At 46.5% G+C, this 115,343-nt stretch carries 121 protein-coding genes and 5 pseudogenes (2 of these 126 cut by a window edge); 70 read left to right on the top strand and 56 right to left on the bottom strand.

Annotated features, from left to right (window positions below):
* Positions 1-1,524, top strand: partial view of a TMAO reductase system sensor histidine kinase/response regulator TorS gene (gene torS, locus N5E87_RS22105; RefSeq protein WP_279775981.1) — the 3' portion only. The gene continues 1,386 nt to the left of window position 1, outside the view; only the last 1,524 of its 2,910 coding nucleotides appear in the window; the start codon falls outside the window, past its left edge; its stop codon occupies positions 1,522-1,524.
* A 445-nt stretch (positions 1,525-1,969) separates the two neighbouring features.
* Here torS and N5E87_RS22100 read toward each other — a convergent pair whose 3' ends face one another.
* The 10 genes from N5E87_RS22100 to N5E87_RS22055 all read right to left on the bottom strand — a co-directional run bounded on the left by N5E87_RS22100 (position 1,970) and on the right by N5E87_RS22055 (position 8,780).
* Positions 1,970-2,950, bottom strand: coding sequence for a hypothetical protein (locus N5E87_RS22100; protein WP_279775980.1), 981 nt, complete (start codon positions 2,948-2,950; stop codon positions 1,970-1,972).
* Between the two features lie 89 nt (positions 2,951-3,039).
* On the bottom strand, positions 3,040-3,492 hold the full coding sequence (locus tag N5E87_RS22095) for a hypothetical protein (protein WP_279775979.1): 453 nt from the start codon (positions 3,490-3,492) through the stop codon (positions 3,040-3,042).
* Positions 3,493-3,775: 283 nt separating this feature from the next.
* Entirely contained in the window at positions 3,776-4,336 is a 561-nt protein-coding gene (locus N5E87_RS22090) for a hypothetical protein (RefSeq protein WP_279775978.1), read from the bottom strand.
* An 85-nt stretch (positions 4,337-4,421) separates the two neighbouring features.
* Positions 4,422-4,892, bottom strand: a complete 471-nt coding sequence (locus N5E87_RS22085) for a hypothetical protein (protein WP_279775977.1) — start codon at positions 4,890-4,892, stop codon at positions 4,422-4,424.
* A gap of 425 nt (positions 4,893-5,317) precedes the next feature.
* Complete coding sequence (locus tag N5E87_RS22080) at positions 5,318-5,635, bottom strand: hypothetical protein (RefSeq protein ID WP_279775976.1); 318 nt, start codon at positions 5,633-5,635, stop codon at positions 5,318-5,320.
* A 23-nt stretch (positions 5,636-5,658) separates the two neighbouring features.
* Positions 5,659-6,306, bottom strand: a complete 648-nt coding sequence (locus N5E87_RS22075; protein WP_279775975.1) for a hypothetical protein — start codon at positions 6,304-6,306, stop codon at positions 5,659-5,661.
* 114 nt (positions 6,307-6,420) lie between these two features.
* Positions 6,421-6,966: a hypothetical protein gene (locus N5E87_RS22070; protein WP_279775974.1), complete on the bottom strand. Its 546-nt coding sequence runs from the start codon at positions 6,964-6,966 to the stop codon at positions 6,421-6,423.
* Positions 6,967-7,051: 85 nt separating this feature from the next.
* Positions 7,052-7,327: a hypothetical protein gene (locus tag N5E87_RS22065; protein ID WP_279775973.1), complete on the bottom strand. Its 276-nt coding sequence runs from the start codon at positions 7,325-7,327 to the stop codon at positions 7,052-7,054.
* Positions 7,328-7,902: 575 nt separating this feature from the next.
* Positions 7,903-8,376, bottom strand: coding sequence for a hypothetical protein (locus tag N5E87_RS22060; protein ID WP_279775972.1), 474 nt, complete (start codon positions 8,374-8,376; stop codon positions 7,903-7,905).
* 137 nt (positions 8,377-8,513) lie between these two features.
* A complete protein-coding gene (locus N5E87_RS22055) occupies positions 8,514-8,780 on the bottom strand; it encodes a hypothetical protein (RefSeq protein ID WP_279775971.1) in 267 nt (88 codons plus the stop codon).
* Positions 8,781-8,888: 108 nt separating this feature from the next.
* On the opposite strand from N5E87_RS22055, the gene N5E87_RS22050 reads away from it, so the two are divergent.
* The 7 genes and pseudogenes from N5E87_RS22050 (at position 8,889) to N5E87_RS22020 (ending at position 17,403) form a co-directional block, all read left to right on the top strand.
* The gene (locus tag N5E87_RS22050) at positions 8,889-11,906 is read left to right on the top strand and encodes a Tn3-like element IS3000 family transposase (protein WP_021740570.1); all 3,018 of its coding nucleotides are present in this window, start codon (positions 8,889-8,891) and stop codon (positions 11,904-11,906) included.
* Between the two features lie 166 nt (positions 11,907-12,072).
* Positions 12,073-14,730: pseudogene (locus N5E87_RS22045) on the top strand (integrase family protein).
* Positions 14,730-15,407 (top strand): gamma-mobile-trio protein GmtX, encoded by a 678-nt coding sequence (gene gmtX, locus N5E87_RS22040; protein ID WP_279775970.1) that lies wholly within the window; start codon positions 14,730-14,732, stop codon positions 15,405-15,407. Before N5E87_RS22045 ends, gmtX begins: the two are co-directional and overlap by 1 nt.
* Positions 15,407-15,877 carry a VPA1267 family protein gene (locus N5E87_RS22035; RefSeq protein ID WP_279775969.1) on the top strand — a complete coding sequence of 157 codons (471 nt, stop codon included), beginning with the start codon at positions 15,407-15,409 and terminating at the stop codon, positions 15,875-15,877. Before gmtX ends, N5E87_RS22035 begins: the two co-directional genes overlap by 1 nt.
* Positions 15,878-16,166: 289 nt before the next feature.
* The gene (locus tag N5E87_RS22030; protein ID WP_011789342.1) at positions 16,167-16,928 is read left to right on the top strand and encodes an IS5-like element ISSpu10 family transposase; all 762 of its coding nucleotides are present in this window, start codon (positions 16,167-16,169) and stop codon (positions 16,926-16,928) included.
* 51 nt (positions 16,929-16,979) lie between these two features.
* Positions 16,980-17,198, top strand: a complete 219-nt coding sequence (locus tag N5E87_RS22025; RefSeq protein WP_226791450.1) for a hypothetical protein — start codon at positions 16,980-16,982, stop codon at positions 17,196-17,198.
* A gap of 43 nt (positions 17,199-17,241) precedes the next feature.
* Positions 17,242-17,403, top strand: a complete 162-nt coding sequence (locus tag N5E87_RS22020; protein ID WP_243695569.1) for a hypothetical protein — start codon at positions 17,242-17,244, stop codon at positions 17,401-17,403.
* A gap of 120 nt (positions 17,404-17,523) precedes the next feature.
* Here N5E87_RS22020 and N5E87_RS22015 read toward each other — a convergent pair whose 3' ends face one another.
* On the bottom strand, positions 17,524-18,066 hold the full coding sequence (locus N5E87_RS22015; RefSeq protein WP_279775967.1) for a TetR/AcrR family transcriptional regulator: 543 nt from the start codon (positions 18,064-18,066) through the stop codon (positions 17,524-17,526).
* A 136-nt stretch (positions 18,067-18,202) separates the two neighbouring features.
* Here N5E87_RS22015 and N5E87_RS22010 point away from each other — a divergent pair, with 136 nt between their 5' ends.
* The 4 genes and pseudogenes from N5E87_RS22010 to N5E87_RS21995 form a co-directional block, all read left to right on the top strand.
* The gene (locus tag N5E87_RS22010) at positions 18,203-19,342 is read left to right on the top strand and encodes an efflux RND transporter periplasmic adaptor subunit (protein WP_125891654.1); all 1,140 of its coding nucleotides are present in this window, start codon (positions 18,203-18,205) and stop codon (positions 19,340-19,342) included.
* A gap of 28 nt (positions 19,343-19,370) precedes the next feature.
* Positions 19,371-22,508: an efflux RND transporter permease subunit gene (locus N5E87_RS22005; protein WP_193146805.1), complete on the top strand. Its 3,138-nt coding sequence runs from the start codon at positions 19,371-19,373 to the stop codon at positions 22,506-22,508.
* Complete coding sequence (locus N5E87_RS22000; RefSeq protein ID WP_347881495.1) at positions 22,508-23,923, top strand: efflux transporter outer membrane subunit; 1,416 nt, start codon at positions 22,508-22,510, stop codon at positions 23,921-23,923. The genes N5E87_RS22005 and N5E87_RS22000 overlap by 1 nt, the downstream gene beginning before the upstream one ends.
* Before the next feature lie 256 nt (positions 23,924-24,179).
* Positions 24,180-24,356, top strand: a pseudogene (locus N5E87_RS21995) (GDCCVxC domain-containing (seleno)protein); the annotation flags it as partial.
* A 151-nt stretch (positions 24,357-24,507) separates the two neighbouring features.
* Here the strand turns inward: N5E87_RS21995 and N5E87_RS21990 are convergent.
* Positions 24,508-25,323 carry an integron integrase gene (locus tag N5E87_RS21990; RefSeq protein WP_347881494.1) on the bottom strand — a complete coding sequence of 272 codons (816 nt, stop codon included), beginning with the start codon at positions 25,321-25,323 and terminating at the stop codon, positions 24,508-24,510.
* 92 nt (positions 25,324-25,415) lie between these two features.
* On the opposite strand from N5E87_RS21990, the gene N5E87_RS21985 reads away from it, so the two are divergent.
* Positions 25,416-26,872, top strand: a protein-coding gene (locus N5E87_RS21985; protein ID WP_099458572.1) for an IS66-like element ISVch7 family transposase whose coding sequence is annotated in 2 segments (ribosomal slippage) — positions 25,416-25,605 and positions 25,605-26,872 — 1,458 coding nt in all. Because the reading frame shifts where the segments join, the coding sequence is not laid out codon by codon here.
* Between the two features lie 22 nt (positions 26,873-26,894).
* Here N5E87_RS21985 and N5E87_RS21980 read toward each other — a convergent pair.
* A complete protein-coding gene (locus N5E87_RS21980) occupies positions 26,895-27,062 on the bottom strand; it encodes a phage integrase N-terminal SAM-like domain-containing protein (RefSeq protein WP_347881493.1) in 168 nt (55 codons plus the stop codon).
* Positions 27,063-28,213: 1,151 nt separating this feature from the next.
* On the opposite strand from N5E87_RS21980, the gene N5E87_RS21975 reads away from it, so the two are divergent.
* The 9 genes from N5E87_RS21975 (at position 28,214) to N5E87_RS21935 (ending at position 36,834) form a co-directional block, all read left to right on the top strand.
* Positions 28,214-28,870, top strand: coding sequence for a quinolone resistance pentapeptide repeat protein QnrVC1 (locus N5E87_RS21975; protein ID WP_000415714.1), 657 nt, complete (start codon positions 28,214-28,216; stop codon positions 28,868-28,870).
* A 247-nt stretch (positions 28,871-29,117) separates the two neighbouring features.
* On the top strand, positions 29,118-29,450 hold the full coding sequence (gene qacK, locus N5E87_RS21970) for a quaternary ammonium compound efflux SMR transporter QacK (protein ID WP_279775966.1): 333 nt from the start codon (positions 29,118-29,120) through the stop codon (positions 29,448-29,450).
* A gap of 735 nt (positions 29,451-30,185) precedes the next feature.
* Entirely contained in the window at positions 30,186-31,988 is a 1,803-nt protein-coding gene (locus N5E87_RS21965; protein ID WP_279775964.1) for a ParB/RepB/Spo0J family partition protein, read from the top strand.
* Between the two features lie 124 nt (positions 31,989-32,112).
* Positions 32,113-32,598: a hypothetical protein gene (locus tag N5E87_RS21960; protein WP_279775963.1), complete on the top strand. Its 486-nt coding sequence runs from the start codon at positions 32,113-32,115 to the stop codon at positions 32,596-32,598.
* Positions 32,599-32,614: 16 nt separating this feature from the next.
* Positions 32,615-32,836, top strand: coding sequence for a hypothetical protein (locus N5E87_RS21955; protein ID WP_279775962.1), 222 nt, complete (start codon positions 32,615-32,617; stop codon positions 32,834-32,836).
* A 115-nt stretch (positions 32,837-32,951) separates the two neighbouring features.
* The gene (locus tag N5E87_RS21950; RefSeq protein ID WP_279775961.1) at positions 32,952-34,322 is read left to right on the top strand and encodes a hypothetical protein; all 1,371 of its coding nucleotides are present in this window, start codon (positions 32,952-32,954) and stop codon (positions 34,320-34,322) included.
* Between the two features lie 88 nt (positions 34,323-34,410).
* Entirely contained in the window at positions 34,411-35,223 is an 813-nt protein-coding gene (locus N5E87_RS21945) for a hypothetical protein (RefSeq protein WP_279775960.1), read from the top strand.
* A complete protein-coding gene (locus N5E87_RS21940) occupies positions 35,216-36,034 on the top strand; it encodes a PRTRC system ThiF family protein (RefSeq protein WP_279775959.1) in 819 nt (272 codons plus the stop codon). Before N5E87_RS21945 ends, N5E87_RS21940 begins: the two co-directional genes overlap by 8 nt.
* Positions 36,035-36,081: 47 nt before the next feature.
* Positions 36,082-36,834, top strand: a complete 753-nt coding sequence (locus N5E87_RS21935) for a hypothetical protein (protein WP_279775957.1) — start codon at positions 36,082-36,084, stop codon at positions 36,832-36,834.
* 224 nt (positions 36,835-37,058) lie between these two features.
* Here N5E87_RS21935 and N5E87_RS21930 read toward each other — a convergent pair whose 3' ends face one another.
* Complete coding sequence (locus N5E87_RS21930) at positions 37,059-37,331, bottom strand: hypothetical protein (RefSeq protein ID WP_279775956.1); 273 nt, start codon at positions 37,329-37,331, stop codon at positions 37,059-37,061.
* A 183-nt stretch (positions 37,332-37,514) separates the two neighbouring features.
* Between N5E87_RS21930 and N5E87_RS21925 the strand changes: the two genes are divergently transcribed.
* Both N5E87_RS21925 and N5E87_RS21920 read left to right on the top strand, forming a co-directional pair.
* A complete protein-coding gene (locus N5E87_RS21925) occupies positions 37,515-40,028 on the top strand; it encodes a phosphoadenosine phosphosulfate reductase family protein (RefSeq protein WP_279775955.1) in 2,514 nt (837 codons plus the stop codon).
* A 60-nt stretch (positions 40,029-40,088) separates the two neighbouring features.
* Positions 40,089-40,382, top strand: coding sequence for a hypothetical protein (locus N5E87_RS21920; protein ID WP_279775954.1), 294 nt, complete (start codon positions 40,089-40,091; stop codon positions 40,380-40,382).
* A 255-nt stretch (positions 40,383-40,637) separates the two neighbouring features.
* Here the strand turns inward: N5E87_RS21920 and N5E87_RS21915 are convergent, their stop codons facing one another.
* Positions 40,638-41,204, bottom strand: coding sequence for a hypothetical protein (locus N5E87_RS21915; RefSeq protein ID WP_279775953.1), 567 nt, complete (start codon positions 41,202-41,204; stop codon positions 40,638-40,640).
* Positions 41,205-41,276: 72 nt separating this feature from the next.
* On the bottom strand, positions 41,277-41,999 hold the full coding sequence (gene lepB / locus N5E87_RS21910) for a signal peptidase I (RefSeq protein ID WP_279775952.1): 723 nt from the start codon (positions 41,997-41,999) through the stop codon (positions 41,277-41,279).
* Between the two features lie 1,124 nt (positions 42,000-43,123).
* Between lepB and N5E87_RS21905 the strand changes: the two genes are divergently transcribed.
* Positions 43,124-45,013, top strand: a complete 1,890-nt coding sequence (locus N5E87_RS21905) for a BRCT domain-containing protein (RefSeq protein ID WP_279775951.1) — start codon at positions 43,124-43,126, stop codon at positions 45,011-45,013.
* 86 nt (positions 45,014-45,099) lie between these two features.
* Here the strand turns inward: N5E87_RS21905 and N5E87_RS21900 are convergent, their stop codons facing one another.
* Positions 45,100-45,363, bottom strand: coding sequence for a hypothetical protein (locus N5E87_RS21900; RefSeq protein WP_279775950.1), 264 nt, complete (start codon positions 45,361-45,363; stop codon positions 45,100-45,102).
* Between the two features lie 593 nt (positions 45,364-45,956).
* Here N5E87_RS21900 and N5E87_RS21895 point away from each other — a divergent pair.
* Positions 45,957-46,874 carry an IS5 family transposase gene (locus N5E87_RS21895; protein ID WP_279775949.1) on the top strand — a complete coding sequence of 306 codons (918 nt, stop codon included), beginning with the start codon at positions 45,957-45,959 and terminating at the stop codon, positions 46,872-46,874.
* Positions 46,875-46,915: 41 nt separating this feature from the next.
* On the opposite strand, the gene N5E87_RS21890 is transcribed toward N5E87_RS21895, so the two are convergent.
* The 6 genes from N5E87_RS21890 to N5E87_RS21865 all read right to left on the bottom strand — a co-directional run bounded on the left by N5E87_RS21890 (position 46,916) and on the right by N5E87_RS21865 (position 49,683).
* The gene (locus N5E87_RS21890) at positions 46,916-47,218 is read right to left on the bottom strand and encodes a hypothetical protein (RefSeq protein ID WP_279775948.1); all 303 of its coding nucleotides are present in this window, start codon (positions 47,216-47,218) and stop codon (positions 46,916-46,918) included.
* A 97-nt stretch (positions 47,219-47,315) separates the two neighbouring features.
* The gene (locus tag N5E87_RS21885) at positions 47,316-47,600 is read right to left on the bottom strand and encodes a hypothetical protein (RefSeq protein ID WP_279775947.1); all 285 of its coding nucleotides are present in this window, start codon (positions 47,598-47,600) and stop codon (positions 47,316-47,318) included.
* A 313-nt stretch (positions 47,601-47,913) separates the two neighbouring features.
* On the bottom strand, positions 47,914-48,477 hold the full coding sequence (locus N5E87_RS21880) for a hypothetical protein (RefSeq protein WP_279775946.1): 564 nt from the start codon (positions 48,475-48,477) through the stop codon (positions 47,914-47,916).
* 284 nt (positions 48,478-48,761) lie between these two features.
* Positions 48,762-48,995 carry a hypothetical protein gene (locus N5E87_RS21875; RefSeq protein WP_279775945.1) on the bottom strand — a complete coding sequence of 78 codons (234 nt, stop codon included), beginning with the start codon at positions 48,993-48,995 and terminating at the stop codon, positions 48,762-48,764.
* A gap of 21 nt (positions 48,996-49,016) precedes the next feature.
* Positions 49,017-49,139, bottom strand: a complete 123-nt coding sequence (locus N5E87_RS21870) for a hypothetical protein (RefSeq protein ID WP_279775943.1) — start codon at positions 49,137-49,139, stop codon at positions 49,017-49,019.
* 4 nt (positions 49,140-49,143) lie between these two features.
* Entirely contained in the window at positions 49,144-49,683 is a 540-nt protein-coding gene (locus N5E87_RS21865) for a DUF6884 domain-containing protein (protein WP_279775942.1), read from the bottom strand.
* Between the two features lie 121 nt (positions 49,684-49,804).
* On the opposite strand from N5E87_RS21865, the gene N5E87_RS21860 reads away from it, so the two are divergent.
* Positions 49,805-50,176, top strand: a complete 372-nt coding sequence (locus N5E87_RS21860) for a hypothetical protein (RefSeq protein ID WP_279775940.1) — start codon at positions 49,805-49,807, stop codon at positions 50,174-50,176.
* Positions 50,177-50,287: 111 nt separating this feature from the next.
* On the opposite strand, the gene N5E87_RS21855 is transcribed toward N5E87_RS21860, so the two are convergent.
* A complete protein-coding gene (locus tag N5E87_RS21855; protein ID WP_279775939.1) occupies positions 50,288-50,866 on the bottom strand; it encodes a hypothetical protein in 579 nt (192 codons plus the stop codon).
* A 546-nt stretch (positions 50,867-51,412) separates the two neighbouring features.
* Between N5E87_RS21855 and N5E87_RS21850 the strand changes: the two genes are divergently transcribed.
* The 9 genes from N5E87_RS21850 to N5E87_RS21810 all read left to right on the top strand — a co-directional run bounded on the left by N5E87_RS21850 (position 51,413) and on the right by N5E87_RS21810 (position 60,309).
* Positions 51,413-51,853, top strand: a complete 441-nt coding sequence (locus N5E87_RS21850) for a hypothetical protein (RefSeq protein WP_279775938.1) — start codon at positions 51,413-51,415, stop codon at positions 51,851-51,853.
* 399 nt (positions 51,854-52,252) lie between these two features.
* Positions 52,253-52,813 carry a hypothetical protein gene (locus N5E87_RS21845; RefSeq protein WP_279775937.1) on the top strand — a complete coding sequence of 187 codons (561 nt, stop codon included), beginning with the start codon at positions 52,253-52,255 and terminating at the stop codon, positions 52,811-52,813.
* Positions 52,814-53,030: 217 nt separating this feature from the next.
* Complete coding sequence (locus N5E87_RS21840; protein ID WP_279775936.1) at positions 53,031-53,402, top strand: WGR domain-containing protein; 372 nt, start codon at positions 53,031-53,033, stop codon at positions 53,400-53,402.
* Between the two features lie 171 nt (positions 53,403-53,573).
* The gene (locus N5E87_RS21835; protein ID WP_279775935.1) at positions 53,574-53,834 is read left to right on the top strand and encodes a hypothetical protein; all 261 of its coding nucleotides are present in this window, start codon (positions 53,574-53,576) and stop codon (positions 53,832-53,834) included.
* A 178-nt stretch (positions 53,835-54,012) separates the two neighbouring features.
* Positions 54,013-54,351: a hypothetical protein gene (locus N5E87_RS21830; RefSeq protein ID WP_279775934.1), complete on the top strand. Its 339-nt coding sequence runs from the start codon at positions 54,013-54,015 to the stop codon at positions 54,349-54,351.
* 422 nt (positions 54,352-54,773) lie between these two features.
* A complete protein-coding gene (locus N5E87_RS21825; protein WP_279775933.1) occupies positions 54,774-55,202 on the top strand; it encodes a hypothetical protein in 429 nt (142 codons plus the stop codon).
* Positions 55,203-55,452: 250 nt separating this feature from the next.
* Positions 55,453-55,932, top strand: coding sequence for a hypothetical protein (locus N5E87_RS21820; protein WP_279775932.1), 480 nt, complete (start codon positions 55,453-55,455; stop codon positions 55,930-55,932).
* A 456-nt stretch (positions 55,933-56,388) separates the two neighbouring features.
* Positions 56,389-57,669 (top strand): PD-(D/E)XK nuclease-like domain-containing protein, encoded by a 1,281-nt coding sequence (locus N5E87_RS21815; protein WP_279775931.1) that lies wholly within the window; start codon positions 56,389-56,391, stop codon positions 57,667-57,669.
* 234 nt (positions 57,670-57,903) lie between these two features.
* Positions 57,904-60,309, top strand: a complete 2,406-nt coding sequence (locus N5E87_RS21810; protein ID WP_279775930.1) for an Ig-like domain-containing protein — start codon at positions 57,904-57,906, stop codon at positions 60,307-60,309.
* A 131-nt stretch (positions 60,310-60,440) separates the two neighbouring features.
* On the opposite strand, the gene N5E87_RS21805 is transcribed toward N5E87_RS21810, so the two are convergent.
* From N5E87_RS21805 to N5E87_RS21745, 13 genes are all read right to left on the bottom strand, one after another.
* Complete coding sequence (locus N5E87_RS21805; RefSeq protein WP_279775929.1) at positions 60,441-60,722, bottom strand: hypothetical protein; 282 nt, start codon at positions 60,720-60,722, stop codon at positions 60,441-60,443.
* 12 nt (positions 60,723-60,734) lie between these two features.
* Positions 60,735-61,082, bottom strand: a complete 348-nt coding sequence (locus tag N5E87_RS21800) for a hypothetical protein (RefSeq protein ID WP_279775928.1) — start codon at positions 61,080-61,082, stop codon at positions 60,735-60,737.
* Positions 61,083-61,084: 2 nt separating this feature from the next.
* Complete coding sequence (locus N5E87_RS21795; RefSeq protein WP_279775926.1) at positions 61,085-61,420, bottom strand: hypothetical protein; 336 nt, start codon at positions 61,418-61,420, stop codon at positions 61,085-61,087.
* A gap of 43 nt (positions 61,421-61,463) precedes the next feature.
* The gene (locus tag N5E87_RS21790) at positions 61,464-61,799 is read right to left on the bottom strand and encodes a hypothetical protein (RefSeq protein WP_279775925.1); all 336 of its coding nucleotides are present in this window, start codon (positions 61,797-61,799) and stop codon (positions 61,464-61,466) included.
* 256 nt (positions 61,800-62,055) lie between these two features.
* Complete coding sequence (locus tag N5E87_RS21785; protein ID WP_259474366.1) at positions 62,056-62,535, bottom strand: transposase; 480 nt, start codon at positions 62,533-62,535, stop codon at positions 62,056-62,058.
* Between the two features lie 27 nt (positions 62,536-62,562).
* Positions 62,563-62,796, bottom strand: a complete 234-nt coding sequence (locus tag N5E87_RS21780) for a hypothetical protein (protein WP_259474367.1) — start codon at positions 62,794-62,796, stop codon at positions 62,563-62,565.
* On the bottom strand, positions 62,789-63,037 hold the full coding sequence (locus N5E87_RS21775; RefSeq protein WP_139122718.1) for a hypothetical protein: 249 nt from the start codon (positions 63,035-63,037) through the stop codon (positions 62,789-62,791). The genes N5E87_RS21780 and N5E87_RS21775 overlap by 8 nt, the downstream gene beginning before the upstream one ends.
* A 79-nt stretch (positions 63,038-63,116) precedes the next feature.
* Positions 63,117-63,536, bottom strand: a complete 420-nt coding sequence (locus N5E87_RS21770) for a helix-turn-helix domain-containing protein (RefSeq protein ID WP_259474368.1) — start codon at positions 63,534-63,536, stop codon at positions 63,117-63,119.
* Between the two features lie 9 nt (positions 63,537-63,545).
* The gene (locus tag N5E87_RS21765) at positions 63,546-63,848 is read right to left on the bottom strand and encodes a type II toxin-antitoxin system HigB family toxin (protein WP_259474369.1); all 303 of its coding nucleotides are present in this window, start codon (positions 63,846-63,848) and stop codon (positions 63,546-63,548) included.
* Positions 63,849-64,000: 152 nt separating this feature from the next.
* Positions 64,001-64,666: a site-specific integrase gene (locus N5E87_RS21760; RefSeq protein ID WP_259474370.1), complete on the bottom strand. Its 666-nt coding sequence runs from the start codon at positions 64,664-64,666 to the stop codon at positions 64,001-64,003.
* Between the two features lie 136 nt (positions 64,667-64,802).
* Complete coding sequence (locus N5E87_RS21755) at positions 64,803-65,120, bottom strand: hypothetical protein (RefSeq protein WP_279775923.1); 318 nt, start codon at positions 65,118-65,120, stop codon at positions 64,803-64,805.
* Between the two features lie 469 nt (positions 65,121-65,589).
* A complete protein-coding gene (locus tag N5E87_RS21750; protein WP_279775921.1) occupies positions 65,590-66,615 on the bottom strand; it encodes a RepB family plasmid replication initiator protein in 1,026 nt (341 codons plus the stop codon).
* 698 nt (positions 66,616-67,313) lie between these two features.
* Entirely contained in the window at positions 67,314-68,291 is a 978-nt protein-coding gene (locus N5E87_RS21745; RefSeq protein WP_279775920.1) for a hypothetical protein, read from the bottom strand.
* 252 nt (positions 68,292-68,543) lie between these two features.
* Here N5E87_RS21745 and dnaN point away from each other — a divergent pair, with 252 nt between their 5' ends.
* From dnaN to N5E87_RS21695, 10 genes are all read left to right on the top strand, one after another.
* Positions 68,544-69,677, top strand: a complete 1,134-nt coding sequence (gene dnaN / locus N5E87_RS21740) for a DNA polymerase III subunit beta (protein ID WP_279775919.1) — start codon at positions 68,544-68,546, stop codon at positions 69,675-69,677.
* Positions 69,678-69,679: 2 nt separating this feature from the next.
* A complete protein-coding gene (locus N5E87_RS21735; RefSeq protein ID WP_279775918.1) occupies positions 69,680-69,988 on the top strand; it encodes a hypothetical protein in 309 nt (102 codons plus the stop codon).
* Positions 69,989-70,090: 102 nt separating this feature from the next.
* Positions 70,091-70,702, top strand: coding sequence for a hypothetical protein (locus N5E87_RS21730; protein WP_279775917.1), 612 nt, complete (start codon positions 70,091-70,093; stop codon positions 70,700-70,702).
* Between the two features lie 278 nt (positions 70,703-70,980).
* On the top strand, positions 70,981-71,802 hold the full coding sequence (locus N5E87_RS21725) for a hypothetical protein (RefSeq protein WP_279775916.1): 822 nt from the start codon (positions 70,981-70,983) through the stop codon (positions 71,800-71,802).
* Between the two features lie 11 nt (positions 71,803-71,813).
* A complete protein-coding gene (locus tag N5E87_RS21720; RefSeq protein ID WP_279775915.1) occupies positions 71,814-72,443 on the top strand; it encodes a hypothetical protein in 630 nt (209 codons plus the stop codon).
* 231 nt (positions 72,444-72,674) lie between these two features.
* On the top strand, positions 72,675-73,064 hold the full coding sequence (locus N5E87_RS21715; RefSeq protein WP_279775914.1) for a hypothetical protein: 390 nt from the start codon (positions 72,675-72,677) through the stop codon (positions 73,062-73,064).
* A gap of 152 nt (positions 73,065-73,216) precedes the next feature.
* Positions 73,217-73,705, top strand: coding sequence for a hypothetical protein (locus N5E87_RS21710; protein ID WP_279775913.1), 489 nt, complete (start codon positions 73,217-73,219; stop codon positions 73,703-73,705).
* Positions 73,706-73,999: 294 nt separating this feature from the next.
* Complete coding sequence (locus N5E87_RS21705; protein ID WP_279775912.1) at positions 74,000-76,033, top strand: ATP-dependent helicase; 2,034 nt, start codon at positions 74,000-74,002, stop codon at positions 76,031-76,033.
* A gap of 96 nt (positions 76,034-76,129) precedes the next feature.
* Entirely contained in the window at positions 76,130-77,374 is a 1,245-nt protein-coding gene (locus tag N5E87_RS21700; RefSeq protein WP_279775910.1) for a DNA cytosine methyltransferase, read from the top strand.
* Between the two features lie 113 nt (positions 77,375-77,487).
* A complete protein-coding gene (locus tag N5E87_RS21695) occupies positions 77,488-78,303 on the top strand; it encodes a hypothetical protein (RefSeq protein WP_279775909.1) in 816 nt (271 codons plus the stop codon).
* 427 nt (positions 78,304-78,730) lie between these two features.
* On the opposite strand, the gene N5E87_RS21690 is transcribed toward N5E87_RS21695, so the two are convergent.
* The 3 genes from N5E87_RS21690 to N5E87_RS21680 form a co-directional block, all read right to left on the bottom strand.
* The gene (locus N5E87_RS21690) at positions 78,731-79,492 is read right to left on the bottom strand and encodes a hypothetical protein (RefSeq protein ID WP_279775908.1); all 762 of its coding nucleotides are present in this window, start codon (positions 79,490-79,492) and stop codon (positions 78,731-78,733) included.
* A 128-nt stretch (positions 79,493-79,620) separates the two neighbouring features.
* Positions 79,621-80,025, bottom strand: a complete 405-nt coding sequence (locus N5E87_RS21685) for a hypothetical protein (protein WP_279775907.1) — start codon at positions 80,023-80,025, stop codon at positions 79,621-79,623.
* A gap of 24 nt (positions 80,026-80,049) precedes the next feature.
* Entirely contained in the window at positions 80,050-80,358 is a 309-nt protein-coding gene (locus tag N5E87_RS21680; protein WP_279775906.1) for a hypothetical protein, read from the bottom strand.
* Positions 80,359-80,860: 502 nt separating this feature from the next.
* Here N5E87_RS21680 and N5E87_RS21675 point away from each other — a divergent pair.
* The 3 genes from N5E87_RS21675 (at position 80,861) to dinG (ending at position 85,618) form a co-directional block, all read left to right on the top strand.
* Positions 80,861-82,516 carry a DUF6884 domain-containing protein gene (locus N5E87_RS21675; protein WP_279775905.1) on the top strand — a complete coding sequence of 552 codons (1,656 nt, stop codon included), beginning with the start codon at positions 80,861-80,863 and terminating at the stop codon, positions 82,514-82,516.
* Positions 82,517-82,605: 89 nt separating this feature from the next.
* Positions 82,606-83,178 (top strand): hypothetical protein, encoded by a 573-nt coding sequence (locus N5E87_RS21670; protein ID WP_279775904.1) that lies wholly within the window; start codon positions 82,606-82,608, stop codon positions 83,176-83,178.
* A gap of 295 nt (positions 83,179-83,473) precedes the next feature.
* The gene (gene dinG / locus N5E87_RS21665) at positions 83,474-85,618 is read left to right on the top strand and encodes an ATP-dependent DNA helicase DinG (protein WP_279775903.1); all 2,145 of its coding nucleotides are present in this window, start codon (positions 83,474-83,476) and stop codon (positions 85,616-85,618) included.
* Between the two features lie 398 nt (positions 85,619-86,016).
* Here the strand turns inward: dinG and N5E87_RS21660 are convergent, their stop codons facing one another.
* The 3 genes from N5E87_RS21660 to N5E87_RS21650 form a co-directional block, all read right to left on the bottom strand.
* Positions 86,017-86,232 carry a hypothetical protein gene (locus N5E87_RS21660; RefSeq protein WP_279775902.1) on the bottom strand — a complete coding sequence of 72 codons (216 nt, stop codon included), beginning with the start codon at positions 86,230-86,232 and terminating at the stop codon, positions 86,017-86,019.
* 110 nt (positions 86,233-86,342) lie between these two features.
* A complete protein-coding gene (locus N5E87_RS21655) occupies positions 86,343-87,602 on the bottom strand; it encodes a Y-family DNA polymerase (protein ID WP_279775901.1) in 1,260 nt (419 codons plus the stop codon).
* A gap of 2 nt (positions 87,603-87,604) precedes the next feature.
* Positions 87,605-88,375 carry a S24 family peptidase gene (locus tag N5E87_RS21650; RefSeq protein ID WP_279775900.1) on the bottom strand — a complete coding sequence of 257 codons (771 nt, stop codon included), beginning with the start codon at positions 88,373-88,375 and terminating at the stop codon, positions 87,605-87,607.
* Between the two features lie 410 nt (positions 88,376-88,785).
* On the opposite strand from N5E87_RS21650, the gene N5E87_RS21645 reads away from it, so the two are divergent.
* The 6 genes and pseudogenes from N5E87_RS21645 to N5E87_RS21620 all read left to right on the top strand — a co-directional run.
* On the top strand, positions 88,786-89,055 hold the full coding sequence (locus N5E87_RS21645) for a hypothetical protein (protein WP_279775899.1): 270 nt from the start codon (positions 88,786-88,788) through the stop codon (positions 89,053-89,055).
* Positions 89,056-89,286: 231 nt separating this feature from the next.
* Complete coding sequence (locus tag N5E87_RS21640) at positions 89,287-89,820, top strand: hypothetical protein (RefSeq protein ID WP_279775898.1); 534 nt, start codon at positions 89,287-89,289, stop codon at positions 89,818-89,820.
* Positions 89,821-90,159: 339 nt separating this feature from the next.
* A complete protein-coding gene (gene merR / locus N5E87_RS21635; RefSeq protein WP_011790469.1) occupies positions 90,160-90,564 on the top strand; it encodes an Hg(II)-responsive transcriptional regulator in 405 nt (134 codons plus the stop codon).
* A gap of 79 nt (positions 90,565-90,643) precedes the next feature.
* Positions 90,644-90,991 (top strand): mercuric transporter MerT family protein, encoded by a 348-nt coding sequence (locus tag N5E87_RS21630; RefSeq protein WP_011790470.1) that lies wholly within the window; start codon positions 90,644-90,646, stop codon positions 90,989-90,991.
* 52 nt (positions 90,992-91,043) lie between these two features.
* A complete protein-coding gene (merP, locus tag N5E87_RS21625; protein ID WP_011790471.1) occupies positions 91,044-91,319 on the top strand; it encodes a mercury resistance system periplasmic binding protein MerP in 276 nt (91 codons plus the stop codon).
* Between the two features lie 112 nt (positions 91,320-91,431).
* Positions 91,432-92,241 (top strand): annotated as a pseudogene (locus N5E87_RS21620) (FAD-dependent oxidoreductase); the annotation flags it as partial.
* Between the two features lie 54 nt (positions 92,242-92,295).
* On the opposite strand, the gene merR (N5E87_RS21615) reads toward N5E87_RS21620, so the two are convergent.
* A complete protein-coding gene (merR, locus tag N5E87_RS21615; protein WP_279775896.1) occupies positions 92,296-92,730 on the bottom strand; it encodes an Hg(II)-responsive transcriptional regulator in 435 nt (144 codons plus the stop codon).
* A 71-nt stretch (positions 92,731-92,801) separates the two neighbouring features.
* Here merR (N5E87_RS21615) and merT point away from each other — a divergent pair, with 71 nt between their 5' ends.
* The 12 genes from merT (at position 92,802) to istB (ending at position 103,105) form a co-directional block, all read left to right on the top strand.
* Complete coding sequence (gene merT, locus N5E87_RS21610) at positions 92,802-93,167, top strand: mercuric ion transporter MerT (RefSeq protein ID WP_001294656.1); 366 nt, start codon at positions 92,802-92,804, stop codon at positions 93,165-93,167.
* Positions 93,168-93,182: 15 nt separating this feature from the next.
* Positions 93,183-93,458 carry a mercury resistance system periplasmic binding protein MerP gene (gene merP, locus N5E87_RS21605; RefSeq protein WP_279775895.1) on the top strand — a complete coding sequence of 92 codons (276 nt, stop codon included), beginning with the start codon at positions 93,183-93,185 and terminating at the stop codon, positions 93,456-93,458.
* A 27-nt stretch (positions 93,459-93,485) separates the two neighbouring features.
* The gene (gene merC, locus N5E87_RS21600; protein ID WP_000522996.1) at positions 93,486-93,911 is read left to right on the top strand and encodes an organomercurial transporter MerC; all 426 of its coding nucleotides are present in this window, start codon (positions 93,486-93,488) and stop codon (positions 93,909-93,911) included.
* 38 nt (positions 93,912-93,949) lie between these two features.
* The gene (merA, locus tag N5E87_RS21595) at positions 93,950-95,635 is read left to right on the top strand and encodes a mercury(II) reductase (protein ID WP_279775891.1); all 1,686 of its coding nucleotides are present in this window, start codon (positions 93,950-93,952) and stop codon (positions 95,633-95,635) included.
* Between the two features lie 14 nt (positions 95,636-95,649).
* Positions 95,650-96,288, top strand: a complete 639-nt coding sequence (gene merB, locus N5E87_RS21590; protein WP_000761850.1) for an organomercurial lyase MerB — start codon at positions 95,650-95,652, stop codon at positions 96,286-96,288.
* Between the two features lie 111 nt (positions 96,289-96,399).
* Positions 96,400-96,765 carry a mercury resistance co-regulator MerD gene (gene merD / locus N5E87_RS21585; protein ID WP_000995361.1) on the top strand — a complete coding sequence of 122 codons (366 nt, stop codon included), beginning with the start codon at positions 96,400-96,402 and terminating at the stop codon, positions 96,763-96,765.
* Positions 96,762-96,998, top strand: a complete 237-nt coding sequence (merE, locus tag N5E87_RS21580; protein WP_001087810.1) for a broad-spectrum mercury transporter MerE — start codon at positions 96,762-96,764, stop codon at positions 96,996-96,998. The genes merD and merE overlap by 4 nt, the downstream gene beginning before the upstream one ends.
* Positions 96,995-97,984 (top strand): DUF3330 domain-containing protein, encoded by a 990-nt coding sequence (locus tag N5E87_RS21575; protein ID WP_001276635.1) that lies wholly within the window; start codon positions 96,995-96,997, stop codon positions 97,982-97,984. The genes merE and N5E87_RS21575 overlap by 4 nt, the downstream gene beginning before the upstream one ends.
* A gap of 181 nt (positions 97,985-98,165) precedes the next feature.
* Positions 98,166-99,845 carry a Mu transposase C-terminal domain-containing protein gene (locus tag N5E87_RS21565; RefSeq protein ID WP_000179844.1) on the top strand — a complete coding sequence of 560 codons (1,680 nt, stop codon included), beginning with the start codon at positions 98,166-98,168 and terminating at the stop codon, positions 99,843-99,845.
* A gap of 2 nt (positions 99,846-99,847) precedes the next feature.
* The gene (locus N5E87_RS21560; protein ID WP_000344784.1) at positions 99,848-100,708 is read left to right on the top strand and encodes a TniB family NTP-binding protein; all 861 of its coding nucleotides are present in this window, start codon (positions 99,848-99,850) and stop codon (positions 100,706-100,708) included.
* A 101-nt stretch (positions 100,709-100,809) separates the two neighbouring features.
* Entirely contained in the window at positions 100,810-102,333 is a 1,524-nt protein-coding gene (gene istA, locus N5E87_RS21555) for an IS21-like element IS1326 family transposase (protein ID WP_001324342.1), read from the top strand.
* A complete protein-coding gene (gene istB / locus N5E87_RS21550) occupies positions 102,320-103,105 on the top strand; it encodes an IS21-like element IS1326 family helper ATPase IstB (RefSeq protein ID WP_000983249.1) in 786 nt (261 codons plus the stop codon). The genes istA and istB overlap by 14 nt, the downstream gene beginning before the upstream one ends.
* A gap of 175 nt (positions 103,106-103,280) precedes the next feature.
* On the opposite strand, the pseudogene N5E87_RS21545 reads toward istB, so the two are convergent.
* The 10 genes and pseudogenes from N5E87_RS21545 to blaOXA all read right to left on the bottom strand — a co-directional run.
* A pseudogene (locus N5E87_RS21545) lies at positions 103,281-103,610 on the bottom strand (GNAT family N-acetyltransferase); the annotation flags it as partial.
* Positions 103,611-103,642: 32 nt separating this feature from the next.
* Positions 103,643-106,609 carry a Tn3 family transposase gene (locus tag N5E87_RS21540; protein ID WP_012478188.1) on the bottom strand — a complete coding sequence of 989 codons (2,967 nt, stop codon included), beginning with the start codon at positions 106,607-106,609 and terminating at the stop codon, positions 103,643-103,645.
* A gap of 2 nt (positions 106,610-106,611) precedes the next feature.
* Complete coding sequence (locus N5E87_RS21535; protein WP_012478189.1) at positions 106,612-107,169, bottom strand: recombinase family protein; 558 nt, start codon at positions 107,167-107,169, stop codon at positions 106,612-106,614.
* A 152-nt stretch (positions 107,170-107,321) separates the two neighbouring features.
* Positions 107,322-107,627, bottom strand: a complete 306-nt coding sequence (locus N5E87_RS21530) for a PadR family transcriptional regulator (RefSeq protein ID WP_000130000.1) — start codon at positions 107,625-107,627, stop codon at positions 107,322-107,324.
* Between the two features lie 10 nt (positions 107,628-107,637).
* Complete coding sequence (gene chrA / locus N5E87_RS21525) at positions 107,638-108,843, bottom strand: chromate efflux transporter (RefSeq protein WP_000184001.1); 1,206 nt, start codon at positions 108,841-108,843, stop codon at positions 107,638-107,640.
* A 155-nt stretch (positions 108,844-108,998) separates the two neighbouring features.
* Positions 108,999-109,202, bottom strand: coding sequence for a hypothetical protein (locus N5E87_RS21520; RefSeq protein WP_000376616.1), 204 nt, complete (start codon positions 109,200-109,202; stop codon positions 108,999-109,001).
* Positions 109,203-109,329: 127 nt separating this feature from the next.
* A complete protein-coding gene (gene sul1 / locus N5E87_RS21515) occupies positions 109,330-110,169 on the bottom strand; it encodes a sulfonamide-resistant dihydropteroate synthase Sul1 (RefSeq protein WP_000259031.1) in 840 nt (279 codons plus the stop codon).
* The gene (locus tag N5E87_RS21510) at positions 110,163-110,510 is read right to left on the bottom strand and encodes a quaternary ammonium compound efflux SMR transporter QacE delta 1 (RefSeq protein WP_000679427.1); all 348 of its coding nucleotides are present in this window, start codon (positions 110,508-110,510) and stop codon (positions 110,163-110,165) included. Before N5E87_RS21510 ends, sul1 begins: the two co-directional genes overlap by 7 nt.
* Before the next feature lie 123 nt (positions 110,511-110,633).
* Positions 110,634-111,425 (bottom strand): ANT(3'')-Ia family aminoglycoside nucleotidyltransferase AadA1, encoded by a 792-nt coding sequence (gene aadA1 / locus N5E87_RS21505; protein ID WP_001209508.1) that lies wholly within the window; start codon positions 111,423-111,425, stop codon positions 110,634-110,636.
* Positions 111,426-111,441: 16 nt separating this feature from the next.
* Positions 111,442-112,203, bottom strand: a pseudogene (gene blaOXA / locus N5E87_RS21500) (OXA-10 family class D beta-lactamase); the annotation flags it as partial.
* Positions 112,204-112,358: 155 nt separating this feature from the next.
* Between blaOXA and N5E87_RS21495 the strand changes: the two are divergent.
* Genes N5E87_RS21495 through N5E87_RS21485 form a run of 3 tightly spaced genes read left to right on the top strand, consistent with a single transcriptional unit; the run spans position 112,359 to position 114,183 of the window.
* Positions 112,359-113,171, top strand: coding sequence for a subclass B1 metallo-beta-lactamase NDM-1 (locus N5E87_RS21495; protein WP_004201164.1), 813 nt, complete (start codon positions 112,359-112,361; stop codon positions 113,169-113,171).
* 3 nt (positions 113,172-113,174) lie between these two features.
* Positions 113,175-113,540 carry a bleomycin binding protein Ble-MBL gene (gene ble, locus N5E87_RS21490; RefSeq protein ID WP_004201167.1) on the top strand — a complete coding sequence of 122 codons (366 nt, stop codon included), beginning with the start codon at positions 113,175-113,177 and terminating at the stop codon, positions 113,538-113,540.
* Between the two features lie 4 nt (positions 113,541-113,544).
* Positions 113,545-114,183 (top strand): phosphoribosylanthranilate isomerase, encoded by a 639-nt coding sequence (locus N5E87_RS21485; RefSeq protein WP_004201168.1) that lies wholly within the window; start codon positions 113,545-113,547, stop codon positions 114,181-114,183.
* A gap of 10 nt (positions 114,184-114,193) precedes the next feature.
* On the opposite strand, the gene N5E87_RS21480 is transcribed toward N5E87_RS21485, so the two are convergent.
* Both N5E87_RS21480 and N5E87_RS21475 read right to left on the bottom strand, forming a co-directional pair.
* A complete protein-coding gene (locus N5E87_RS21480) occupies positions 114,194-114,406 on the bottom strand; it encodes a hypothetical protein (RefSeq protein ID WP_225002637.1) in 213 nt (70 codons plus the stop codon).
* Between the two features lie 374 nt (positions 114,407-114,780).
* A protein-coding gene (locus N5E87_RS21475; RefSeq protein WP_000050481.1) for an IS91-like element ISCR1 family transposase crosses the window boundary here: on the bottom strand, positions 114,781-115,343 show its final stretch. Its footprint extends 979 nt past the window's final position; the window shows 563 of its 1,542 coding nt (coding positions 980-1,542); its start codon lies beyond the right edge, outside the window; its stop codon occupies positions 114,781-114,783.

The raw sequence follows: 115,343 nt of genomic DNA, 5'->3' as shown, positions 1-115,343 counted from the left end.
GCTAATCGTGCTAAGTCAGCCTTTCTTGCACACATGAGCCATGAAATCAGAACTCCGATGAATGGTATTGTTGGTACACTAGCCCTCCTGGAGGAAACCCCGCTTAATAATGAGCAAAAGCAATATGCGCTAACAATCTCGAAGTCAGGCACCATTCTCATGGGCATTCTCAATAACGTGCTGGATTACTCCAAAATCGAGACTGGTCACTTTGAGCTCAACGAGAAATCTTTCTGCATTCGGGACACAATCGAAGATGTCATGAAAATGATGAATGCCCGGGCCCAAGAAAAAGGGATTCAAATGTCGTTTACCGTTGGTGATCAAATTCCTGACTGGCTTTATGGCGATCACGGGAAATTAACTCAAATACTCTTAAATCTCGTTGGGAATTCAATCAAATTCACTGACAGCGGCAGTGTCAGCATATCAGTCCAAATTCGGAATGAACCACATGATGGCCATGGATTATATTCGTTTGAAGTTTTGGATACGGGCACAGGTATCTCGGAACATGAACTGAACAAAATTTTTGAGCCATTTGAACAAACACAACATTCTGCTGGTGGCACTGGCCTAGGACTTGCAATCAGCCAACGGTTTACCGCGATGCTGGGGGGTGACCTGAAGGTCAAAAGTGAACTAGGAAAATGCACAACCTTCGAATTTATAATCCCCCTTAAGCTTGGAGAGCCTAGCGGTCAAAAGCAGGGCCAAATCAGCCATTGTGAAAAAGTACCTGAACTCAACATCCTTCTGGTTGAAGATAATGATACGAACGTTATGGTAGCAAATGGCTTCCTTAAGAAGCTTGGCCATAAAGTAACCACTACCATGAATGGTGAACTTGCAAGGAAGGCTATTAGCGGTACCGAATTTGACATGATTCTAATGGATATTAACCTCCCTGATATTGATGGGGTATCTCTAACCGCTGAACTACGCGACATTGCTAAACGTAGAATTCCAACCATCGCATTTTCTGCTCATGTTTTCCGTCATGAAGTCGAAGCGTACTTGAATGCTGGCTTAGATGGCTTCATAGGGAAACCCGTTAAAATTGACGTTTTGACAAGGACTATTTCCCAAGTCTACTTTCTCGAGAAAGCATCCACCCTGCGGTCTGATGAACCGAACTATCTTACATCTGCGACAGAAGTTCCCGAACATACTGAACCATTGTATGACCCGGCAATTCTTAATGCCGACTTAAGTGTATTAGGCAGGGAAATGGTCATCGAAATTGTTTCGACCTTTATAGAACACACAAAATTCCTATACGAAAAAATATTGAGCGAAGACAATACGTATGAGCTTGAGAAAGCCGTCCACAGCCTTAAAAGTTCTTCTGGAACCGTGGGCTTAATTGCTCTGGAAAAGGCCTGTGAGGCATTGGAGAGAGCCTGTAGGACAAATGAAGATGCCTTAGTGATAGATAAGCACGTAAAAACAGTGCTACTACTCTACACGCCCTCTGTAGATCAGTTGGCAGAAGAATTCGAAATAAAAAAAAACCAAGGGTGAATGCTGTTGCATTCTGATGTCCGAAAACATCCCCTTGGTTTTTAGTTACTTCTTGATTATTAGAGACTGGCATTCGGGAACTCATGCAGAGTTACCGGCCATGCCTCAGGTCGATTTATCTACATCAACATTTTACTATTGTTGTAGCTTTCTATGACTGCTAAGCGGAGCCTTAGAATTAGTTTGCTGTTTTCATTGACCCGAAGGAAGGAATAATCCAACCAGGGTGAAATTGTTAGAAAATTTAGAGAAATTAGCTTTGGGACGCGACAAGCTCAACGTGATCTTCCGGCGTCCAATTGTCATCGAATGACTCTCTAAGTGAAGTTTGGTCTATGCTGCCAATTTCCACCCCGATTCTGTCTTTCAACAGTTTTGCTACTTCTCTTTTGAAATTAATAAAGTTAGTAAATTGCATAATTACCTCAGAGTTGAATCGTGCTAACTAGATGTTTGAAAATCCGATGGAAGCTGGCAAGCTAGATAACTCCAAGCCTGACCACATTGCAAAATCACGAGCCGCGGCAATTTGTTCAGCTTCTTGAATTAAAAGCGCTTCAACCCTTGCTCTTTCAGCTTCAGCCTCACGTTCTGCAACTGCCCTTTTTTCAAGGTATTCTTGACGGAGGGCTTCTTCACGAGCTGCTTTACGTGCATCTCTTTCGACATTTCGCCTGTCTAGTAAGATTCGAGCTTCATCAACTGCCAAAGCGACCTGTGTACGCACTTCGCATCCGTAATTTCGCATCAATTCTTCATCTTTGCTCAGAATGCAATTTCCAAGATAAGTCGTTGCAAGGGGTAAATCTGAATCCTCATCACACAGGTCGAATAATTCGACTTTCAGTTCAAAGAATTTATCTCCACCATTAATTATTCCTTGCATGACCCTGTAATCAAACTCCAAGTCTTCTTCATCATTTGACCCAAATAGATCAAACCAATCGGAATTTGTCTTGCTGACGACAAGCTTGAGTCGACCCAGACTACGCTCTATTGCGACTTCAGGTTCATCAACAGACGGTGTTGCTTCAAGATACTTATAACCTTCGTCCATCAAGCGACGCTCGATTGATTTCAGGTCATCATCAATACTACTGATAAACACTTCACATGCAGCCATTTCAAAGCTGGTTAGTTCAGGGTCACAGTTGTAATCACACAGTTCTGCGCAATATTTTCCACCAGCACTCACTACAACGCCCTTACTAAGTGCCCGTTTAACGGCTGCTTTGTGTTTTCCAGCCATAATACGATCACACAAGATAGTTGCATCTGCTTCGCAAATGATGGCATGAGGGAACTCTATTCCATCACCTTGGCAATAACTTAGTTGCCAGCCAAAAGCATTCTTATTAGCGATGTCATCATATCCAAGCTTAGAAAGTTCGTGTTTGAAGTAAGCGGTTAATGTTTTTAAAGTCATAATTCCTCCACAGATTTATTTTGTGAAGGGACAAGGCAATCCCCTTGAGGAGAATGGCTTTCCCCTCAAGGGTTTTGGTTTATATAAATTTATCGAATCGATTTCATCATGCTATTGCTGATGAAGGCTTGACGCCGACCAGAGCGCTCGTAAGCACATAGATCAAACGTCCATACCTTCACAACACACTTAACTTTGTGAATAAATGGTGACTTCGTAAAGAACTCTCTTACCATCACTGTTGAAGTTGGCTTTAACATGTCAGTACCAACCATTGGGCAAGTAGATCCACCAGCTGCAGTAATTTGTGCATCTGTAGACTTCCCTCCCCAAGGAGCCGGTACCGGGTTGAAACAAATATCGTATTCATCTTTCGAATCGTTTTTGAATCCCAAAATCACACCGAACGAACCAGCTGGCGTATCCGATGTGTAAATTGAATCTTCTACTTGAACAAAATCTCCGGGCATTGGAGTACAAAACAAATCGTTAAGTACACATGCTGGAGTATCGTTGGCCGCAGTTTGGTTAGTTGTTTTCATAGCTATCCTCCACAAGAATGGTGCAGAGGGCTTATTGAACACACTTTCCCCCAAGGGCAGCGGTTCAGCCCTCAAGGGTTTAGGTTTAGGTTTTAATCAATTAAATAGGCTTAGTAGATGCCGAATAAATTAAACAACGCGTAGATAGGGCGTGAAATAATGTATCCAGTTGGTATACAAGCTGCTAGTAAAATGATGTCCATGATTGCCTCCACAGGAAGTTGAGAGGCAATACTCCCGACTGGAGTAATTGCCCCAGTTGGGTTGGTTTTTTTTGATTAAATTATGAAACTCTCATGCCCGCATATCTGCGCTTTTCATGCAACTTTGGTAACAAATTGATAGCGCGGCGCATGACCTCCTCCATCAGTTTGTTTTTCCCAGTAAACCAAGTAAGCCAGCTATCCCAGTTCATTGGTTCAGTGCCATAAGCAGGATTCTCGAATATGGAAGAAGTTACATTTGCATCGGTTAAGAGATTTGTAACTTTAACAATCAAGTCATCTGGTGATGATATGATGTCAAATTCGATTGGTTCCTGACTGATCAGCTTAGATGCGTTTGCAGCATTGATTTCCTTAAAACTATTGCAACTTAAGCCTTCGATGATAAAGAAGCGGCAAGATGGGTCATTTCTGATGTAGTACTCTAAGTGGACTGGGTTCGCACCTTTTCGCAATGGAAAAAGTAGTGAACCACTATCTCGAAGCATCCACACATACTTGACGTTTTCGTACTTCTTCAAGATCTTAAAATCAGCTTCAACATCTTCCTTATAGAAGCGCGGGAGCTCGATTTGTTGGACTTGAGCATTCATCATTTCAATAGTTTTTTCGATAGACATAGTAAATCTCCACGGTTTTCAGTTTGGTAAAATCGAGGGATTACTACCCCGAGGGAAAGTACCCCTCGGGTTGGTTTGCTACAATTTAAGCAGCTCGATTACCCCTTGTCATAGAATCTAGGGTATTCATAAAGTTGCCTCTGTGTAGGGGTTCATTAGAAAAGCAGAAGTAGCCAAAATCGATGTACAGTTCTTCATCGCAGAGCATTTCTTTGATTCTGGTAAAAACTGCAGGGTTAACACCAGTACTTGCATTTTCCAAAGCATGTTCCGCAAGAGCATCTAACTCAAAAGTGCTAAGCATTCGTTTATCATATTCAATGTTCTTAGCGTCACAGACTTGGCAAAAATCCTGGTCGCATGAGTGATGTCCGCAATGCTCACAATTAAGTGTATAGTCCTTATTTATTGAGCCACTATGGCATGTTTCAAAGATATGCTTTATCGCTTGCATATTGCAGCAAGGGCATTTCTCTTCGTAACGGTTGCCATCATGGTCAACAACGTGTTCGATGATGAATTGATTGTACTCGGCTGGGGTCATTATTCCTGACATGGTATTTCCTCCACAAATTTGGTTGATTGCAAAGGGAAACACCAACCCAAAGGGTTAATGTTACCCTCTGGTAGGTTTATATGCTTGCTTAAAGACTAAGATAGAACTTCGTGTTTGAGCCCTGTAAAAAATGATGAACCGTCGACCCCGCAAGTAAGCTCCCAAGGAACATTAAGCGGTGAACACGGCTCTCCATCTCTTGTATAAGTATGTAGTTCATAACGAGGCAATCTGTATTTTTCATACTGATGCCCATGATCGATAATCACATACTTTCTACATTCTTGGTCTTCTACATACAGTCGGCAGTTTCCCGAATCATAGGAAATTGCCGTAAGTTGCTTTGGTACAGACATTTACTTTCTCCATATTCACATTCTTTGTTAGACATCAATGTAAGCGACCAAATAGATGGCTTACGACTTCTATTTCAAAGCTTCGGAAATAAGGAGGTCCCCCATTCGATCTGCCGCTCTTAGGAATACACTCAAAGTGAAGCAGGCCGAAATTGGATCCATCAAATGAGAGAATGTCTCACCCCAAAAGGCTAATTCAACCCCGACAAAAATCAGTTGGATAAAAAGATATACACCTAGGTAGAACAAAAACAGTTTTGATGTACTGAATTGACAAAGGACGAACAACTTTCGTTCAAAGCTACCCTCTATCTTCTTTAAATCCAAACCGTTACGGATAAGCTGGACTGACTTATTAGATTTCAAAGCATTAGTAATATTGCGCATGTTGTTGTTCCTGACGAGTTCGATTAAGCATGTTGTAGAGTAGATAGGAGCTGGTTGATTTCTGTTTGAACAACAGAGCCATCAAATTCACCCCGAACACTCTTTAACTTTTTACGGATAGTAAGACGTAACTTGGCAAGCATCGAATCGCGCTGGCGCCAATCTACATAACCATTCTCATCAAACTCACGAATCACTTCAGTAGCTACATTTCGAATCATGGCATTAAGGCCTTCATCAATTTGCTGCTCTTCTGAAGCTTCAGGCTTTGTTTCACATGCCTCGGTATTTTCATAAATAAGCTGTCCATCTTCCATCTGCCTTAGGGCCTTACGGAGATAGTCAACATCCTCAACCTTTGAAAGGCCAAGAACGTAAGCAACGTGTTGAGCTTGCTTACTCAGTTCTTCTTCAGATAGTTTCTTTCTGATTAATATTGAATCTTCATCGACTTCAACAAAGTTACCCCCGGCCATCAATGTGTTAAATACATCATCACCAGAACTTTGTTGGCGACTACCATGTTTCAACTGAAAACGGCTGATATTGGTAATTCGCTTCTCAGGTGGTAATCCTTCGATTGTACGTTCAAGAGTGGTGTAACCCTCTTCGATCGCATGAATCACAGTTTTACTTTTGGGGTCTACGAAAATACGAGTTAGATTTGTCATAGGTGCTAATCCACAGTTTTATGAAATTCGAGGAAAACACCTACCCAAAGGGTTGATGTTTACCCTATGGTTTAAATGGTTTGGTTTGTACTTGCTTAGTAGGTATGAACGGATTTAGTCAATCTCGGAATCATCCGAAACAAACAGGTCAACCTGCGTGTCTGATTTTTCACTGAATAAAGTATATAGCGCAGAAAACTCAGAAGATTCACGGAGCTTAGATAAACAGGCAGCCGCTTCAACTTGAGAGCTATATTCCTTTCCATCTGCAGTAAGCTTATGGATGCGATCTTCAAATTCAATATAAACAGAAAACGTCATATCATTTTTCTGAGCAAGGTTCTCATCTGGTACATCTAACAACTTTTTCACTTGGGTTAGTTCGTCATCAAGACACCAAGTAACATGTGAACGAGATGGACTTGTAACTGCGTGAATCACAGTTTTTAAGTCCGTCAAGGTAAAGGAAGTAACAAGACGATTTACTCGAAGGTGTCCGAGATGTCGTTCTTGTTGGTCTTTACTCAAGAAATGCTTCGCTTCTTCACGAAGGCGTTCAGGTATTGCAACAATTTCATCGATGAAACGCTGTGTACCTGACATTTGCTTGATAACATTTTCGTTGAAAAATGGGTAGTGTGAGATTGGTTTGATGTTCATAGTTTGCTCCACAGTGATTATGAGGGAAAACTATGCCCTTGAGGGTAGTTTCCCTCTTGGGTTGGTTTAATAAATATTTGTATCGTTAGGCGAAAGCCTTTAGACACTCTTCACGACAGTTTTCTACGTTCCAGAGCGGATCGTTAATGCTTACATCTACTTCTTTATCTAGTTCAGGATAAGCGATGCTTACATGAGTGCAATATAGAAGGTATGGAATGCATTCTCGGCTAACTGAATGGCAATAAGCGCGGTTAACTTCAAAGGCGTTCGAAATTGAAGATTCAAGCATGGCAGCACCAATAAATTTTTTTCCGTAATAGAAATAAGCTACTGGTTGTGCTTGCTGAGATAGTGTCATAGTGTTTCCTCCACAGTAAAAAGTTACCGAAAGGAAATACAAATATTAAATCCTTTAGGGGATTAAAATGCATCCCTTAAAGGTAACGGTTTTGGTTAATATCCTATCTATCCGTTGTTAACGAGTAGACAGTTTTAATTTGTTCAAAATGGGTGTTGAACAGGTCACCAGAACTAATTTTAGAGTAGTGTTCCACCTACTTAACTCAACCAAAGCCATCACAGAAAGAATCTGAAAGGGTCTTGGTTGACATCCTTACGAATTAACAACAATCAGCAATCCAAGAGAGGAAGTGAAAGGAAGCATTAAAGCTTCGAAATGGTAATCTGCAAGGTTTTGTAAAGTCGTAACAAAAATGTTTTAAATAAGACAGAGACTATCCCATTTAAATCATTCTAGCTATTGGACACAAGCCTTGAGAGCAAAAGCTCTCAGGGTTTGTGCTGCCAGGAACCGCATCTTACTAAAGTTCTTGGTCGAGGTCGATCCTAATTAAACGCATTATTGTGAACGTGTAAGATTCCAGCACCCACACATTACATGAGACTCACAGCGTATTACTCTAAAAATGAAATTTATAGCTCTTCTGAAAATACTTCTAACAATTCAAAATCCCAGAATGCCTTACCAATTAGACCTAATGTTGTCTCAAAAACAACGGCCATTTTGCTCATGCTTCTCGGGTTTTGATACAGGCGCACAGACAGGACTTTATAACCTGCGGCACCTGAGCTATTTTCAAGAACACTCCAGTATGAGTAGTGACTATCATGCGGCGTAGCAGTGAACACCACGCGAGCAAAGAAATCACCAGCTAAAAGCCCTGTCCTGGATTTCAACAAACTCGCCACACTCGACAATTCACTATGCAGTTCCCAATTGAATGAATCAATCTGGTTTGCCATTGTACGATTATGATTTGAGCATGAGGAGTCGGCAAAAAGTGAATAAAATGTGTTAACCAAGGTAGGTTTGAGCCAGCCCTTATGACACGTTCTATTGCCGGTAGCAACTAAACTTCTCTTCATCACAGAGTGTAGATTAAGCATGGCAAACACCCACAAAATCGGCACAAGCATTAACAGGTTTATATTTCATTTATTTCCTCCGAAATGATTCGAGCGGAGGTAAACGCACCCGACTGGGAGCGATTACCCCAGTTGGGTTGGTTTATTGATTTATTGGTTTATTGCAGCTTTTCAAGCTTCTTGGTGATGAGGGAAGGACTAAATTTCCCAGACCATTCAAGCTGCTTTTCAAGTTTCACTGATTTGCGCATTATAAGGCGTTTACTTTGCCCGTTTAACTCTTTGTGCGCTCTGCAATGAAGCTCCTCAACTGCTAACAAAAAGAGAATATCGCTCATTGCTAATTTCAAATCCTCTTTGAGCTTAATTTTATTAATTAATTTTCTACCTAGGGGTTCTAGGGATTTTCCGTCCAAAAACGACAAAGTGCTCTGGAGGCCCCGCCGTCTGTGGCCTCCAGAGGGGTATTACTTTTTTCGAGATCCCTATTTGGGCTCTGTTTGAGTAAGATTTAGTCTTTTTGGGCTAAATCCATGGCATTCGAAGAACGTGTCCAAATCTTGTCCGAGGCAGAACAAGATGAGTTATATGGACCCCCCGCTTTCACCTCCGCCGACCAACGCTTCTTTTTCTCGCTGAACGATAAGGAACTGGCGATCGCTAAAAGCCTCCGTCATCGGGGCCAGCGTTACATGCTGGTGGTACTGCTGGGCTATTTCAAAGCCAAGCCGGTGGTGCTGAATCCCGGCTTTCATCAGATCAAGCAGGACCTCAAATACGTTTATCAAACCGTTCTACCAGGCCCAGGCTGTAGACCCTTTAATCTCACGCCAAAAGAGAACGAACGGATTTACCAACGTGTTTTCCAGCTCTGCAACTACCAGCGCTGGAATGTCAAAGACCATGGAGCGGCGTTGAGAGATTACTTATCCCAGCAAGCCAGAGCCTGGACAGCGCCTAGGCACCTCTTCGATGCGGCCATTGAATATTGTTCGGGGCAGAAGATCGCAATCCCTGCCTACAGCACGCTGCAAAAGATCATCAGTCAGGTGGTGGGAGACGAACAGGAACACATGGCCGCGCACCTTGAGCGTGCAATGTCACGCGGTCTTAAGCAAGCACTGGCGGAGCTCGTGAACGGCACAGGTCCACTGCCGTTCCGACAGTTGCGACAATCGGCTCGTAACTTCACCGGAACCGAGTTGGAGAAAGAACTGATTGTCTATCGCCATATCCAGCATTGGATGCCGGAAGTGGATCTGCTGTTGAGCACGCTATCACTGTCGCAGAAAAATCTGCAACACCTGGCAGAGAAAGTCGACTACTACGGTGCCAAACTGAAACGTCAAACCGTAGGCAGCCAATGGCTGTATTTATTGTGCTATCTTCAAACGCGATGGCAGCAAGCGCTGGAACGTATTGCCGATGGCTTTGTGCATCATGTCAGACAGACCAAACAGAAGGCAAAGGATTATGCGCAGGAAGCGGTGTTTAAGGATTGGCAAAAAGCAGCTAAAAATGTCAGCAAGGCAGCTGAAGTACTGCACCTGTTCATTGATGACAGCATTGATCTGCAACTACCGTTTGCAACAGTAAGACAGCAAGCACTGAGCCTGCTGACCAAAAGGGATCTGGAATCTGTATGTCTCTTCCTGAACGAGCAGCGACGATCGGTCGATGAAGCCATGTGGCAGTACTGCGACGAGAAAGAAAGTCTGCGGAAAGGTTTGCTGCGAGAGTTGTTCCTATGTCTGCGCTTCGAAGGCTGCGACGGCACCCAGCACTTAGCGGCCGCCTTGGCGAAAACACAAAACGAACTCAACGGCCAGGACGCTCAGTTGCAAACTGCCGACACCAGACTCCTTTCCAAAAAATCACGTGAATTCCTGCTGGATGGTGAAGGGAATATCCTGATCGATCGTTATGAGTGGTTCCTCTATCAACAGATTCCTGATCGCCTGAATGGCCAGCTGACGCTGCCTGATATCACTAAATACCGGGCACTCGACGCCGACCTGATCGACGGGGAACATTGGCGAAAAAACAAATATACGCTGCTTCAACAGAGCCATTTTACAAAATTAGCGGAGGAGCCTGAAAAGCTGATCAAACAGATGGCCATGGAATTGGATACCCGTTTGTACGAAGTCGGCGAATATCTTGAACAGGAAGACAACCGGAATATCATCTTGCGTAATCCGCAGGGTAAACGCTTCTGGCGCCTGCCTTCGGCCAGCAAACATCATCTGGTCAACAATCCCTTCTTCCAGCAAATTCCCACAACGGGGATTGCGGATGTACTGCGCATGGTTGATCGTGACACCGGTTTCATTGACTGCTTCGCTCATGTGCTGGGTTCCCAATCCAGAAGCCGTTCCCATGAATATGACCTGTTGGCAATTCTGGTCGGCAATGCAACCAATCAAGGCATTTACGGCATGGCACAGATCTCTGATCGTACCTATGATCAGCTCAGCACTATCCAGGCGAACTATCTTCGCCTGGAAACATTGAATGCTGCTAACGACAACATCAATAACGCGACAGCCAAGCTACCCATCTTCCGGTACTACAACATCCAGGAAGATGTGATCCACGCCAGTGCCGATGGTCAAAAGTTCGAAGCCCGGCGCGAGACCTTCAAAACCCGTTATTCGTCGAAGTACTTTGGCACTCAAAAAGGTGTTTCTGCCATGACCTTGATCGCCAATCACGCTGCGATCAACGCCAGAGTGATCGGCGCCAACGAACATGAATCGCACTACATCTTTGATTTGTTGATGAGCAATACGTCAGACATCATTCCGGATGTGCTCTCAACCGATACCCATGGGGTGAACCATGTGAACTTCGCGTTACTGGATCTGTTCGGATACCAGTTTGCCCCACGCTATGCCCAGGTTGGCAAAGTGATCAATGACATGTTTGATGTCAAGGAAGACAAAGAACACCGAATTCAGCTGTGCTTAAAAAAGCCAATCAATACCCATCGTATTGCGCAGCACTGGGATACCATCCAACGGATTGCAGTATCACTTAAGCAGCGGAAAACAACGCAAGCCACCTTGGTGAGAAAGCTCTCGGAGTACAAGCGCAATCACCCGCTGCTGGAAGCCCTGACGGAATACAATCGCCTGGTGAAAGCGAATTATCTACTGTGCTACATCGATGATGCCAGTTTAAGAAACTATGTTCAGCGCGCGCTGAACCGGGGAGAGGCCTATCACCAACTGCGTCGGGCCGTGAGCAGCGTCAATGGGGATCAGTTCCGGGGCAGTTCAGACGAAGAAATCCAGCTATGGAATGAGTGCGCTCGCCTGGTCACCAATGCCATCGTTTACTTCAACTCCAGGATACTCAGCCAGCTGTTGACCAGCTTCGAATACCAAGGAGATACCAAGAGAATAGATATCGTCAAACAGGCATCCCCTGTGGCCTGGCACAACATTAACCTCAAGGGGACTTACCACTTCGAATTGAGCGAAAAATTGCCAGATCTGGAGGAGCTTATGCGCTCAATCGAGGGATATTTACCCGTCAGCGAAAAGTAATACCCCTCTGGAGGCCACGGACGGCGCGGCCTCCAGAGCACTTTGTCGTTTTTGGACGGAAAATCCCTAGAACCCCAGATTGGAAAGAGTTGGTCGAGCACGGTTTTGACGATATTGACCCGCAAGGCTATTTCACAGGCAAGCATCCGAAATTACGAGGTAAATAATGGCAAAAAAAGTCAAGAAACATGACGGGCGCTCATCGGACTTAACGTTTAAATGGATGCTCACCACCCTTGGCCCTGAGTGGGAGCAATGGCAGGAATTAGCCGCTGAGTGGATGGCGATTCAACATGTGGGAGTTAACAAAAAGATTTACGCGTTGAGGCGTTTTTTTGAGTCCTACTTGTTGGAGTGCGCTCCCTATGCAACTGATATTGGTCTGTTTTTCAAGGGCTACAATGGTCATATCTGCTCCACTGAAGAGCTAGAAGCTAGATTGAGAAAAACTCTTAACGCCCCCGCCGAATTAACAATGTCTATCAACTACCCCTGTGACTTCATTAATTACGTCATTGAGCATCATCTATCTCAAGAAGATGATAGCGGCAACTTAATGCCACTGGTTCGCAATCCGCTGAGCAAAATTAAGATCCAACAATCACACACTGAAACCGTGCGTAACCCACTTCAGTATCGTTACATCCAAGACCTGCGCCAAATTCTGTGCCCATTGCCAGATAAAGCGGAGCTGACGGTGATTGAGCAAAACCTACCACAAGGCGAGTCGTTACTGCCTAGCTATCACTACCGCCATTTCAAGCATTGGGCATGGGCACAAGAGCAGACAGGGCAAGGCAAACAGGGTGGCGATTGGTTTGAAGTAGAGCCTGACTTGATTGACAAAACCGACCCCGATTGCGTGTGACGCACTAAAGAAGTGACTAGAGATGGTAAAAAAATCACCCTCCACCAAATCTGGTCACCTGTCAAAGCGATGGTTATATTTATGAAGCTGCATCTGCCACTGCGCACCTATCAAGTGCGGATGTTAGACAGTGGTGAAGCGGATACGTGGCGTTATGAAAGCGGTCATTGGAAGCTCAATGACAAGCATGACTTTGCGCTCGGTAGCGAAAAACGCCCTTTTGGTAAAGGCATCTTTCGCCGTATCCATGACACCATGACAGGCCAGTATTCCACAGGTTTGTATATCAACACCAACAAAACCGCCGACCAGAATAAAGATGAACTAGAACGCGGCTACATCATCCCTTGGCAGAATGAAGAAGTATTATATTGGCTGGAAAAACTGCGTAACTGGCAGGAAAAATATAACCCTATAGCGAAACCGACAGACTGCACCACGCTGTTAATTAAACATACTAAGTATCAGAAGTCACAAACCCAGTTAGAAAGCATGGGTGAAATCGCCTTTCTGTTTCGTGATGCATCAGCAAACGGTGATGATAAATACAAACCGATACATGCCGATGCGATGAAACCTTTCTGGTATCAATTGTTACTGGAATTGGAAAACCAGCTCGCTGAGCAAGGTAATACGCTTGATAATGGAGAGCGACTTAAACTGGTTGTGGATTACCCAGAAGACACCCCAGGACGCGCTAAGACTGCCACGAACCACCCCCTGCACAGCTTGCGTGTATCCTTGATAACATGCTACACGATGGATACCCAATTGCCACTACCTGTCATATCCAAACTACTGGCAGGGCACTCACGTATCCTAATGACCATCTACTACAACAAAATCACCCCGTCCGTGATGGCGGAAAAAATGAGTGAAGCCGAAGGGGAGCTTGAGGGTAAAGCTAAGCAGTCAGTGCGCAACTTCCTTAAAGATGCCTCACTAGCGCAAATTCAATGCAAAATGGTCTATCACAAAGAAGACAGTATTCAGGCAGCCCTGGTTAACCGCAATCCCATCGGCTGGGAGGAGCGTTCAGCTGGCCTATGTTTGGTCGGAGGCAACACCGTAAAATCCGATGAAGTCAGTACGCTGGGCGGGTGCTGGAACGGTGGTGAGTTGATTAGAGATGCAAGTGCTGCCGCCAATCGCATCTATGGCAGCGTACCGCATGGCCCTGAAAACTGCATTCGTTGCCGTTGGTTTATTACCGAAGCGCGATACCTGCCAGCGCTTAACGCGCAGTTTAATCAACTCAGTTACAAGGCGCACCAGGCGGCTAACCTATCGGTTGAAATCGAGGGTCAGCTAGAAGCGCTCAAAGATGAGCAGTTCTTCTGTGAAGAGCAAGGTGCGCCTTTTACCAAACATAATGACATGCAGGTTCTACAGCGCCGCTATGAAAAGCAACAAGTAGAGGCCGATGAATACACCAAAGACTGGATAGCGTGCTTCGAGCTAATCAGCAAAATCATTCACATCGAGGAAGCCCGAAACGATGACGACACCAAAGATAAATTGATTGCAGTAGGGAATGAACAAGATATTAGCCATGCCTTGAGATTCGTTGAAACAGAGTCTGAGTTACTGCACTTATCCCTTCTATGTGACGATGCCGAATTCTTCCCTGACTTGCAGGATGAACTTCGTAAAACGCCCGCTATTCAAAAGCGCTCCATTGAACTCAGTCGCATGCTGATGAAAAAGGGTTTTGAACCCATCTTCTTGGAAATGGATGAAAAGCAGCAACTCATTGCTGCTAATGCCATGTTGCGTCACATGGCAAAAATAGCAGACCCTCATGACAAATTAGAGGGCTACCGCAAAGTCGCCAACTACATTGAGGCAGGTGAGTACTTTGAAGAAAACAAACTATTTAGTGCAGGTATGAGTGCGCTCACTGGTAAAGCCTTGCACCTAGAAAATCTCACCCAACCTGCGCTCTTGGAGGGTTAATGGACATTAATATTGATATCATCTTGGCTGACCTAAAAGACGACAAAGTGCCAAGAACCCAAAAAAACCTAGATAAGCTTAACGACATCCTGAAAGCCTATGCAGGATCGGGGCAGCGTGATTTCTCCATTGCACAAATGGGGCGAGTATCAGCAGCAGAGGGTGGCCCAGGTTACGAAGCGTTACGAGCAACCAAAAACAAGCACTACCGCACCTTGATTGAAGCATGGGCAGCAAAGTGCAAAACAACCACCAAAAAGCCGTTATCGCCAACCTCACGCTCTAAGTCTGTTCCACAGGATAATAAACTGCTTGAGCGTATTACAGACCCTGCGGTACGGGCTTTGTTTGGTCAGATTATTGCCGAGCGCAACCGTTATCGCAAAGAGGTTAATCTGCTAAAACAGCACGCGAATATTATTATTGATAAGCGTCCTGTACGTCAGTTTGATGCAAGCGCAGAGCCGAGTGTTGAAGTCTTGCCTTCACTATCTGGCATCTTGACCGAATCTGAGAAGAAAGCCTTAGCCTACGCTATCTCTGACGAATGTATGGAAAAACATAACTGGCAAACCACACAAGCAGGCCAAGTAAAAGACATGGAATACAACACAGAAATATTCCCTAGAGGCTTTGCGACAGGTCTACGCAAGTTGTTAAGTGAGGTAGATGATTAATGGCGAACGGTCAGCAAAGAGCGCAGCAGAACCTCGAAGCATTTGAAGTATGGCAAGCCACTCAAACTGATGATGACTTTAAGCAAATCGCCTTTAAAGGCAAGCTCAACCGCATCGAAGTAGCAAAAGGGGTTGGTTGCGGCAAGTCTGCCCTTAACCAAAATCCTACGCTTAGAAAAGCGCTCAAGGCATTAGAAGAAAAACTGCGTGATAAAGGTATACTCCCGCCACTGACCGAATCTGCAAAGAGCAATGCTGACAAGCCAAAGCAATACGACAACACGGCTAATCGCAAGCTGCTCGACGCTAAACGAGTATCGACCTTAGAGGCTGAAAACATTGAGCTAAAAGCCAAAGTTAAAGAGCTGGAAGGTAAACTGGAGCGGTTTGGCGAACTGAATGAAACCTTGTCAGAAATGGGATCACTTAGCGTAAAAATACCATCAAGAAAAAGAACGGTTAGCAGGTGATCGGATAACTCCGAAATCGCTGATCGGATTCACCGAAATACGCAACATCACCCAAATTTATCACCACGAACAATCGCGGCTTACAACCCGTTGCACTTTCATGTAACCACCAGCTTCAGCAGTCATACAATTAATTGATCGTCAGCTATGAGCGATTATCGGAAGTTCAGCTTTTGTCTAATAATGTTAAAATGATGCTAGGGCTTGTTGATCTTTCGTGATGGATTATTAGACAGCATGATGGGCTGGTATAATTACTTTCGCCAAAAACTAACCATGACAACCCATCATGCCAAGAACAATGTTAACAGACGAGTACTGGTCAAAGCTAATCAGATTGATGCTTAAAACGGGCCGCGTATATGACAAGCCGGAACACAGAAATACTTTCGAAGGCATTTTGTATCGGATGCGGGTCGGTTGCCCTTGGCGCGATGTGCCAGAAGCTTTTGGAGATTGGAGCGCCATCTACCGGCGTTTTAACCTGTGGTCTAAAAAAGGCATTCTAATGCAGCTATTCGCAGAGTTAAGGCAATTGGCTGATTTAGAGTGGGAATTTATAGACGGAAGCATCGTCAAAGCGCATCAGCATGCGACAGGTGCTCGCTCAGAAGATAAAGAAGCGATTGGGAAAAGTCGTGGTGGTAACACGACGAAAATCCATATGGCAGTGGATAGTTGCGGCTTGCCAATAGATTTTATTGTGACAGGCGGTGAGGTTCATGACAGTAAAGCAGCCATAGAATTACTAAAACAACTGCCTGATGCCGAACACGTTATCGCTGACCGGGGCTATGATAGCGAGAAGATACGAGAGCAGATCCGAGAAAAAAAGGGCGTCCCTAACATACCGCGCAAGCGTAATTCGAAGATTGGTAATGGCGATATTGACTGGTGTCTGTACAAATATCGCCATCTGGTTGAGAACGTGTTTGCCAGGCTAAAACATTACCGCTCAGTAGCAACAAGGTATGATAAATTAGCCCGGAATTATGCAAGTACACTGGCCTTGGCTTGCTGCCTTATATGGCTGCCAATGTGGGTTGGCTGAATTATGAACAGCAAAGATCAACAGGCCCTAGTTGTTTAAGAGAATCTACTTATGAAAACCATTGGAAAGCTGGCTAAAGAACTAGACATTAACGTAGAAACAGTCCGATTCTATGAACGTAAAGTAAGCGTAACAGCAACCACACCTTACAACGTGATTGCTGTTACGCTTACAGAGGTTCAGGAGCTTTATGAGCCAGCAAAAGAACCCCTACAAGAACAAAACTACAGGCTTGAATTAGAGCTGAGAAGATTGAAACGATCTCTATGAATCACACATCTTGCGGCCAATTTTGATGCAGGGCAGTTCGCAAATGAGTACCTTGCTGATATTTTTATCACTGTTGGGTGGTTTGCAACTCTTTGGTTTAATTGGTTTGATTTATGGGCCAATTATTTTTGCGTTAACCATGGTGCTGTTACGGCTTTATACTATTGAGTTTAAAGATTTTCTGGAACGCCAAGACAATAGCTAACAATAAGATTGTTGTACTTTAGCGCTTCGCCCTGCCCATATCGGTATACAGTGGAGATATTCAAACGTTATATTACGAATATCTCCACTGTTACGGTTCATCACAAAAGATAAACAGCTCCTAGTTTCCTTTGGCGCCATGTAAAAAAAATCGCGTAAGTAACTTAACTGATTCGGCATTAGCCAAACGGCCGCGTCGCTCAGCATCTGCAGTGCTATAAATCAAAGACACAAAATATTCTGTTAGTGCGGCAGCATTAATATCAATACGAAACAAGCCCACTTGTTGCCCCGCTAAAAAGTAGCGATCAACCGCATTACTATAATGTGCCCATAGGGTATTTTCTACTGTACAAACTTCGGGTGTGTAATTAAACATTTGATAAATCAATACTTCCCGATGTTCAAGATGTATATTGATAAGTGATGATAACGAGGCATCTGTAGGTTCGACACTCTTAGCTGAAATGGTATCAGCGATATGATTAAGTACTGCTGTGCCGTACTCGTTAATTTTCTCAACTATCGATTCTCTTGAACCAAAGGTACGATGTAAGGTGCCACGACTCACACCAATGGCTTCCGCTAAATCTTTAACCGTTGCGCGTGGTTGCTCTACCATGGCCTTTGCTAGCTTTCTTAATAAGTTATCGTCTAGTTGCATGATAACCCCACAATTAGTAATTCTATTGCGATAGTTTGCGCTTAATTCATCAAAGTGTCAAATGAGACAATATTGTCTCATTTGATTTTAGGGTTTATCATAGCCGCGTTTTGTACTTTAACTTGTAAGGTGAATCATGAATAAGCCGTTTACTCGCCGCAGCATTACCGCTGTTGTGCTTTTGTCCAGTGCTTTGTCACTTGTGGGATGCTCCGACTCAACACCAGCGGTACCACAAGAGGCAGGGGCACTTCCGGTAACCACACTTAGCGTTAGGGCTGAAAAGTTAGTGCTGATTAGTGATCTGCCAGGCCGGGTAGAGCCGATGCGAGTTGCACAAGTGCGCGCACGTGTTGCCGGTATTATCTTACAGCGGCATTTTACAGAAGGTGCGGATGTCGCTGCGGGCGATGTATTATTTCAAATTGATCCAGCACCGTTAAAAGCGGCCTTAACACGGGCCGAAGGCGAACAAGCAAAAGCGGATGCAGAGTTGGTAAATGCACGAGCAAAAGTAACACGTTATGAACCGCTTGCCAAAATAGAAGCGATTAGCCAGCAAGATTTAGATACTGCCTTGGCAGAGCTTCGTACAGCGCAAGCTGCTGTTAGTTCGGCAAGAGCAAGTGTTGTTAGTGCCAAACTAGATTTAAGTTATGCCACGGTAACCGCTCCAATTTCTGGGCGAATTGGCCGGGCATTAACAACCGAAGGCGCGTTAGTTGGGCAGGGCGAAGCAACATTGCTAACTACCATACAACAACTTAACCCAGTGTATGTCGATTTTACCCAGCCGGTGGCAAAAGCACTGGAATTACAGCAGTTGCTGAAAAGCGGCCAACTTGCTGATAGCCAAGATAAAAAACTAACCGCAACCATCGAAGGTACGCGTTATGAAGCAAAAGGCGATTTGCTTTTTAGCGATATTGCCGTTGAACGCAGCACCGGACAGATCACCTTGCGCGGTGAGTTTGATAATACTGAGAATATGCTGTTACCGGGTATGTACGTAAGAGTAAAAGCACCACAAGCTCAGATAGCGGATGCCATCTTGATCCCGCAACGCGCCGTGCAGTTTGATGCCAGCGGCAAAAGTAGTGTCTGGGTGGTCGATGCTAATAATACGGTACAACAAGTGGCTGTTGAGCTTGGCATTATGCAAGGAAAAAACTGGCAGGTTACGCAAGGATTAAACGCCGGCGATAAAGTGATTACCGGTGGTATATCAGCCTTAACGCCTGGTAGTGCGGTAGTGGAAACCACAGCGGCCCAGTAATTGATGCTTTAGCAGCAGAGGATACACCATGTCTCAATTTTTTATTAGGCGGCCCAATTTTGCTTGGGTAGTAGCCTTGTTTATCACGTTAGGTGGATTACTGGCTTTGCCAAATTTACCTGTTTCACAATACCCAACGGTGGCGCCACCGCAAGTTACTATTTACGCAACATACCCTGGTGCTTCGGCACAGGTATTAACGGACTCTGTTACCAGTATTATCGAACAAGAACTTAATGGTGCCAAAAACTTACTGTATTTTGAATCATCAAGTAATGCCAACGGCATCGCCGAAATCACGGTTACCTTTGAGCCCGGTACGGACCCAGATTTAGCCCAGGTTGATGTACAAAATCGCCTGAAAAAAGCTGAATCGCGCTTACCACAAGTAGTGCTGGATCTTGGCGTACAGGTTGAACAAGCCAGTTCTGGCTTCTTAATGATTTATTCATTGAGTTATACCGACGGTAATGCGCCAGGTGCCGACATTGTGCAACTTGCTGACTATGCAGTGCGTAATGTTAATAATGAAATTTTGCGTGTACCTGGCGTGGGTAAAATCCAGTTTTTTGCCTCTGAAGCCGCCATGCGAATTTGGGTTGATCCACAAAAGTTACTGGCTTACGACTTATCTATTGCGGATGTTAATAATGCCATTAGTGCACAAAATATTCAGATTGCCGCCGGCAGCTTTGGTAGCAGCCCTTCGTTAAAAGAGCAGGAGCTGGCCATTACTTTACAAGTAAAAGGCTTGATGGAAAACCCAGAAGAGTTTGGCAATATTTTACTACGTTCTACCGCCAATGGCGCCACCGTTAAATTATCTGATGTGGCCAGAATTGAAGTGGGAAATCAAGACTATGGCTTTATGTCCAGGCAAGATGGTAAACCTACCGTTGGTACTGCAATTCAGTTATCGCCGGGGGCTAATGCCATCGCTACGGCGAAAGCCGTTAAAGATCGCTTGCAGGAATTATCGGCATCATTTCCAGATAATGTCGAATATTCTGTACCTTACGATACCTCACGCTTTGTTGATGTGGCCATCAAAAAGGTTATTTATACGTTAGTTGAAGCGATGATCTTAGTGTTTATTGTCATGTATTTGTTTTTACAAAACGTGCGTTACACGTTAATTCCTTCTATCGTTGTACCCGTTTGTTTGATGGGAACCATGGTGTTTATGTATTGGCTGGGGTTCTCAGTTAATATGATGACGATGTTTGGTATGGTACTCGCCATCGGTATTTTGGTGGATGATGCCATCGTTGTGGTAGAAAACGTCGAACGTATTATGGCAGAAGAAGGATTACCGCCATTAGCCGCCACAATAAAAGCGATGCAGCAAGTATCGGGTGCTATTGTCGGTATTACGATGGTACTTACCGCGGTATTTTTACCGCTGGCCTTTATGTCCGGTTCTGTTGGTGTTATTTATCAGCAGTTTTCATTGTCTTTAGCGGTATCTATTTTATTTTCTGGCTTTTTAGCATTAACCTTTACTCCTGCACTATGTGCCACTTTGCTAAAGCCAATTCCCGCCGGACATCATGAGAAAAAGGGCTTTTTTGGTGCTTTTAATCGTGGCTTTAATCGTTTAACCGGCCGTTATGTTAATTTAACGACCAACACAGTCAGTAAAACCGGCCGTTATATGCTGGTTTATACCGCTATCTTGGCATTACTGGCATTTGTATACCTGCGTTTACCCGAGTCTTTTGTACCTGAAGAAGATCAAGGTTTTATGTTGGTTGATATTCAATTACCCGCAGGTGCCAGCCGTGGTAGAACCGATGCTGTTAGCGCAGAACTGGAAAATTTTCTAGCCGAACGAGAAAGTGTTGCATCAACGTTTTTAGTGATGGGCTTTAGCTTTTCTGGTATGGGCGAAAATGCGGCATTAGCATTTCCAACCTTAACGGATTGGTCTGAGCGTGGTAAAGGGCAATCCGCCGCCGATGAAGTGCAAGCCGTTAATGCACATTTCTATGGCCATAACGATGGTGCAGTGATGGCTGTGTCACCACCTCCTATTGAAGGTTTAGGTAATTCCGGCGGTTTTTCATTACGCTTACAAGATCGCGGCGGTGTAGGGCGCGAAGCACTTATTGCAGCCAGAGATCAATTATTAGGGGCCGTATTTCAAAATCCAGCATTTGCCTATGCCTATATGGAAGGTTTGGCGGACGCACCGCAACTAAGTTTACATATCGATCGTGAAAAAGCCAGTGCACTCGGTGTGCGTTTTGATGCCATTAGTAATGCGCTTTCTACATCATTTGGCTCAATGGTGGTAGGCGACTACTCAAACACCGGCAGACAGCAACGTGTTATCGTGCAAGCTGAAGCCAATAGCCGTGCCACAGCTGAAAGCGTGCTAGAGCTTTATGTTAGTAATGATCAGGGTGAACAAGTACCTTTTAGCGCTTTTGCCACAACACAGTGGAGCAAAGGCCCAGTGCAATTGTCACGTTATAACGGCTATCCAGCCTTTAAAATTGGTGGCGATGCAGCACCTGGCGTCAGCTCTGGTGATGCTATGGCGGCAATGGAGCAAATAATCAGTACGCTGCCTGAAGGAATAGGTTATGAGTGGACGGCACTGTCTTATCAGGAAAAGTTTGCCAGCGGCCAAGCACCTAAATTATTAGCACTCTCTATTTTAGTTGTGTTTTTATTATTGGTTGCCTTGTACGAAAGTTGGTCTATCCCGTTATCAGTTATGTTGATTGTCCCAATCGGTGCATTAGGTGCAGTGCTTGCCGTACTTGTCGCCAATATGGCCAATGATGTGTACTTTAAGGTTGGTTTAATCACGATTATCGGGCTTTCAGCTAAAAACGCTATCTTAATCGTGGAGTTTGCCAAAGATCTATTGGCACAAGGTTACTCGTTACGCGAAGCCGCTATTGAAGCTGCAAAATTACGTTTCAGACCCATCGTCATGACTTCTGCGGCATTTATTTTAGGCGTAGTACCACTGGCGTTAGCATCTGGTGCGGGTGCAGCAAGTCAGCAGGCGCTTGGAACAGGGGTTATTGGCGGTATGCTTAGTGCTACAGTCCTGGGTGTTATTTTTGCACCAATTTTCTTTGTTGCAGTGCTTGGTCTATTTAACGCCAAAAAAGCCGAGCAAACCACTCAACCTAATAAGGAGGCGCAATAATGATGCTTTATAAAGTCCCATCGTTAATCGCATTATCTGTTGCGCTGGCTGGTTGTTCATTGGCACCTGACTATCAAAAGCCACAGGCGCCAGTTGCGAGTGCATGGCAAAGTGCTGATACCGCTGTAACCGAGCAAGCAGAAGTACACGGCTGGGAAGCCTTTGTTACCGACACAGCACTACGAGAATTAGTGCAAACGGCCTTGACGAACAACCGCTCATTTCGCCAAACGTTGTTGGATATAGAAAGCGCCAGAGCACAATACCGTATTGTGCAATCTGATCGATTACCACAGCTGCAAGCTACTGGTAGCGGTAATCGGCAGCAAACACCAGCCAGTTTATCTCCAACTGGTGTAGCAGGCGTTAGCAGCAACTACCAGGTTGGGCTGAGTTTGCCGGAGTATGAACTAGATTTGTTTGCTCGGGTAAAAAACCTCTCAGATGCGGCATTAGAGCAATATTTGGCAACAGAGGCGGGGAGTCGGGCTACGCAAATTGCGCTTATCGCTGAGGTTATTCAAGCATTTTTAACCTACGAAAGTACCCAACAACAGGCCGTTTTGGCTAATAGCACCAGTGAAACGCGCGCAAAATCGTTAGAATTGGTGACGCAAAGACGTAGTTTAGGTGACGCATCAGCGCTGGATTATCAAGAGGCTTATAGCTTATTACAACAAGCAAATATTGCCTTGGAACAAGCTAATCGGGCACATCAACAGGCACAGAACGCCTTAGTGTTATTGCTAGGCACATCCAATACTACAACGCTGTTGCAAAGTACATTATTGGCACAGCCTAATGAAAAACGCATTGTGCAGCGTATTGCGGCTGGCACGCCATCGCTTTTAATTGCTCATAGGCCAGATATTTTGGCCAGTGAGCATCGTTTAAAAGCGCGGCATGCCGATATTGGTGCCGCACGCGCTGCTTTTTTCCCGAGAATTTCATTAACAGGCAATTTTGGTACAGCAAGTAATGAAATGTCGGGTTTATTTGAAAGTGGTTCAAAGGCGTGGGCTTTTATGCCACAAATTTCATTACCTATTTTTACTGGTGGCCGCAACCGAGCTAACTTAACACTGGCCGAGGTCAGAAAAGATATCGCAATAGCAGAGTACGAGTACCAAATCCAAAGTGCTTTTCGCGAAGTTGCCGATGCTTTAGTAGCAAGTAGTTCATTGCAACGGGAAGAAAACGCTCAAGCGGAACTGGAGAGTTCAGCCAATAAAACATTGCAATTAGCCGAAGCGCGTTATCGTGCGGGTGTTGATAGCAATCTGCGTTATTTGGATGCACAGCGTCAGCATTTTAGTGCCCAACAAAATCTGATCACGGTAAGTACACAGCATCAACTCGCACTTGTCGATTTATTTCGAGCACTTGGCGGTAACTGGTATACCAAAACGCATTAATTACTGGCTCAATAAAATACTCAGTAAAGTAAAACAGCTCGCTATTACAGTGAGCTGTTTTTTTGTTTGCAGAATATCAGTACAAACTCAACGTGAGCAAGAGCTGCAGCGGCTGCAGGCAGAGCTACGGTTGGCACAGCAAGCTCTGAGTGTTAAACAACAAGAGGTGGTAACGGGATCCTGATTTTTTTTCACAAATCCTAATTTAACATGTTGTTTTTATAAATAAATATTTTTCACGCGTCAATGAACAGCGCCGAAGTTTAGTAAGGTCGAGACCATGCCAACAAACGCTTGCCAGTGGTATTACGAATGTGAAGGATGCAAAGCGCTGCTCAAGCCGTTAAAAGGTGACTGTTGCGTATATTGTTCTTACGGGACCGTTAAATGCCCTCCTATTCAAGAAGGAAGCAGTTGCTGCAACAAATCTTAATGTCTGCTTTTGGCACTTAGCTTCCAGGTGGCATAGTTCAGCTGGCAGAAATGAGCGAAAAGCAGAGATTCAGCACCTCAACACAATCCGCATGCGAATGACCGCTTTTACCGCAAAACCGGACATGAAGCCCGGTTTATTTAAAACGAAATTATCGGTCTATAGGGCTAATTGTCCCTGATGAATGTTGACCGATGACATGTGTATATATTTGAGTTGTCTTCAAATCCGTATGCCCTAACAGCTCTTGAACTGTACGAATGTCTGTTCCCGCTTTTAAAAGCTGCGTTGCGAAAGAGTGCCTGAATGTGTGTGCGGTAACGTGTTTCTGAACACCTGACCGTATAACAGCGCTCCTTAATTTCTTTGTTAGGGACGTCCAATGCAAGTGATGGCGGCAAACATATCCATCCACTGGATGCTTACACCTGACAGATGATGGGAATATAAATTGCCACTTAAAATCAGAAATTGCGTAAGGGTATTTTCGAGCGAGCACTGGCGGGAGACTTGTTTTACCCTCACCTTCGCAAAGATCCTTTTCATGAAGATCACGAACCTTTTCAATATGCAATTTAAGGGGTTCAACATGCTTTTCAGGTAACATCGTGACTCGATCTTTACCGCCTTTGCCACGAAATACATAGACATTCCTTGACTCAAAATCGATATCTTTAACTCTTAGCATTAATAGTTCTGCTTTCCTTAGCCCACAACCATATAAAAGCGAAAACATCAGTTTATAGCTACCGGATAGCTGATTGATGATACTCATTGCTTCGTTATGAGATAAGACGGATGGAACCCGTTTAGGTGCGAGTGCTTTTATCGTATCAGGTAGTAAAGTAAGTTCTCTCTGAAGTATATGTTTATACATGAAGACGATAGCGCAAAGCGCCAAGTTTTGAGTAGACGCCGTAACTTGTCGGTTTACGGCTAAATATGTCAAAAAATTGTAAACGTTCACCAGTACCGCATTGACAGCAAAAAAGTGTGATCATTAGCACTGGATCCCATTTTGCCTATTGAGTGATCATTCCTAGCGGTCATGCTGACTGCATGACTAAGAAAAAATCAAAATTCTCATCCTCACCACCTATTGCCTCAGACATTAACGAAGCGAATGCGTTGATATCCGAGTTATGGGAACAGTTGCGCCATTATGAAGATAGGCTACAAACAAGCAGCGCTAATTCCTCTAAGTCTCCTTCCTCCGATGGGCCCAAAGAGCGAGCTGAACGAAAAAAGCTCAAAGCTCTAGTGGTCGCCATCCGAGAGGAGCTAAACAAGGTCACGAAGGGCATAAACGACAACTCTCAGAACTAAAAGCATCCGATACGGTTGTTGATTGTTACCCCGAAAGTACATGCCCTTGCTGCGGTGACGCTGACCTCAAAATGAGTGACAAACCATTTTATCGCCACCAAGTTCATGAAATCCCAGCGCCACGTATCGACATTACCGAATATCGGCTCTATTCAGGTAAATGCGCGCAATGTGGAGAGGCCGTGAAAGCCCAGAAACCTAGCGATATCCCTCAAGGGATAATGGGGCCAAACCTAATGAGCCAAATCGCCATACTGGCTGGTCAATATCATCTCAGTGTTCGGAAAATACGCTCACTACTGCAAGAGCAGTTTGGTATTACTTTCTCAGTGGGTGCCATAAGTGAAGCACAAAGCCGCATTGCTTCTATGCTGACACCACTGCATCAAGCTATCAAAACCAACATACAATCTGCGCCACTGGTCCATGTAGATGAAACGTCGCACTCTAGAAATGATGAGAAAGGTTTGCGTTGGTGCTGGCTAGTGGCAAGCGAGGATTTAGTCTATGAAAAAATCCTTTACTCTCGTTCAATGCATTCAGCAAAAACGGTACTGGACTCAGACTATTGTGGCATTGTGGTCAGTGACCAATATAGCGGTTACAACTGGCTTTCTCCGGACAGACACCAACTCTGTTGGGCGCATGTCATTCGCAATCTACAACAAATTGCCGATTACACAGGCAAAGGGCACACCGCAAAAATAGGTCAGCGTCTTGTACTGCTGAGCAAATTAGTATTTCGAACTCGGCACCGCTGGGAATCTAGCCAAATCGATGACGCTCTCTACCTAAATCGATTGAATCGCATACGTTGTCGTTTTAATCATTGGCTGGAAAAAGGGGCAACCCAAATCCCAATTCAATGCTATCAAGGACGGTGTCGAAAGCTTAAAGAGCATAGCCAAAGTTTATGGCTGTTCTTAACCAACCCTAAAATCCCTCTGACCAACAACGAAGCAGAGCGACGATTGCGCGGCTTCGTCATTCAGAGAAAAATCAGCTACGGTACCACCTCGGACGCAGGCGATAAGTTCCGAGACCGTCTACACTCGCTAATCGAAACGTGTAAAAAGCGGAAAATATCGTCACTTGATACGCTTTCACGCATAGCCAACGCGGTGGTTCGTCAGCAGCCATACCCAAATGTGTTCGACCTTAAGCACACGAGTTTTTATCTAAATACCTAGTCAACATGCTACTGGTGAACGCTTACAAAAAATTAGTTACCTCTTGTTCCCCCATGTTCTTAGGATGCTGTTTTTTGTTAAACAAAATGAAGCGTTTTATCCAAAGTAAATAGGTTTTTTCAGTCTGAATTGAGTAATGCTTGGTTCGCATAACCTGTCTGATGCTTTCAAGGAAAGGTGAACGAGTCATGTAAGCTCCTTTGTTGATTATCGAGTGTGTTACTGAGACTTCTCAGTAACACCTGATGATAAGGAGGCTAAACCAAGATAAGGCATTGATATTAATAATATTACCCCGTTTTGGGGTGGAGACATTACTGAGAAGTCTCAGTAATGTCGTAAATTAAAAGTAAATTAAGTCCTTAACTAGCTTCTTAAGTTATTGATCTTCAGTAAACTCATAGGTATAAATTTGTTTTGCCTTTCGGATGTTACTGAGAGGTCTACATAATAACTGTTATGTAACCGTAGAGAAAAAGACCACAATATATTGAAAATTAAAGTTTTTTATGGTTTTTTTACTTTGAATTTAGCTTCTACTTTGTCTGTTTGATACTTTTAATTGATTGTTTTAATGGGTTATTTTTAAAGTTGTAAATCCAGTTTTATTCATATTGATTTGGCTTGCAGCTTCTTGTTCTTCGAGTCTTCATTCAGTACTTAATGGTAAAGCGGGTTTGCGTTCAGCTTGTCTATAGTCATGATCCGCAGAATCAAGTTACTTTTGTAGTTGCCAGAGTTTTTTCTACTGGGTCAATGCTGACTTTTCGTGTAAGTTAAATCGTGTTTGGCGATGCTGATTTTGGTAATGCTTTGAAATGGTTAGTAAAGTTACATAACAAAGCATTCAAGAGGGACAGTCAACGCTTGGCAGTTTTGGTTTGGGTTGGCATTTGAGGTTAAGGCTGGCTAAATAGCTGTTCCGAATAGTAGAACACTGCACTCGTAAAGCTTCTACAAGGGACACTGAACACGCATCGTGTGCAGAGTCTTGTCACTTCAGCCTTTGGAGCCATATTACACAAATGCCTTACGCTACATGGGTTCAGGCAAGATGTAGCACTATTAGGAACAGTTATTTAGTTTTAGTACAGTTATTTGCGTTGCCTGCCCCTTAATGCGGCGTTATGTGCTTTCTCTAAAACAAGCCAGATTCACTGAAACTTTCTTCTGGCTGGCCGCATCGGTCGTTTCGAATTAGCCACCTTTAAAATGCCGTTTTGATGCCTTATTTTGGCTAAAACGGGGTGTTTTAAGTTTCTGTTTTTATTGGTTTTGTTTTTGTTGAGAACTTTCAGGTAAATGATAGTCTTCAAATCAAATGTTTTTTGGAGCCACAGCATGGAAAAATCAAAGCAATTATATAATCAAGTGAACTTCTCACATCAGGACTTGCAAGAACATATCTTTAGCAATTGTACTTTTATACATTGTAATTTTAAGCGCTCAAACCTCCGAGATACACAGTTCATTAACTGTACTTTCATAGAGCAGGGGGCATTGGAAGGGTGCGATTTTTCTTATGCTGATCTTCGAGATGCTTCATTTAAAAACTGTCAGCTTTCAATGTCCCATTTTAAGGGGGCAAATTGCTTTGGTATTGAACTGAGAGATTGTGATCTTAAAGGAGCAAATTTTAGTCAAGTTAGTTTTGTAAATCAGGTTTCGAATAAAATGTACTTTTGTTCTGCATACATAACAGGTTGTAACTTATCCTATGCCAATTTTGAGCAGCAGCTTATTGAAAAATGTGACCTGTTCGAAAATAGATGGATTGGTGCAAATCTTCGAGGCGCTTCATTTAAAGAATCAGATTTAAGCCGTGGTGTTTTTTCGGAAGACTGCTGGGAACAGTTTAGAGTACAAGGCTGTGATTTAAGCCATTCAGAGCTTTATGGTTTAGATCCTCGAAAGATTGATCTTACGGGTGTAAAAATATGCTCGTGGCAACAGGAACAGTTACTGGAGCAATTAGGGGTAATCATTGTTCCTGACTAAGCGCAAGATTCGGCTACGCACATAACAAACGCTTTAAGACGGATTCGCAACGTTTGGCGGTTTTAGTTTGAATTGGCTTTTGTATTTACGGTGTAATAATTGAGTGTTGTGGTAGCGTTGCTCACCACTTAAGCGGGCGTTAGATGTAATTAACCGGAAAGTTGCGCACGAATAATTTTTTTCTTCAAGACTGAAATTTTAAGAGAAAAAGACATATACTCCCTTCGAATCATATTGGAGGCGGATCATGAAAAGCTGGTTATTTCTTACTATTTCGATTCTTGGAGAGGTAGTTGCAACATCTGCATTAAAGTCCAGTGAAGGTTTTACGAAGCTCGTACCATCTTTCATCGTAATTGTTGGCTATGGAATTGCATTTTATTTCCTTTCATTGGTCTTGAAGTCTATTCCTGTAGGGGTGGCCTATGCAGTTTGGTCTGGCCTTGGCGTAGTATTAGTCACTGCTATTGCATGGGGGCTTTACGGGCAAAAGATTGATGCATGGGGTTTCGTGGGTATTAGTTTAATAGTTTGCGGTGTATTGGTTTTAAATTTGCTTTCTAAGGCAAGCGTTCATTAAGTGGCACTGGCATCTAACAATCGGCAGCAGGCGGACAGCCTACACTACGCGGTTTTGTGTTACTCGCTGCGCTCAAACATTAACACAAAACCGCTCCGTTACGGCTGCCGCTGTGCCGGGCGTTCTGCTAACACCTAAAAGCGGACTTTACAGCCTTAAAGTTGGAATGTCTGCAATTGGCACAAGGCCGAGATCCGACGAAGTGGTACTTTCCGTGAAAGTTGTGGTGCGATTAATTTGCAACACGTGGTAAGGAGCGGTTGCAATGTGGTGGTAAATTAAGTGCAATTAATCAAGAAGGTGAATCAATGAGTGAACAACTGAACTGTCAAAGCCGCATGGATGCGGCGACAACTCTGTACTTGCCGCAAACAACTATCCCCGTCCTGCTAAACCAATGACGTAAACTCCTATCTCTCCCGACTTGTTGGAACAAGTCGCACTCACAAGGTGCAATTAAACACTGAACAAAAATTCATGGATGAATGGTTACCGCCGAAGGACTCGGCGCAAATAAAAAACGTACATACCATTATACACAGTATGTACGTTTGAAATAAAAGCCGCTGACCTTATATGTAAAGCCCTGTCACTCACTCACACGCGAATAGACACTGTTTTTACTATATACTCATGGTTTGGAGGGTTGCGCGATTTCAGTTCCAGAGATAATGGATGTAAACGAAACGAGAGCTAACCATTCTCTTAACCAATCATCTCTGTGGAACAATGACTATGCAAACTCAAGTAGCGACATCTATTCAACCTCAGTATCAACCACTGATCATCGCTGATGGCACTGACTTCGACTTCACCGCCCTACCTGATGGAACGCCAATACGTGTTTCTCCGCTCCTGATTGATGACCTTAGCGTAGGTGGTAATAAACGCCGAAAGAAGGAGCGTAATGCCGATTTTAAAGAGAGTATACGTACCAAAGGTGTAATTCAGTCCCTTAGTGTACGCCCAAACGTAAACAACCCACACAGACTAGAATTGTGTGCAGGTTACGGGCGTCGTGACGCTGCAATTGAGTTTGGCCTGTCAGATGTACCAGTCATAGTAAAGCACTACGGCGATAAAGAGGCCGTAGCAACCATGCTCACTGAAAACAAAGAACGTGAAAATATTTCTATCGTTGATGAAGCTGATCTAGCTCAATCTTACTTGAGTTTGCACGATGGCGATTATTCCTCTGCTGCTACTCACTTGGGCCTTAGTGAAAAGGTTTTTCGAGAGCGTCTACAGCTAAAGCGCCTAACAGATAATGTGTTGGACAAACTGGCTGACGACTCCAACAAGTTCACTCTTGGTCACGCACTGATTCTCTCGACTTTCGACGAGGAGACGCAAGAGAAAACCCTAAGCGCCATCCTTGCAGATCCCGCAACCTACACAGTAAAAGAGTTAAAGCTACGAGCTTCAAAGCGACAACTACCTCTTGCAACGGCTCCCTTTGATACTTCTGAATGCAAGACATGTCAGCACAACACTGGCGAACAGTTTGACTTGTTGGGTGATGGAGAAGTGGAAGCGAACTGTAGCCTTGCATCATGCTTTAATGAAAAGGCACAAGATTGGGTACGCACCAAGCGTGTCACCGAACTGGAAGAGAAATTTGGACGGGTGATCTTGTGGGAAGCAAAGCCAGAAGCTGACCGCCGCACCGTTGAATCTAAACTGGTAGGCGAAAAGCAATTTTCTGACGGCTGCATGAACTGTGAAAACAAGTGCGTAGTTGTTGATGACCGCCCTATGCGTTGGGGTCAGCACATTGAAAACCAATGTATCGACACTGATTGCTTTAACACCTGTGCAAATAACCATAAAAATGCACAAGAAGCTGAAAAAAAGGCAGCACAAAAAGCTGAGCGTGACGAAGCAAAAGGTAGTCGATCTCAAGGCAATTCGACAAAGGGCAAAACATCGACAGTAGTTACAACTGAAGTGTCGCCAATTATGCGCAAAACAAGTTCTGCGGTAATGGAGGACTACCGAGCGCAACTGAGAATGTCCAGTTCTCAAGTGGTTATCACTGACCCTCAATTTCGCTTGGCTCTGGCACTTGGGTCGCTGTGTGACTTATCGAACTATGAGCCAGAGATTTATAAACAGCAAAATGACCGTTTTATGTCCTTCAATGACAGAGTTCTGCTTTATATGACTCTGGACGTTAACACCATCCAATCAGAAATGGGTAAAGCCGTACTACACCATGCAACCGTTGGAGGGAAGGAATCAACATCCCCAACTGACTTGATGATCCGCGCGCTGGCTCAACGTGATGATGGTATCGCTGTAGCAACCAAAGATTGGAACCCAAGCAAGAAGCGGCTGGAAATGTATAACATTGCTCAGATTCAGCAGATGTGCAAGGACTCAGGATTTGAGTTGGCCTATGTAGCAGAACATGGCGAAGTTGGAATCTCTGCGTTATTCAAGAACCGCAAGGAAGACATTATCAATGGTGTAATGGCGTTTAAATTCGACTGGACTCATTACGCTCCAGATGACTATATCGCACTCATAAGCCAATAAAAAAGTGGCGAAAAACTCTAGCTTAGCCCCTTGCGGGATGACTCATGCGTGAGAAAGTAATAACCGTAACCGAGAGGAACTAACCATTCCTCTCTTAAAATTCAAAACACTGTGGAAAATTAAAATGAACCTAGAAAACCTATGCAAAGCAATTAAAGAAGCAGGACTTACTCGCGCAATCATCACCCTTGATACGAATGGAGGTGACGCTGTGGTAATTCTGAATATTCCAACTGCTAACGCAGATTCAATTCCTGACCTCAATAACGAAAAGCAAATGGCTTTACGTAAAGCCCTTTCTATCCCTTTACGGATATTAGGTAAAACTACAGAGGTAGACGGAGAAATTGACCTGCATATCCAGAAGTACGCCGAAGGTTTCATTCCCGCAGCTCAAGCTCTACCAATAGTCACAAAGTGTAACTCGACAGCGGCTGCGACTAAGCAAGCCGAAGCCGCCACCGCGGCAGTACAAGGAGCAACGACGCAAGCGAAGAAGCAAGCTAAGCAAAAAGTTGAATCTACTACAGAGTCACCAGTCGAGAAAGCTATACCTCAAACACCCATTACAGACAACTTTGACTTCTTCGCAGATGGCAACTCACTTTAATCTTGGAGATTGAGCAATGGCAAACTTAAACAACACTCCAATCGAATGGAAATTCAAAATCGGTAACACGCTGGTTGCCTTCCCGAACCCTCGAGTAGGAATTGAGGAAAACCAACGACTGCTTGCGCAGCACTTCCCTCAGCTTCGTTGGACGAAGATTTTTGAGGAGGATGCTGTACTTGAAGATGGCTGCATGGTTCTACCCGTAATTCCACCTCCTGTGAAAACTAACGGTTAACTATGAATCCAATCATTAAGGAAAAACTAGAACAGTGGCGCGATAAATGTGCCACTGGCGCAGAAAAAGCAAGCTTAGCTCAACAAGCTCAGTCAGAAGGTTATTCGGGGTCGTCATGCAATACGCATCTACAAACAATCACAGCCAAGATCAAACGATTTTCTCCCTTCTGTCCAATGGATATGGAATCGAAAGATCTGCCTCCGCTAATGTAAATCGCTTAGAGATAAATCAGGCAAATCAAGCTCCATACTTACCTTGGTATGCAAAGATTCAGACTCAGACGTTGAACCTTACTGAGGAAACGAAAGATCATCTTGGCTTTAACCCTGTCGAACCGTACCAGCCAGAGGTCAACGACAACTCTGAGTTCTGGCAAAAATTGTGTCTAATGGGTTTAGATAATGGGATGCTAACAGAACATGACATCGGTTTCTTACTTGAGGCTCCAGTTGGCACTTCTTCTCAGGTCAAGGCTGCGATTGATGTTGGTGACAAGATACTATCAGCGTATGCCAATCATTCTGCACACTGTGAAATGCAAATCCTCAGCAAGCTCAATGCCAATGGTTCAGCCGTTGGCATTCAAGCCGAAATTCGTGATTGGTATACAGACCCGAGCAAATCTTGTTGGGGATTTGAACTCACCCTAGATGATGCATCTTGCTACGGCGAGGACTATGACGAATTTGACCGCAACTTTAATGGTATCGGTCTGCGAATTGAGCATTGTTCGCGGGTTTCAGCCCTTAATTTCAAACTTGATCACTACAGTGCTGCTCTTGGGAGAGTGCTTTATAAGACCATCTGTCTCCTTGCTGAAATCTGTTATAAATCGAATGCCATTGATTATTGTGATGGTCTGGGCGATACCTCATTTATTGCGAAACTCCTTCTCGAAGCAAAACTGACCGAAGAACAGATCTGCGCCATTGCTCAAAGCGACGAAGAGTCAATTGGTGACGTTCTGTTGAGTATAAACCCAATCCTATTGGAGCAATTCGCAGATGAACTTAGGTACGACCCATTTCAAGTTATAAATGGGGCTGCGTACGTCATTGCTACGACCATGACCCCTTGGTACTGCGAGACTAAATTTAACTCACAATCAAATCCTCAAAGCGTAGCAAGACAACTCCGTAAGGAGTTGAAAAAGGCTAGACCTAACTCACTAAATGCAAATGAAATTGAAGTGAAGAAAACCCTTGATGCTGTTCTACAGACAGTTATCGAGCTTGTTCACCAAAATGAGCAAGATTCATCGTGGTTTCTTGGCAGTGACTGCCCTTTAAACGGATTTGCATTTGTGACGTTCGGGAGCGTCATAGAAGAAGACGCGATTGAGTTTGAGAACGAACACCGTCAATCCGTTGGTGAGCATGGCGCAATTCGCCTAAACCTTGAAAATGGAAAGGCTGGATTTCAAACGATTGAAAACATATTACTTGGCGACCTGTGTCTGCTTACTCTTTGTTCCCTAAATTAGCCGCATTTCCACTTGCGCGTTTAAAAGTGTGTGGATAATAGGAATTAACCAACGGGGCTAACCACCCCGCAACCAGTGGAGAATACTTGTGAACATCAGTCGAGAAACAAACGTCAGCCTCATCGGGGCATCAAAGGAACCAACTCCAGATTTTGCTCTGGTCTTCTACAACACTCCTAACAATGGAATTGCCATCACCAGACATGCGTTTCACAACGACCAAATGCAAGCTGGCGTCATCATTGACCAAGCACAAGTGTTTTCCCTGCTACAAGAAAAGCGCAATCAAGCTACCCAAGAACAGCTAAATGAGATCAAGCAGGCTGGTGGCGAGGTGGTTAATCTTATGCCTGTTAACGTGCTGTTTGAGGATGATGACTTTATCGTATGGCACCGCGAATCACGCAAAATGCCAATGTGGTTTCGACTAAACGGACAAAGCCCATTTGCACTTGATGTTATATGGCCACCTCTCTTGTTCATGGTGAAAAAGTCGGGTGACGCTTTAACCATTTTAGCACTCGATACCGATGAGCGGCCAACATTGGACTCAATGACCTATTGGGCGCCTATGGGCAACATATATCAAGCCCACAACTTGTGCCAAGGCAGCGCACCGCTACCAAATGAGCGTAGCATTAACAACATCCCTGAAATGGAAGCAACGTTTTACGAAAGTGCTTTTGATTCATTCAAGCACAGCTACATATTCAAAGGGGCTAATGAAATCTCAGGCAAAGAATTCTGGCAGAAAAAGCAAGCAACGGGTGAGGCAGTCAACGCAAAAGTGGAACTTTTCCCATGTGTAACATTGCGAGAGATTCTAGAAAACCGTGGTAACCGCCAATTTTTCATGAACACAGTTAAGAATTGCATCACAGGAATCGAAAATAATGAATAACCTAGACCTAACAAGTACTGCACGAAACTTCTACATCCCTCACAAGTGGATAGACCGAAGGATAAAAGTCGCATTGGTGGGTCTTGGTGGCACAGGTTCAGCAATGTTGACAGAGCTATTCCAGATGAGTGGCATCCTTAATAATTTAGGTTATGCAGGTCTCGATGTTGTCGCATATGACGGTGATACCGTTTCTCAAAGTAACGTGTTTCGCCAGAGCTTCTGGGGGCATGATGTTGGTAAAAATAAAGCCGAAGTCTTGATAAACCGCTTCAACCAGTTCGGCGGCATAAACTGGAAAGCCGTCCCAGAGTTCTTTACCTCAAAGTCCGTCATATACGAGGAGTTTGACCTGCTAATCACCGCCGTGGATAAAGCGTCCGTTCGGAGTGAGATTGGCCAAGCTTTAGAACGAACATCAAAGCAAGGTCTTTGGCTGGATATGGGCAATGACAATCACCAAGCTAACGTTTTGTTAGGCAGCTTGAACAAGAACGGGTCTGGCAGCTCTTCGCGACTTCCGTCTCCGTTTGAGCTTTTCGGTGAACAATGGGCAGAGTCAGCAAAATCAGAGGTTGATACAGCCTCTTGCAGCACTGCAGAAGCTATACAAAAGCAAACGTTTGGTATTAATGGCATGACTGCACGTTCCGCTGCATCAATGCTTCTGTTTCCTCTCTTTCGAAATGGCGAACTAAAGCACCACGGATTGTTTATCGACTTACATCAAGCGGACATTTCAAAGATGCCTGTTGACCCTCTCCAGTGGTCAATCTATGGCTACCATGAAGAGGAAGCGCCAAAACACTAAAAGACGAGGCAGGGAATTCCCTGCCTTACTCGTATGAAGGAAGTAATATGATAGATCACTCACGAAAAGAACGTGAATACGCACAAGCTGTCGCGGTAACCTTTAACAATGCCTACGGCCAGTGGGCAAAAGAGAACATTGAATTATTCCCTGAATTGTTCAGCGATATACAGAAACAAGAGTTGTGCATAATCCACCAACATGCAGCTCGATACTGCTTTACCCTGTTCTTGCACACTTCTCAGGAAATCTGGTCGTTTGCCGGTGACATTGTTGGAGGGGCAGTCGACGAGGGTAGTGATCAGGCAAATGACATTTTTATGCACCTTAACAGTATGTCATTTCTCCCTGCGGAAACATTCCGATATTGTTATAGCTCTACACGGTTGCTTACCTATCAAGCTTTGGCGTTGGCAGGAACGCTTAAGGAAACGGGTAAAACAATTCCTGAGCTAGAATTTTCAGATGTTATGTTGCAAATGTTTTCCACTGACAAGGAGATTTGGAAAGCCTTCTCGGCATTGCTTAACAAAGAATTAGGATTAGCTGGACTTCCTATGCCAGCCGCGTACGTCCCACTTGAATATCGCCGTAATGTATTTAAATCTTTGTTATCTCAACTTTTCTCCCAGTTCGAGAATATCAAATCTGCTGATGATGGTTTCAAATTGCTAAATGAAAACCATGATGCAATTGTTGGTAATGTAGCTGTAGTCGCGTTCAGAAACATGGCAGCAACACACCCCTGCCCTCCCCCTGGCTGTAATATGCATGTTTATCACCACGAACACGCTAGGTGATTAGTTTTTCTCTGCAACTCAAGATTAGTTGAATTTTCGGAGTGGTTATCGGCCAACCACTCGCAATTTCAATAATTATATACCCATGGTAATTCAAGTGAATTTAGGATCTAGAGGAGGAAGGTAAAACCTGTAGATTTGATAGGCTACCAAAGAGGCTGAATAGCCCAGCCTCTTGGTTATGTTTGTGTTTTTCACCAAGCTTCGCATCCGTCGACATCAATTTACTCATTGATATTTTTCTCAATCATACTCGTTAGCCGTTGAAGCACATTAGCGGCAAACACAGGCGCTGCTTTCTTGGCGGCGGCCATCGATTCGTATGGCTCAACGACAGTCATGCCCAAATAAGTAAGCACGAACCCACCAGCGTCATCTGTTATCGCTAACATATCGTGGCCCGCAAACTGAGAAAACTGGATGTCTTTGCAACCCTCCCAAATTTGCTGAGGTACTTCAAATCTTACTGCGGCGCCATTGGTTATCTTGACTTCCATACTCCTCCCTACAGTACTAAGGACAGCAACAGAAAAACGCCCTCTGTTTAAATGTCATTTACCCACATTTCAGCCATTAACGATTAATTTATAAATCGTAAACTCCAGATGATACCACTAGCTTGCGCATTCAAAAACATATGGATAATAGAAACAGTGAGTTAAACGAACTGAGAAAAGCATATGGCATACGCGGCGCTAGCAATTGATTATAAAGAACTGGATGCATGGGACTCATGGGTTGATGAACTTTCAAATTCGGACCTTGAAATCAAAACTCATGTAATGCGCGCTGTAGGAGCTATTTACCAATACCTAATGCAAGGGTATACATATCAAATTCAATACAGTGCAGGTAAAGACTCTGAAACCGTTTTAGGATTGTTTTTGCTCGCACTAATTAAAGCCAAACGAGATGATGCGCGTATATCAAAGCATCACTTCCTAGTTCATGTTGATACTGGTATCGAAAATCCCGAGGTACGCACTCTAGCTGATTCAAAGATGGCAGCTTTGAACTCATTTATCGATGCAAACAACTTACCATTAGTGACATATATTGCTCGGCCAAGTCTTGCGACAGCATGGGCCTCGCGCATTATTGGTGGCCGAGGACTTCCAACTTTTGTCTCTACAAAATACAGGCAATGTTCCATAGAACTGAAGGTCTCATCTGCTAACAGAATTGTATCTCAGCACAAGAAAATGATGCCCAATGCGGACAAGAAAAAAATTATTATGTTACTCGGTAGTCGGGACGACGAGGGCACTATCCGTGCAAACAATATTGCTAAGGTTGGCGGTGACGAAGTGACAATTTCTAGAATAGGTAATAAGTTTTCGCTATACCCAATCAAATCATGGTTATCTGCACAGGTTTGGGAATTCCTTACTTACTCTGGTAACCGACCATCATCCGTTATTCCTAGCTATTTAGAAGATCACTTTAAGACTGTTGACCTATATCGAGACTCTGGTTCGGGTGAATGTGTTATTTTCCAAGTCGATGATAAAGATGGCGGCAATGGGCAGGGCCCTTGCGGCTCTAGACACGGCTGCGCATTCTGTTTAGCTGCCGGCATCGACAAGAGTATGGAAGCTCTCCTTGCGACTGACCCAGCGAGATACAGCTACATGAAAGGCCTTAACCGTATTCAGCGCTATCTAGAGCTCACTCGTAATGATTGGAATCTACGCCATCCTGTTGGCCGAACGATCTCAGACGCCGGCTTCATTAAGATTCAACCGGATGTTTACTCTCCTGACATGCTAAAAAAATTGCTTCATGCAGTAATCAGCTATGACTACCTAGAACAAAAGCGAGCAGCTGATTTAGAAATGAAACTGATCAATGGTCAGGTAGAAGACAGCGAGCATAATCGTAAGTTTTCAAAACCACAGTTCAAGATCATTGATGAACGCCAGTTAATAGCTATCGAGTTCTTGTGGAGCTTGCATCACTTCCAAAAGCTACCATTTGAAGCGATCGATATCTGGCATAAGGTCTATACACATCACGAACTGGAGCTGCTTAAAGAAGTGGACACAATGACTGCCACACCAAAGTCCCCTCAGCCAAAACCTTACTGGTTAAAGGTGAATCAGTGGGGAGATGGTAGTGAGATGGATGGCCTTTCAGACTTCTGGAGTGAGCTAACATATTTTGAAATCAACTCAAGTCAAACTCATCGAGTAATTAAAACAAATGATGGGAATCGCAGAGTGGTGGACTACGTCGAAGGTGACCTGTTCGATGTAAACCAAGAGACTGCAGAGCTCATTATTTGGAATGAATACCCAATTTTAAATGACAGCAAGCGAAATGGGTTCTACACGCCATACTTCTCTGCTTCATACCTGCTTCGAGTTGGCGCCGTAGAACTTGGAAAGGGTCAATCCGCACGTTACCACTCCATGGCCCAACGAGGACAGACTTATCATGCCCTGGGGATTACTGGCCAGCGCTCAATGGATGACATTGTCAATGACGAGAAGCTAAAGCACCTGATAATCGATGATGCTACATATAAACCACTGTCAGTTGCTGCTATGGCAGCAAAAGAACAGTTAAATGCCGAAGATAAAAAACGCCAAGAAGAACTGACACTATTAGCCCGGAAACGTAAAGCTTGGGCAAAACAAAATCCTCAACAAGCTAAAGATGCTGCACGCTATAAAGTTGAACTTACTGCACAGCGTAAATACGAACATCAGTTCAAAACTTTGTTTGCAATGACTACTAGTATTCACGCTCAAATGCAGAACAACAGACGAAATGGTGAAAGCACAAAAGCCATTAAGCGTGTGCTAGAAAATCTTAGAAATGAAATTTCTGAGCTACGTGAAAAGCAGAATGAAAAATTTCACTATAGGTCGACCCAGCACCAACTCAAAGTGAACAAGGAAACGCTTTTTGCATTGAATAAAGGGTGGTTTGATAAGTTTGATTCAGACCATATCCGTGAGTACGCAATTCACGCTCCAGAGGGGCTCAGAATAGAGCTAGAGATGGCAATTAGTCACTTAGAGTCAGAGTTAACAAGAAAGAGCTTTAAACCCAATAAGGCACTGTGGCCGCAATGTATTGGCAAAAAAGTACCATGCCAGCTTCACCCTACGAAGGTCGCCTTGGAAACAACTTTAATTGTGGGTGCAAGCAAGTTGGCAATGAACCTAGAGTTATTTATGAAAGGATAATCGATTGCGGGATTGAAGAAGTATAGTGATATTGAAATCTAAACCGCGTAAGGACAAAAAATGGAAAACCACTCCCTACGAAAAGTCACAAGACAACTATTTGATTCAAGCAAAATCATTCTTGCGGCAGGGGAAAGCCCTACCCTATATCGACGATTAGTGGAAGAATGCCCAGAAATTGAGCCAGAGCGAACCGTAGCAGTTTACCTTTCGAAGTTTGTCATCGAGATGACTGACGAAGGAAAGTGGGGATTAATGTTAGACCGTTCAGTATTTGTGGAAGCTGATATCTCGGTACTTGAAGACGAATTGTTTAATTACCTGTACGACAATTACTTCCAAATTGACAGTTGAATGAATAGAGACTGCCACCTTTTCTTTCAGTGGAACCTTTTAGACAAAACAACCATGTACACTCGCTAACGAAAAAGGGCGGGCCCCGCCCTTTCGTTATCCCCTCAGGTTCGTCCTTTCTTACCTTACGCCTAAATTCCGTTGGTTAAATTTGCATTGCAAAAATCTCGGGCTGCCCCCGAACCCGCCGACCATGTTTAACCGATAAATAAATTTCTCAGCCAAACCTCGGTCATGATAAACAACCAGTTCCAGCTATTTTTCTGAGCATTCACATATTAGTATGTCGCCTAAATCTTTCAGGCAAACACAACTTCCATCTAGGTTTATCTCGAACGGCCACAAAGCTAGTCCTACCTCCGAATTGCCCTCTATTTTCCAAAACTCTCCGAATAATTCAGTTGACTCGAATTCGGATAAACGTGATGTTTCGCCATAATCAAGCTGTCCAATGAAGATTTTTGGATTCACGCTTTTTTCACCGAGGAATTTTTCAAGAGTGCCAAATCCATCGGGCGTTACAGTGAAATCTACCTCCCCCCCGACCAGTCCTACTCTCCATTTTTGATGTGTGTCCACATTAAGGAAGTAATCTTTTCCTAACACATCTACTAGGTATCGGTTAATTTTCCCAATAAGCTCGTCACGTTGCAAAATGGCTAGATCGAGACACTGGAAAGCATACAACCTCGCAGTGATTGATAGGTCGGGATCATCGTCTGGTTGACGTTCTGCCGTTTCAATAATGATTTCGTTGCAGCGCATCATATACAAACAACGCGCTAACTCATTCGCCCAATCCCGCAGAATTGATGATTGCAATTGCTACTCCTAAATTCCGTTTAATAAGAATCCGTTCGAAATCGAAAGGTCATGTATCTCATACCCTTGAAGTTAGTAACTTAGAATAGCCTTGCCGACAAAGTTTTCTCTCGGTACAAACCCCCAAAATCTACTGTCTTGGCTGTTATCCCGGTTATCCCCGATAACAAAATACTGGTCGTCAGGTACTGACCACTCTCCTTTACCGTGCCCATCTTGAACGAAGAAGCTCTCTATACGTTCTGGCTTAGCTCCATCAATTTCAGTTGTGTATCCATCATGGATATATTTAACCTCTTGGCCATCAGCACTTAAGACTTTAAGGTCTTTCCCTTTGTATATAACTGTGTCACCAGGAGTCCCAACTACCCGCTTGATGTAGTTAATACCAGGATTATCGGGTAGACGAAAAACGGCCACATCACCGCGTTGGGGGTCAGCAATCTTCCAAATCATTCGATGAAACAATGGCTCATGAAGGCTGTAGGCAAACTTTTTAATCAAAACCTTATCGCCAATCAAATAAGTTGGTTGCATTGACTCCGATGGTATTCTGTACGTTTCAAAGGCAAATGTTCGTAAGACCACAACTACAACTAACACGGGGAATAAAATGCAGAGCCATTGAACAAGCACCGGGCGCTGCATAACCACCTTTGTATCATCACCGATCTTTTCCTGTAGGTAATTAGATTCGGCTACTCTTGCTGGCTTCCAAACATAAACATCCAGCAAATAAATTATCCCCGTAACAACGGTTGCTGTTAAAAGCAGCAGGTTGAAAAAATTAACCATCAGACCTCTTTAACGCACATGTTAGAATTCGTAAGCAAACAATCGACACTGGCATAACAGCCGCAAATAATCATACCATGAGGTGATATTGCACACCTACATCCATAACGCTTTCATAATGTCTTGCAGGTTCTATATCAAGCGTAATAATGGTATTGATAAAAGTGACAATTTGTCCAGCTAGACAACAGATTTGGACCCAGCACTAATGGAATCATTGAAGGGAATATTAGGGATGAGATATTTTTCACAGAGGTATATGCGCGTTTTCATTTTGACGAATGAACGCTTTTGGAAGCAATCTCCTACGCTATTATTATTGGTACTAACATACCTTACTTACAAAGGCTTTATCGAATCAAACTTAGGAATACTACAGCTCACAGTAATGTCAGCAACTCCTGCAGTAATCGCAACCGCCATTCTCCGCTTTAGTCCTGCCATTTTATTTATGGGCCTAAGCACCGGCATCGCAATGTGCTACTTAATTTATTTGTCAGGAATTTACCAAGTAATGGTTGGCGATGGATCACAGGATGTTATTCAATGGATGATATTATTGTGTGTGCCCGCGGTTCCAACAGTGTACTGGTCTTTCTTCTTCCACACGCTGTATGACAGAGAGAAGCAGTCAAGTAACGAAACTCAACAATAGCCAAAACTCGTGCCATATAGTTTTGCGTGGATGAGGGAAGATCATTGAAAATTGCATCCGTTAGGGAGCTACGTCCTGCCGCTACCACAAGTTTATGATGTTCTAAGTATAACCTTTGTGGTCTAGAGAGCCTTAGACCCGATTTATAAAGTAGTCTTTCTTCACCAGACGATGGCAATAACTTTTATAACCCCCTCAAGACATATCATCAATTTATGCTTTGCTAAAACGGCAAGTATTCCATATTTGTAACCAAAACCAAGCGCTCAACAAGATTTTAAGTGTTTAGCATACACATTCACTAATTCAAAAATCTGAATGTTGATGCAAAACATTGTCAGCCGAGTTTTTGTCCTGTATCAAACCATTCTTAGACCATAAATTCAAACACTTACCCTCTTGCGCATTTAAAAATCTCCGTACACTTGTACCCAACTAAACCAATAAACCGAGATTAAGTGGAGACACAATGAAGGAACTTTTACTAACTGCCGTTAACGAATTAACTGATGAAGAGTTATCATCTCTATGTGAGCACTTGAATGAACAATATAGAACTGGCTCACCTGTTGTAACCGATCATGTATTTGACTTCGTTTATTTGGCTGCACTGAGAGAGCGTGTACCTTGCCACCCTTTGCTCATAAAACCACAACCTACAGAATTTGAACCCTCCAAAGGTCGCATCCAACATCCAAGCCCCATGCTCTCTACAGACAAAACGTATGAAGTGGAAGGGGTTCAATCGTTTGTAGCTCGATGTGAAAAAGCTGCGCTTGCAGAAGGCATTGCCCCTAGCTCTCTACAGTATAGGGTGCTGGCAAAGCTTGATGGTATCGCAGGGCGTCTTGTTGCTTCTACAAAGCAATTATTCACCCGGGGTGACGGCATGTTTGGTAATGACATCTCACACCTAGTCGAAGCTGGTCTTGTAATTGTTGGCAACCAATCCTTAGATGGCGTTGGTGAGGTTGTAATGGAAATGGATTATTTCGAAAAGAACCTCACGGAGTATTTTGCGCACCCTCGGAATCTAATTAGCGGCATGGCGTGTAGTGACAATCTAAATGAATATGCCTTGCAAGCTATGAATGACGGGGCTGTTCATCTTGTTTTATACCGCGATATGCCTGAAATCGTAGTAGATGGAATGACATTAGTCAGTAAATTAGACCAAATTGTTGCAGAAACAAAGGCGTCATCCCCATACCCTTTGGACGGTACGATCATTGAAGTTATTGGTGATGACCTTCGCACAGCAATGGGCAGCGGTTCTCATCATCATCACTGGCAAATTGCTAAGAAAGAAGTGGGTGAAACAGCTGAGGCGAAAGTAAAAGACATAATATGGCAGGTGGGTAGAACTGGCCGCGTAACCCCAGTAATTCAGATCGAACCAACGGTTTTAAGTGGTGCAACTATATCGAAGGTTACAGGGCACCACGCTGCAAATGTTCGACAACATGGCATTGGAGTTGGAGCAAAAATTCTGATAACAAGGGCTGGCGAGATTATCCCCAAGCACCTTTTAACTACTCTTCCAGTAATAGCTGAACTACCAACAGAGTGCCCGTGTTGCAATTCAGAATTGATTTGGAAGAAAAGCCCTCAGACCAATGATGACACCTTCCTTGTTTGCGAAAACATTGGATGCCAAGCACAATCGGCAACAGGAATTATTCATTTCTTTAATACTATTCAGTGCGATCTGTTCGGCGCCAAGAGCGTCGAAAGGCTAGTACAGGCTGAATACACTTGCGTTGAACAGATATTACTGATGAATGCAGAAGCATTCATGGCTGTTGGATTCGGCGCAGGACAAGCTAAGAATTTTGTTTCTGAAATGGGGCGTGTTCTACGGGAGCCACTGCGAGACAATCTGCTTTTGGCATCCCTTGGGATTTCGAAGTTGGGTCGAAGTGCTAGTGAAAAGCTGCTGGCTAAATACCGTATTACCGAACTTGAAGGTGTTTCGGCGGAACAGATAGAGGCCGTAGATGGTTTCGGCGGAATAACCTCAGCAACCATCGCGAAGGCACTCTCTGACCGAGCTGATACTTTGAGATTCCTGTTGTCTCGTAACTTTAATCTTGTCCATACACAAGACAATCTAGTTTCGGGTGGCGGCTCGCTTGATGGGGTGAACATTGTATTTACTGGCACCATGTCGGGTTCACGTGACGAAATGAAGGCTGACGCTAAAGCTAAAGGTGCTACAGTTCAATCTGCTGTTAATGGAAAGACTAACATCCTATGTTGTGGTGAAAAGGTCGGCCAGAAGAAACTAGACTCAGCTAGGGATAATGGAGTTGAGATAATATCAGAAGCAGAATACTGGGTGAGATTTAACGATAAATAAGATGTTCGGGGCGCAAGGTGGAAGTAATGTAACTAGGCGCCCCACCACTTGCCCCGGCAAGTGTTAACATGCACTACAAAATTAGATTAACTGAGATTTCTCCATGATGCGGGAGAGGTTTCCGAATCTACATGTTCAAAACCTTGCTTGAATTTTTTACAAACATATTCTTTGCCATTTCTTTCAATTCGCGCTCCTACGGTGAATACCTCATTCCCCCATACACATTGGGTCATAACGTCAACAGAAAGTGCCTGATAATATTTATCAACATTTATAACTTGAGGCTCATCAGCAAAAGCAGAACTGCATAAACAAGTAAGAACAACACTAGCAAATAACTTTCTCATCTTATCTCCTATTAAAAGTTAGTTATACTCCAGATTAACCCAAAATAAATAAACTTCAATAGGGAAAGCAAAAATATTTTAAAAATTTTAATCAATAAGAAAGCTGGCCAACTAAATATAAAAACCAGAATTTAAATCAATATGACACCTATACAATATATTTATTATGAAATCGACTACACAACAATTCAAAAGTAATATAGTTGCCATCACTAAAAGAAGAATTTGAGCGTTCCTTACAACTAATAGATCAGGCAAGGTAAGCAAGTTTTAGGACTGCTGGTGGCATAATTCGATAACTTTCAAATGTTTTTCTATAGGATCAGGGGTATCTGAAACCCTTGTACTGCATAGCTTATACTTTAGCGAGTTTGGAGCATTCCTATTTGATTTTTCACTGTCTTTAGTCATAAAAATCATGACTTTATCTAATGATTCACTTGTAGATTTAAAGCACTCCGTGTAACCCGCAAAATGTTTGCTCGGCGTATACCTGTATTTAGACAATGCATTGGCGTTGTTGCCTAAATGAATGAACCTTCCGTCTCAGATGCGATCAGATCCTGTGAATACCACGCAGGAACCACTATCAGATGGGCAAATCCAAGCATCGCATCACCAATTGGCCTGAATATAACAAGGCGTTGATCAACCGGGGCTCATTGACTTTTTGGATAGACGAGCGGGCGATAAACCGCTGGTGCAGCACTGAACACCATGGTGGTCGAGGTCGGGGATTTCAATACAGTGACACGGCGATAGAAACCGCCTTAATGCTCAAAGGGTTGTTTAACCTTCCCTTGCGAGCACTCGAAGGTTTTCTCAACTCAGTGTTTAGTTTGATGAACGTGCAGTTAACTTCACCTGGTTACAGCTGCATCAGCAAGCGGGCAAAGACAGTCAAAGTTAACTACCGCCCCCCTTGCCGAGGCGCGATTGCTCACTTAGTTGTCGATGCCACAGGACTGAAAGTATATGGCGAAGGTGAATGGAAAATGCGTAAACATGGTAAGGAAAAACGCCGAACTTGGCGTAAGTTGCACCTTGCGATAGATGCGGCCACACATGAAGTCATCGCAGCCGAAGTCAGTTTAGAGAGTGTGGCAGATAGTGAGGTTCTCCCAACGTTATTAAACCCACTAAGGCGCAAGGTAAAACAAGTGTCAGCTGACGGTGCTTATGACACCAAAAAATGTCATAAGCTGCTGAAACGCAGAGGGTGTAAACCTACGATACCGCCGCGAAAAAATGCAGGTTATTGGGAAGAAGGTCATCCCAGAAACGAGGCCGTCAGCGCTCTGAAAAGTGATGAACTCAAACAATGGAAACAAGAGAATGACTATCACCAACGCTCCCTGTCAGAAACAGCTATGTATCGTTACAAGCAACTGATTAGCCCGAAATTGAGCCTGCGGGACTACAACGGCCAAGTCGGCGAGGCACTGGCTGGTGTGAAAGTGATGAACAAAGTCATAGGACTGGGTATGCCTATTCGCCAGAGGGTCAATTAATACCTGGAACCCTGTTAGGAAAAGGCATACCTAAAATTGATTTAGGCAACAACGCCCAATGCATTTAGTAGCTTGCGTTCAGCTATAAGTGCATCACCTTTATATTTGTATTTGACTTCAAGCAAAACTTTTGCCTTATATGGGGTGTCACTAATGTACCTTTGCCCAGCCTGTGACCTTTGCCATTTTTCTTTTAAAGATAGCTGTGTATCTTGCATTAGAGGCTTGCGACCAAACTCAAATCGGGAATTAGCCCCATCAGCACTAACTCCAACTTTATTAAAAATCTCATTAGTATCAGGACAGTACATTTCAACCAAATAAAGAAACATCTGTAAACCCATAAATCCACTGCCAATCACATCTATTAAAAAATAGAGGGATCAAAATGATCCCTCAACAACTACTCCCAGAATAATTCAGGGGCACGTGGTCAGTTTATCAATCCAAACCTTCAATCTTACACTTCAGTTTGTTATCACCAATAAAAGTCACCTTGTCACCTCGGGTTCCCCTATCGAATGCAAATTCAGTAGTTCCACTGGGATAATGGCTAACAGTAACAAATTCACCTGCGTCTTCAATTTTCTGCCAATTGCCATTATCACTCAAACAAAAGAGCTCACAACGCTGGGTGCTACATTTAAATTTCTTTACTATTGGAGATTCATCAGCCAAGGTTGTAAAGCTCAGCCCAACAAAAAATAACCCTAACAAATACTTCATACTATTTTGCCCTTCTCACGGTGAGTTTAAAAATTCAAAATATCGGTCAAAATTGTCGCAAATAAAAATTCGCGCACTCTATTAACTTATCATACATTTATGATAATCTTAAGTCAGGTCATAGTTATCGGTGAACAATACTATGACCGTTAGCCCTCATATGAGGGCTTTCCTTTTGAGTTTAAATCAAAGCTGTTTGGTCTTTGCCAAATATTGATTTTATAGAAATGTTATTTAATAAAAATAATCAGCAAAAGGTATGAAATGAATCTTACTCTTTGGGGTTCGGCATAAGCTAGATTGTTCCAGAATATTAATCTGTCTGGGCTTCAAGTGTTGCAAATGAATCAATTGTGCAAAGTTCCCCATCAAATGGATTATTGAGCGTTTCATTTGGGAAGAAAAGTTTTAAGCCCTCGAGTGTTGACCTCCCTTGTAAGTAAGCTTCAAATATCCGCATTCCCTCTTTAGCGCCAAAGGCCACAAATCCCGCGTAATCCTGAGCAACAAGCATCCGTAGCGTGTTTATTTGGTGCGGTTTTGTTGCTCTGCGAGCATCACTAATACAGCGATAGCACTCGAACGGTTTCTTGAACTCAATAAACAGCCCGTTGTAACCATGTCGAGGCATCATAAACTGAGTGTCAGGCCAACCAGCTTTCTGCCCCTCCGCGCACAACCTCCAGCGTTCACCCTTTTTGCGAAACCCCCCATTCGGAGTCGCTGCGGTCAAATTGTAATACTGGGGATAATTGTCAAATACTTCTGCAAAAAAGAGTGTTTGCTCATAGTGCTCTCGGTCTTTATCGATAAGAACAGGATTTCTCTCCATGCGCAGGATTTCTTTTCGGTGAGGATTTATTGGTTCATTGTTCAACCTCAACTCCGACCTAAACTGTTTTAGAGATACCGACCCACCAGCCTTCTGACCAAGACCTTCATTTCCGACCGTAACTCGACTAAACCCAGTGCATCGACTGCTAGCTATACCATTTCTGCCACTTCCATATGTTGACTGAGCCAATAGCTCCTGGCGCTCTTTAACCGTCAGTACTGCCACTCTATAGATTCCTCGTTGTCTTCTTTTGTATGCTTCACCCAAATCAGAATTTTGTGGATATGGATTTGAGTATGGATTGTTGGCCTCAGGCAGGCTCTTTGTTACGCAGTAGCAATTTTTTCAAGTTTACCCATGTCGAAAGGCTTATCTTTTTCGTATGTATATGAAATTGCGCCGGCGTTGGAAACATCTACATACTCAATATGCTTCATGCCACTACGCAATTTGAATTGAATGGAAACTGACATTCCTGAATATAACTCGGCAAGCTTAGCAACCAGCTCAGGCCCACTACCGCACTGTATGTTTTTTCCAAAATTTTTTATTAAGAACATTGACTTACTACCATCCATTATTTAGCGCAGACTTTTTGCCTTGATCACTTCTTCAAGAGTATCTCGGCGCTCCTGATTTTTACTGAAATCCACATCATCGATAAAAGTTTGCTTAAGTTGCCGATATAACTGATTAAACAACACATTATCAATCCCGCAAGCAAGTCTGAATTACCCCACCTTGCATCGAATAAAGCATCTGCCGCTGTTTTGAAGAGGACATTCCTGCATACGGCTGCTTAACCACTGATCCACAAAGAGATAGCTCGGTCATCGCGATACTGAAAGTTTCTGATTCCCCAACGAGTACAAAAGTTGTGGTTTTGAGAATATTCTCCCGCCACTCGAATTGTGAGAGTCCCGCGGGTTGTTGAAGACAAAATGACATTATCAAAGTGTTCGCAACTACATTCTTTTGCAAAGCTCTCTCTAAGCGGTGTGCCTTTTCGGCGTCCCCCATCAGATCTGGATCGTATGGCGCCAACATAGCGTCTGGCCATACTAGTCCGTGCATATCAGAGAGTATTAACCAGTTCGCCTTATTTTTAATCAAGTGATCTTTATGTGATTTAAATAATGGAGAGCTATACAAATCCCTTGCAGGTAGCGCCTTTGCGCCTCTATTTTGGGTGGCAGTTCCTGCGACTACATAAACACATGAATTTTCGACCATGGCACCTTCTTTCATCTAGTTCAAAATTTAACGTAATACATTCATAAAGGGAACTAAAAGGTCAATCTGTAGTAATCTTGAGCATTGTGAATTACACTCTCGCCTCTCGAAAGGGCGTAAGCAGACAATCTTAAGTATGAATAAACTAAACTTCCCAATTTCAACTCAAATACTAATCCCATGCGGCAACAATGTATCAGTTAGGCTGATGTTTGCTTCCGCTGAATACTTGCCTAATAGTATACCTCCCAAGCCCAAACACACGCTACAAATTGACGGCGTAAGACTTGATATTATACGGAGCAATGAACAGTCTGACTGGCCGCGCTATGACATCATTGCTGACACGTCTGGAGGTTGTCATTTAGCGTTAGATATCAACTTTATGGGTAAGAGTTTCCGTGTAGATGAGCCAAGTAAAGTATTTTTGCAGGGGGATGAGTTATGTTTGGATCTAGAAGCTGGAAACAAAAGAGCAATTTCAGTCTGGATTGAACCCACTCGATAAAACTTTGAGCCGCCAAAGGATGGCAGCTCAAATTATTCCAACGATCCTATGAATTCACCCAGCCCTTCCACAACTCAGACATTTTCGAACTCGCATGGCATATTTTGGAGTTTAATCTTTGATTTGAGCCCATGTTTCATCTGTACAATTGACCCGAAACCCAATCTCCTTAGCCTGCTCAACAGTTACTTCCAAAACTCGGCTTGAATCTATAAATCCTGGCCTATGTACAGGTCGCCATTGTAACTTGCCATCTGGTTGAATACTTGCCACTTCAAGAGTCGCTGTAGCTACAGGTAACTCTTGGTCTACAGTGCCGAACCATTCTTCTGGATTGCTACTCGCACTCTTAGCTCTGTCCAGAAGACGCTTAATTATCTTTGGTTTTGCCTTACAACGTGGGCGAAGCAAAGACCATGGCAACACTTCTACCTCCACAACCTCAGAATCAAACACTAAACGGTAAAGGCCTTGTCCGTGCATTTCCATTTCTTCTAATGTCATAATCCGAGAGTCACCAGATCCTGGCATTATTCCAACTTTCAAAGCTGAATTTTCAAAGACCGGATTCTTTGACAACCAAGCAATCGGCTTCTCTGGGAACTTCGGCTTAATAGGGCTCGTCCGAATAACACCACTTGCAAAGATGCTTTCAAGTTTTATTCCTAATGTGTAGTGAAACAATTTCATAGTTTTCCCTCATTAACAAAATATTTAAGCAATTAAAACACCACAATTAGAACGCGCAATAGCTGCTGCGGCATTGCGCGATTAATAGCAGGTGATGTAATAGATCTGAATTCAAAGTTTGGAGAATTCGCAATTGATTATTGTTAAGAGAGCTAATGTGAAATATGCAATCAAAGGCATTAGTTACTCTGTGCGGGTAGATAATAAAAATGAAAATCTTTGTGGCATTTAGCCCAGTAACACTGCTTTTCTTATTGGTTATGCGGCTGACTCTATCTATTTAGATTTACATAAGAACCTTAAGGAGGAAGCAATATGTCATCTTTCCATCAACGCAAAGCCAGAAGGTCCGAATACTACTTCCGATTTGTTTTCGGGTGGCGCCAACGCCCCTGCTCCTCATGTGCAGGGGCCGGCAAATATGACAGCCATGGTTCGCCCTATTGCGGTGCTTGCGATGGTTCAGGTAGAGAGCTGTTCCGGGGCCCAAAGGCAATGCAGCCATGATAGAGCTGTTCAATAAAAACCGAATTTTTAGAGAGTTATATGAAATATATCCCACTACACCATCAAGTTAGAGCATTGTCAGCTGGTACAATCTGCTCAATTTCTCATGATGAAGTCATCTTTTCTCAGCTGGACTGCTGCAATTATGATGTCAGCGAGCGCATCCACAATGCGTTTTCCTTGTATGTCCAAAGCTCAGAGTTAGATGTGCATACCTGGCAACAAGCTTGGCGTTTATTTTTAGAGTACTCACAGTCAAGCGCCGCAGTCACCCGTATGCGTGAGTTGCTCACTTACAAAGGGTTTACCTGTATATCATCCGGTGAAACTGACAAATGGAAAGACCCAAATGGAAATCTTGCTATGCTTGATGTCAGCACTGGAGTGATGGCCTGCCTCGGTGTCACTGAGCCATTTGTAATTCAGAAGTTTTTTTTCTATGAAAAGTCAAAATGTACTGCGGCATTTTTCAAGATATAGACAGCAAAGAGTTTCTACTTATAAGAGCTAGCTGAGCGCTGGCTCTGATTTTCATAAGGAACTTCAATCCCAGCAATGACTGAATCATAAGGTTTTGAACAACATATACTTGTAAAGCACACCAAGCTATCTCTGGCCAAGAGAGTCCTTTTCGTAAAGAAAGGTCTGCACACAAGTCCACTATGACTCCACAGGGCGTTTTCTAGTCTTCATCATTGATCTGCTGCACCACAACAATGAGTTCCGCCCGACTCCTCAAAAGTCATGTAAAGCACTTTTCAAAATGGCACTTAGTCACACTAAGTTGCCTGAAAAGTTTTACTGAACTTCAAAAGCAGGTCTTGCGCATTCAATTCGCTGTGAGAGATTTGGTGTAAAACAACCATACAAGAAAGAATTATGAAAGCACTTGCTATATTTAGTCGCACTGACCATAAAAAGAATCTCTACCTACTTCCGGTTATAGTTGAAGTCACTAAATGTCCACTTAGTGATGATTTTGATAGTTATGACTACATTGGGAGAGCATGGCAAGCAATGGTGGATGTTGGCGAAACAGATCCTCAAAGACTTGTCCCTGCAAACAGTACGCATCCACAATTGGACTTCATAACAACGTTCATACCTGGCATCAATGTGAACAAATGGGCAAAGGTGGATTGCTCGTTAAAATCACGTATTGTTGATTCGTTAGTAGCTGACTTGTACACCAAGGAATCGTTCATAGGCCATACAAAGCTAAAGCTGCCTGAGAGCGTTTCATTCACACTTCACAGAGCAAAAAACTCAACTGACATTGAAGTCTGCTTATCTTGCCAGTCTACGCCACTAGACATCATCAAAATGCTCATAACAGCAAGAGACCAATACATTAGCTTTATCCGCGGAGAGCGGTACTCCCTCGCGAAAAGCGCATCCGTGTTAACTAAATTCGTTACTCAGGCGTTCAAGGTGGTCTAAATATGCTGACTTACAACTTGCTCGCCGAGCTTCCTTTGCAGGCCTTAAAACAACGCAAAATTAGCGTGATGCTTGCTCCTTCTTCACCAGTAGTGTTCACCGCAGTCTTATTTCATCATCAATGAAGTTCAATAAAAACTCTCAAATTGGGTCTTGTGCGATTAGTCCTAAATGAGACTCTATTTAGAGTAAATATCATCTGGTAAGGGAAAGTTATATGTCAGATAAACTGTTACACGAGTGGCGTTTGGAGCACAGAAACCCTGCATCAAACAAAAATAAGTTTTACGAAATTATGATCTACGCAAGGGGCGGCAAGTTCTGTGTAACTCGTAGATTTGGGCGTATCGGTAGTAACACTAAGCCAAAAGATGTGGCTGAATTTGAGCGGTATGAATCTGCTGAGGTTAAAGCTCAAGAGCTTGTAAGCGCAAAGCAGTTTAGCAATCGTGATCGATATACCCCTGTCAGTGATATTCGATACAACCAGCCGACCGCGAACCAGATAATGCCAGTTCAAACGGTTGCATCAACCATTCCAAAAGTGCCTGATGCCACATTCTGGTCTGGCATGGTGTTGTCAGCATAGTTGAATGGTTGATAAAGCGCTTCATGTCGCTTTTCTTCATAATTTTTTATGACCTTTACACCATCGCCCAGAAAGTTGGTTGAACCTATTAATGGCTTGGCGTGCGGTCACCTCTAGGATGCTGCTACTAGTTTGTAGCGTGAGTCCATATAAGTTACGGAGCAATTTGAAATGTTAAGAAAAATCAAACGCAATGAAGCCTATGGCATTCTTCGGAAGCTAGACGAAATCCCTTGCATAAATGAAGAGGAATTGAAGGCTTCTGAAAAATTATCGCACCTTTCGGCAGGGCGTCTCGTGGACCAAATTCAATCGTATGCAGAAAGCGAGTTTCAAACATTAGAACTGAATCGTCGTTGTCGAGCAGCAGGCCTCAAATTCTTCTTTGACGCAGGCCAACGAATTCAGTTTAAAAAAGATGTTGGGGAATAACTTGATGTATAGGGTATAGACCGTCCCGGTTTCGGGGGTATTCATCATTCGTAATTTAGGTGTCCATCAACAACTGGTAGACCCTAATTAAGGTTCGGTCGAAGTGGCTGAAGTAAAGGACGCTACTCACCTGATGTGGCGCCAAGTTCGAGCGAAGTCAATTACAGGGTAATTCATCATGCTAGAAAAAATCTTCGTAGACAAAAGTGGCTATCTTTGGTTCAAGACAGCAAACAGGTCGGTATGGTTTGACCATCCAGATCCAAGTAGAGCAAAAGGTGCTCGGACTGATTTAGGCGGTTCTCCTCAGCTCGGAGGAGACCTGCTTCATGGGGTTTTAATCCAGGAAATGTCATCTCAACTAGCTCTTATAATAGCTAAAGCGATTTTGGAAATGAAGCTACCAGACTACTTACAAAACACTCTCAAAAAGCAATTAGAGAAGGTATGGGAATACGTTCGGGGCGAGTTCAATTCGATATCACAAGTATTCAATCAAGCTATTGATTCTAGATGAATATCGAACATGACCTTGGTCATTGAATGTAAGGTAATGCTCCTTATGATTTGTCATAGGCTGTTAGCGGACAGTGAGGATACGGTACTGTGTCACCTTTATCTTCAGGTTTCCCAAGCACCACAATTACAAGGGATGAAACCCTCCTCAAATAGAGATAGCAACACCACACCTACGCATTCAATACTTTGCGTTACATTTAACATTTATTAAGTATAATGGTGTGATCATGTACAGGGCATATATCGCAAGCAGTATTGCTTTCAGGGTGGGCAATGGAAGTAACTAAATGTATTTTGTTGCCAGAGTATTGCGGGTTGTTGAGACTTAACAATTTAAATTTTCAGGCCATGGGCAAACCTTCGAACTGGGAAGTGTCCAAAGGATTAGCTTCATTTCGGCTAGAAGAGTGAGGAGTAACATTGAAGAATTATCGATGCATAGCAGCAATGTTGTACTTGAGTATTGTAGTTACAGGGCTGCTTCTGAACCTGCTGAAGTTCTGGGTTTTGGTTCCATTCGTTGTGACTATGATTGCTGGGCATTTCTTTGCTTATAAATCAGGCGATGCTGAAAAATGCTACTTCAACCATCTTCGAACAACATCCGCAATCAGCATCAGCTTCTTCGTTGCAAACTTTCTGCTATTGTATCTAGCCATTTATATTGATTTTCAACTAGGTCTTTTCCTACCTGAACATCAAATTATCGTCGAAAATCCTGGGCTTTTCATGCAGCTTTCCAATAACCTAAAATACCTCTTCGGCTTACTTTGCATCGGTATACTTGGTTTTATAGGGCTAAGGTCATATCAGTGCCTGCTGGCTATCATAAAGCAAAAGCCATTATGAAATAAACAAAGGGCGCTTATGCACTCTTTTAATTTTCGTAACTTCAAGACCATGACCACCAGCTAGCATCAGTTAATGTGCACCACTATAGGGCCAGATTGTGTGGTCCATCAAACAATCAATTTGCCCCCCTCCCCTAGTCACGAAACAACAAGAATTTGCATACCACTACTTTTTAAATCCCTATTGCGGGAAATGAAACATCGTTAAGGATTGAAATATCTAAATCAGAGAAAGTTAAGGGCAGCAAATGAACCAAAATGCGTTTTCGCAATTACTACAAGCAAAATTTGAAAGCTATAGTGAAATCCCGGCCGATGTCCAAATCCAATTTCTGTATTTATTCTCTACAGGCGGAATCGACATGTTCGATGATTCAGAATCTGATCAACATGTAATTGAGTGGCTCAAAGAGTATGGGCTTTATGAAGTACTTAGCCCTGAGATTACCAGTGAAGGGGTAACTTTATCGCTTAAGGATCCTAACCATCATCAAATCGACATTGTACGTTTGTTTGATGGTAAGGCGTGCTTGTTCGTAAATAACTATCAGGTTGGGCAGTGGGAGGGTGATGAGGTATATGATTTTGCAGAAAGATTATCTGCATCATTAGAAAACACTCTAATCGCTTCCCATGAGTTGAACGAAAAAGATCTTACAGCTTTGGGTGTTAACTTGGAATTTTGGAACTATGACGACGTAACGGTTTGGCTTAGTAAAAAAGGTTAGTAATGCAGCCGTGGCGAGGGTAGCCTCGCCTATTCATTAAATTATCAATTCACGACAATTTGAGGGAATAACTAAGATGCAATTAACTACATAGTTTCAATCACCTACCTACCGAAGTCGTAACCTGCCACTGAAATCGTTTTGCATCAGCGTTATTGTTCAACAGACAGAATTGAACATGATTTGCCATTATGAGCCGAATAGGGTTCTATGATTAAATCGATTTTCACTTTAATCCTGTCAGTTTCCGAATTTTTCCTGTATCCAAGACTTAGAGTTCAATCAAAGCTCTGTACATCTGTTATTGAGTAACACAGTAATTTGTCCGCAATAATCACCAGAACTTGTCACACCAACCTGATTCAAATTGCACTTCAAATTTACTATTGCGGGTTCCAATATTCGAAGTTTAATAGATTTTGAGTTTAGTGAATTTCAAAAACGAGTGAGGTTAAGATGATAGGTTCAGGTTTATTTTTAAGTGATGACGTGTTTACACCTGAGCACTTTCAAGCTGTGGAGGAGTACTTGAAGCAAGAGTCAAGTCTTCCTGCCCCGACTTCTACGGGCGGCCTATTTTTTACTGATCATGATATTGAAATTGCGAAAGTAAACGAGAACCTTCCATTTAGAATAACTCCTGCATATGACACAAACGGTAAGCCGAATTTCATTGATGCAAACAGCAACCTTATTTGTGGTATATATTCTGGTTTAGAGAACGAGGTTTATCACTCTCTTCCCGCTATAAGTTCAAGTAAGCTTAAGAAATTTGCCAAGTCTCCAGCACATTACAAACGTGCCTATATCGACAAAATAGATCGCAAACGTCTAGCTAAGTCAACTGAACGTACCTTTGATGCAGGAACATATGGTCACGAACTAGTACTTGAACCTGAGGGCTTCTATAACAGATATTTCCGTTTATTGAACGCATCCGAGCACCAAGACTGCCTTCACACAACTGAGGAACTGAAAGATAAGTGTAAAGAGCTAGGTTTGCCTTTATCGGGAACTAAATCGGCACTAGCCGAACGCATCACTCAAGCAGATCCAACGGTTAAAATTTTCGATGTTATCCAGAAAAACCACATCATCGCAAATGCAGGTAAAAAAGCCCTATTGAAGGCAATTGATGTGATTGACTCATCTTCTGGCAGGCCAAACCTGATTGATACCCTTAAGCATGAGGAGGTTAAACCACTACTGCTTAAAATCCCTATTGACCCTATTGTCTGGGATGACGCACACCGTGTATGCAAGACTATACGTGAACACGAATGGGCAAACGAGATCCTCCAAGATGGATTTGCTGAGTTGTCAGTTATTGCTCTATGTCCAGAAACGGGGTTGATGTTGAAAGTTAGATTCGACTGGCTAAACCGAAATGGCGTACCTGCTGACGTCAAAACGTCTCGTAGTGCAAACCCAATCATGGCCTCTTATCAGTTTGGCGACCTAGGCTATGATTTACAAGCTTACATGTACACCTATGTAGGTCGACTGGCAGGGATCCCCTGCCCTGAAAAAGTGTTTCCCTTTGTCACCTGTGAATATCTAGAGGCTGATATTTGTGAAGTGTTCGAGTTGTGTGATGAAGATTGGGATATAGCTCAAAACAACTTCCATCGTCACATCGCAAACCTTAAAGATTCATTGGATAACGATGATTGGCCTGGGTATACCCGTAGAAACGGTTCCACGTTACTGAGACTGCCCAAAAGAGGGCGCATTTAGTCCTTAGCGCCTAGCGCACAAACCCCGAATTCCACTTGAAAGTGACAATCGGTCTTTAAATGTGCTTAATTATTTAGTTCGTTAAGCTTCACAGGAACAAAGCGCGAGTTCCTTATCAGACCATATCCATCTAGTGCTAGGCTATTATCTACCCTCAAATAACCCCAATTAATTACCACGCAGCAGGGAAAACCTCTTTAGTATCGAGACATACGCTTAAGAGGAATTCCCCCTATGACGAAGATAATCAAAACTGCCGTTACTTTGATGGCCGCCTCAATTGGTGCCCCTTATGCACATTCAGAGGTCCTGTCAGTCAAGTTCACCGACGTTAATAATGTCAGTGCTGAACACCCAGTTTCAAAGAAATACATCAACCCCACTTCGGATATTACTTTGCAAGTTTCAGGGGGCCTTGATCGACGTTTAGTTGTCAAAATGAATACCGGTTCGGGCATTACTACTCAAACATTCACCAGTGAAGTTATTGGCGTTAATGACCGGATCTCAGCGTTAGGCCGCGACTACTATGGAAAGACTTTTACTTTTGCCAAACTAAGAGATGGTACTTTTGAGATTGTTGCCGAAATATTAGACCTGTCAGGGAATGTTGTTCAGACCGATAACTACCCGCTGATAGTAGATACAACTCCTCCTACTATAGGCGACCCCGAAGCTAATAGTTATGGAGGTTTGGACGGATACAATCTGCCGCCAGACACGTGGTATACAGGCTACTATAACTTGAACAAATACTACGCTTCTAACGTTGCCGACGATAACTCTGGCATTGACCATGTAAACGCGATTATTAGCGAGGGCTCACAAGTACACAAACACGCTAAAGCAATATTCGACGCCCAAGCGAAGCAAGCGCATATTGGCCATGGTAGCAGTTGGTTTCCACTTGGTGATAACGCCACAAGAATTTTCGGTCTCCAGTTTGAAGTTGTCGACAAAGCGGGAAATAAAGGGTACTCCAAAACTCAACAGACTTACTTCGATTCAGTAGGTGGTAGCGAAGAGTTGTTCGCAGTATATGACCCAGATTCAACCTCTGTAATGGGTGGGCAGAGAGGGTATGTTCCATACGTGGCTGGTATGGAAGTAAAAACGAACCCGATCAATATCATGTACCGAATTCCTAGATCAGATTATGTCGATTTCTCTAATGGCGGCATTGAAGCAATCGGGGCATCATCAATCCTCAAGGAGGTCGACTCTAATTACGTATATGCAATTTACTCACGCCCGTACGGTTTTACGGACGGAAACTACGTTAGGTTTACTGATCGCCGAGCATGGATGACTGACGGTATTCAATACAACTTGAAACTGGCTGCCGGGGCGCCTATAGCACCCGTTCGTAATGGATACCTATACCAATATTCAGACATTGGTTGGAGTAGCTGGGCGCGTCAAGTTAATGTTAATGAACTTCCATTAAAAGTCCTCGCATCCAAAGGTATCGCTGAGGTTCGTCCTTATGATCAGGTATTCAGTCACATGGGTAGTTGCATTATCCCAGCAGGAGAATCGGAATGCACAATCTCTTATAATCCACCCAAAGAGTTGAAAGAAGGAACCTTTGGAAATTTGCATGATGTCGCTAATTTCAACAACATGGATGGTAGCTTATACAGCCTTCCAGGCTGGGCAAGCGTACACTGGAATGGGTCACAAATTCCCTCTATCACCAAAACTGAATGGGATCCGACTACCAAGAAAGTGACAGTGTTTGCCCACCAGCCAAATCGGGGGTATTACTTCGATGCGATTCGGATAACAGATGCGTACTTAGAGTCTAATGGAGTTCGCTTACCCGCCACCCGAACCAAGTGGGAAGAAAATGCAGAAAACTTCAAGTTTGAGTTTGATTTAACCCCCGTGCCAGAAGGTCAATACGACGTTATTGCCATCGTAGAAGAGAACCATAAGAACTTAGCTCAGGCGGCGGTAATATCGTTCTCTAATGACTCAACCCCCCCAAGCATAACATTGTCATACAAGGACAAGCCGATTGGTGACATAATCCAAGGAATTTCTGGGCTTACTGTCACAGCAAAGGATATCTCCGCCATGAAGCTTTTAGATGCTCAGCTGACTGGTGGTCCCGCAAGTGACTCAGTATTCTTAGCCTTCAGTAAAGTAAGCGAAGAAAGTTGGAAACTAGAGCAACCGCGGATTTTCCCAGCTCTGCTGGATAATGAGGTGTACACACTCACGGTAAGGGTTAAAGATGAGTTTGATAACATCGGCAAAGCAAAAGTCAATTTCAAATATACACCTGATAATTGGGTAAAACTCGTGGGCTTAAAAACGCTGTCTGTTAACGCTAAACTCCTATTCAGAAATGACCTGCCTGTTGCGCTGGTCACCTCATCGGAACTACGCACTGACTCTGGGAACCTCGCAACAGGCATGCAAGATGCAACTGTTACTCTACGTAAAGATGCACCGTATTCTGTGATTATTGAAGGTCATACTATTGCTCCCGGGGAAACGAAGAACATCCAGTTTGATTTGGACGAACAGGGTGGAAAACTCTTCCTGCCGGTTTATCCAGCTTCAAACGTCACTGAAGGTAATGCAGACTTCATGATTGAAATACCTCAACTCAAATCAATTTACGATAAATAGAATGAATTAGGGGGCTTAGTGTTATACCTTGTCTAAGGTAATGTATAATGCTAATACCCCTATATGTTGTGTATTTCGGATCCCAAGCGGCTACTACATATAGTGCTTGTGGCCGTTACCGAATTTCCGCCCTATGATTTAAATCTGTTTTCAGCCCAATCCCACGCTTGTTCTGAGTCGATTTCCTCTTCGTGCGACCAGCCGTTAAGCCACTCTTCACACCCCAAATCATCACTCCCGTAGGGGTTTTCATCCGGCGTTTTATGTGTGAGATAAGCTTCTCGCCCCTGGTCAAAGGGAAGTCGTTCTGACATACAAGAAACTACGTTCTTCCCAAGCTTACTCATGCAAAGCTTGAACAATTCAGTGTCACCTTTAGGGTCAAATACAACTAATGTAGGTTTGCTTTTCACAAATTTTCCGCTCTATTGGTTCACCCGAAGCGAAGACCACTTATCAAGCAAAGTCGTGATCTTGTCTTTCACATCAACACCAATCCGCGCCAACCACACAGACGGTTGAAAATCGCCACCTTCAACACCAAGCAAAACGTTATTCGCGTGAGCGCGATTAGTACCATCGAGATTCACTAGCTCAATAGCACTAAATTTAAACCATTGATCTGCTTCAAGGCTTAAGATGATCAGCGCCGCAGTTTTAGCGGAGCTAGAACCATGTTCTAACGCCATATCAATAAGCGCCAGAGCAGACATAGCTCTTGGCTTGTGGGTTTCGGCCTCGGCCATTTCCTTTCTGTACTGTTCAATGCCCATTCTTAGTAGTTCCTACTTTCCGGCAAACAAAAACCCTCATAGTTCAAACTATCAGGATACCAATCTTCGTTTATTATACAGTGGATGATATTCATCATTTCAGGTTTGATTGATAACAACATAATTGCCGCGTCGGTTTGGTAGCACCCAAAACCACCGCATGTTTGAGTTGCCAAAATCCAATCATCTGCATTAGATGGGACTTGTTTTGTTGCCGCTAAGACTAATGTAGGCTCGGCACTATCAACATTTGGATTATCAAAGGCAACCCACATTTTCTTGCCTGAAATTTCCGAAATTTTTCGTCCCTCATAACCTTTAGCTGAATAGTAAGACATATATTTTTCCACTCGTTCTAATTAGTATCCGCTCTTTAATTATCTATATTGGCATAGAAGGCCAAACTTCATCGAAACTTGGCATATTAAGTGATGCTCTCTCTTCCATTCCTAGCTGATAATACTCAAGCCAAAGCGCATGGGGCCAACCACTGAGAAAATGCTCATTGAAGAAGTTCTGATTTTCACCAACAATATTTTGGACACGATCATTATTTCCATATCGTTTAGCCTCACGTTTGATAAATTCACGTAATTCTTGTTCAAGGACAGAGGTAAAATCATCTTCATGCTTACCTGACCAAGATGGAGTGCCAAACGTATTACAATGATGTTCTGGCGCTGTTGTAGCAGTACCAAATGTACCTATATATCCCATACGAATTACTCTTAAATTTCCGTTAATTGACTGTGTTAATTGGTTCTAGTAGTTTTCATGTGCAAGACAACGAGTAGAAGCCCTAACGTCAATTCCGCTACAATTAAAAAAAATTGAATTGGAAACGCAAGACCATCAAACTCTGAGCGAAACCTAACTAAGAAGTAGCCAGCCAGTATCGACAGTACAGTTAAAAGAATTGAGTATTTTGCATTGAATAACTTCTCTAGCATTTGGACTTTCCGTTACTGTTAAGTTACTTATTCCGACCAATAGGGAGTGACACTATAATCAGCAGCAGTACACCTGCTGGATACCATAGGGAAAATACTGCAAAGGCGTCAATTATAGGCAACTCAGGAACCGAAGGAAGTATGGAGGTCAGTATCATTAACCCAAATACAGTGCTAATTATACGCAGCACATAGGGCCTAACACGTAATGCATAACCATCATCCCTTGCAGCTTGATAGTAACTTCGCAAATCACGCCCTGAAATAGCTTGCAGTTGCCGTTCCGATAACGCATCAGTCCAACCGAACCATCGTTTAAACATCGACCAGCGCAATAATTCAGGCGTCAAAAGGATCATTGATACTACGATAACAACCCCCCATGCAATGACAGACCCAACATCTATTCTCGCGGATTTGTCGATCACAGTAGCCAAAATAACAGGAGATGTAAGCGACCAAATTAGTGCAATTTGCTGACTTAGGGTTAATTTCAAGGTCATGCCTAGATTCCGTTGTTATTTATGGTGCTATTTTAGCGCTCGTATAGCGCCGATGATCGGTGCTAACAAAATAGGTGGAACTAAAATAATTGGGTGAAAGAGATCGCCCAAGCTCATTTGTCCGTCAGTTAAGAACAACGCAAGTCCAACCATGGCTAGAAACCCGATTAATGCAGTTTGCAAGGCATTACGCCAGAAAACATGCTTATCAAACCTTAATCGTTCATCATCAATATTCAATTCTGAATTTCCGCTATTCATTTTCATTTTCAATGAGCAATGCGCAGTTAATAAGCATGTTAGCAATTGCTCTGCATTCAGTCGCTGTCAGATCAACACCTTGAGAGTTCTCAATGTCATCACTATTTGGCTTCAAGCACTCGATATTGAGCCTTGCGAGTCCCTTTAATGAATCTTCAGCAGTCACTTTATAGCCAAATTCTTGGTTACGTTCTTGGCTGGTGATATCACCAACATATATAAACTGAGAAATAATACCCACAATAGCCACCATATTTTGTGTTTTATGAGCGGTAGGAACCACAACATTTTGTGATTGTGGCCGTGTCCGATTTTCCGAGTTAAAAAAATACCGCTGGATTTACGCCGAAGCGCTGAGCCAGCTTAGAAATGTGTTCTTTGGTCAGGTTCTTTTTTCCAGCCAATACCTGCGACACCATACTTTTTTTGCCGATTTCAGCTTCAAAGTCTGTGGTATTCAGTCCGTTCTGATCCATCAGCACTTTTAACGTGGCAACTGCTGGATCAAGTTCAGCCTGTCTACTGTTGAACATATCGAACCGAAGTGATTCATCCTCATAACGCGCTATAACGTTGCTCAGGGCTTCAATAACCACGAGATTCGCGTCATAGTCATCTAACAGTTCTTCCATCAGTTCAAGTGCTTGCTGATGTTCTGCTGCGTTGCTAATGCCAGCCAGCAAAGGCACATTCGACATAATGTTACCCGCCAGTTTTGTTAATTCGGCTACAGCTAACATTGGAGCCTCCTATTTTCTATACTTCTTACAAAGCGCATCGTACTCACTGTGGGAAACGATATGCTTTACATAAATCCGATTGTGTACGAACTCGATAAACGCCAGCATTCTTAAGTTATTGCCGCCGATGTCGATAATCCACCACTTATCCTTGTACTTAAAATTGTCCAATGAACCAAAAACCGCCCTAAGCTCTTGTGGGGTTTTAAAGTCACCACGTTTTAGCACGTTGTATGTGCTTTCAATCGCTGAGGCATCGTTTGGAAACTTCTTAATTGCATCAGCAAAAGGCTTTCTTGATATTACGTGCATTTACACTCCGTTTACTATAGGTAAACCTTATCAAATATGGTCATGGTTTACAATGGGTAAACCAGTTAAGTTGAACTTTTCTAGTTAAACTCGGGTAATGTCTTCGTAAACCGTTAACCAACACTAGCTGGAATTCCATCACATATAGCAATTTAGATCCATTCGATTGAGCACATTTGCTTGATTCTGGATTGCTGGATCACAACATAATCAATAGTCGTTTCGGCGCTGGCGTGTCCAAGTATTCGCGCCACATTCTCAATTGGCACGCCGCTTAAAACAGCATTTGTACACAACGACTTACGTCCAGTGTGTGACGAGGCTGATGGTAGACCACATTTCTTATAAATCTCGCGCATAGCCTGTTCTAGCGAGTCACAAGCCCAATATTCCCGTATCTCGCCCGAGTCGAGTATTCGCGGCTTAGGTTGTAGCGAATATGGAGCACCGCGAACCGTGTAGAGAAAGCGCGATGTAGGGAGTAGCCCTTGGTAATCAGCACAGCCAGATACGCCCCACTTTTTTACTAAGCGATACTCAATCCATTCTTGGATAATGGTTCTCGATGTTTTATTGGTAAGCCAGATTGTACGGGGCTTCAAAAATTTGCAGATGTTTGCTGGCAGGTTGACTTCATCCCGAATTTTGCCATTAGCAAACAGAATATGCTCAGTTTTGAGTAGTGCCATTTCGGTAACGCGCAAAGCGGCATGAGAAAGCACAACAGCACAGCGTTTACCTTGGCAGTGCGGCATGAGTTGGCAGGTTTTCAGGACTCGTTGAATTTGTGCGGGGGTTAGTGCGTCAGCGCGGCTCATTGTCTGTATTTCCCTTGTTTGTTGGAATATGCAGACAATGCGATTAATTCACTGCCTAACCAGTGTAACACAGCACCAGAGCAGGCTTTCACGGAAAGCAAAAACGCCCCGAAGGGCGTTTTATAGTTAAAGGGCTTTAAAACTGTTGATCAACCTTTGCTCTCAGTTCAGATGCAATTGCTTTTACTTGCGCTTCCTTGTCCTTCGGAATAGTAGAACCATTCAGCGATGAATCCCAAAAGCTGATGACCCCTTCCTCATCCTCATCATATTCACGGTTACTTAAAGCTTCTTTTTCTCGATGCTTAATCTCTATTGCTTGCTTAATAGCCGACCCACGAGGCTCATCGTTTAGTGCGACTAATTTAGCGGCTTCTTTTGCAACTGAATTAATATCTGCATCGCGAGCTTCTTGCTCTGCGTTTTCAACTTCCAAATCCGAACCAATCCCCATCCCATACCTCGACTAAAAATATAAGAAACTCAATGCCGCACTAAGGATATATACCGCGCTAAATATCGATAAGCAACATATTGAAAGACTTTTAGCCTAAATCCATCGTTTCCGAGTTCAACCAACCTACGGCCAAGCAACAAAAAAGCGGAACCCCTGTAGGAGTTCCGCTTTCTCATTTCGCAAACTGCCTATTCGGCAGGTAAACAACTTTTTTCTGAGTGATCTCATTGAGATTATTTTCAGCTGCCTATTCGGCAGGAACCAGCAGATAATTTATACGCTTGCTAGGGCTAAATTTCAACCCTCTACGTTAATCCATCGTTTCCGAGTTCGGCCAACCTGGGGCTACATGCCACGGGAAACAATGCTTTCACTAATTAACTTCACCACTTTTTTGCCACGGTTTAGATCAATTTTGTGTATTTTACATCTTAACTTACAGGCCATAATTCCTGCGAACTTAGCTTTAAGAGTGGAGAGACACACGGCTTAATAGTGATTGCTTTAAAATGTCTGAAGGAGATTCGCCCCTAACTCGCTGATAGCTGATCATAAAGTCCAACGCCCACTCCATAGACGGGGCCGCGCTCTCTTCATTAAACGTGTCAAGGTAAACGAGTCCCATTTCAACAAACACATCTTCTTCATGTTGTTCTTTAACTGGAGGCTTTGATAGATCAACATAATCCTCACAATCAAGGCCACGCTCTTCCTTGGGTTCAGATTTCTCCATCCATTTAAAGGTTATCGAAACAACAGAATTTTTACGGCCATCTTTCGATGAATTTTCGGTATAGGTTACCGCCAAATCAGTTTTGTTACTGATCTCCTCAACAGCAGGGATTAGAAACCGCCGCCGAAAATCACTCATACGGCAATAGGAAGCAGGTAGTTCGTATCGTTCTATTAGCCAATTAATGCCAAAATTAACGCACTGTTCCTTTGACCGATCGCCACCAGCCCTTTCGTTATTCCTGCGTTTTAAAGTTACCCATTGCCTTAATGACTCATATAATCGCATTGAATAAGGATTATTCAATTTCGCCGCATTATGAAGGAAATAGCCAGTGTATTTCTTATCTGCCCGAATCAAATCAACCAATTCAGCGTTAAAGCTTAAAAGTGTGGTACCGCGCTTTGGCCTGACACTACGTTTAGTTGTCCAACTAAGGCCATCAAGCGCCTTCTCTCCGTCATCACCGTCCTCACTTGGCACGTAGAATACAATCTCTCGCTTGTTGAGAGCTGCGGAAGCCTTCGATATGTCGCGGCTGACGTTTTTATGCTTTTCGTCAAAGTATGAAGCATATTCAGAATGCTGGATTACTACATCAAATCGCCCCCGTTCTTCTTTCACATTATTATTTAGGATCTTGTCTAGAGCTAGATAAACAAGGCGCTTTTCATTACGGGACAAAGTGTACGCTGCCGTCGTCAGTGCATTGGACTGACGTAGGTAAACCTTACTGTTATCTACTTCCACTAATGACATTAATTCTATTACCCAAAGCGTGACGCCACAAAACAGGCGGTCACGATTTTAAGCGATCGCGACCTAATATCAAGAACTATACGCAATTCTTTGAACTCGAAAGCATGCATAGCAGTTACTTAAACAATTATGACAAGTCGAAGCAGGTCAATTTGTTCAGATTTGAATCCAGTTTCGCTGACTCAATTTCCTAATAAATTAGAAGCGAAGTAGATTGCCAAATCTGATGTGGATAACCGAGTAAATATCCCTTCAATCTGTCACGAATTACTCTTCAAATCGTCACTTGTTCAACCAAATTTCCCTTCATCCTGTCACGAAATCCCTTCAAACTGTCACGATTAGATCTCTGAGAGCCTTTGTGCAACTGGGCTAAAGCGATCTTAATAAGGATCTTAAAAAAGAATATATTAAAAGGATCTTATAATAAGTAGGTATGGATATGTGGATAACTCCGCTTCGCCTAAGTTACCCACATACCCACACCGCAAAGCTATGGTCATGGTGGACAGACAAGCTGCCCACATGGCCATAGCAGAAGGGACAAGTTTTTTTATTTTTTAAAAGGAAAACCCCGCCAGGAACGCAGGGTATGAATGGTTCAAAATGTAAGTAATTTATTTGATCTTGTTGATCGCTTTTGCCTAACCTGTAGATCCATCACGAGAAAATGCACCCTCAGGGCTCTCAGGCGCCTTCTACTGGCTTAACGCAGATAATTGACCACGTAGTATCTCAGACTCAGACTCAGCCTTAAACTGGGCCTCTGATGCAGCAAATAGGCGATCCATTGACTTCTGAAGTTGCTCAGCTTGCTGTGCGTTTTGCCGTACAAGTAATTCATTTCGATTCTCATGACAGATAATTCGCTTGTTTAAGTCCTTTATTTCCCCTTTCTGTTCAGACACTTTTGCCATAAACTTTTCTAACTTCTTGGCATCAGGAGACTGTGAGGCAGTAAGTTCAACTACTCGGGCTTCAAGTTCTGTGACCTGACTGCATGAATTCGCGAATTTTTTTTGTAGTTCATTAGAACTATTGGTGGCTATACCACACTCAGTTCTCAATGTTGTTATCTCTCCAATAAGGCCATTAATTTCTACCTTTGACTGAGTTAGGGAGTTTTGAAGATTAATAGCCTTGGCGCTCAACAACTTCATTGTATGTTCATGAGCAACTTTTAAATCTGTCATTGCTTTTTCATTAGTTTTATTAAGTAAATCTAACGATTCTTTAAAGGTTATTTCCTTGGATTGACCTTGTCTCTCTGAATCACTCAACTGTTGAAGTAAGCTTTGAATCTGCTGTTCATATTTGCCAACTATTAATAATGCATCCGCGAGTTGTGATTGTAGGTTATCTTTCGCCCCCTCCTCTTCGATCCTAACCTTCTCTACTTCAATTTGAATATTTTCAAATATACGAGGCCACATCGAACCTACAGAGTTGGTTAAACTATCTATGAAAACCTTGAACCATTCTGGCTGTTCAGCAACAACAAAGGCACCAAACCTTGCTTTATATGCATCAAGCCATTCAGCGCATTCGGAGTAATCACTTCCTTCAACGGTTGCATGTAGTTCACTTACTTTGACATTCGCCAGTTGCACACCGTCATTCATTTTACCCACAACAAAATCTTCAAACTGACGTTCTAAACTACTATTAACTTCCATAATCCCAACAAATACTTAACGCTAATTTTTGAACTCGCAATTATACAATGCAACCCTCGAGCAGAAAATCATTCCACCAATAAATATCAACAACTAACCTCACACCGTAAGGCCAAAATCTCAAAAGGCTGAAATTTAATAATTTAAAAAATGTTCTTACTTTAGGGTTGCGGGATTTGGAATGTAGGCGAATATAGAACTACCAAACGGGCTACCAACCCAAACAGAAATTTTTGCTGTGGAGGCAAACACATGGAACTTATCGCTGAGAATTGTCAAGCATTACTAGATTTCATTGGACACGCTTGTAACAACGCAGATAGTCGTCAAACAGGTATCAACTCATTTGACTTCGTTTCTATCGAAAATAATGGTCGAACACTGTCAATCACAGGCAGCAATGGCGTACAGTCATTCACTCGCCTATGTCTAACTGATTCTGTGCAAGCTCATGGTGAGGGTCATATATGTGTGGATGCTAGCAAACTATTCCAAGTGGTTCGCACTCTCCCTAAAGGTCTGCCAGTCAAACTTAAAATGCTCAAGGATAAAGACCGAGCGGTTCTTTCTTCTGGCCGCTCTCGACTTCAACTAAAAACCATCGACCCTAGCAACTTCCCTAAAGTTGACATTTTGGACGATACAGCTACTCGCTTTACCGTTCCTGCAATCAACTTATTGGGGCTGCTTAACGATGCTGCATATGCTGCTGGAAAAAACGATTCTCGCATGTACTTAAACTCGGTTTATCTACAGGTTAAGAATAATATGCTGTATGCAATCGCAAGTGATGGGCACCGCTTGTCAGCAAACAAACACCCAATTGACGGGTCAGCAACAGATATGCAAATCCTGCTACCAATAAATGCTGTTCAAGTGTTCTCTCGACTGTCAGAAAGTCATGACACCATTGAAGTAGCTTTTACAGACTCTCGTGCTGAGTTTAACTGGGGCGGTCTTGTTTACCGAACGGCTTTAGTAGATTCAAAATACCCTGATGTTATGAAGCTTATGCCTACAACCTGCGCTAGCAAAATTCTTACTAACCGCATTGAATTTATTGAGTCTCTCAAACGACTTCTCGTGATGGTTTCAGGCGAAAGGTTCCCAAAAATCAAGTTGACGTATGAAAATGAACAAATGAAGTTTCAAACCATCATCACCGATGAAGAAGACGGATTGGGTGAAGATGTAGTGACAGGGAAGCTAAGCGGCGACCCGATTACGTACGAATTTGGAGTTAACCCAAAATACCTTCTTGATGCTCTAAGCCACATGCATACAGAAGAAGTAGAATTACTGTTTAACAATGCTAACAGCCCATGCAGCATCGTACCTATTAATAACAAATTTTCTCGCGCTATTATTATGCCTGTCAGAGTGTAGCTATGATTGAATTTTCACTAACTGGCGACTATTGGGTCGCCACACATAAAGGGATAACGATAGAGCTATCCAGTAAATGCATAACGCTGATTAACGTCAATCACAGCACAGAAGCGGTGATCCGTTTCCCGAAGAAAATCCAAGATGTTGCAGACCTTTCATTTTTCCCTAGCAAATCTACAGCACGTTGCGCCATTATCTTGCCTGTCGAACTGGGTCAGCTGGAGTTAGCAGATATAGGCATGTCATTAGTTCTCAGGCAATTTGACACTGCAGGCGCTCAAGTTCAGACGGTCACAGCACATATCTAGTTCTCGCAACCAAGGCTGCTTAAAATTCTAAGCAGCCGTTTTGAAACCACCTCATTATGAGTGTATTATTACGCCCACACTTTCAATAATAGGCGTATTGATATGATCGAAACTGTGGCGTTTATGCCAATAAGGGATGCTAAGAAGCTCACTCCGTCATCCGACACAGCTCTAATTTCCATACATGACGCAGGTGAAGGCGCACCTAAGCTAGTTCCCAGTACAGGTTGGGGGTATTACGACCACATAGGGTTTGATGATGCAGCTTATTCAATCGAGCAGATAGAAGACCATGGCGCAGAGTTTTGGGATTACTACGACGGATGCGCCCGAAAGGTACACGGGCTAAGAATTAAACTGATGTTTAAAGAGATCCACAACAACCCTGAAATTCGCCATATCAAGATTCACTGTGATTCTGGTCGTTCTCGGTCAGCTGCGGTAGCAAAATACTACGCGGAAGAGCATAACCTAGAGCTTGAAGGTGATACCAGCTACGCTAATTCCCTTATTTACCGATTGTTACGAGATCCTAGTTACTTCGATGAGGCACTTGAAAAGCATGTCATTAAGAATAACAAAGCTAATGGCTCAAACGCAGAGCGTCCATTCATTCCTGACGGCTGGGTAGACCGATTGCAATACATCCTTTCATTTAAATGGGTTGATGGCATTCTTGAGAGGTTATTCGGCAAGCCGATAAGCAAGGATTAACGGCTTAGGTTGGGAGTGTATTGCAGTTACATTCTGTGACTACCCCCGCCCCGTTCTAAATAGTCGGCTAGAAATGTACGTAGTCAACAGTCTCTGTTGACTGCGTTATATTAAGACCACGCTTTCAAAATAATGCGTTTTAATATAGGATTCATTCTAAATTTCAATAACGGCGGCTTTTAAAATTGAACAAATCATGCACGACGGAACCGTTACTTTTCAGCGAGTACCCAGTCAGTACTTCCAAACTGAAAATTGCAAAGAATATTTGTATTTTCATGAGTATTTTTACTGCAGCAGCCGTAGTTTATTTAACTGCCAAGTCTGTGCTGTTTGCTCCTCCAAGAATTCTCAATGTTAGTGCTGAACCTTCATTTTGTCCTGGAAGCCTTAAGGTTGCTCTCAAGGATGACCATAATGCAATTCTCTCTTGCTCAACCACTGTTAGTGGAAATGAAAATTCATACTCGATTGTAATTAACCGCCTTTCAGTTGTTGCTGCAGAAGATGTTTTCAAAATTGTTGCAGTGCTTAACGATGGCAATGAGTCTGACCCAACTGTTGTTGCCAGCCTCCCCTCATTGGCAGATTCAGACTTGCTAAGAGAGTTTGTTATTAACGCCCTCAATAAATCCAAAACAAACATCCTTCATTCAGCCAGTTATTACTGGGGCATTGGTTCTTCCCCTGAGACGAACCTTGGCTTGATCGACACATTACTTGAAGCTGGTATTCCAAACCCAACAACCCGCATTAATGACGCGATTATGCGTGAGCTAGCATCAAACTATTTGAAGCTTAATCAAAGTGAGATACCAATCCCGATCAACTTGGATAAGGAATCTTCAGATGTTGAAAATCAGAATGCCGAGCTTCAGTGTGAACACGCCTCAGGTCAATCGGGCTTAAGCTGTAAGCTGGCACACACGATAATTGATTTTGCAGAAAGCACAGTTATAAAAGTGATGATGTTTATGATGATTATGATGATGATTTTCTCCGCAATAATGAACCCGAACGTAGTAATGCTTTTATTCAGCCTCCTTTCGGTTTTATTCTTGGCAAACTTGCCATCAATTATTCGCGCTTTCATCATCTAATAAGGTGTCAAATGAAATATTCAAAGAGCAACCTAATCAAAACCACATTGTTAAACGCTGCGCTTGAACCCGTAAACGTGATTCTGGGCTGTAGTGCAGTTTCGCTGGTAACTTTGTCTCTTTTTGTCGATGACGGCGCTTTTTTCATTAGTGCCTCAGTAATATCCTTGCTTGTGTTCACCCTGCTGTCACTTGCTTTGATGAAGAAAAACGCTCAGGCCTATGGTAATTTATACTTTAAGGCACTACACAATTCTCAAATGGCACAGCTCAATGCGCAACTCAATGGGTTAGATAAAACTCCCCTTGTAAAGGAATCTGAACAACTACTAAAGATGTACTGGAATTTGAGATTAAGCGGCAGCCTTAGCGAAGTTCGCAAAGATACACTGGCAGACGCAACCGAACGGTACTTTTCAATCATGACATCTTCATTATCTGCCTTAGCAAGGCTGCCTGTGAATAGTCAGGAAGGTTTATACGAAATCCGCAAGCTGCAGTCTCTGTCATCAGCATACAAGAGCGCATTGATTTCTGAATGTATTGCACAAACATCGGTAGGTAATAAAGATGAGTTCTCGGACCTTCTAAATAAACTTGAAGCGATCAAAATATCTAACGATGAATTTGTGATGAACTAGCTCCATCTATACTCACAAACAAATCTACACTCACAAACAAAAAGAGGCCACTTATTGGCCTCTTTTTGTTTACCCTTAGGTTAAATGCATGTGTAAACACTCTTGCGCGATCAAAGCTGACGGTTAGTTTTGTTTGTATAACTTGTGCGACGGATAAAGAAACGGCGCCCATTGAATTGATTTTAAGTAATAACAAGGGTGGTTTACTCAGCCCAAAATGGAGAAATCTTTATGAACCAATCAACCTGTGTTATGTCGCTCTTGAAGTTCCATCGACAGTGCATTCAGTCGTCAATGGATGGCGACAAAATTAAGCTCGCTCAATGCAATAGCACTGCGGGTCAACTAAGGCTGGTGGAATCAATTCAGCGCAAATCAGACGAACTTAAGATCTTCGACTCAGCAATATCTGGCATCGAGCAAGAAGACTGCTCATTGGTCAATGAGGGGTTAAAGCTTCTTAAGTATCGCTTATCCATCTCTTGCGACTTATTCCAAAAGGTGTGGGATAGGTTAGAAGGTCAACGCAACGATACTTCCCAACAGTTCAATACTATTCCTTTATGGGAGAAGTCCAAATCTGACCTGAGCTTTGTAGATTCTCAACTTGGTATTTGTTAGCTGAGGCCTAGTCGGCCATGCGCAGAAATGCTTGATTCCATATGGAGTTATATAATTGATTTTATTCCATTCTCAGTAAGCAAATGTATTGATTAAAGGCTGGAGAAATTGGCAGACAACTGCCTTAAATAATGACAAACAGGATTTTACAATTGAAACCATTTCCGCAGATTCAGAAGCTAACGACATCCATTATTAGACGTGCCAAAATCCTTCGCCGTTCAGTTCATTTTGTTGGCGCCTTTGCGTCCGGACTTATCGTTAGCCCACTTTTTACAGATGCTGGGTTTTATGAGCTTATAGTTGGAGTGATGATGCTATGTTTTATATTCTCAATACGAGATATAAACAATCATTTCAATATCACTTGGACGAATGTGACTCTAAAAATACACCCCTGTTTAGACGTGTTTCCTCCGTTGAACCGTTGGCTAGTGCCACTAGACAGAATGGAAATATCGCCGGAACTTTATGAAGAACTGGCTGATCTGAAAGGAGTGGTTCAGAGTGATTTTATCGAAGAGAAAATTTCGCACATTCTTGAGTACCGAAAGGGAGTTATTACATATTATGACATTGCAAATATTGCCATGATGGCTGAATGCCTCATCAGGTCGCGACAGTTCAGCATCAACAAGTAAAAATTTTAATTTAAAATGCGATCGTTTGGGTCGCATTTTTAGTTAAATAGAAACAGTGGTAGATTAATTCGCCCGTCGATATCTGCTTTCCAATACATCAAGCAAATCCCATCCAGATTTGTCCAACCCTAAACACGCACTCAAGTTACCACGGTTTCAAAATTTCGCGTTAATAAGGTAAAATCTGTCATCACTGTATTGTGGATTAAGAGCCTCAGGCGAAAATCATAAACAGTCACGACCGTAGACCGAAATACGGTATATCTTGAAACCAAATAATATGTAAGGCATAGCATGAATCCGACAAATGAGCAGCTTGCCATAATTAACTTTACTGGCGGAAATGCGCTTGTAGATGCAGGCCCAGGCACCGGGAAAACAACAACACTAATTGAATTCATTCTAAGGCGGATGCAATACACCCCAGCTTCTGAGATTGCCGTTTTGATGTTCAATTCTGACATTCAGAAAGATTTTCAAAAGCGGATGAAAACTAGAGGCGTAAGGGATTTGCCAACAATCAGAACGTTTCACGGTATGGCTATGAACATCCTGAAGCAATCTGGGCACCTAACCAACATTGGCTTCGATTTGAACATGGATAACGGCGACCAGCAAATGCAGCTTGCTCGTAGTTGCCTTAAGGTAATCTCTGACAATACACGAAATCGCAAGATCGCCGCTTTAATCAGAGAAAGTAAAAGCTGTGAAATTCTACTATCATTCATTGGCTTAGTTAAGGCGCAGATGTTGCCAGTTAAAGAAGTTTTCTCTAATGCTGCCATCTCTACTAACTACAGTTTCTTAATACCGGCATTTTATGAGTTCGAGAAAGCGAGGGAAGCATGTCGTACTCTTTTCTTTGATGACTGGGTTCCAGAGGTTGTAAAACTCCTCAAGAATTGTTCCATCGTGCGTCAGCAGTTCCAGCAAAAATACTCTCTGATTTTGATTGACGAGTTCCAAGATATCAATGCTAGCCAATACGAGATGGTGCGACTTTTGAAATCTGTAACAGCCGACATCATGGTTGTTGGCGATGTGGACCAATCCATCTACTCTTGGCGTGGGTCTAATCCAGGTTTCATGTTGACCTTTGACCGGGAATTTGCTCCCTGCGTTCGACTTACGCTGAGTAATACATTCCGTTATGGGCACCTTCTTTCTCTCGTTTCAAACCACTTGATCAGCAATAACACTCAACGCTTTGATAGCTTGACAATTCCGGCAGTGGGAACTCCACAAACCCTTGTGGACATTATCCCGACAGCAACACCAGCTGCGGATATTGTTGCCTCAATTCAGTCTTTTGTTGCTGCTGGTGGCCAGCATGCTAGTTGCGCAGTCCTGATTCGCAGATGGTCTCAGACAATGCTATTTGAACTATCTTTTTTACTTAAGCGTATTCCCTACTCAATGCCTCCTCAGTACGCCTTGCCAAACTCTCGGGAAATTAAACTACTTACTGTATTGCTTACACTCGTTACTCGTATGGACCAAGTGTTGCTTGCGGACGAACGATCCAACATGATTTATGAGGTGCTTCGCTACCCGCACACTTATATTCCAAACACAATACTAATGAAAATCTCCCGCCAACTTAGTTTAGTTGAACCAGAACAATGGGTACCTGCTATCAATTCGATAATGATGGCAAACTTAAACAGTAAGCATAAGCTAGATAATGCTCGAGATAGATTGGAGATCATTGCCGATCTTTGTCTAATGAAAGATAAGCCAGCTTATGAGGTTTTCAACCGTTACCTCGAAAGCACTGACATGCAAGACTGGCTTCAAAGCTCATCTTCGAGCACTAGCGATTTCGAAGAAGCAATTGAAAGGATTTCAAGCATCACAACCGTGTTGAAGAGTATGGGGCTAAGCTGTATTAACGCACTTGATTACTTCAGTCGATTAGTTTTGTTATCTAAAGAGACGACTAAACAAAAGCGTGGCGTAATATTAACTACAATGTTCCGCGCAAAGGGATGTGAATACGACACAGTGCTGCTGCCTTACTGGGACGCTGACGTTATGCCGATGAAGAACAAAAATGAAGCGGGAATGGGTACCGACGAAGAAGAAGAACGTCGCCTAGCATATGTTGGCATGACCCGGGCCAGAAAACACCTTAAAATTTTCCACGCTACACCGCGGGAGGGTGAGCCTACTAAGTCAAATGCAAGCAAATTCATTAGTGAGTGCAATCACCAGCATTCTGTGTTGTTTGCCAAAGCCCTGTATTCCCAATGTGAAACTCCAGAACTAACCTCCTCTATTTCTAATAGATATGCTGAGAAAATTGGCTTGCCACCAGCAGCAACTTAACCTGGGTGCGTCCTCTTTAATCATCACTTACTGTTGCGCGATTTGTCGGTTCGCTTTTACTGCCTCTATTAATCATGAATGCAAGAGTGAACTGCAATGCGCCCCTTGAAATTGATAGAGTTATGTACCGGAATCGGAGGCTTTCACCTCGCGGCTCTAATGAATGGCTACATCGAGACTATTTGTACATCTGAAATCGACAGTTACAACATTCAGTTCATTGAGCGCAATCTCAAGCTTGATAACGCAGGTGATGCCACGCTGATCGCTATACCAGAATCCGTGCACCCGTATAAGAAACTCGTGGAGCAAGATCTTGTTCCAGTCGAGGAGACTGGCTTCACGTCTCTTTGCATGGAAGACTTCCTAGAAGGTGTACTGGATTGGCCAGACTTGCTGACCGCAGGCTTTCCATGCCAAGACGTGAGCCCGGCCAACCTGCAAGGTAACGCAAAAGGTATTGACGGGGAAAAGTCAGGGTTAGTGCACGAGATCTTGCGCATCATAGAGAACCTTGAACCAAGCTACTGCGTATTTGAAAACTCTAGTAACCTACCAAAGCGTGGACTTGACTATATCCTGTCTGAATTCAATCGAATGGGTTATATCTGCGAATGGGAAACTATCGCAGCGTGTCATTTTGGCCTTCCCCACTACCGCCATCGCACATACTTAGTTGCTTACTTGCCAACAACTGCGGTAGCAAAGGGAAACCGCCGAGTATTCGACTTAGCGAAAAAGCGCGCCAACAAGCTTCCTAACGCGACAATTCCATTAGCAGAGGAAAACCCCGAGCTAATCAAAGAGTGGGCTGTTGTGGAAGACACACGCTCAATCAAGCTAAGAACCAAACGCCTTAACTCTATTGGCAATTCCATCGTGCCTCAGATTGCACTGGCTATCTTCGATGCCATCACGAACGCTGAGAAGTCAGCACAAGCAACCAAGCAGGTTAACCCTCGCAAAGATGAGAAGTACATGGCCACCAGCCTCACCGATGGCTGGGGTAAAGCACAATTAGACCTGTTCAGCAATGACATTGAGTTTGTAACCGAGATGCCCGCTCGTGGGTTAATGATAAACGGAGAAATTTACTCAGGGTCAGTTGACCGTAAACTAAATCCGACTAAGACGACCTATCCCGGGCTTTTCAGTACGATCATAAGTCGTGATGGGAATAATAACTTCACTACCAAGTCTCGTTTGAATCGCCCCGGAAAACTAGGCGGCTTAGTCGGGGATATTATGCGAATAGGAGCCGATAAAGGGGGGTTAAACCCCGAGTTTGCAGAGGTATTTATGGGGTATCCAGTCGGGTGGACTAAACTATCTGCGGCATAGTGACAGCATTTCAGGCCCCGAAGACCCCGGTTGATTCCTGCTAGCGCCCTATTGTGCGATTACCTACCTCGATTAGTCTGTCTCTAGTTAAGCCAACAAACTTGGGATACGTAATGAAACACAACATTCACTTCGCAGGGCGACTAATGGGCGTACACGGCGCAAATTTGCCTACCGACAACGATAATATGATCGTGATATATGGCAATACGCCATGGATACATGAAGGCGCCTGCCTTTGCACTTACCACATAACTCGTATGGCAACTAAAGAAGAGTTCGCAGCTTCGAAGCTTTCTTATGCTTATCCTAACGTTACATTTTGTCTAAAGCAGTTCGCTGAAAACTGCCTACTAGAATTCCGTCTAACAGAAATGGACACTGAGGAATATAACGCCATATACCGCAAAATAAGCAAAAATCCGCACCAAATCCGTGATCTTTGGCCTGGTAATCCAGCAACATTCTTACATCTTCATGGAATGGAACAAGGCGTCAACTACTCGATCGAGCACGGTTACGAACTTGACGTAGAAGTTGAGTTTTTGAAGCTCTTAGGGCCATTTATTCAAGAGTGCATGAGTATGCAACTGGATTCTGCTAGCGAGAATAAAGCACGGTCAGCTTTGGTTGAGATGAAACGTCACCTTGATGTCCCTAACGCTACAGATGAGGAGTTAATCATTCGTATCGGTGAGTTGGCCAAGGCCCCTCCTGCCGGAATAGAAGGTGTTATGCACCTGCGAAAATTACGCTTTCTTAAAGACTGCAATAGCTTTACTCACCCACTGAGTGAGTCATACCACAACATACGAAGAAGGCGTAATGCAGAATACATGACAACTCAGTATGCTAGTGACAAGGAGATCATCTTAGTTGCTATTCATACACGCATAGAGCAATGGCGAGAAGCCAGCAAAAATGCCTAGACTCAAGAAATTAAAACGGCCATTGGCCGTTTTTTTTATACCAGCAGAATATCGGGCACGCCTCTGAGCCCTTTGGCATGCATCCAAGCGTCAGCCAAAAATCCTTTTATCGAAATTGGCGCATCCATCGGCGAGAACCTCATCCACCGCACGGGTAGACTTGCAACCGTGAGACCATAGAGCAGAATGGGCCTGAGGTTGTAGCGCTGTGCGTCATAGACGGGTAATTGGGTCAAGAATTTTCACAATACCGTGTTTTGGATGAACAAAGAGATATTTTGCGATAGTTACGTAGAGGTGATGAACTCGCGGCGCTAATTGCATCGAATTGCACTCCTAATTAGATTGTTTTCTCACGGCTCGCGCATCGGAAATAGCTGAACACTGATAGCACTACATTTCTTGATATAACCCATAGAGTATTCCTTTAGCTTCTAGGTCTTAATGCGGCCCACATTCCTTGCCACAAAACATTAATCAGTTTCAACATAGAATCATCCGATTTAGGTTCTAGTGGCGCATTACGCCCAGATTTCAACTGTTCTAAATACGGCTTTGCGTTTTCGCGCGTAAGTTCAATAGGTTTAAAATTTTGGCTGTATTTATGTTCAATTGTGACCCAAGGAACGGCATGATCTTTTGAATACGATGAAATGATGATTAGGTTTTCATATTGCATTCTAATTTCATTGATAAGCGGCTCTAAAGCCAGATAATCAATGAGTAAGTAATCAATATGCTGCGTAACGACTTCAACACCACGAAGAAACTTCAGCTCATCACATTCCGGGTTGAAATGTGCAAGGTACTTCGCAATGATGCAGCGGTGTTTGCCTGCTTTAATGTAATAATCATTATTGACTTTAAGCAGTTTGATTCCTTGTTTGGGAGTGCAGCCTAAGTAGTAATCAGGGTTGATTTGCAGGTCATCTAAACGCCTCGACATCCGCTCAGTTCCTGCACCGAACAAGGCGCTGCGCCAAGTACCTAAACAACTGAGTTGATCAATTCCTATAATGTTAGCCACCGGCACATCAGTGATCGTTGCATCCGATGCCGCAGCTTCACGGAAGTAAATACCATTCTTAGTGAATTTTTCGAAGAAATTCTCTACGGCTTGATTACTGAATGGAGCAGGATTGGCTTTTTCCAACTCTTGCAGATTAGTTTTTATAGGTTGTGACATCATTTCTACTGTTACCAAGATAGTGCAGCATTCAATGCTTCTTAATGCCCGGCAGTTCAGTACAACGCTAATTCAACCATCGCGATATACCCAACTGCAAAAATTTGCTGCACATCCAATATTCCGTTAACTCACTGGTCACGCCAAGCAATAGCCAAAGCTACAGCTCGCTCCATGCCATATTTCATTACGCTGAAGCTTTTTTTCTTTGCCCCTCCCCCTCGAAGTACATTAGCAATAACTCTTTGATAATATTGCTCAGAACCATCAGCAAGCTTAACTTTGTAGGATGACATGCAGATACCAACAGGTAGGTCACTGTTTTTATCTGCATGTGATTTTGTATGTTTCCGCCCCATTTGGGAATGCTTTTTCGAATAGGGATCTAGCCCTACCAAAATGCAATTTTCATTTCTAAGAGCTATGGCCTCTTGAACTTTGGACTTGTGAAAGTTTCGCTGTTCACAGCCTGGCACCCGAACCATTATTGTCGAGTTGTTACATGACATATATCGTTCAGAATCAATTTCAAGCATATGGATTTGCCGATACCAAGGTCATTACTTTGTTTGGAGTGTACCCACAAAAAAAGGGCACTCAAATGAATTAAAATTACGCTGGTCATCGAATTCGCCGAGAGGTGCCGATGGATAAAACATCAGGCTTGTACGGTATCGTAGATAATTAATAATATTGAGAGTCAAAATACCTCCTGATTTTATCAGTTCAATAACAGCCTCCCGATATAGCATTGGATTGATTCCTATGGCAACAAGGTAGTTATATAAATCAAAATCATTACGCAAATATAAAGGCACATAACTAGGCTGCTGCAAGCTGCAATCTGGAACTAATATGTTGTTAATCATAGTGTAACTCCGCCATCAAGTTAATTGAATAAAAACACCGCAGGGCGTTTTATAGTTAATGAGATTTAAAGATTTTGCTCGACCATTGGCCAAACCGCTGCGACGGCATAAATTTGCGCTTGGTTGTACCTAAGGGGCAAACCATTCAGTGATGGGTCCCAGTGGGTCCGCCCATATGAGATATACCTCGCTGTTTATAGATTAGCAACCAATAAAAACTATACCCTAAGTACATCGGTTCTGTGATCTCTAGACAGCCTACTTGCTCCTCGGAGAACGGTAACTCTGGATATTGGCCATGCTCATGACGTTGATACAGGAACGAGAATGCAACCGTGAATGGGCTAAGCGCAGTTAAATGCTTTGCTTGTTATGGAACAACATTGAGAGAGATCCCATTCTTGAAGTTATGAGTAAATCAAGCTGACTTAACTCTTGGGTTGTGCAATGCAACAACTGGTGTCTACTGTTTTCTACATGTATTAACTACTTCATTGCCCCTATGACAAAGCCAGTACTCATTATCGGCTGCAGCGATGCAAAAACTGAAGCCTCACTACCAGCATTCGATCTATATCAAGGCGCTATGTTCCAATTGATTAGATCCAATCTGCCTAAAATCCATGATCACTTTGAAGTGCTTGTTCTTAGCGCCAAGCATGGGCTTATCTCTTCACATCAAGTCATAGAGGCATACGATCAACGCATGCCAAAGCGTTCCGACGACTTGGGAGTATCTCAATTTGTGACTGACCACCAGCAAGCGGCATACAATCTTCTTCAACAACATGCATACAAGGGGCTAAACCTTTATATCGTCTTAAGTAATGACTATTTAACCGCTTTTGACCGCCTTTGTGATACTCACCGATTCCAAAAATTACTTCGCTCGTTTAATGCGACTTATACATCTCGTAAGCATTCCGGCATTGGAGTTCTTCGAGGTAGGCTTAAGAAGATCTTAATGACAGTAGCTGGTGGACGGTCAAAACCAACACTATATCGCTCAGGCTTGGCTAATTTGGATGAGTTTATAGGTTACAGCCAAGCTAATGCATCGCTTGGTGCTTCGCTAGCTTATGTAAGTGACATAAAAAATCCTCATCTTTTCGATTACATAAAACAGGCCCTTGCAGAGGGAAATAGAGCATTTCTGGACAATGGCATCATTACTGAGATTGGTCGTGGAAAATTTGTAAGCACCGATGAAGTATTCACTCGCTACAAGATGATCGTTAGCAATATGCCTCGAAGCGAGTCTAAGAAGCTGGCTATAGTCATTCCCGACAATCCATTCGACCCTGCAGAAAGCATCGAAATCGTGCGCAGACATAAAGCCGATATCAAGTGGCTTGCCTCTCGAGCTGATGTAATTCTCCCAGTTCATCGAGCTCCGGATATTTCAAAACATGCCTACGCGATGATGAAACAGTTAGACTTTGTTAGGGGTATTCGGGTTGGCGTACCATGCAAAGAATCAATCAAGACAAAAAAACACCCTATTCCTGTGCAGTTAGAATTAACAGACATCGAAGCGTTGTTTGAACTTAAAAATCCGAAAGGCGTTAGCTTGTTTGCCGGGGTTCACTATCTGGCCCTCTCCGAGGTTTCAAGAGGAAAGCTTTTTAAGGAACGGGAGCTACTTGCTCAAATACATGGTTTCGACATGAGCTGTGATGCCTGTCGTACCGCAGCCGTGATGGGGAATGAGCAATCATCTAATCGAATCGGCTCTGTCACATTGCGCCAAGTACATAAAGAGATGTCAATATCAAACACCATTAGCTCTCGGGATTTCCAAATGCACGGCCTAGCCGAGGAGTATGATGAACCATTTATTTTCCAGTCTGCTATGAATGCTATAGATGATGATGTAGTTGAATTTGTCACTCAGTGGAATTCGTTCATGGATCCGGTCTGGAAGTTAGACATAGAAGACATGGAAGAAGATGCAGCCAAGGACTATTGCAGAGAACTTATTTGCAGCTTCCCTAGAGAAATAGAAAACCAATTGCTCGACAAGTTGAAGAACCACTACTGGGAGTTGTTTTATAGTGAAGAGCTCAAACCCACCAGTCTTGATAAACGTGCGGAAACGTTTACTCGGTTGTTCACCAACGGTGTGCGCAAGGCAGTACAAACAACACTACCAATTTAGTGATGCAGGTACTTTGCTCACTTGCGGGATAGTTAATAGCGCCTAGATTTGGGCTCAGTAAATCGAAACACTTACAACGGAGCCCCCAAATGACCGATTTAACCTTAATTCCAACAACCCATGCCATGGCCTTGGCATACCTTAAGGCTGGCCTAGCTAAAAATATCCACGGGGATTCTTCGCTTGGTGAGCGATGGGATTTAGGTGGAGATTACGAAGTCACCACATACATCATGAACGAAGTAGTGCCAGTAGCAGAGAAGCTTGTCAACGCAACAGAAATGGATGGCATAACTAAGCTTTACGAGTTCTATGGAAACACTTTACCTGCAGCACTTCTCTTTGAATTTCCGCGAAATATCGATGCACTGGAATCGTGTATAAAGTCTGCTATTGATGATGCAATCTCATTGGATTCATGGATTGAAGTGGAGTTTGACTTGGGTGGTGATACCAACCATGACGATGTCGTAGAGGGACGCTCCGGGACGATTAACTTTCACCCAGAAGAACTTCAAATCATACGTGGCGCCAACCCTAAGGCCCCAGATGAAGTGTCAGTACGAGATCCACATGGAAACGAGATAACAACTTGTGAAGGGCATTTTACTGACTTCCAGATCAGAAGATCGTTTAAATACTTACAGAATCTTCACCTTTGATAATATAAAGCATTGTTTTAAAACAACATTAATTAGAACTATTTATCAAAATCTAGTTGAGGGGCTTGACCCCTCAATTTGTCCACAAACCAACTCCAACCCTTCAAACTGTCACGAATTCAGGTGAAAGATAACCTATTTGACTCAAGCCGCGATGAATTTTAACTCTGAAATTGCATCATTGTTTCACTGCTCTGCACATCTAAGGTATTGAGAATTAAGCCACATTTATGCTATTGCGCAATCTTAACATGGGGTTAGCATCTAAATATTAGTTCGATGGAGCAATACTGAGATGAGCCAGCTAGACCTTGATGATGCGACCAAAGCAGAGATTCGTAAGCTTTACAAAGCAGTACAAGCATCCTTGCCCGGATTTAAGCCACGCAAAGAGCAAACGTACCTGATTGCCGAGATTGCAAAAACATTGGGTGGCTGCTTCGTACAGTCAGAGAAAGGTAAACGTATCATTGCGTGTGAAGCAGGGACAGGTACAGGGAAAACCTTCGCATACCTGATCCCGGGTATAGTCATGGCTAAGAAGCTAAATAAAAAACTAATCGTAAGCACTGCAAACGTAAGCCTACAGTCACAACTTGAACTTAAAGACCTTCCTCTATTGCAACGAGTTATGCCTGAACTTTCATTCAAAGTAGCATTAGGACGTAACCGATATTTATGCCGCCGTGACGTTGAGAACGTAGCTGGTGGCGTATCTGATGTTACCCCTCAAGAACTAGCAATGTTTGGTCAGCCAGAGCCACAAGACCCCTTATCAACACAAGATTCCGACTTGCTTGAGCGAATGGTACAACAGTTCGATTCAGGCGCTTGGGATGGAGTACACGACAACTGGACAACTAAGGCAGAGGTTATTAACCAACCTCTATGGAACCGCGTAAACTGCAAGTCTGGCACATGCACTAAGCGTGTATGTCCATACTTTGAAGTGTGTGCGTTTATGAAAGCACGAAAAGAGCTTGAAGACGTTGACGTTATTGTATCAAACCACGCACTCACAATGGCGAGCGTTGCATCTGGCGCGAACGTACTACCTGCGCCAGAAGAAGCTATTTGGGTTATGGATGAAGCTCACCATATCCCTAAGCAATACCGGGATTCATTTGAGCAACGTGTATCAATCGAGGGTAGCTTGAAATGGCTTAAGAAAGTCCCTGCAACAGTCGGCAAGGCATCACTAACTCACGGTCAGGACGTAAGCACATCTATTGCCCCAGACGGTAAAGAGCTTGATTGCATCATTCGCGACCTCGTTACAGAGCTGCAAAGTATCACTGATATGCTCCTTGCAAACTGTAAGTTCACCAACGATTACTCCGAAGAACAGAATTACCGATTCAAAAATGGTCTGCTACCATCAGTATTGGGAACGTCTCTAAAGAACTTATCCCTACTGTCTGGTAAAGTGAACCGCTGCGTAGGTGCTCATGCAAGCAAGCTGCAAGAGTGCATTGAAAAAAAGCAAATCCCTTCAAGCCCAGCCATAGAAAAGACTTTGGCTGACATCAATCGAATGCAACTACAAGCTGAGTCATTCTTTAGCATGTGGCAATTATTCATGTTGAATGAGAAGAAAGGCTCAGCAATTGCTAAATGGGTAACATGCGGTGGCAATAGTAAACCTGATCTTGCTTTCAATGCAGTACCAATCACGGTTGCAGAGGAGCTTAAAGAGGCATTATGGGATAAAGCTGCTGGGGCCGTTGTAACAAGTGCAACCGTAACCAGTCTAGGAAACTTTGACCGCTTTATGCTTGAGTCAGGCCTGAAGAGTGATGACGGAACACAATACCGCCGCGTAAACAGCCCTTTTGACTACCAGAACCAATCTACTCTGATCGTACCTAAAATGCAGATAGACCCAACACAGGCTAACGAAGAGTCTCACACTCAGGAGATCGCCTACTACGCCGAGCAAATGGGTAAGAAGCACAAGGCTATATTGCTTTTGTTTACCTCATACCGTCAGTTGAACCGCTTTAAAGAGCTTGCCAGTGACGAGCTAAAAGCTGACATGCTGATTCAAAACGAAGACACGCGCCCAAACCTTATCCGCCGTCACAAAGAAAGAGTAGATGCTGGTAAGCGCAGCGTATTGGTAGGGGTGGCAAGTCTTGGTGAAGGTTTAGATTTGCCAGCCCAATACTTGACTTGCGTCGGTATCGCTAAAATCCCCTTCGCTAACTTCACGGCTCCCGTTGACGAAGCGGAAGGAGAATGGATCAAAAGGCGGGGTGGCAACCCATTCTTTGAACAATCGTTGCCAGAGGCAAGCGCGAGACTAATCCAGCAAGTTGGTCGACTTATCCGCTCCACCAGTTGCTTCGGAGAAGTGCTTATCTTCGACCGCCGATTAAGCAGCAAAAAGTACGGCGCCCAGCTGCTCGATTCTCTTCCTCCAATGAAACTGATGGCTTGAAATCCATGACCAGTAGCGAGCAACTTAATATATGAGCCTATCGGTTTGACTATTTAATCATGCTGGCAAATAACTTAAGCCATCTACTAAGAGACTATCAATATGGTAATGACAAACAATCAGAACACTGCCGATATATTCGCACGCTTAAGCGAAGCTGCGCTCAAACAACAAGAGGGCATGAAACAAGGCGAATGTATGGTTTCTTGTAGCGATCTAACTCACCTACTTATGTCCTATAGGTTTGAACTTGGAAATCAGAACAAGGATTTACCGAAACCCTCTAGCTGCTCTTTAGGGCATTCCACCAGCCAGTAGCCCCTCCAACTGAGCTCTCGTAACGACATAGGCGACCATGGGCCGCCATTTTTGAGAAAAATGAAACGCAATCCCTAAACCTAACCCTGCTCCGTAATGCCGGTATGGCTGTTCACATTTAGAATTGTGTATTCTTTATGCTCGCCACATACAGGGCACGATTCCGGTATGTCATCATCAATTTTATAATTTTTGCCGTTATCACAACTCATACAATGAGTGCTGAACGCGTAGTCTGCTTTGGTTAATAACTCCATTGCGGCGCCACTTTTAGAACAATCTTTATTTACAGACATAGGAATACCTCAGCATAAATTTTATAAACTCTATTTTGTCACGCTTTGTACCAAAGCTGTCCAGATAAATCTTGATTGTTTTCCCGAATTATCTCTCTTAAATAAATCTGCTATTTACAGTGAATTTGGGGAATGTCAGACCACTTGGTAGTAAACTGCTTTGATAAAAAGTCTCTCCTCATGGCCCATTTCTGATCGCGTCCTTGGGCAGCAATGCTCAATGTACCGGTTCCATACCGAGCATTAATCATATCCATGCACTTCATTAAGTCAGGGTTACTCTTGTCGGTGTCAAACAGTGAGTATTGTGCGTGTTTTGCTGGTGTTAGCTCTACCAACCCAACCCCTGAACGATGATACCGGACGCCGGGGTGGAATAGCTGGGGTAACCCCTGCGTCACGGCTGCAACAATTAATCTAGTGTCGTTAGTTGGCACAATCAGTTGATGACTATAACGAAAGCAAACTGGGTTTTCATCGAATGGAGATGATGCGGCGAAGGCAATCAAGTGGCACGCTAAAGAGTCCTGTTTACGCGCTTTAGATGCAACCGTCGAAGCGTGCATTGCTAAGGCCTGATGCAAAGAGTCTGGATCTGTGATTCGCTCACCGTTACTTCTAGTGCTGAAAATCTGCTGTTTATCTGCCCTAACTGAATCCCACATTTTAACTGGCTCACCTCGAAGCTCTCGCACCGTTCTTTCAAGCTCGATGCTAAACATGCGCTTGGCAAGCTTTGGATCCATCTTGGATAATTGCAAAGCTGTATGTATTTGCATTTCAGCAAGTCGTTTTGAGAGTCTTGCACCAACCCCCCAAATATCCGAAGTTTCCATTTTGGCTAGTATCGGTTCCCATTCTTCCGGGTTTCGAAGCACCGCAACGCCATTAAATCCCTGCACTTTCTTTGCCGCGTGGTTTGCAACTTTGCTTAAAGTGAGTGTTGGCGCATAACCAACACAAACAGGTAATCGCGTTTGCTTCCAAACAGTACGACGCAGCTGATGGCCATGCTCGTATAGGTTAGGGTAAAGTTTCATGCAGTCAGACATATCCAGGTAGGCTTCATCAATAGAATAAACATGCTGCCGCTGTGCGAAACCACCTATTACCTGCATTAACTTATTGCTCAAGTCGCCATACAGAGCATAATTTGAACTTTTCACGACCACACCGTACTTATCGCAAATGTCTTTGATTTTGAAGTACGGGGAAAATCGAGTAATGCCAAGTTCTTTAGCTTGCCTGCTGAGCGCAATGCAACAGCCGTCATTGTTACTGAGAATCACTATCGCTTTGCCCCTCAAACTTAAATCAAATACAGCTTCAGCCGAGGCATAAAAATTATTAACGTCTACTAAGGCTAGCAATTCTACCAACCCTCGAGTTTGAGTAATTGTTTAGACCTGTGTAGCCGAATAGAACAAATAACTGTTCCTTCAACAGTAAAGATATCGGTATTATCAATTTCCACTGGTTTATAAACAGAGTTGGCAGATAGCAGCCTGCGCCCATTCTTGTCGAAAATCTTGCAGACGAATTCACCGTTTAGGTTACAGGCTATTACATCTCCCTGTTGAGCATCAACGGCCCTGTCACAAATTAGAACGTCGCCATGGAATATACCTACGTCATTCATTGAATGACCACAAGCCGCGCCAAAGTATGTTGCATTAGCGTGCTTTATCAAAATCTCATGAATTGAACTCTGCAGGTGTTGATATTCCATTGCGGAGCAAAGAAGCCCGGCCAGCGCATTAGGCCTATGAAGACGGAGAGAGCAGACAACATTAGCCTCTACTAAAAAATGTTCAGTATCACTAATTACTATTGGTTGATATGCAGGATTTGCCGATTTAAGCAATCGCCTTTCTTTGTCGAAAATTTTACAAACTGACTCTCCGTTTATGTCGCAGATAATCACATCCCCCTGCTGTGCATCAACAGACCTATCACAAATCAATATGTCGCCTTCGAATATACCCACCCCATTCATGGAGTTATCACTTGCCGCCCCCAGGAACGTCGCACTGGGATGCCTTACCAGTAATTCGTCTATGATTAGCTGCAACTGCAAATAGTCTGCTGCAGGGCTTTCAAACCCGGTAATCCCTGCTTGCAATGAGATTGGACAAACAATCATACGAATGAACACCTGTATTTATATACAGCTAATTCTAGCTGCCAAGCTGGATTTTCACAATATTCCCCGCATGACCCTAACGAAGAGGTATTTCCCCAAACTTAAAGACTCGAAAGTGTCCCGCGCGGGACAGATCTCATTAAACTCTGGGTTCAACAACAAATCCATTTCTGGCCACACGGACTAGCACGTACCAATGAACATCTAAGTCATTGATGGCATATGGCTTAAATGTAATGCGCTGTAAGTACGGAGGAATGAGAGGTGGCGATTACTTAAACGAAACCAAACTAAGAATTGAAAATTTAATATGTTTGCAATAAACAGCCATAGGGGATTGCGCGTTCCAAAATTCGTGTAAATTTGAATTCAACAGCCTGCACAGGCGTACAGCAAAATAGAGACTGATAATGAAAATTAACACAGAAACAATCATTGATGGACGTGACACTCAAGGGCTTATCACTGTTGTAGTTGTCAAACCTTTTGAAGCTATCCGCACCCCTTGCCCACCTGCCGGTACCAAAGGTGAGATTTACAAATTTGAGGGAAACTATGCTTTCGTTCGCTTTCCATTGCCGATGACAGATACTGAAGGTACTACTTGGCTCTCACACGGTACAGACTATGATTACATGCGTCTTGGTTTTGAACTTGATGAAATTGCAGTTGTTGACTAGTAATACGCTCTTGTAAGAAAGGAAAAGGAGTTTGTGGATTCTCATTGAGGACAGGATTTTTTTCATTATCCCGCATCTAATCAAGAAGCTCTCTGTGGTTCAAAATCCCCGAGAGCTTTTTTGTCTAGGTCATTCTTCCTCTACTTTGCCTGCTTCAAATACATTGTATTGCGCGAACTCAGGCTCATGCTCAAATATTCCAAGTAACTATAACCAAGAGCAGGAAATTCAATGAAAAACACAATTAAAACCCAAGTGATGGAAACAGGCAAAGTAATAAAGCGTAACGGCTCGGTGTATCTCATAACGAATTATTACTCTGACGATGGCTATGTTTCGGCTGTTTCGCTTAATTCTCACAACCGCGGTACAACTTTCCAACTCCCTATCGATGAGTGCGCAGTCCATGACGAAACGATTGAGTTAGTTACAATGAGCGAACTAGCATGGAAAGTGAATGAAGTGGACATGGACCTTAAATGCGACAGTGTGCCCTCAGGCATACGTCTAGACATGAAAATTCTTGAGGGTCAGGTATTCCACTTGACTGCGCCTATGCAGCGACAAATGAACAATGACGTGGACGAAGATAGCGGAGAGGTAGAAGGAGCAAACGGCGTGACATTCTATGGTGAACATGAACAGCCATTCCTTGACAGAGTTCGCTCCCTGCTCCCTAAAGAGTTCAACAGCCTAACGATCACTGACGCATGCGAAACAGGTGCATCAGTTCTTATTGCTAGCTGTAGTGGCTCGCAAACATAATACCGCGAGCTTGATTACATCCGGCTTCTCGGACTCAGATTAACTGTTAAAAAGCCGAACGCTCGGCTCACAATCACTGCTAATGAGATATCCAGAATTAATAACGAGCTTGAATTTATCCTTATCGGCTCACATTAACTGGCTACAGTTGTCATTCATTATGCTCAGTGGACAGTCGCATAAATTTACAAATGTTGGAGTTGCCGTGACCAGCAACCAGCATTGAGGTTATCAATGAACAGCGTTATAGCTGATCGAAATCCTCAGGAAGCAAAATCTCATACTAATGTTATTGATGGCTAATTTTGGATTATAATAGACCGTATGTAAGTACGGTAAATGGACGTAACTTTGTATACAATCGGCCAATTAGCTAATGCAGCTGTCGTTAACGTTGAAACTATCCGCTACTACGAACGCCGCGGTCTTGTTGAACAGCCTGGTAAACCGACACAGGGGTTTCGCCGGTATCCTGTCACTACCCTGAATCGGCTTCGATTTATCAAGCGGGCGCAGGAGTTAGGGTTCACACTGGAAGAAATCCATCATCTGCTCACACTCAATGATACCCCATGTCAGGGCGTTCAGGACGTGGCCACACTCAAGCTTGCCAATGTCCGCTCAAAGATTGCAGATCTGCAGAGTCTGGAACTTGTTCTTCATCACCTGCTGAGCCAATGCGCATCCAATCCGGATCAGACCCATTGCCCCATTATCGAATCCCTACAACCACATAACAACTAAACCCACCGATTGGGCTTGACTCCGTACTATGGTACGGCATCTACACTGACACCGATAGCTCTAATCCCAGGAGTAAAACGTGTCCATAAAAGAGTCAAATCTCCCCGTTATCGGTGGAATAGTTGCGGCTATTGGTGCAGGCGTTTGTTGTGCCGGTCCTTTCGTTTTGTTGCTACTTGGGGTGAGTGGTTCCTGGATTGGTCATTTGACCATGTTAGAACCTTATCGCCCTATTTTTATTCTGCTGGTTTTAACCTCGTTTGGATTTGCTGGCTGGAAGGTCTATCGACCTACTGACATGTGCGCTCCAGGAACAGTCTGTGCAGTTCCCCAAGTGCGAAAACGCAGGCAGGTGATCTTTTGGTTATCAGCACTCACAGCATTAATGTTAGTCACCAGCAATTATTGGATTGTCTGGTTCGCCTGAATACTTTTTACCCTCAATTTTGTTAACGTTTTATACGTTATTGGAGCGAATGATGAAGAAAATCACCTTGTTGTTTTTGCTAACGTTGACCAGCCTGAGCGCTATAGCCGAAACGAAAACGGTTACGTTGGAAGTTCCGACCATGAACTGCGTCACTTGTCCGTTTACGGTCAAAAAAGCCTTACAAAATGTCGAGGGCGTCAGTAAAGCTGAAGTCACCTTTGACACCAAGTTAGCAGTAGTCACCTTCGATGACGAAAAAACCACGGTGAAAGCACTGACTGAAGCCACCACTAACGCGGGTTATCCGTCAACGGTCAAAGAGTAAAGCGCGGAAAGACTACTACGATTACGGACACTGTTTCGGCGATAAGCTGAGCTTGTTGGTTTGCAATAATTAACAATCGCAGAAAATACATCTGTGCTGTTGAGGAACGAAAATGCTCTTGTTATCGATAAAAGGGATGACCTGCCCAAGCTGTGTCTCCCATATTAAAGATGCGCTCGATGCGACCGAAGGAGTGAATAACGTTGAGATCTCCTATGCAAATGCCAGCGCAGCGGTCACCACAAACGGGAAGGTAAGTGTGGCGGATCTCGTCAAGGCGGTTAAAACTCTGGGTTATGCTGCACAAGTCAATCCAGAACCTCAAACTTGTTTTGACAACACTAATCTCAGCAATACAGAAAATATCAGCCCACAACAGGTGGTGATCATTGGCAGTGGCTCTGGTGCTTTTGCCTGTGCGATTAAAGCTGCTGACGGAGGAGCTAAGGTTACGCTCATCGAAGGTGCGGATGTTATTGGCGGCTGCTGTGTCAATGTCGGCTGTGTCCCGTCCAAGATCCTGATCCGCGCCGCACAACTGGCGCAGCAACAACGAAACAATCCTTTTATCGGATTGGCAAATCATTCACCCCAGCTCAATCGCGCACTGTTGGCTGAGCAACAAACAGCGCTTGTCGAAGAATTACGCGTGGCAAAATACCAAAATATTCTGGATATCAATCCGGCACTGAGTTTGATAAAAGGTTGGGCGACTTTCAAAAACGCGAACACTTTGATTGTCAGCAAAAGTGATGGCTCCCAACAAGAAATACACGCTGACAAGGTGCTGATTGCTACCGGTTCGAGCCCGACCATCCCACCTATTGAAGGTCTGAGCGAAACCCCGTACTGGACTTCTTCTGAAGCGCTGTTTGCGACTGAACTACCAGAACATCTGGTCATCATTGGATCTTCTGTCGTTGGGGTCGTCTCAGAAAACGGAAAATAAAGCACGCTAAGGCGTAACTACCCTCGGCTACACCGCGTCGGCACCACGCGGCTCTTTCTCCCCTTGCAGCGAAGCAATCAGCGGGCAAGAAACGTTCCCTTGCCGCGCATGGCAGGCGAACACAAGTTCGGATAGCACGGTTTCCATGCGCGCCAGGTCGGTCATTTTTTCGCGCACATCCTTGAGCTTGTGCTCGGCCAGGCCGCTGGCTTCCTCGCAATGGGTGCCATCCTCCAGCCGCAGTAGCTCGGCGATTTCGTCCAGGCTAAAGCCCAGCCGCTGGGCCGATTTCACGAACCGCACTCGTGTTACATCCGCCTCGCCATAGCGGCGAATGCTGCCATAGGGCTTGTCTGGCTCCGGCAGCAGGCCCTTGCGCTGGTAGAACCGGATGGTCTCCACATTGACCCCGGCCGCCTTGGCAAAAACGCCAATGGTCAGATTCTCAAAATTAATTTGCATATCGCTTGACTCCGTACATAACTACGGAAGTAAGCTTAAGCTATCCAAACCAAATTTGAAAGGACAAGCGTATGTCTGAACCACAAAAGTCTGAACCACAAAACGGGCGCGGCGCGCTCTTCGCCGGTGGGCTGGCCGCCATTCTTGCGTCGGCCTGCTGCCTGGGGCCGCTGGTTTTGATCGCCTTGGGGTTCAGCGGGGCATGGATCGGCAACCTGACGGTGCTGGAACCCTATCGCCCGATCTTCATCGGCGCAGCGCTGGTCGCGCTGTTTTTCGCCTGGCGGCGCATCTACCGCCCGGCGCAAGCCTGCAAACCGGGTGAGGTCTGCGCGATTCCCCAAGTGCGCGCTACTTACAAGCTCATTTTCTGGATCGTGGCCGCGCTGGTCCTGGTCTCGCTCGGATTTCCCTACGTCATGCCATTTTTCTATTAATCACAGGAGTTCATCATGAAAAAACTGTTTGCCGCCCTCGCCCTCGCTGCCGTTGTTGCCCCCATGTGGGCCGCCACCCAGACCGTCACGCTGTCCGTGCCTGGCATGACCTGCGCCTCTTGCCCGATCACTGTCAAGCACGCGCTTTCCAAGGTTGAGGGCGTGAGCAAGACCGACGTAAGTTTCGACAAGCGCCAGGCCGTCGTCACCTTCGACGATGCCAAGACCAACGTCCAGAAGTTGACCAAGGCGACCGAGGACGCGGGCTATCCGTCCAGCCTCAAACGCTGATCCGTTAACCGAACTCGGGAGCGACACATGGGACTCATCACGCGCATCGCTGGCAAAACCGGCGCGCTCGGCAGCGTCGTTTCCGCGATGGGCTGCGCCGCCTGTTTTCCTGCCATCGCCAGCTTTGGCGCGGCCATCGGACTGGGCTTCTTGAGCCAGTACGAGGGGCTATTCATTGGCATCCTGCTGCCGATGTTCGCCGGCATCGCGTTACTCGCCAATGCTATCGCTTGGCTCAATCATCGACAGTGGCGACGCACGGCGCTCGGCACGATAGGCCCGATCTTGGTGCTGGCAGCGGTGTTTTTAATGCGGGCTTACGGCTGGCAGAGCGGTGGACTGCTCTATGTCGGCCTGGCCTTGATGGTTGGGGTGTCGGTCTGGGATTTCATCTCGCCAGCACATCGCCGCTGCGGGCCGGACAGCTGTGAATTGCCAGAACAACGTGGCTGACGGCAACAGCCGTAGCCACCACAGAAAAGGAAAAATACATGACCACCCTGAAAATCACCGGGATGACCTGCGACTCGTGCGCGGCTCACGTCAAGGAAGCCTTGGAGAAAGTGCCCGGCGTGCAATCGGCGCTGGTGTCCTATCCGAAGGGCACAGCGCAACTCGCCATTGAGGCGGGCACGTCATCGGATGCGCTGACTACCGCCGTGGCCGGACTGGGCTACGAGGCAACGCTTGCCGATGCGCCACCGACGGACAACCGCGCCGGCCTGCTCGACAAGATGCGCGGCTGGATAGGGGCCGCTGATAAGCCCAGTGGCAACGAACGCCCGTTGCAGGTCGTCGTCATTGGTAGCGGTGGAGCCGCGATGGCGGCAGCACTGAAGGCCGTCGAGCAAGGCGCGCAGGTCACGCTGATTGAGCGCGGCACCATCGGCGGCACCTGCGTCAACGTCGGTTGTGTGCCGTCCAAGATCATGATCCGCGCCGCCCACATCGCCCATCTGCGCCGGGAAAGCCCATTCGACGGCGGCATGCCACCCACACCGCCGACGATCTTGCGCGAGCGGCTGCTGGCCCAGCAGCAGGCCCGTGTCGAAGAACTCCGTCATGCCAAGTACGAAGGCATCCTGGACGGCAATTCAGCCATCACCGTTCTGCACGGTGAAGCGCGTTTCAAGGACGACCAGAGCCTTATCGTTAGTTTGAACGAGGGTGGCGAGCGCGTCGTGATGTTCGACCGCTGCCTGGTCGCCACGGGTGCCAGCCCGGCGGTCCCGCCGATTCCGGGCTTGAAACAGTCACCCTACTGGACTTCCACCGAGGCCCTGGCGAGCGACACCATTCCCGAACGCCTTGCCGTAATCGGCTCGTCGGTGGTGGCGCTGGAGCTGGCGCAAGCCTTTGCCCGGCTGGGCAGCAAGGTCACGGCCCTGGCGCGCAATACCTTGTTCTTCCGTGAAGACCCGGCCATCGGCGAGGCGGTGACAGCCGCTTTCCGTGCCGAGGGCATCGAGGTGCTGGAGCACACGCAAGCCAGCCAGGTCGCCCATATGAACGGCGAATTCGTGCTGACCACCACGCACGGTGAATTGCGCGCCGACAAGCTGCTGGTCGCCACCGGCCGGACACCGAACACGCGCAGCCTGGCATTGGAAGCGGCGGGGGTAGCCGTCAATGCGCAGGGGGCCATCGTCATCGACAAGGGCATGCGCACCAGTAGCCCGAACATCTACGCGGCCGGCGACTGCACCGACCAGCCGCAGTTCGTCTATGTGGCGGCAGCGGCCGGCACTCGTGCGGCGATCAACATGACTGGCGGCGATGCGGCCCTGGACCTGACCGCAATGCCGGCCGTGGTGTTCACCGACCCGCAGGTCGCCACCGTGGGCTACAGCGAGGCGGAAGCACATCACGACGGGATCGAGACCGACAGTCGCCTGCTAACACTGGATAACGTGCCGCGTGCGCTTGCCAACTTCGACACACGCGGCTTTATCAAGCTGGTCATCGAGGAAGGTAGCGGACGGCTCATCGGCGTGCAAGCGGTGGCCCCGGAAGCGGGTGAACTGATCCAGACGGCGGTGCTCGCCATTCGCAACCGTATGACCGTGCAGGAACTGGCCGACCAATTGTTCCCCTACCTGACCATGGTCGAAGGGCTGAAGCTCGCGGCGCAGACCTTCAGCAAGGACGTGAAGCAGCTTTCGTGCTGCGCCGGATGAAAGGAGATGGAACCATGAAGCTCGCCCCATATATTTTAGAACGTCTCACTTCGGTCAATCGTACCAATGGTACTGCGGATCTCTTGGTCCCGCTACTGCGGGAACTCGCCAAGGGGCGTCCGGTTTCACGAACGACACTTGCCGGGATTCTCGACTGGCCCGCTGAGCGAGTGGCCGCCGTACTCGAACAGGCCACCAGTACCGAATATGACAAAGATGGGAACATCATCGGCTACGGCCTCACCTTGCGCGAGACTTCGTATGTCTTTGAAATTGACGACCGCCGTCTGTATGCCTGGTGCGCGCTGGACACCTTGATATTTCCGGCGCTGATCGGCCGTACAGCTCGCGTCTCATCGCATTGCGCTGCAACCGGAGCACCCGTTTCACTCACGGTTTCACCCAGCGAGATACAGGCTGTCGAACCTGCCGGCATGGCGGTGTCCTTGGTATTGCCGCAGGAAGCAGCCGACGTTCGTCAGTCCTTCTGTTGCCATGTACATTTCTTTGCATCTGTCCCGACGGCGGAAGACTGGGCCTCCAAGCATCAAGGATTGGAAGGATTGGCGATCGTCAGTGTCCACGAGGCTTTCGGCTTGGGCCAGGAGTTTAATCGACATCTGTTGCAGACCATGTCATCTAGGACACCGTGATCGGATATCGACCCAATGTTCTACGGCACCGGCATCGGATTCGCAGCGCGCGGATTGAACTCGGCGAAACGGTATATGCATTGCCGTGAACCGACCAAAAGGAGGTGTTCGATGAACGCCTACACGGTGTCCCGGCTGGCCCTTGATGCCGGGGTGAGCGTGCATATCGTGCGCGACTACCTGCTGCGCGGATTGCTGCGGCCAGTCGCCTGCACCACGGGTGGCTACGGCCTGTTCGATGACGCCGCCTTGCAGCGACTGTGCTTCGTGCGGGCCGCCTTCGAGGCGGGCATCGGCCTCGGCGCATTGGCGCGGCTGTGCCGGGCGCTGGATGCGGCGAACTGCGATGAAACTGCCGCGCAGCTTGCTGTGCTGCGTCAGTTCGTCGAACGCCGGCGCGAAGCGTTGGCCAATCTGGAAGTGCAGTTGGCCGCCATGCCGACCGCGCCGGCACAGCATGCGGAGAGTTTGCCATGAACAGCCCCGAGCGCATGCCGGCCGAGACACACAAGCCGTTCACCGGCTACCTGTGGGGTGCGCTGGCGGTGCTCACCTGTCCCTGTCATTTGCCGATTCTCGCCATTGTGCTGGCCGGCACGACGGCCGGCGCGTTCATCGGCGAGCACTGGGGTATTGCAGCCCTCACGCTGACCGGCTTGTTTGTCCTGTCTGTGACGCGGCTGCTGCGGGCCTTCAGAGGTCGATCATGAGCGCTTCCCAGCCAATTGAATGGACAGTGGCGCAACTGGCGCAGGCGGTCGAGCGCGGGCAGCTTGAGCTGCACTACCAGCCGATTGTCGATTTGCGCAGTGAGCAGATTGTCGGCGCGGAAGCCCTGTTGCGCTGGCGTCATCCGACGCTCGGACTGTTGCCGCCGGGCCAGTTCCTGCCCGTGATCGAATCGTCCGGCCTGATGCCGGAAATCGGCGCATGGGTGCTGGGCGCAGCCTGCCGTCAAATGCGCGACTGGCGGGTGCTGGCATGGCAACCGTTCCGGCTGGCCGTCAATGTTTCGGCGAGCCAAGTGGGGCCAGATTTCGACAAGTGGGTAAAGGGCGTGCTGGCCGATGCCGGGTTGCCCGCCGCGTATCTTGAAATTGAGCTGACCGAATCGGTTGCGTTCGGTGATCCGGCGATCTTCCCCGCCCTGGAAGCTTTGCGACAGATCGGTGTGCGCTTCGCCGCCGACGACTTCGGCACCGGCTATTCCTGCCTGCAACACCTGAAATGCTGCCCCATCAGCACGCTCAAGATCGACCAATCGTTTGTCGCCGGACTCGCCAACGACCACCGCGACCAGACCATCGTGCGCACCGTGATTCAGCTTGCGCATGGGCTTGGCATGGAAGTAGTGGCCGAAGGCGTGGAAACATCGGCGAGTCTTGATTTGTTGCGACAAGCGGACTGCGACACAGGACAAGGCTTCCTGTTCGCCAAGCCGATGCCGGCGGCGGCATTCGCCGTCTTCGTCAGTCAATGGAGGGGTGCCACCATGAATGCAAATGATCCGACTGCCACCAGTTGCTGCGTGTGCTGCAAGGAAATCCCGCTCGATGCCGCCTTCACCCCGGAAGGCGCGGAATACGTCGAGCACTTCTGCGGGCTGGAGTGCTATCAGCGCTTCCAGGCGCGCGCCAAGACCGGGAGCGAAACCGATGCCGATCCGAACGCCTGCGACTCATCACTGTCAGACTGAGGCATACCCTAACTTGATGTCAGATGCCATGTGCAAACGATGTCATTTTCAGAAGACGACTGCACCAGTTGATTGGGCGTAATGGCTGTTGTGCAGCCAGCTCCTGACAGTTCAATATCAGAAGTGATCTGCACCAATCTCGACTATGCTCAATACTCGTGTGCACCAAAGCGAGGTGAGCATGGCGACGGACACCCCACGGATTCCAGAACAAGGCGTGGCCACTCTGCCTGATGAGGCTTGGGAGCGTGCGCGCCGTCGTGCGGAGATCATCAGTCCGTTGGCGCAGTCGGAGACGGTCGGGCACGAAGCGGCCGATATGGCGGCTCAGGCGCTGGGCTTGTCTCGGCGCCAGGTATACGTTCTGATCCGGCGTGCCCGGCAAGGCAGCGGCCTCGTGACGGATCTGGTGCCCGGCCAGTCCGGTGGAGGTAAAGGTAAGGGGCGCTTGCCGGAACCGGTCGAGCGCGTCATCCACGAGCTACTGCAAAAGCGGTTCCTGACCAAGCAGAAGCGCAGCCTAGCGGCCTTTCACCGCGAAGTCACTCAGGTGTGCAAGGCTCAAAAACTGCGAGTGCCGGCGCGCAATACCGTGGCCTTACGGATCGCTAGCCTTGACCCGCGCAAGGTCATCCGCCGGCGGGAAGGCCAGGATGCCGCTCGTGACCTACAAGGTGTGGGCGGCGAGCCTCCTGCCGTGACCGCGCCGCTGGAGCAGGTGCAGATAGACCATACGGTCATCGACCTGATCGTGGTCGATGACCGCGACCGGCAACCTATTGGCCGCCCGTACCTGACCCTCGCCATCGACGTGTTCACCCGCTGCGTGCTCGGCATGGTCGTCACGCTGGAAGCGCCGTCTGCCGTTTCGGTTGGCCTGTGCCTCGTGCATGTCGCCTGCGACAAGCGCCCTTGGCTGGAAGGACTGAACGTGGAAATGGATTGGCAGATGAGCGGCAAGCCCTTGCTGCTCTACCTAGACAACGCGGCCGAGTTCAAGAGCGAGGCCCTGCGCCGGGGTTGCGAGCAGCATGGCATCCGGCTGGACTATCGCCCGCTGGGACAGCCGCACTATGGCGGCATCGTGGAACGGATCATCGGCACGGCGATGCAGATGATTCACGACGAACTGCCGGGAACGACCTTCTCCAACCCTGACCAGCGCGGCGACTACGATTCCGAAAACAAGGCCGCCCTGACGCTGCGCGAGCTAGAGCGCTGGCTCACATTGGCGGTCGGCACCTACCACGGTTCGGTGCACAACGGCCTGCTCCAACCGCCGGCCGCGCGCTGGGCCGAGGCCGTGGCGCGTGTCGGCGTACCGGCCGTCGTCACACGCGCTACTTCGTTCCTGGTCGATTTTCTGCCGATCCTCCGGCGCACGCTGACCCGCACCGGCTTTGTCATCGACCACATCCACTACTACGCCGATGCGCTCAAGCCGTGGATTGCGCGGCGTGAACGCTGGCCGTCCTTTCTGATCCGGCGCGATCCGCGCGACATCAGCCGTATCTGGGTCCTGGAACCGGAGGGACAGCATTACCTGGAAATTCCCTACCGTACCTTGTCGCATCCGGCTGTCACCCTCTGGGAACAACGGCAGGCGCTGGCGAAACTGCGGCAGCAAGGGCGCGAACAGGTGGATGAGTCGGCGCTGTTCCGCATGATCGGCCAGATGCGTGAGATTGTGACCAGCGCGCAGAAGGCCACACGCAAGGCGCGGCGTGACGCGGATCGCCGCCAGCACCTCAAGACATCAGCTCGGCCGGACAAGCCCGTTCCGCCGGATACGGATATTGCCGACCCGCAGGCAGACAACTTGCCACCCGCCAAACCGTTCGACCAGATTGAGGAGTGGTAGCCGTGGACGAATATCCCATCATCGACCTGTCCCACCTGCTGCCGGCGGCCCAGGGCTTGGCCCGTCTTCCGGCGGACGAGCGCATCCAGCGCCTTCGCGCCGACCGCTGGATCGGCTATCCGCGCGCAGTCGAGGCGCTGAACCGGCTGGAAGCCCTTTATGCGTGGCCAAACAAGCAACGCATGCCCAACCTGCTGCTGGTTGGCCCGACCAACAATGGCAAGTCGATGATCGTCGAGAAGTTCCGCCGCACCCACCCGGCCAGCTCCGACGCCGACCAGGAGCACATCCCGGTGTTGGTCGTGCAGATGCCGTCCGAGCCGTCCGTGATCCGCTTCTACGTCGCGCTGCTCGCCGCGATGGGCGCGCCGCTGCGCCCACGCCCACGGTTGCCGGAAATGGAGCAACTGGCTCTGGCACTGCTGCGCAAGGTCGGCGTGCGCATGCTGGTGATCGACGAGCTGCACAACGTGCTGGCCGGCAACAGCGTCAACCGCCGGGAATTCCTCAACCTGCTGCGCTTCCTCGGCAACGAACTGCGCATCCCGTTGGTTGGGGTAGGCACGCGCGACGCCTACCTAGCCATCCGCTCCGATGACCAGTTGGAAAATCGCTTCGAGCCGATGATGCTGCCGGTATGGGAGGCCAACGACGATTGCTGCTCACTGCTGGCCAGCTTCGCCGCTTCGCTCCCGCTGCGCCGGCCTTCCCCAATTGCCACGCTGGACATGGCTCGCTACCTGCTCACACGCAGCGAGGGCACCATAGGGGAACTGGCGCACTTGCTGATGGCGGCGGCCATCGTCGCCGTGGAGAGCGGCGAGGAAGCGATCAACCATCGCACACTCAGCATGGCCTGTTGAGTTGCATCTAAAATTGACCCACTTAGGGTAAAGATTTGCGTCGAAATTTGACCCACGTATGACACTGTTTCCCGTCTGGATATGGCGGGAGAAATCAAGGAGTGATAAACGTGGCGATATTGAGCGCAATTCGACGCTGGCATTTTCGCGATGGTGCGTCGATTCGGGAAATAGCCCGACGAAGCGGCCTGTCCAGGAACACCGTTCGCAAGTATTTGCAAAGCAAGGTGGTTGAACCGCAGTACCCAGCGCGAGACAGCGTTGGCAAGTTAAGTCCTTTTGAGCCCAAGTTAAGGCAGTGGCTCTCCACCGAGCACAAAAAGACAAAGAAGCTGCGCAGAAACCTGCGCAGCATGTACCGGGATTTGGTCGCTTTGGGCTTTACCGGGTCTTATGACCGAGTGTGTGCCTTTGCCCGACAGTGGAAAGATTCCGAACAGTTCAAGGCGCAAACCTCGGGCAAGGGTTGTTTCATCCCCTTGCGCTTTGCTTGTGGCGAAGCCTTCCAATTCGATTGGAGTGAGGACTTTGCCCGCATAGCGGGCAAACAGGTCAAACTTCAGATTGCCCAGTTTAAGTTGGCCCACAGCCGGGCCTTTGTGCTTCGGGCTTACTACCAGCAAAAACATGAAATGCTGTTTGATGCCCACTGGCATGCCTTTCAAATCTTCGGTGGCATTCCCAAGCGCGGCATCTACGACAACATGAAGACCGCTGTGGATTCGGTGGGGCGTGGCAAAGAGCGCAGGGTCAATCAGCGGTTCACTGCCATGGTCAGCCACTACCTGTTTGATGCGCAGTTCTGTAATCCAGCATCGGGTTGGGAGAAAGGCCAGATTGAGAAGAACGTGCAGGATTCCCGCCAACGCCTGTGGCAAGGGGCACCAGACTTTCAAAGCCTTGCTGATTTGAATGTGTGGCTTGAGCATCGCTGCAAAGCGCTGTGGTCTGAGCTGCGCCACCCCGAATTGGACCAAACCGTGCAAGAGGCCTTTGCCGATGAACAAGGCGAGTTGATGGCGCTACCCAATGCCTTTGATGCATTCGTGGAGCAAACCAAGCGAGTCACTTCAACCTGCCTTGTTCACCACGAGGGCAATCGCTACAGCGTTCCTGCCAGTTACGCCAACAGGGCCATCAGCCTTCGGATTTATGCAGACAAGCTGGTGATGGCTGCCGAAGGCCAACACATTGCCGAGCATCCAAGATTGTTTGGCAGTGGCCACGCTCGGCGTGGCCACACACAATACGACTGGCACCATTACTTGTCTGTGCTTCAGAAGAAACCTGGGGCGTTGCGCAATGGTGCGCCATTTGCTGAATTGCCACCCGCGTTCAAGAAGCTTCAATCCATCTTGCTGCAACGCCCCGGCGGTGACCGTGACATGGTGGAAATTCTGGCCCTTGTATTGCACCACGATGAAGGTGCGGTACTCAGTGCTGTGGAATTGGCATTGGAGTGTGGCAAGCCATCGAAGGAGCATGTGCTTAATCTGTTGGGACGTTTGACCGAAGAACCTCCACCCAAACCGATTCCAATTCCCAAGGGGTTAAGGCTGACATTGGAACCACAGGCCAACGTGAACCGCTATGACAGTTTAAGGAGAGCCCATGATGCAGCATGAAGGCCATGTGAGAATCCTCAAATCCTTGAAACTCTTTGGCATGGCACACGCCATTGAGGAGTTGGGCAATCAGAATTCACCAGCATTTAATCAAGCCTTGCCCATGCTGGACAGCTTGATTAAAGCTGAAGTGGCAGAGCGTGAAGTACGTTCGGTGAACTATCAATTGCGGGTGGCCAAGTTCCCCGTGTATCGGGACTTGGTGGGCTTTGACTTCAGTCAAAGCCTGGTTAATGAGGCCACGGTCAAACAATTGCACCGGTGCGACTTCATGGAACAAGCCCAGAACGTGGTGCTGATTGGTGGGCCAGGCACAGGCAAGACTCACCTGGCCACAGCCATTGGTACACAAGCAGTGATGCACTTGAACCGACGGGTGCGTTTCTTCTCCACCGTGGATTTGGTCAATGCACTGGAGCAAGAGAAATCATCTGGGCGTCAGGGACAAATCGCAAACCGTCTGTTGTATGCCGATTTGGTGATTCTGGATGAGCTGGGATATTTGCCTTTTAGCCAAACCGGTGGGGCACTGCTGTTTCACCTGCTCTCAAAGCTGTACGAAAAAACCAGCGTGATACTGACCACCAACTTGAGCTTCTCGGAATGGAGCCGAGTGTTTGGCGATGAAAAGATGACAACAGCGTTGTTGGACCGACTAACCCACCACTGCCACATCCTGGAAACCGGCAATGAAAGTTACCGCTTCAAACACAGTTCAACTCAGAATAAGCAGGAGGAAAAACAGACCCGCAAACTGAAAATCGAGACATAATTCTGACAACAAGGGGTGGGTCAAAATTCAATGCAAATCCCGGGTCAAATTTGGGTGCAAATCAACAGATATCGACAACCTCTCGCGCAACCAAGACATCGCGGTCGGACTGCAAGTGATCTTGAAGCCACGGGCCCGTCCCACCCCGACATGGACCTCGATGCCCGAACGGACGTTAGATTTCGAGTTCTAGGCGTTCTGCGATGAAGGTTGGATCCCAGCCGGGATTGAAAGTGTCGACGTGGGTGAATCCGAGCCGCTCGTATAGGCCACGCAGGTTCGGGTGGCAGTCGAGCCGCAGCTTGGCGCACCCCTGCGTTCGCGCGGCATGGCGGCAAGCCTCGATCAGCGCGGAGCTGACACCCCGGCCCGCATGTGTCCGTCGCACCGCGAGCTTGTGCAGATATGCGGCCTCCCCCTTGAGGGCGTCGGGCCAGAACTCGGGATCCTCGGCCGACAAGGTGCAACAGCCGACGATGCCGTCGCTGCAACTCGCGACTAGGAGGGGTCGTCTCAGAAAACGGAGAATAAAGCACGTTAAGCCGATTGCAGAGGTCGCAACGGCCTGAACTTGCCCGCGCCGATCTTGGCGCTGCTGCGCCAGAGGTAATCGCCGGTCAGATTGATGTGTTCCCAGCCCAACGGCGACAGGTACTGCAATAGCGTTTCATCGACGGCATGGCCGTTGCTACGCAACGCATGCGCTGCGCGCTCCAGGTAGACCGTGTTCCACAGCACGACAGCCGCCGTCACCAGATTGAGGCCGCTGGCCCGGTAGCGCTGCTGCTCAAAGCTGCTGTCGCGGATTTCGCCCAGCCGGTTGAAGAACACGGCGCGGGCCAGTGCATTGCGTGCTTCGCCTTTATTCAGCCCGGCATGGACGCGGCGGCGCAGCTCAACGCTTTGCAACCAGCCCAGGATGAACAACGTCCGCTCGATGCGCCCCAGCTCACGCAGGGCGACAGCCAGGCCGTTTTGGCGCGGATAGCTGCCGAGTTTCCTAAGCATCAGCGAGGCCGTCACCGTGCCTTGCTTGATCGAGGTGGCCAGGCGCAGAATTTCGTCCCAATGGGCGCGGACGTGCTTGATGTTGAGAGTGCCGCCGATCATCGGTTTCAGCGCGTCATAGGCGGCTTCGCCTTTCGGGGTGTAGAGCTTGGTGTCGCCCAGGTCTCGGATGCGCGGTGCGAAGCGGAAGCCCAGCAGGTGCATCAAGGCAAAGACGTGATCGGTGAAGCCCGCCGTGTCCGTGTAATGTTCCTCGATGCGCAGGTCGGACTCGTGGTACAGCAGGCCGTCAAGCACGTAGGTGGAATCGCGCACGCCGACATTGACCACCTTGTTGTGGAACGGCGCGTACTGGTCAGAGATGTGGGTGTAGAACGTCCTGCCTGGGCTGCTGCCATATTTCGGATTGATGTGCCCGGTGCTTTCTGCCTTGCTGCTGGTTCGGAAATTCTGTCCGTCCGACGATGATGTGGTGCCATCGCCCCAGTGCCCGGCAAAGGGATGCCGAAACTGGGCGTTGACCAGTTCGGCCAGCGCCATCGAATAGGTTTCATCGCGGGTATGCCAGGCTTGCAGCCAGGCGAGCTTGGCGTAAGTCGTACCGGGGCAAGATTCGGCCATTTTGGTCAGGCCCAGGTTGATCGCGTCGGCCAGGATCGTAGTCAGCAGCAGATTTTTGTCTTTGGCGAGGTCGCCGGATTTCAGGTGCGTGAAGTGGCGGGTGAAGCCCGTCCACTCATCGACCTCCATCAGCAGCTCGGTAATCTTGACGTGCGGCAGAATCATGGCCGTCTGGTCGATCAATGCCTGCGCGGTGTCGGGCACCGCAGCATCCAGCGGCGTGATCTTCAAGCCCGATTCGGTGATGATGGCGTCCGGTAGGTCGTTGGCCGCCGCCATGCGATTGACCGTGGCAAGTTGCGCTTCCAGCAACTCCAAGCGCTCGCTCAGGTACTGGTCGCAATCGGTGGCCACGGCCAGCGGCAATTCGCTGGACTGCTTGAGGCTGGCGAACTTCTCGGGTGGCACCAGGTAGTCCTCGAAGTCCTTGAACTGACGTGAACCCTGTACCCAGATGTCGCCCGAGCGCAACGCGTTCTTAAGTTCCGACAGTGCGCACAACTCGTAATAGCGTCGGTCGATGCCGGCGTCGGTCATCACCAGCTTCTGCCAGCGCGGCTTGATGAAGTTGGTCGGTGCATCAGCGGGCACCTTGCGGGTGTTGTCGATGTTCATGCCGCGCAGCACCTCGATGGCGTCGAGCACGTCCTTGGCGGCGGGCGCTGCTCGCAGCTTGAGCACGTCGAGGAATTCCGGCGCGTAGCGGCGCAATGTGGCGTAACTCTCGCCGATGCGGTGCAGGAAGTCGAAATCATCGGGCTGGGCGAGCTTCTGCGCCTCGGTGACGCTCTCGGCGAAAGCGTCCCAGGAAATGACGGCCTCGATGGCGGCGAATGGGTCGCGGCCTGACTGCTTGGCGTCGATCAGCGCCTGGCCGATGCGCCCGTACAAACGCACCTTGGCATTGATGGCCTTGCCGGACGCCTGGAACTGCTGCTGATGCTTATTCTTGGCGGCGTTGAACAGCTTGCCCAGGATGCGGTCGTGCAGGTCGATGATTTCGTCGGTAACAGTAGCCATGCCCTCGATGGCCAGCGCCATGAGGGTGGCGTAACGTCGCTGTGGCTCGAACTTGGCCAAGTCGGCGGGCGTCATCTGGCCACCCTCGCGGGCGATCTTGAGCAGCCGGTTTTGATGAACCAGCCGCTCGATGCCGGTAGGCAGGTTGAGCGCCTGCCAGGCTTTGAGACGTTCGATGTGTTCCAGCATGTAGCGGGAATTCGGCTTGGCCGGTGATTGCCGCAGCCATGCCAGCCAGGTGGTCTTGCCGTTGTCGCGGCGCTTCAACAGTTCATCCAGGCGATGCCGGTGCCCGCTCGACAACGGCTCGGACAGGGCTTCGTAGATGCGCCGATTGGCGCGGGTGATGGCCTCGGCACTGGCGCGCTCGATGGCGTTGAGCGCGGGCAGGATGATCGACTGCCGCCGTAGATGCTCAATCAAGGCGTTGGCCAGGACGATGCCCTTGTCGGTTTGCATAGCCAGCTCAGTCAGCGTGTGGACAGCCTGCCGGTAGTGACTCACGGTGAACGGCTGGAAGCCGAACACCGTTTGCAGTTCGACCAGGTGCTCGCGCCGGGTCTGCTCCCGCTGCCCGTAGTCGTCCCAGCTTTCGACCGGCACTTTGAGTTGCGACGCCACGATGCGCAGCAAGGGCGGAAACGGCGGCTCATCAACGCCCAGGATGACGCCGGGGAATCGCAGGTAGCAAAGCTGAATGGCGAAGCCCAGCCGATTCGCAGGCCCGCGCCGCTGACGAATCACCGACAGGTCGGTGTCGCTGAACGTGTAGTATCGGATCAGATCGTCTTTGACATCGGGCAATGCCAGCAGGCTTTGTCGCTCGGTGGCGGACAGAATGGAACGACGCGGCATGCTCAGGACTCGCGCAGGTACTGGTACAAGGTTTCACGGCTAATGCCGAAGTCGCGGGCGATCAGGGCCTTTTGCTCGCCCGCCGCGACGCGCCGTTTCAGTTCGGCAATCTGCTCATCGTTCAGTGACTTTTTGCGGCCCCGGTACGCACCCCGCTGCCGGGCCAGCGCGATTCCTTCGCGCTGCCGCTCGCGGATCAAGGCCCGCTCGAACTCGGCAAACGCGCCCATCACCGACAGCATCAAATTCGCCATCGGCGAATCCTCGCCAGTGAAGGCCAGGCTTTCCTTGACGAATTCGATGCGTACCCCGCGCTTGGTCAGGCCCTGCACGATGCGGCGCAAGTCATCCAGGTTGCGTGCCAGGCGATCCATGCTGTGCACCACCACGGTGTCGCTTTCGCGCACGAAGGCGAGCAGCCTTTCCAGCTCGGGACGCTGGGTGTCCTTGCCGGATGCCTTGTCGGTGAACACCCGCGCCACCTGAACCCCTTCCAATTGCCGTTCCGGGTTCTGGTCGAAGCTGCTGACGCGAACGTAGCCGATGCGTTGACCGTACAAAGTGTCTCCAAGGGTAATGTGTCAGAGTGAAATCTATTACTCTTGACTGATTGTGTCAATAAATTTCATATTGGACTCTATTCTGACGTGATTACAGTCTCTTCCCTGACGTTGCGTTAGGGTATAGCTCAACCTGACATAGAAGCAAAAACTCAACCACCTTCTACCAACTCTCCGAACAGCTCCTTGACCTTTGTTTTCGCATCAGCAAGTGCAGTTCTGCCTTGTTCAGTGATGTCATAAACACGCCGTTCACGTCGCCCGGTGCGTTCGTGGCGTGAGGTCAGATAGCCTTTTTTTTCCAGGCCGTGCAGCATCGGGTACACGGTGCCAGCGCTCATCTCGTAGCCGTGTCGGCGTAGCTCTTCGATGATCCCCAGCCCAAAGACAGGTTCCTCGGCTGCATGGTGAAGGATGTGCAGGCGGATCAAACCGCCGTAGAGGTCTTTGTCAGTCATTTTTTGAACCTCACAGAGCGACGCTCAACAGCCACCCAGCTGCACCGCTACCGAGGACAACCAGCCACGGCGGGAGCTTCCAGAACATAAGTGCGACAAGGGCAACTAATGCCAAGCCGAAGTCTTGCGGCTGAAAGATGGCGCTAGTCCATACAGGCTGATACAGCGCGGCCAGCAGCAAGCCGACTACAGCGGCATTGATCCCGGCCAGCGCAGCTTGGATGCCTGTATTGCGGCGCAAACGCTCCCAAAATGGCATTGATCCGACGACCAGCAAGAACGAGGGCGCGAAGATAGCCAGCAGACACACAATGCCGCCGATCCAGCCCGACGGGGCGGTGTTCATCGAGGCACCAAGAAACGCGGCGAACGTGAACAAAGGGCCGGGCACCGCTTGAGCTGCCCCGTACCCCGCGAGAAAGGATTCATTGTTGACCCAGCCGGAGGGCACCACTTCGGCTTGCAGTAATGGCAGCACAACGTGACCACCGCCGAACACCAGTGATCCGACACGATAGAAGGAATCCACCATTGCCATGGTTTGACTTGGCATCAGTTCGGCCAACACCGGCAGGCCAATCAGCAAGACAAAGAACAGCGAGAGCCAAAGCACGCCGGCCCGGTGACTGACCGTGATAGGTAGGGGGTCATGCTCAACAACTTTCGCTGGCTTGAACAATAACCGGCCTGCGATGCCTGCGATAGCAATCACGCCAACCTGTCCCCACGCGGACGGCACAAGTAAAACGACGCAGGTAGCAATTGCCATGATGGTGACTCGCAGCCCATCCGTGCATAGGTTACGCGCCATGCCCCATACTGCTTGAGCGACCACGGCCACAGCCACCACTTTTAAGCCATGCAACGCGCCCTGCGAGACGTAATCGCCATAGCTGGAGATGCCGAGCGCAAAAAGGATCAAGGCTATGGCAGACGGCAGCGTGAAGCCAGCCCAAGCAGCCAGCGCCCCGCTGTATCCAGCCCGAGACAGTCCTACCGCTATGCCGACCTGGCTGCTTGCAGGCCCTGGCAAGAACTGACAAAGCGCGACCAAGTCAGCATAGCTCCGTTCGGAGAGCCAGCGCCGCCGTGTGACAAATTCGGCGCGGAAGTAGCCCAAGTGCGCAATGGGGCCGCCAAAAGATGTCAATCCAAGCCGCAGAAAAATAAGAAAGACCGACCATGGTCTGCTGTCATCGGTAGGGTTATTCGTCATACTTTCGCCTTCATGATCTGCAACGAGTTGATCAATAATAAGCGAAATTCGATAACGAAATTCGATATAAATCTAGAAAAAAATACCTCTATGTGTACTACGCAGTTTTAGCTGTGGCTTTCACAGGAGCACGCTTACTTACGGCTTAGCGTGCTTTATTTTCCGTTTTCTGAGGCGATCCCTAGGAGCTCGGATCTCAGGACGAAGGTCTCCGCGAATGTCCGGTCGATCCGCGCGACGTCCCAGGCGGGCGTTCCCTTGGCGGACATCCACGCCGCAGCGTCGTGCATCAGCCGCACAACCTCGTCGATATCACCCGAGCAGGCGACCCGAACGTTCGGAGGCTCCTCGCTGTCCATTCGCTCCCCTGGCGCGGTATGAACCGCCGCCTCATAGTGCAGTTTGATCCTGACGAGCCCAGCATGTCTGCGCCCACCTTCGCGGAACCTGACCAGGGTCCGCTAGCGGGCGGCCGGAAGGTGAATGCTAGGCATGATCTAACCCTCGGTCTCTGGCGTCGCGACTGCGAAATTTCGCGAGGGTTTCCGAGAAGGTGATTGCGCTTCGCAGATCTCCAGGCGCGTGGGTGCGGACGTAGTCAGCGCCATTGCCGATCGCGTGAAGTTCCGCCGCAAGGCTCGCTGGACCCAGATCCTTTACAGGAAGGCCAACGGTGGCGCCCAAGAAGGATTTCCGCGACACCGAGACCAATAGCGGAAGCCCCAACGCCGACTTCAGCTTTTGAAGGTTCGACAGCACGTGCAGCGATGTTTCCGGTGCGGGGCTCAAGAAAAATCCCATCCCCGGATCGAGGATGAGCCGGTCGGCAGCGACCCCGCTCCGTCGCAAGGCGGAAACCCGCGCCTCGAAGAACCGCACAATCTCGTCGAGCGCGTCTTCGGGTCGAAGGTGACCGGTGCGGGTGGCGATGCCATCCCGCTGCGCTGAGTGCATAACCACCAGCCTGCAGTCCGCCTCAGCAATATCGGGATAGAGCGCAGGGTCAGGAAATCCTTGGATATCGTTCAGGTAGCCCACGCCGCGCTTGAGCGCATAGCGCTGGGTTTCCGGTTGGAAGCTGTCGATTGAAACACGGTGCATCTGATCGGACAGGGCGTCTAAGAGCGGCGCAATACGTCTGATCTCATCGGCCGGCGATACAGGCCTCGCGTCCGGATGGCTGGCGGCCGGTCCGACATCCACGACGTCTGATCCGACTCGCAGCATTTCGATCGCCGCGGTGACAGCGCCGGCGGGGTCTAGCCGCCGGCTCTCATCGAAGAAGGAGTCCTCGGTGAGATTCAGAATGCCGAACACCGTCACCATGGCGTCGGCCTCCGCAGCGACTTCCACGATGGGGATCGGGCGAGCAAAAAGGCAGCAATTATGAGCCCCATACCTACAAAGCCCCACGCATCAAGCTTTTGCCCATGAAGCAACCAGGCAATGGCTGTAATTATGACGACGCCGAGTCCCGACCAGACTGCATAAGCAACACCGACAGGGATGGATTTCAGAACCAGAGAAAGAAAATAAAATGCGATGCCATAACCGATTATGACAACGGCGGAAGGGGCAAGCTTAGTAAAGCCCTCGCTAGATTTTAATGCGGATGTTGCGATTACTTCGCCAACTATTGCGATAACAAGAAAAAGCCAGCCTTTCATGATATATCTCCCAATTTGTGTAGGGCTTATTATGCACGCTTAAAAATAATAAAAGCAGACTTGACCTGATAGTTTGGCTGTGAGCAATTATGTGCTTAGTGCATCTAACGCTTGAGTTAGACATTATTTGCCGACTACCTTGGTGATCTCGCCTTTCACGTAGTGAACAAATTCTTCCAACTGATCTGCGCGCGAGGCCAAGCGATCTTCTTCTTGTCCAAGATAAGCCTGTCTAGCTTCAAGTATGACGGGCTGATACTGGGCCGGCAGGCGCTCCATTGCCCAGTCGGCAGCGACATCCTTCGGCGCGATTTTGCCGGTTACTGCGCTGTACCAAATGCGGGACAACGTAAGCACTACATTTCGCTCATCGCCAGCCCAGTCGGGCGGCGAGTTCCATAGCGTTAAGGTTTCATTTAGCGCCTCAAATAGATCCTGTTCAGGAACCGGATCAAAGAGTTCCTCCGCCGCTGGACCTACCAAGGCAACGCTATGTTCTCTTGCTTTTGTCAGCAAGATAGCCAGATCAATGTCGATCGTGGCTGGCTCGAAGATACCTGCAAGAATGTCATTGCGCTGCCATTCTCCAAATTGCAGTTCGCGCTTAGCTGGATAACGCCACGGAATGATGTCGTCGTGCACAACAATGGTGACTTCTACAGCGCGGAGAATCTCGCTCTCTCCAGGGGAAGCCGAAGTTTCCAAAAGGTCGTTGATCAAAGCTCGCCGCGTTGTTTCATCAAGCCTTACGGTCACCGTAACCAGCAAATCAATATCACTGTGTGGCTTCAGGCCGCCATCCACTGCGGAGCCGTACAAATGTACGGCCAGCAACGTCGGTTCGAGATGGCGCTCGATGACGCCAACTACCTCTGATAGTTGAGTCGATACTTCGGCGATCACCACTTCCCTCATGATGTTTAACTTTGTTTTAGCCACCAATGATGCCCTCACTTTCCATGATTTTGGTGGGAATGGATTTTCTTAGCGGCAACTTACTTTCGTTGTCTATATCCATGTTAAAGGCGAAAAAGTAAACCTCTGTCTCCTTCTCAACCCACCCAACCCACCATGCGACACCAGGATTTGACTCAGTTCCCACACCAGAAAAACCAGTTTTTGAATGCACTAGATATTCAGGTGCCGCCTCCGTTACCAAAGCCTCTTTTACTATTAGCTGGTTTTCTTTAGATGCTGACAATTTATTTAAATATAGAGACTCTAGAAACTCCACTTGATTAACTGCGGAAATTCTAAGCTGGCCTTCCAACCAGAATTTGTCAATGCCACCACTGATATTCTGGTTGCCATAGGAAAATTTTTTAAGGTATTTCTGCATTCTTACTTCGCCAACTTCTCTGGCGATTTGTTGAAATACGGGAACAGCTGAAACTTGTATTGCCCCTCTTAAGGTCAAGTCTCTTTCCCATTGCTTCATGGCTCTTGGCTTTCCGTCCCATTTGAAAACCTGATGCTCATTCTTTATGACACCAGTTTCTAGGCCGATAATTGCGTTGGGGATCTTAAATGTTGATGCTGGAAGATATTCCTTTGATGCACGAGCTAAGTCATTGGTAGCGCAGGATTTACTGCTACTTTTACAAAGCACGAAGACACCATTGACGGCTTCGGCAGAGAACTCTTTGTTCCAAGACGTATTTTCTGTAATTGAACCAGCTAATGCCGTACTCGAAAGACAGCTTGTTGATTATCATATGGCTTTTGAAACTGTCGCACCTCATGTTTGAATTCGCCCCATATTTTTGCTACAGTGAACCAAATTAAGATCATCTATTTACTAGGCCTCGCATTTGCGGGGTTTTTAATGCTGAATAAAAGGAAAACTTGATGGAATTGCCCAATATTATGCACCCGGTCGCGAAGCTGAGCACCGCATTAGCCGCTGCATTGATGCTGAGCGGGTGCATGCCCGGTGAAATCCGCCCGACGATTGGCCAGCAAATGGAAACTGGCGACCAACGGTTTGGCGATCTGGTTTTCCGCCAGCTCGCACCGAATGTCTGGCAGCACACTTCCTATCTCGACATGCCGGGTTTCGGGGCAGTCGCTTCCAACGGTTTGATCGTCAGGGATGGCGGCCGCGTGCTGGTGGTCGATACCGCCTGGACCGATGACCAGACCGCCCAGATCCTCAACTGGATCAAGCAGGAGATCAACCTGCCGGTCGCGCTGGCGGTGGTGACTCACGCGCATCAGGACAAGATGGGCGGTATGGACGCGCTGCATGCGGCGGGGATTGCGACTTATGCCAATGCGTTGTCGAACCAGCTTGCCCCGCAAGAGGGGATGGTTGCGGCGCAACACAGCCTGACTTTCGCCGCCAATGGCTGGGTCGAACCAGCAACCGCGCCCAACTTTGGCCCGCTCAAGGTATTTTACCCCGGCCCCGGCCACACCAGTGACAATATCACCGTTGGGATCGACGGCACCGACATCGCTTTTGGTGGCTGCCTGATCAAGGACAGCAAGGCCAAGTCGCTCGGCAATCTCGGTGATGCCGACACTGAGCACTACGCCGCGTCAGCGCGCGCGTTTGGTGCGGCGTTCCCCAAGGCCAGCATGATCGTGATGAGCCATTCCGCCCCCGATAGCCGCGCCGCAATCACTCATACGGCCCGCATGGCCGACAAGCTGCGCTGAGCCATGGCTGACCACGTCACCCCCAATCTGCCATCGCGCGATTTCGATGTGACAGAGGCGTTTTATGCGAAGCTGGGCTTTGCGACGAGTTGGAAGGATCGCGGCTGGATGATCCTGCAGCGCGGCGGTTTGCAGCTCGAATTCTTCCCCTATCCTGACCTCGACCCAGCTACGAGCTCGTTCGGCTGTTGCCTGCGGTTGGATGATCTCGATGCCATGGTGGCATTGGTGAACGCGGCGGGAGCCGAGGAAAAAAGCACCGGCTGGCCGCGCTTCAAAGCTCCGCAACTGGAGGCGAGCGGCCTGAGGATCGGCTACCTGATCGATCCCGACTGCACGCTGGTGCGGCTGATCCAGAACCCCGACTGACCGCATGCCCGCGAAAATCAAGATTTGCGGGATCAGCACACCCGAGGCGCTCGATGCGACCATCGCGGCGCGGGCGGACTATGCCGGGTTGGTGTTCTATCCAGCGTCGCCCCGTGCGGTTACGTCGAATGTCGCGGGCGCTTTGACATCGCGCGCAGCTGGCCAGATCGCCATGGTCGGTTTGTTCGTCGATGCGGATGATGCTGTCATCGCCGACGCACTGGTGGCAGCCAAGCTGAACGCGCTGCAGCTGCACGGTTCGGAATCGCCCGAACGCGTGGCCCAGTTGCGCGCGCGGTTTGGCAAGCCGGTGTGGAAGGCGCTGCCCGTCGCCAGCGCCAGCGATGTCGCACGCGCCGCAGCCTATGCCGGGGCGGCGGACTTGATCTTGTTCGACGCCAAGACCCCCAAAGGCGCGCTGCCCGGCGGCATGGGGTTGGCGTTCGACTGGTCGCTGCTGGCCGGATATCGCGGTGCCTTGCCGTGGGGGCTGGCAGGCGGGCTAAATCCGACGAATGTTGCCGAGGCGATTGCGCGCACCGGAGCGCCGCTGGTCGATACCTCCAGCGGCGTCGAAAGCGCGCCGGGCGTCAAGGATACCGACAAGATTACCAATTTCGCCTTTGCGGTGCGCTTGGCCTAAATCGCGTCGATCAATAGGCGTCGTTCAGCGCAAAGATCGGCTTGCGGGTGCGCCACTGCCCTCGGGTGAAGTCGGGAAAATCTAACGTGCGATTGCCCTCAGCAATCGATTGTTCCGACAGAGGCGTGATCGCGCTCCAGGCCAGCGCGTCGTAAATGTCGATTGGCATCGGGGCCTTGGCCTTCAGCGCCTCGACAAAAGCGTGGATCACGAACCAGTCCATCCCGCCATGCCCGGCCCCTGCCGCCAGATCGGCGTAGCGTTTCCATAGCGGGTGATCGTATTTCGCAAACCAGCCCTCGGCAGGCTCCCAGCGGTGCGGCTGTGGGCTCTTGCCCTCCAGATAGATCGACTTGTTGACGTCCGGGTATAGGAAGTATAAACCACCTTTTTGCTCCTCATCCGAAGTATCTTACCTGAAATTCCCTCACTCGTTTACCGCTCAAGCCCCAATTTTAACTGCCGGTCCAGCCTAAACCGCTCTAATAAGGTTCGATTTGGCGGTAAAATCTCTAGCCTGATAGCTCGAGAGATACAAACTGCCCCACCGCCCCGTTTAAAAGTTGGCAGTGTTGAGCAGTGTTGGATTTGGGGTCGTCAGTCAAAGAGACGACTCTGTGATGGATCGAACAGGCTGGGAGTCAGTGGCGGCGCTCGTTCTGGTGGCAGCTCACGCTGCTTGGCGGCATTCGCCTTGGCTGTTTTCTGTTTCAGATGCTTGAGAATCTGCTCAATGACCTTCGGATCTTCGATGCTGGCAATCACTTTGACGTGACCGCCGCAGTGTTCGCAGACTTCAATATCAATATTGAAGACTCGCTTGAGGCGTTGCATCCAGGTCATGGCGCGGTGGCGCTCTGCAGGACTCTTGTCACGCCAGTTAGTATCGAGACCTTCCGATTTGTCGGGCTTCTTGCCCCGCTTGGCGGGTGTTACTTGAACTCGGTGTTTGCTGTTCGGTGCAAAGACGCCGTGGAAGCGTGTGAGGTTGACTCGCGGCTTAGGTACCAACGCAGCGAGTTTGGCGATGAAGTCCAGCGGCTCGAAGATCACATGGGTGGTGCCATTGCGGTACGGAGTTTTGAGCTCGTAACGCACCTGCCCATTGGCGGTTAATGCCAGACGTTTTTCTGAAACCGCTGGCCGACTAATGTAGCGAC

It is taken from the genome of Shewanella sp. GD03713 (assembly GCF_029843705.1).
In the GTDB taxonomy this organism is placed as follows: Bacteria; Pseudomonadota; Gammaproteobacteria; order Enterobacterales; family Shewanellaceae; genus Shewanella.
This window is presented reverse-complemented; position numbering and strand designations above follow the sequence as displayed.

Bases quoted from the DNA above. Each gene is read 5' to 3' on its own strand.
- N5E87_RS21785 (WP_259474366.1), bottom strand. From the start codon at position 62,535: ATGACCTTGAAATTAACCCTAAGTCAGCAAATTGCACTAATTTGGTCG.
- N5E87_RS21640 (WP_279775898.1), top strand. From the start codon at position 89,287: ATGAAAAACACAATTAAAACCCAAGTGATGGAAACAGGCAAAGTAATA.
- N5E87_RS22060 (WP_279775972.1), bottom strand. From the start codon at position 8,376: ATGCTTAATCTACACTCTGTGATGAAGAGAAGTTTAGTTGCTACCGGC.
- N5E87_RS21850 (WP_279775938.1), top strand. From the start codon at position 51,413: ATGAAATATATCCCACTACACCATCAAGTTAGAGCATTGTCAGCTGGT.
- N5E87_RS22085 (WP_279775977.1), bottom strand. From the start codon at position 4,892: ATGTCAGGAATAATGACCCCAGCCGAGTACAATCAATTCATCATCGAA.
- ble (WP_004201167.1), top strand. From the start codon at position 113,175: ATGGCTGACCACGTCACCCCCAATCTGCCATCGCGCGATTTCGATGTG.
- N5E87_RS22070 (WP_279775974.1), bottom strand. From the start codon at position 6,966: ATGAACATCAAACCAATCTCACACTACCCATTTTTCAACGAAAATGTT.
- N5E87_RS21810 (WP_279775930.1), top strand. From the start codon at position 57,904: ATGACGAAGATAATCAAAACTGCCGTTACTTTGATGGCCGCCTCAATT.
- chrA (WP_000184001.1), bottom strand. From the start codon at position 108,843: ATGACGAATAACCCTACCGATGACAGCAGACCATGGTCGGTCTTTCTT.
- N5E87_RS22030 (WP_011789342.1), top strand. From the start codon at position 16,167: ATGCCAAGAACAATGTTAACAGACGAGTACTGGTCAAAGCTAATCAGA.
- merT (WP_001294656.1), top strand. From the start codon at position 92,802: ATGTCTGAACCACAAAAGTCTGAACCACAAAACGGGCGCGGCGCGCTC.
- N5E87_RS21885 (WP_279775947.1), bottom strand. From the start codon at position 47,600: ATGAAGTATTTGTTAGGGTTATTTTTTGTTGGGCTGAGCTTTACAACC.
- N5E87_RS21865 (WP_279775942.1), bottom strand. From the start codon at position 49,683: ATGAAAGAAGGTGCCATGGTCGAAAATTCATGTGTTTATGTAGTCGCA.
- gmtX (WP_279775970.1), top strand. From the start codon at position 14,730: ATGGACATTAATATTGATATCATCTTGGCTGACCTAAAAGACGACAAA.
- merR (WP_279775896.1), bottom strand. From the start codon at position 92,730: ATGCAAATTAATTTTGAGAATCTGACCATTGGCGTTTTTGCCAAGGCG.
- aadA1 (WP_001209508.1), bottom strand. From the start codon at position 111,425: ATGAGGGAAGTGGTGATCGCCGAAGTATCGACTCAACTATCAGAGGTA.
- N5E87_RS21830 (WP_279775934.1), top strand. From the start codon at position 54,013: ATGCTAGAAAAAATCTTCGTAGACAAAAGTGGCTATCTTTGGTTCAAG.
- N5E87_RS21900 (WP_279775950.1), bottom strand. From the start codon at position 45,363: ATGAGAAAGTTATTTGCTAGTGTTGTTCTTACTTGTTTATGCAGTTCT.
- N5E87_RS21645 (WP_279775899.1), top strand. From the start codon at position 88,786: ATGAAAATTAACACAGAAACAATCATTGATGGACGTGACACTCAAGGG.
- N5E87_RS22025 (WP_226791450.1), top strand. From the start codon at position 16,980: ATGAAAACCATTGGAAAGCTGGCTAAAGAACTAGACATTAACGTAGAA.
- N5E87_RS22095 (WP_279775979.1), bottom strand. From the start codon at position 3,492: ATGAAAACAACTAACCAAACTGCGGCCAACGATACTCCAGCATGTGTA.
- N5E87_RS21890 (WP_279775948.1), bottom strand. From the start codon at position 47,218: ATGGGTTTACAGATGTTTCTTTATTTGGTTGAAATGTACTGTCCTGAT.
- N5E87_RS21520 (WP_000376616.1), bottom strand. From the start codon at position 109,202: ATGGACAGCGAGGAGCCTCCGAACGTTCGGGTCGCCTGCTCGGGTGAT.
- merR (WP_011790469.1), top strand. From the start codon at position 90,160: ATGGACGTAACTTTGTATACAATCGGCCAATTAGCTAATGCAGCTGTC.
- merC (WP_000522996.1), top strand. From the start codon at position 93,486: ATGGGACTCATCACGCGCATCGCTGGCAAAACCGGCGCGCTCGGCAGC.
- lepB (WP_279775952.1), bottom strand. From the start codon at position 41,999: ATGGTTAATTTTTTCAACCTGCTGCTTTTAACAGCAACCGTTGTTACG.
- N5E87_RS22065 (WP_279775973.1), bottom strand. From the start codon at position 7,327: ATGACACTATCTCAGCAAGCACAACCAGTAGCTTATTTCTATTACGGA.
- N5E87_RS22005 (WP_193146805.1), top strand. From the start codon at position 19,371: ATGTCTCAATTTTTTATTAGGCGGCCCAATTTTGCTTGGGTAGTAGCC.
- N5E87_RS21730 (WP_279775917.1), top strand. From the start codon at position 70,091: ATGATCGAAACTGTGGCGTTTATGCCAATAAGGGATGCTAAGAAGCTC.
- N5E87_RS21920 (WP_279775954.1), top strand. From the start codon at position 40,089: ATGGAAAACCACTCCCTACGAAAAGTCACAAGACAACTATTTGATTCA.
- N5E87_RS22010 (WP_125891654.1), top strand. From the start codon at position 18,203: ATGAATAAGCCGTTTACTCGCCGCAGCATTACCGCTGTTGTGCTTTTG.
- N5E87_RS21905 (WP_279775951.1), top strand. From the start codon at position 43,124: ATGAAGGAACTTTTACTAACTGCCGTTAACGAATTAACTGATGAAGAG.
- N5E87_RS21795 (WP_279775926.1), bottom strand. From the start codon at position 61,420: ATGTCTTACTATTCAGCTAAAGGTTATGAGGGACGAAAAATTTCGGAA.
- N5E87_RS21790 (WP_279775925.1), bottom strand. From the start codon at position 61,799: ATGGGATATATAGGTACATTTGGTACTGCTACAACAGCGCCAGAACAT.
- N5E87_RS21540 (WP_012478188.1), bottom strand. From the start codon at position 106,609: ATGCCGCGTCGTTCCATTCTGTCCGCCACCGAGCGACAAAGCCTGCTG.
- istB (WP_000983249.1), top strand. From the start codon at position 102,320: ATGATGCAGCATGAAGGCCATGTGAGAATCCTCAAATCCTTGAAACTC.
- N5E87_RS21840 (WP_279775936.1), top strand. From the start codon at position 53,031: ATGTCAGATAAACTGTTACACGAGTGGCGTTTGGAGCACAGAAACCCT.
- N5E87_RS21965 (WP_279775964.1), top strand. From the start codon at position 30,186: ATGCAAACTCAAGTAGCGACATCTATTCAACCTCAGTATCAACCACTG.
- N5E87_RS22100 (WP_279775980.1), bottom strand. From the start codon at position 2,950: ATGACTTTAAAAACATTAACCGCTTACTTCAAACACGAACTTTCTAAG.
- N5E87_RS21530 (WP_000130000.1), bottom strand. From the start codon at position 107,627: ATGACTGACAAAGACCTCTACGGCGGTTTGATCCGCCTGCACATCCTT.
- merP (WP_011790471.1), top strand. From the start codon at position 91,044: ATGAAGAAAATCACCTTGTTGTTTTTGCTAACGTTGACCAGCCTGAGC.
- N5E87_RS21820 (WP_279775932.1), top strand. From the start codon at position 55,453: ATGAACCAAAATGCGTTTTCGCAATTACTACAAGCAAAATTTGAAAGC.
- N5E87_RS22075 (WP_279775975.1), bottom strand. From the start codon at position 6,306: ATGACAAATCTAACTCGTATTTTCGTAGACCCCAAAAGTAAAACTGTG.
- N5E87_RS21670 (WP_279775904.1), top strand. From the start codon at position 82,606: ATGACCGATTTAACCTTAATTCCAACAACCCATGCCATGGCCTTGGCA.
- sul1 (WP_000259031.1), bottom strand. From the start codon at position 110,169: ATGGTGACGGTGTTCGGCATTCTGAATCTCACCGAGGACTCCTTCTTC.
- N5E87_RS21875 (WP_279775945.1), bottom strand. From the start codon at position 48,995: ATGTTCTTAATAAAAAATTTTGGAAAAAACATACAGTGCGGTAGTGGG.
- N5E87_RS22020 (WP_243695569.1), top strand. From the start codon at position 17,242: ATGAGTACCTTGCTGATATTTTTATCACTGTTGGGTGGTTTGCAACTC.
- qacK (WP_279775966.1), top strand. From the start codon at position 29,118: ATGAAAAGCTGGTTATTTCTTACTATTTCGATTCTTGGAGAGGTAGTT.
- N5E87_RS21720 (WP_279775915.1), top strand. From the start codon at position 71,814: ATGAAATATTCAAAGAGCAACCTAATCAAAACCACATTGTTAAACGCT.
- dnaN (WP_279775919.1), top strand. From the start codon at position 68,544: ATGGAACTTATCGCTGAGAATTGTCAAGCATTACTAGATTTCATTGGA.
- N5E87_RS21510 (WP_000679427.1), bottom strand. From the start codon at position 110,510: ATGAAAGGCTGGCTTTTTCTTGTTATCGCAATAGTTGGCGAAGTAATC.
- N5E87_RS22035 (WP_279775969.1), top strand. From the start codon at position 15,407: ATGGCGAACGGTCAGCAAAGAGCGCAGCAGAACCTCGAAGCATTTGAA.
- N5E87_RS21940 (WP_279775959.1), top strand. From the start codon at position 35,216: ATGAATAACCTAGACCTAACAAGTACTGCACGAAACTTCTACATCCCT.
- N5E87_RS21725 (WP_279775916.1), top strand. From the start codon at position 70,981: ATGAGTATTTTTACTGCAGCAGCCGTAGTTTATTTAACTGCCAAGTCT.
- N5E87_RS22050 (WP_021740570.1), top strand. From the start codon at position 8,889: ATGGCATTCGAAGAACGTGTCCAAATCTTGTCCGAGGCAGAACAAGAT.
- N5E87_RS21485 (WP_004201168.1), top strand. From the start codon at position 113,545: ATGCCCGCGAAAATCAAGATTTGCGGGATCAGCACACCCGAGGCGCTC.
- N5E87_RS21685 (WP_279775907.1), bottom strand. From the start codon at position 80,025: ATGCTTGAAATTGATTCTGAACGATATATGTCATGTAACAACTCGACA.
- N5E87_RS21690 (WP_279775908.1), bottom strand. From the start codon at position 79,492: ATGATGTCACAACCTATAAAAACTAATCTGCAAGAGTTGGAAAAAGCC.
- N5E87_RS21800 (WP_279775928.1), bottom strand. From the start codon at position 61,082: ATGGGCATTGAACAGTACAGAAAGGAAATGGCCGAGGCCGAAACCCAC.
- N5E87_RS21765 (WP_259474369.1), bottom strand. From the start codon at position 63,848: ATGCACGTAATATCAAGAAAGCCTTTTGCTGATGCAATTAAGAAGTTT.
- N5E87_RS21935 (WP_279775957.1), top strand. From the start codon at position 36,082: ATGATAGATCACTCACGAAAAGAACGTGAATACGCACAAGCTGTCGCG.
- merA (WP_279775891.1), top strand. From the start codon at position 93,950: ATGACCACCCTGAAAATCACCGGGATGACCTGCGACTCGTGCGCGGCT.
- dinG (WP_279775903.1), top strand. From the start codon at position 83,474: ATGAGCCAGCTAGACCTTGATGATGCGACCAAAGCAGAGATTCGTAAG.
- N5E87_RS21895 (WP_279775949.1), top strand. From the start codon at position 45,957: ATGGGCAAATCCAAGCATCGCATCACCAATTGGCCTGAATATAACAAG.
- N5E87_RS21755 (WP_279775923.1), bottom strand. From the start codon at position 65,120: ATGGGGATTGGTTCGGATTTGGAAGTTGAAAACGCAGAGCAAGAAGCT.
- N5E87_RS21760 (WP_259474370.1), bottom strand. From the start codon at position 64,666: ATGAGCCGCGCTGACGCACTAACCCCCGCACAAATTCAACGAGTCCTG.
- merE (WP_001087810.1), top strand. From the start codon at position 96,762: ATGAACAGCCCCGAGCGCATGCCGGCCGAGACACACAAGCCGTTCACC.
- N5E87_RS22090 (WP_279775978.1), bottom strand. From the start codon at position 4,336: ATGTCTATCGAAAAAACTATTGAAATGATGAATGCTCAAGTCCAACAA.
- N5E87_RS21680 (WP_279775906.1), bottom strand. From the start codon at position 80,358: ATGATTAACAACATATTAGTTCCAGATTGCAGCTTGCAGCAGCCTAGT.
- N5E87_RS21950 (WP_279775961.1), top strand. From the start codon at position 32,952: ATGCAATACGCATCTACAAACAATCACAGCCAAGATCAAACGATTTTC.
- N5E87_RS21980 (WP_347881493.1), bottom strand. From the start codon at position 27,062: ATGACTCGTTCACCTTTCCTTGAAAGCATCAGACAGGTTATGCGAACC.
- N5E87_RS21660 (WP_279775902.1), bottom strand. From the start codon at position 86,232: ATGTCTGTAAATAAAGATTGTTCTAAAAGTGGCGCCGCAATGGAGTTA.
- N5E87_RS21650 (WP_279775900.1), bottom strand. From the start codon at position 88,375: ATGATTGTTTGTCCAATCTCATTGCAAGCAGGGATTACCGGGTTTGAA.
- N5E87_RS21845 (WP_279775937.1), top strand. From the start codon at position 52,253: ATGAAAGCACTTGCTATATTTAGTCGCACTGACCATAAAAAGAATCTC.
- N5E87_RS21675 (WP_279775905.1), top strand. From the start codon at position 80,861: ATGACAAAGCCAGTACTCATTATCGGCTGCAGCGATGCAAAAACTGAA.
- merD (WP_000995361.1), top strand. From the start codon at position 96,400: ATGAACGCCTACACGGTGTCCCGGCTGGCCCTTGATGCCGGGGTGAGC.
- N5E87_RS22015 (WP_279775967.1), bottom strand. From the start codon at position 18,066: ATGCAACTAGACGATAACTTATTAAGAAAGCTAGCAAAGGCCATGGTA.
- N5E87_RS21780 (WP_259474367.1), bottom strand. From the start codon at position 62,796: ATGAATAGCGGAAATTCAGAATTGAATATTGATGATGAACGATTAAGG.
- N5E87_RS22080 (WP_279775976.1), bottom strand. From the start codon at position 5,635: ATGCGCAATATTACTAATGCTTTGAAATCTAATAAGTCAGTCCAGCTT.
- N5E87_RS21695 (WP_279775909.1), top strand. From the start codon at position 77,488: ATGAAACACAACATTCACTTCGCAGGGCGACTAATGGGCGTACACGGC.
- N5E87_RS21860 (WP_279775940.1), top strand. From the start codon at position 49,805: ATGAATAAACTAAACTTCCCAATTTCAACTCAAATACTAATCCCATGC.
- N5E87_RS21930 (WP_279775956.1), bottom strand. From the start codon at position 37,331: ATGGAAGTCAAGATAACCAATGGCGCCGCAGTAAGATTTGAAGTACCT.
- N5E87_RS21750 (WP_279775921.1), bottom strand. From the start codon at position 66,615: ATGTCATTAGTGGAAGTAGATAACAGTAAGGTTTACCTACGTCAGTCC.
- N5E87_RS21960 (WP_279775963.1), top strand. From the start codon at position 32,113: ATGAACCTAGAAAACCTATGCAAAGCAATTAAAGAAGCAGGACTTACT.
- N5E87_RS21955 (WP_279775962.1), top strand. From the start codon at position 32,615: ATGGCAAACTTAAACAACACTCCAATCGAATGGAAATTCAAAATCGGT.
- merP (WP_279775895.1), top strand. From the start codon at position 93,183: ATGAAAAAACTGTTTGCCGCCCTCGCCCTCGCTGCCGTTGTTGCCCCC.
- N5E87_RS22000 (WP_347881495.1), top strand. From the start codon at position 22,508: ATGATGCTTTATAAAGTCCCATCGTTAATCGCATTATCTGTTGCGCTG.
- N5E87_RS21835 (WP_279775935.1), top strand. From the start codon at position 53,574: ATGTTAAGAAAAATCAAACGCAATGAAGCCTATGGCATTCTTCGGAAG.
- N5E87_RS21480 (WP_225002637.1), bottom strand. From the start codon at position 114,406: ATGGACTGGTTCGTGATCCACGCTTTTGTCGAGGCGCTGAAGGCCAAG.
- N5E87_RS21575 (WP_001276635.1), top strand. From the start codon at position 96,995: ATGAGCGCTTCCCAGCCAATTGAATGGACAGTGGCGCAACTGGCGCAG.
- N5E87_RS21855 (WP_279775939.1), bottom strand. From the start codon at position 50,866: ATGAAATTGTTTCACTACACATTAGGAATAAAACTTGAAAGCATCTTT.
- N5E87_RS21975 (WP_000415714.1), top strand. From the start codon at position 28,214: ATGGAAAAATCAAAGCAATTATATAATCAAGTGAACTTCTCACATCAG.
- N5E87_RS21700 (WP_279775910.1), top strand. From the start codon at position 76,130: ATGCGCCCCTTGAAATTGATAGAGTTATGTACCGGAATCGGAGGCTTT.
- merB (WP_000761850.1), top strand. From the start codon at position 95,650: ATGAAGCTCGCCCCATATATTTTAGAACGTCTCACTTCGGTCAATCGT.
- N5E87_RS21705 (WP_279775912.1), top strand. From the start codon at position 74,000: ATGAATCCGACAAATGAGCAGCTTGCCATAATTAACTTTACTGGCGGA.
- N5E87_RS21815 (WP_279775931.1), top strand. From the start codon at position 56,389: ATGATAGGTTCAGGTTTATTTTTAAGTGATGACGTGTTTACACCTGAG.
- N5E87_RS21770 (WP_259474368.1), bottom strand. From the start codon at position 63,536: ATGTTAGCTGTAGCCGAATTAACAAAACTGGCGGGTAACATTATGTCG.
- N5E87_RS21495 (WP_004201164.1), top strand. From the start codon at position 112,359: ATGGAATTGCCCAATATTATGCACCCGGTCGCGAAGCTGAGCACCGCA.
- N5E87_RS21745 (WP_279775920.1), bottom strand. From the start codon at position 68,291: ATGGAAGTTAATAGTAGTTTAGAACGTCAGTTTGAAGATTTTGTTGTG.
- N5E87_RS21925 (WP_279775955.1), top strand. From the start codon at position 37,515: ATGGCATACGCGGCGCTAGCAATTGATTATAAAGAACTGGATGCATGG.
- N5E87_RS21735 (WP_279775918.1), top strand. From the start codon at position 69,680: ATGATTGAATTTTCACTAACTGGCGACTATTGGGTCGCCACACATAAA.
- N5E87_RS21565 (WP_000179844.1), top strand. From the start codon at position 98,166: ATGGCGACGGACACCCCACGGATTCCAGAACAAGGCGTGGCCACTCTG.
- N5E87_RS21715 (WP_279775914.1), top strand. From the start codon at position 72,675: ATGAACCAATCAACCTGTGTTATGTCGCTCTTGAAGTTCCATCGACAG.